The sequence below is a fragment of the Natronoarchaeum philippinense genome (assembly GCF_900215575.1).
In the GTDB taxonomy this organism is placed as follows: Archaea; Halobacteriota; Halobacteria; order Halobacteriales; family Natronoarchaeaceae; genus Natronoarchaeum; species Natronoarchaeum philippinense.
The window spans coordinates 57,672-143,081 of record NZ_OBEJ01000004.1; the positions used below are offsets into that span (position 1 = coordinate 57,672).

Sequence of the window (85,410 nt, forward strand, 5' to 3'; positions counted from 1 at the left end):
GCCGCTGTTGTCGGCCGCCCGTGAAGTCAACGAGGAGATGCCGGCGTTCACCGCCCGGACGCTCGTCCGCGAACTGGCCGCCGTCGACACGCACGTCGAAGACGCCGTCGTCGTGCTGTTCGGCCTCTCCTATCGACGGGCCGTCGCCGACGCCAGAAAGTCACCGGCCTTGGGGCTCGGCGAGACGCTGAGCCGGTTCGGCGCGACCGTCGTCGGCGTCGACCCGCTGCTGGAGGACTTCTCGGCGTTCGACGACATCTACCTCGCCGATCTCGAACATGTCGGTGAGATGGATGTCGACGCCGCGGTGCTGGTCACCGACCACGACGAGTTCTCGTCGTTCGACTGGGGGACGTTCGACGATCCGATCGTCCTCCTCGACGGGCGGGACGCGCTCGGCGATGCGGGCGTCCCCGACTCGCACCGCGTCTACACGATCGGGCGCGGCGGCGACTGATCGGGATTTCTGTTTTTAAAGATTGTCAGAAGAGCTGCCAGCGTAGCCTTCAGCGCGCGCAGGGGTCGTCGACTCCTGATGGCGGTCAGCTACTGATAGCGTCGCGCCCCGGTCAGCTACTGATAGCGTCGCGCTCCGACCGCGACGGCCGCGAGCGCAACGAGAGCGGCCGCGACGCCGAAGCCGGGTAGCACGTCTGCGGGCCCCGATCCGCCGGCACCACCGACCTGAACGCTCGTCGTGGTATCAGCGACCGCGATCTCGTAGGTGCCGGCGTCCTCGAACGTCGTCGACACCGAGAGTTCCCGGCTCTCGCCGCTTTCGAGTTCGATCTCGCGGGTGTCGATCACCTCGCCGCCGACGGCGATCTCGACCGAGAACGACCCCGCTCGGCTACCGTCGTTCTGGACCGTAGCCTGAATGTCGACCGTCTCGCCGGGGTCGGGACTCGACGGCGAGGTCGTCACCGACGAGGCGGTGAGTTCGGCACAGCGACCCGCCGACACCGTCACCTCCTCGGTGAGGCTATCGAGCGCCGTGCGGTTGTACTCGCCGCCGGACGCCGAGACGACATCCCACTGGGTGATGTCGCCGTCGTACTCCCGGAAGTCGGCGCTGTCGTTGAAGTACGGCGTGATCGTCACGTCCTCGCCGAAGCCGCGGAGGGCGCCGCCGTCGTTGCGTCCGCCGGTGTAGGCCCACGTCGCCCGGGCCGAGGTCCCGGAGTGGCTCCACTCGTCGAGGTTGCCGCCGGGACGAGTGCCATTATAAACGTCGTCCTGGACGGCCCACTCGCTGTTCTCGGCGAGCCCGTCGAACTGCATCGTCACGGCGCCGCCGTCGGAGTCGTCGCCGATGCGCTCGTGGATGACGACGAGGCTCGTGCCTTGGCTCCCCTCGTAGACGAACATCGTCGTCGTGTCGCCGCGCTGGAGTTCCTGCGTACCGTAGGAGCTGTAGACGTTGTTCGGTCCGTCGTGGGTCTCGGGGTTCCGGTAGTCGTAGAACTCCTCGACGGTCTGAGAGCCGTTGCCGAGTGCCTGAATCTCGATACACTGGTCGCCTTGGGTTACGGCGTACGTCTGGGAGTCGCCCTGCTGCAACTGGGCAGCGCCCTGCTGGGTAGCGGGAGAGTGCCCGCCAGCCAACGGCTGGGCGACCGCCCCGGTCGCCAAAGCGGCGACGCAGACGAAACACAGTACTGCGGCGGTGATGCTGTCGCGCATAGTCGTGTCGTGGCCGCCCCTACCGACCTCGCCGGCTTAGTAATGGTGCGTCCAAGCGCGTACAGCGGTGGCTAGGCAGTCGCTGAATCGGCTGGGTGTCCTACTGCGGGCAGGTCGTGAACTAGTACGCAGGGATCAGACGCAAGCAGTCGTTGTCCGAGCAGACGCGAGGCGGCGCCGGGACGAAACCAAGCGACGGTAGCAGCCGGACGAGCGCGGACGGGCAAGCCGCGTATAACAATGAGGCGCTCTATCTTCTGGAACGACGAGCCAATGGAGCACTCAGTAGCGGCCGGGGAACGAACCACAAACGCGGCGCCGAGGGGAGGCAATGTATCGCGGGCGTAGCGTCGGCATCGTCATCCCGGCGTACAACGAATCGGGATTCGTCGGGGACGTGATCGAGTCAGTACCCGAGTACGCCGACCGCGTCTACGTCGTCGACGACTGCTCGACCGACGACACTTGGGACGAGATCCAGCGTCACGCACGGGCGGTCAACGAGGCGTCAGAAATCGCCGTGATGGACGGCGGAGCAGCGAGCGAGACCGGACAGACTGTCGCCGGGGGAGGCGATCCGGGGGGAAGCGGGCAGTTCGAGCGGCGCGTCGTCCCGATCCAGCACGAGCAGAACCGCGGCGTCGGCGGCGCCATCAAGACGGGCTACGAACACGCCCGAGAGGACGGGATCGAGATCACGTCGGTGATGGGCGGCGACGGCCAAATGGATCCCGAGATACTGGATCGGCTGCTCGATCCGATCGTCGAGGATCGGGCGGACTACGTCAAGGGAAATCGGTTAGTCGATCCGGCCGACCGCGAGGAGATGCCGACGTTCCGGCTGATCGGCAACGGCATCCTCTCGGTGCTGACGAAGATCGCAAGCGGCTACTGGAAGATCGGCGACCCGCAGAACGGGTACACAGCGATCTCGCTCGACGCCTTAGAGTCGGCGCCGGTCGAGGACATGTACGAGTACTACGGCTACTGCAACGACCTGCTGGTCAAGCTCAACGCCTGCGAGCTGCGCGTCGCCGACGTGCCCGTGCCGAGCCGGTACGACGACGAAGAGAGCCACATCAGCTACGGCGAGTACATACCGAAAGTGTCGCTGATGTTGCTCTCGAACTTCGTGTGGCGCCTCCGCGTGAAGTACCTCGCGCGGGACTTCCACCCGCTCGTGTTCCTCTACGCGCTGGGCGCTGCGGGCAGTCTCGCCGGACTCGGCCGGGCGCTGCGAAACGTCACGCCGACCGACGACGCCGAGGATTCGCGGGCGAGTAGCCTACCGATTGCGCTGCTCGGCGCCCTCTCGCTCGTGCTGGCGATGATCTTCGACATGCGTGCCAACGAGGATCTCGAAGAACGGGACTTCGAGTAACGAGCGACCGTCAGGTTGGCTGTGGCTCCGATCGGTGGCCCAGCAAAACACCAGTAAAGAGGATCTACTGGCGGGGTATACGCCGTATAACAATGGTGGCCCTGCGCTTACGGTGTGATGGCGTCAGTGCCCCTGGCCCACTGCACCGCTGACCCACACTCTTTGGAAGGGTAGCTCAGTGGCAGAGCACCACCTTCGGGTGGAAGCCTCACGGCTTCGCGTGGTTCAAATCCCGCCCCTTCCGCTTTTGCGAGGAGTGGACACGACGAGCAAAGCGTAAACCGAGGGATTTGAGCAGGGAGGCCGCAGCGCCGAGCGAAGCGAGGCGACCGTCTTCCTGAGTTCAAATTCCGATCGACGCGGTCGATCGGCGTTCGAGATCCGGAGGATCTCTCACTCCCGCCCCTTCCGCTTTTGCGAGGAGTGGACACGACGAGCAAAGCGTAAACCGAGGGATTTGAGCAGGGAAGCCGCAGCGCCGAGCGAAGCGAGGCGACCGTCTTCCTGAGTTCAAATCCCGCCCCTTCCGCTTCTCGATTCACCACCAGCGAGGCGTTTCATCGCCGGGCGATGCGGATGAATCGTGTTCGGCAGACCAAGGGATTTGAACGAAAGGAGTCGCAGCCCGCGCAGCGAAGCGAGCAGGAACGTCTCCGAGTGGTTCAAATTCCGATCGACTACGTCGATCGGCGTTCGAGATCCGAAGGATCTCTCACTCCCGCCCCTTCCGCTCACCAGAACCATTTTGCGAGGCGTTTCATCGCCGAGCAACTGCTGTTCTGGTGGATCGGCCGACGAAGGATTCGAGCGAAGACAGGCGCACAGCAAAAGCGGACGAGAGGCCGCGTTATCGACAGTCGCGCACGTCACAGACGGCGCTGTCCGACGCGACGATAAAGGCGTCGGCGCGGAGGGCGTCTTCGTCAGCGGGCAAAAAGAGCAACTGGTGTTTGCCGTTGCTCTCTGCGGAGACGACATCGAGCTCTAGGGGCTCGTAGCCGAGATCGTCCTCGGGATCGGGGTCCATCGGGAGCGACTCCCACTCCTTGGGAGACATTCAGACCACCGCCGAGGGCGACGCTCTCGATGGGGCGCCGCTGGCCGGGTCAGTTCGGTCGCGGACCGCCGAGCTCATTCTTGGGTTTCGAATTCGACGGTCGCGTCGCCGCAGACCTGCATGCTCGTGACGGTCCCGGAGTACCGGTAGCCGTCGACGCCGTCGCGGACGATGCCCAGAACCTTGCCGTTCGAGACGTTCGAGGCCAGCGAGTCCCACGCCGAAGCGTTGCTGGGCGTCGAGGTCAGTTCCTCACTCTGCCGGATCTCGCCCGAGACCTCGAAGGAGTACGTGCTCGACGAGTCGGTATCGGAGCCGTCGATCACGATCGCGTTCGGCAGCCCGTCGTCGGCGTCGCCGCCATCGTCGGCCGCCGTCTGGGCGACCAGCTCGTCCTCGGAGACCTCCGAACCGTCGAGTTCGATCCACATCCAGTCGGCGTTGTCGACGGTCACGTCGGTGACCTGCCCGTACACCTCGTAGGCGTCGCCGTAGCCGTTGCCGGTGTACCCCGAGACGTTGTGGACGCCGTCGTCGCCGGCCTCGACGGTGAAGTTGCTCGTCGCGCGCACCTCGTTACCGCTCGGGCTGGAGTACGGCGAGTCGCTGACCGGGACGACCGGGCCGTCGGCGGCGAACTCGTAGGTCGCTTCGCCGGCGTCTTCGGTCGAGACGAACGACACCAGATGGGGATCCATATCCGGCAGATCGTCGCCGCCGTCGCTCGAGGTCGTCTCCCCGTCGCGTCCCGCGTAGGTGTGGATCGGAATCCGAGGCTTGTCGGTCGCCTGCTGGGCGTCGCTGCCGGTGACGGTGCCGGTCGCCTCGATGCCGATGTCGAAGCTGCCGTCGCCGGTGAGGTGGACGTTCTCGGCGCTCCAGCCGTCGCCGTGGTTGCCGATCGCCATGCTGGAGGAGTTCGTGTAGATCCGGGTGTTCCGGATGACGCCGCTGCCGCCCGAGAACTGGCTGGACATGTCGACGGGGTAGTAGCTGTCCACGCTGTGATAGATGTCACAGTCCTCGACGACGATGTTCTCGCCTGGCTGGCGGATTCGGAGGTTGCGCTGGTTCCAGACGCCGTCGTTGGGTGGCGAGGGGCCGTCGTGGACCAGCGTGACCTCGCGTGCGACGCTGTTGCTCGATCCCAGCCGGAGATTCGAGATGTTGTTGTTCTTGTAGAGACCGCCCTCGACGATCACGCGACCGTCTTCGGCGTCGTCGAAGCCTGCACCGGGACCGCTGGCGTACAGCCCGTTGTCCGAGAACCCTTCGACGTAACAATCGATGAACTCGATCGTGCCGGCGTGGTCGGCGCCGACGTAGAGACCGACCGCGTCGTCGCCGTCGACGACGCCGTCGGGGAGCCACACCTTGTCGAGCACCATTCGCGCGTCCTCGTCGCGGGCCTCGGCGCGGAGCTTCGCCTCCTCACCGCCGGTCGCGCCGCGGATCGTGATGTTCTCCAGTCGTACTTCGCCGCTCTGGGCGCGGACGGCGTTGTACCGGTACTCGCCCTCGGGATGGTGGAATCGGACGGCGCCGGGCTCGCCGTCGCCGATCAGCGCGGCGTTCGAGTAGTCGCCGCCGAGGCCGCCGCCGTTCCAGTCGTAGTCGCCCGGCGGAACGTGAACCTCGTTGCCGCTCTGGAAGTGATCTTCGAGATACCCGTCGATCTCGTCGCCGTCTTCGAGCCCTTCGTCGCCGAGGTCGACGGTGGCTGCCGCCGCCGTTCCGCCGAGTAAGCTCGTCGTACCGACCGCCAGCCCTGCAGCGCTGGCGAGCTTGAGATACGATCGTCTGTTCACGCCGGGGCTACCGTGTTCGGCCGCGTCGTTTGGATCTGCCATATCTCGGTAGGACCACCCTACACAAATAGTGATTTTTACCGGATTCGTCTCGAAAACAGCAGGATCACCACTGATACGCACGAATAGTAGAGAGATACGTCAAGAATACTTGCTAGTCGGGTACCGATAGCAAACCGGTCGGGTAGCATGCACTTACCCACGCGACGGCATCGAGCGCGCGCTCGGAGGAGTGATCGGTTCGTGGTAGACCGAGCGTACCAGCCGGAGAGCGCATCCATCGCTGATAGTCGCCGCGACGATACCGGAGCGATGCCGAGGGAGGGATTCGAGGGTAGAAAGCTTGGATTACCGGTAAGCCGAGGGTTACCGCGTCCGAACGGTTTCGCCGTTCCCGGGTGCGTGCAGCCGAGAGCGTGAAGGAAACCTATAACAAAGGCGACGCCAAGGCACTCCCTCGGATATGCGAACACTGCTTATCGGCATCGATGCCGCCTGCTCGCGGGTGTTAGACCCGCTGTTCGATGCAGGCGTGACCCCGACGCTCCGCGATATTTTCGAGGACGGCGTCTCGGGACGGCTCGACTCGCAGATTCCGCCGTGGACGCCGAGCGCGTGGCCGTCGGTCTACACGGGTGTCAATCCCGGAAAACACGGCGCCTACAGCTTCCTGTCGTTCGACGGCTACGACTGGGATGTCGTCAATCGCAGCGATGTCGAAGAGTACGCGCTCTGGGAACTGCTCGACAGACACGGACTCTCGAGCGTCGTCGTAAACGTCCCGGTGACACACCCGCCGAGCGAGATCGACGGCGCGGTCGTCCCCGGCTACATTGCGCCCGAAGATCCGGAGTGTCACCCCGCGGGCGTCCTCGAAGACATCCGATCGGAGATCGGCGACTACCGAATCTACGGCGAGCGCGGCGGCGACGCCGACGAGCAGGCGGCGGAGTACTGCGAGCTGACGCGGATGCGGGGCCGGGCGTTCAGCTACCTCGCCGACCGGTTCGACCCCGACTTCGGCTTCGTCCAGTTTCAGCAGACCGACACGGTGTTTCACGAACACCCGGACCGCTGGGACATCGTCGAAGAGATCTACGCGACCGTCGACGAGGAGATCGCCGCGATCGTCGAGGATCACGATCCGGACACCGTGCTCGTCGTCAGCGACCACGGGATCGGCGAGTACGACGGCTACGAGTTCCGGATCAACGAGTTCCTCGACGAACAGGGGTACATCGAACGAACCGCCGGCGACGGCGGGATGCCGTCGTGGTCCTCGATCGCGCGCAATGAGTTACAGACCGGTCGGACGGACGGCAACAGCGGTCGGTCGCCGCTGGAGCGGTCGCTGTCGATGGCCGCCAAGGTCGGCATCACCAGCCAGCGCCTCGCGGCGGTCGTCGAGCGCCTCGGACTGACCGAGTTCGTCCTCGATCGCGTCTCGACCGACACCGTCCGCGCCGCGACCGAGCAGGTCGACTTCGAGCGCTCGACGGCGTACATGCGCTCGCGGATCGAACTCGGCGTCCGGATCAACCTGCAGGGCCGCGAGCCCGGCGGCGTCGTCGCACCGGAGGAGTACGACGCCGTTCGCGACCGGCTGATCTCCTCGTTACGGTCGGTCGAGACGCCCGACGGCGATCCGATGTTCGACGCCGTCGTCCCCCGCGAGCGGCTCTTTGAGGGCAAGCGCCTCGAAGCCGCCCCCGATGTCGTGACGGTCCCCGCCGACTTCGACAACTTCCTGTCGGCGTCGCTGCTGGGCGAACAGTTCGCCGCGCCGAGCGATCCTTGGAACCACAAGATCGACGGCGCCTTCGCCGCGGCCGGCGAGGCGATCGGCGACGCCGATCCCACGTCGGCGCATCTGTTCGACGTGGCGCCGACCGTGCTTGCGACGATGGGCGTCCCCGCAAGCGACCGAATGGACGGGGCCGCGATGCCGTTCGTCGAGCCGAGCGGGACGACCGAGTATCCGACCTACGATCGAGCGACCACGGTTAGCACGGACGACGACGGCGTCGAACAGCAACTCACTAGCCTCGGATATCTGGAATGAGCATCGAAATCGAAGTGTTCGACCGCAACGATCGGGATCGGTGGAATCAGCTCGTCGAGGACTCCCCGCAAGGAACCCCGTTTCACCGGTACGAGGCACTCGAAGTGCTCGCCGACCACTCCGACGCGAACCTGCATCCGCTGGTCGGCTACAAGGGCCAAGAGCCGGTCGGACTGTTCCCGGTCTTCGGGATGTACAAGGGCCCCGTCGCGGCGGCGTTCTCGCCGCCGCCGGACCTGAAGGTGAGCTACCTCGGGCCGGCGCTGGTGAATTTCGAGCAGCTCAAACGACGGCGTGCAGAGCGGCGTCATTCCCGGTTCGTCGAGCAGTGTCTCGACGTGCTGGAGACCGAACTCAATCCCAAATTCACGCTCGTTCGAGCGTCGCCGTGGTACGACGACCCGCGCCCGTTCACGTGGAGCGACTTCGACGTACAGTTGGCACACACCTACGTCGTCGATCTCTCGCCGGGACGCGACGATCTGCTCTCGCAGTTCAGCAGCGACGCCCGCCGCAACGTCACGAACGACCCCGACGCCGATGTCGTGATCCGAGAAGACGGTGCCGGCGTGATCCGCCGGATCATCGAACAAGTCCGGGAGCGCCACCGCGAGCAAGACGAGTCGTTCCTGCTCTCGGCAGAGATGGTGACGGAGCTGTTCGAACGGCTTCCCGACGGCGTGGTTCGACCGTACGCGTGTACGGTCGACGGCCGGTTCGCCGGCGGCGTCGTCGTGCTCGACGACGGCGACACCGTCTACCGCTGGCAGGGCGGCGCCAAGCCCGACACGAGGGTTGCGATCAACGACCGCCTCGACTGGCGGATCATCACCGACGCCATCGATCGCGGACGGACGGAGTACGACCTCGTCGGCGCGAACAACCAGCGGCTCTGTGGCTACAAGGCCAAGTTCGCTCCCGATCTACAGACCTACTACAGCATTCGGGACGGCACCCGCAGCATGAACTTTGTGTCAGGGCTGTACAAGCAGCTGCGGTGAGTCGGACCGGGATCTATCGATCGGGTATGGCGGCGTCCCGGAACACGTCGACGCTCGCCTCGTCGTCCTCGACGAGCGCGGTCACGAAGTTCGTCGTGTCGATCTTGTCGGCCAGCAGTTTCCGTCGTCGCTCACGCCAGTCCTCGTCGCCGTCGAGGATCGAGATCGCCTTTTGAATGGCCCGGTCGTGGCGGCGTTCGCCGGCGTAGCTAAACACCAGTCCGTACTCGTCGCGTAGCTCGCGGATGTTGCCCATCCCGCGGATCGTCGAGACGAGAATCGCGGGGGTTCCGAGCACCGCGCTCTCGGTCGCCATCGTCGCGCTCTCGCCGACGAACAGATCAGCCCGAGCGAGGAGGTCGTGAGCGCGCTCCGGCGGTACCGACAGTTCGCGGTCGGCCAGTTCCGACGGGAGGTCAGCTTCGGCGGTGATGATCACTCGCGCGCCTTCGGCTTCGAGCCGTTCGACCGCGTCGACGGCGTCACCGATGCCCTCGTCGCCGATGTCGTGGGCGGCCTCCCACGAGACCAACCGAAGGACGACGAGGCGTTCGTCCGGTTCGAGACCGATCTCCTCGGCGATGGACGGATCGGGCGAGAAGCGATTGGGGTGGAGATACGCTAACTCGTGGTAGCCGGGGTACTTGACGTGGTTGTCGCCGATGTCGTCCTGATAGAACTCGGGGCTACAGACTCGATCGGCAAGCGGGTAGACGAACCGCTTTCGATAGGTCGCGTGCTCTGTGTCGGTGAACACGAGGTCCCGGCAGCCAAGTGCCGACGAGACGTGGACGACGCCCGGCTCGCCGATCGCCATCATCACGTCCGGGTCGATCCGGCGCGCGCGGCGGAGCAGCCGCCACTCGTAGGCCGCCTGAACGGCCGCCTTTCCGGGTAGGCTCGACGCCCGACCGGCGATAACCTCGTGGTCGATCTCGTAGGCGTCGAGCAGGTCGACGGCGATGTCTTTCTCGCGCGCGAAGACGTGGACGTCGTGGCCGCGCGCTTCGAGTTCGTCGATGGCGTTCCGGAAGAAGTGTACGTGGGCCGGATGCTGGATCGTGACGACGACATCGAGCGAGGGCTGGTCGCCGTCGCGGCCGAGTTCCGTTCGGGTGTGCGTTCGGGGCGAGTCGGCATCATCGTACTGTTGGCTGGCGGTCATCGTTCCACGGCGTTGAGCCCGCGCTTGGCGACGTTGACCGCGTAGTCTTTGGTCCATTCGACGGCGAACTCCGTCGTCGTACGCGCCCACCGGTTCGGGTGCGAGAGCACGCACAGCCGGTCGATCTCGCCCGATCGAAGCAGCGCGGCCAGCTCCTCGGTCGTGTCGACTTGGACGTGCTTTTCGCCTTGGCCCATGGTGTGATCCTTGATCTTCAACTCGCCGTCCCGCCACGTTCGCCCCGTGTCCGAGAAGTACGTCACGTCCTCGAAATCCATCGAGAGGTACGCCTCGCCGAGCAGGTCGTACGTCTCGAACGTTGGTGGGCTATCGTCGCGTCCGACACTCCCACCGCTGCTAGAAGTGGGGTGGGTCGACGCCAGCCGACCGCCGTCGGTCGCAGTTGCGCCATCCGCCCACATGTCGCGGTTGTCGTGGGCGGTCAGTGGATTGCCGTGCATGCAGATCGTGTCGACCGAGACGAGCGCTCGGAGTCGGGCGAGTTCGGCGCTGAAGAACTCGTGAGCCGCCGAAACGTCGCCGTCGGCACGATCGAGGTCCTCGTAGTGGTAGCCGACCTCGTGGCCGAGTTCCTCGATGCGTCTGATCAGGCCCGGCCGAAACGTCTTCTCGATCGTCCGGACGTAGTAGGTGCTCGGCACCTCCTTTTGGGCCTCGAGTCGGGCCATGTCGAGGGCGTTCTCGGGCTTTCGGTCGACGTCGTGGCGGAGCACGACGAACTGCTCGGGGAGCTCCCCGGCGTCCGTCGCGAGATACTCCCTGACCGTGAGAAACGAGTACCCCGCTTCGAGCCCCGCGTCGAGGAGCTCACCGTACGTCTCGAAGGTGAAATCGCGGTTCGTACCCATCAGTAACCGATAGAAGATAGTGCGCGGTGTTAGTAATCGGAGACCTATCTGTCGCTGCGGTGGGGTAGCCGGGTGCTACGAGAATCGACGGCTGCTGGCCCCCGGAGGCCACAGTGTACGACGGCGTCGACCGTACAGCCACCTTACCTGTCGCAAGTGCGCTATAACAAAGAGAACACGACGTAACTGCCGGACAACGCCTGTCTGCGGGCGTTGAGGAACTGCATGGTCTACACGCACAGCGGGCGCGACAGCACAGCATCGAAGCGGCGACGGACGGGAACGAAGCGCCGACCGACGGGAGGGCGGCGATGACCGACGCGGAACTCGGACCCGGCGTCGACGTGCAGGGCGACGCCACGGTTGGCACTCCCGGCGACGACGACGTACCGGAGATCGGCGCCGGCGCGACGATCCGGTCGGGGACGATCATCTACTCCGACGTGATGATCGGCGACCGGTTCCAGACCGGGCACAACGCGCTGATTCGAGAGGACACCGTCATCGGCGACGACGTGGTCGTCGGCACGAACACGGTGGTCGACGGGACGACGACGATCGGCTCCGAGGTGAGCCTCCAGACCGGCGTGTACGTCCCGCCGTACACCGAGATCGGCGATCAGGTGTTTCTCGGCCCTCACGCCGTCTGTACGAACGATCCCTATCCGATCCGACGGGATGTCGACCTCGTCGGCCCGACGCTGGAGGATCACGTCTCGATCGGCGCCAACGCGGTGTTGCTGCCCGGCGTCACGGTCGGCGAAGGATCGTTCGTCGCCGCGGGCGCCGTCGTGACCGAAGACGTCCCGCCGGAGACGCTCGCAGTCGGCGCGCCGGCCAGCCACGAACCGCTCCCCGAACCGCTCGACGGACAGAACACGATCTAAATGAGCCGATCGACGACCGCACTGTACGACGCCGACGCATCGACTGACGAACAGCGACGAGCCTTCCGCTCGGGAGAGATCCCGGTCGCGGTCTACGGGCTCGGCAAGATGGGCCTGCCGCTGGCGACCGTCTACGCCGAGACCTGCGGCAACGTGATCGGCGCCGACATCGACGAGAACGTCGTCGAGACGGTCAACGCGGGCGAGTGTCACGTCAAGCGCGAGCCGGGACTGGCCGACATCGTAGCCGAGACCGTCGAGTCAGGCGCACTCCGAGCAGTCAGCGACCCCGCCGAAGCCGCCGGCGAGGCGAGAGTCCACGTGGTTATCGTGCCGACGCTGCTCAGCGAGGACGACGCGCCGGATCTGTCGATTCTCCGCGAGGTGGTCGACGACATCGCCGTCGGGCTAGCGCCGGGCGACCTCGTCGTCGTGGAGTCGACGGTCCCACCCCGGACGTGCTCGGACGTGGTCGGCCCGCGCCTTCGGGAGAAGAGCGGGCTCGACGCCAACGAGTTCGGACTGGCGTTCTGTCCGGAGCGAACCGCCAGCGGGCGGGCGATAGAAGACATCCGCGGCGCGTACCCGAAGGTGGTCGGCGGCGTCGACGCCGAGAGCAGGCGGGCCGCCCAGCTCGTGTACGACGCGATCAACGAGGCGGGGACGATCCCGGTCTCGGACGCGACGACGGCCGAGGCCGTCAAGGTGTTCGAGGGCGTGTATCGGGACGTCAACATCGCGCTGGCCAACGAACTCGCCCGGATGGCCGACGAGCTAGCGGTCGATGTCACGGAGGCGATCGAGGTCGCAAACACCCAGCCGTTCTGTGACATCCACGATCCCGGACCGGGCGTCGGGGGCCACTGCATCCCCTACTACCCCTATTTCCTGATCAACGGGCTGGATTCCTGGAACCGGCTGCTCTCGACGGCCCGCGAAGTCAACGACGAGATGCCCGCGTTCACCGTGCGAAAGCTCGCCGAAGAGCTGGCGACCGCCGGGAAGAACGTCGCCGACGCGACGGTGCTCGTCCTCGGGCTGACCTACCGAGCCGGCGTCGAGGAGACCCGCGCGAGCCCGGCGATTCCGATCACCGAGCGCCTCGAAGAGTTGGGCGCCGAGGTGGTGACGGTCGATCCGATGCTCGACGACGCCGACGGGTTCGCCGGCCGGCAGATCCCGATCGGCGCCATCCACGAGCAGGACGCCGACGCCGCGGTACTGGTCACCGCACACGAGGAGTTCGAGGCGATCGACTGGGCGGCGTTCGAGCGCTCGCTGGTCGTCGTCGACGGCCAGCAGGCCCTCGACCTCTCGGAGACGCCACACCGCCAGTACACGATCGGCGTCGGCCGCGGCGCCGAAAATGCCGGTGAGTACGAGGAACGGCGTGCTGATGAGTCTGAGACGGCTGTCCCGGAACGACTCGGAGACGGCGGGAGCGTGCCGCGAGACGACGGATGCTAGACGGCCACTCGTTCGCGCTGTGTCTGACCCACGACGTGGACCGGCCGTACAAGACCTACCAGTCGGGATATTACGCGGTCACTGAGCGAGATGTCTCGCATCTGACAGCGGCGCTGCGAGGCAAAAATCCCTACTGGCAGTTCGAGGAGCTGCTGGCGCTCGAAGATTCGCTGGACGTTCGGTCGGCTTTCTACTTCCTCGACGAGCAGAACCTGTTCCGCGATCGGCCCGTGCGCGACTGGCTAGATCCGGGGAACTGGAAGCGCTACGTCGGCCGGTACGACCTGTCGGATCCCAACATCGTCGATCTGATCCGCGAACTCGACGACGGCGGGTGGGAGGTCGGACTTCACGGGTCCTACGAGTCCTACGACGATCCCGAGCGGCTGGCCGGCGAAAAACAGCGAATCGAGTCGATCCTCGGCGGCGAGGTGATCGGTGGTCGCCAACACTACCTCAACCTCGACGTACCCGAGACGTGGCGTCACCACGCCGATCTGGGGCTCAAGTACGACGCCAGCCTCGGCTCGTCGAGCACCTACGGGTTCCAGTACGGCGATTCGATCCACCGACCCTTCGGCGACGAGTTCGTCGTCTTCCCGCTGACGATCATGGAGGTCGCGCTGCCGAGTCCGACCGAGCACCTCGAACGCGCGTGGCGGGAGTGCCGGGCAGTGCTCGATGAGGCTCGCGAACGTGAGGCGATCACGACGATTCTCTGGCATCCACGATATTTCAGCGAGACTGATTTCCCCGGCTACCGGGAGCTGTACCGACGAATCGTCGAGTACGCGCTGGAGGCGGGCGCATGGGTCGGCCCCCCGGCGGAGCTGTACGATCGACTCGATCACCCACCCGAAGCGAGTGGAGAGGCCGCGACCAGCGATTACAAGACGACCTCGCAGCACTGACCGGGACGGCACAGTGCCGTGCTGATCAGGAGAGATCATCGCCGACGGGCTGATCGAGAGGGTCATCTTCGTGACACCGAACGAGACGACGAGTCGGCGGAGGAACTAAGTAATACTAGTTCTAAGTATTACTCAATATGAGTAATACCACGGACGGCGAGAAGATCGTCGCCGTCACTGAGAAAGGGCAGGCGACGATCCCGAAGTCGCTCCGGAAGAAACACGGCATCCCGGCGCCGGGCCGCGTGAAGTTCGTCGAGACGGAAGAGGGCGAGATCGTCGTCCGGCCGATCGGGTCGATGCGGGAGTTCCGCGGACTCGATCGGTCGAGCGAGGGGGACCGCGCCGCGACAGAGGCCCTCGACGAGACGCGGGAGGCGGACGCCAGCAAGAGTGACGAACTGGTCGATCGCCTGTCCGGGAGCGAGCAGACGGATGAGTGAGGCGATCGTCTTCGACGCCGAGCCCATCCTCGCATACCTCGACGACGAGCCCGGCAGCGACGCCGTCGAGGAGTGGATCGACCGGGTCGCAGGCGGGGAGATCGACGGCTACATCAGCCCCGTGACGAAGACCGAGATTCTCTACGTCGGCTCGCGGATCGGCTTCGCGCCCGACGACGTTCGGGCCAGTCTGAACCGCCTCGAAGAATTGGGGGTCGAGGTCCGCGATCCGACCGACTGCTGGGAGACGGCAGCAGTGCTCAAAGAGGCCTACAGCATGGCGCTGGGCGACGCCTACGCGCTTGCGACGGCCGAGGCGGTCGACGGGACGCTGCTGGCGGGTGCCGACGACGACTTCGACGGCGTCGACGCCGAGATCGAACGGTTCCGTGACGAGCCGGCGTGACCAATCTCGGTTGGGTCTTGCTGGATAATTTGGGACACCCCTTTATCGATGTGTATCTGTGACTCGTTCGCACAGAGACACTGCCATCCGACCCTCAGACAAAACCATGTGAAGAGATAGCATTCCAGAGTTGCCCGAAAGCAGTCACACAGTCGGTAAGAAGGAGATAACAAAGGCTGCCCTCGGGAGACCACAGACAGAACCACCGAATGAGAGTCGAGCGCCTAGATCTATCAGAATGGGGCGACGCGCTCCCGAATTCGGGAGTCGAAGTGTTTCACACGCCGGAAGCGCTGTCGGTGCTCGACGAGCACGCGACGGGCGACCTGCGGCTGTACGGCGGCTTCAAGGGGCAACAGCCGGTCGGGCTGTTCCCGCTGCTCGTGCAGGACCGGTCGATCGGCTCGGCCGTGTTGTCGCCGCCGCCGGGCTTTGGCGTCCCGCGGATGGGGCCGATGGTGATGCCGACCAGTCCAAAGCAGCGCAAGCGCGAGAAAGTAAACACCGCGTTCATCGAGGCCGTGCTGGAGGATGTCGGCGTGGATGACTCGCTAACGCTGTTCCGGTCGATCTGCAGCCCGGACTACGACGACCCGCGCCCGTTTAGCTGGTCGGAGCTGGGCGTGGCGACGAAGTTCACGTACGTGCTCGATCTGGCAAACGAGTCGACCGACGACGTGCTGACCTCGTTCAGCAAGAGCCTCCGGCGGGAGATTCGGGACGGAGAGGAGCTGGATATCGAAATCACCAGAGAAGGACTCGACGGCGCCCGGTCTGTCTACGAGGATACGAAAGTCCGGTATCAAGAGCAAGACAAGACGTTCCCGCTGTCGTGGGAGTACGTCCGCGATCTGGTCGACGCCGTCGACGAGCGCTCGCGTGTGTACGTCGCGCGCACATCCGACGGCAGGTTTCTCAGCGGGATCACGGTGCTGTACTCCGACGACGCGGCGTTCTTCTGGCAGGGCGGCACTCGGGCGACCCACGAGAACGTCAGCATCAACAGCCTGCTTCACTGGCGCGTAATCGAAGACGTGATCGAAGACCCGCCGATGGCATCGGTGACGAGTTACGATCTCATGGGTGCCAACACCGAACGGCTCTGCCGGTACAAGAGCAAGTTCGGCGCCGATCTGGTGCCGTACTACGTCGCCGAATCGCAGGGAACGGGCATGGACGTGGCCAAGCGCGCCTATCGGATGGTCTCCAGATGAGCGACGATCAGTCGTCCGTCGCCGACGCCCACCGATCCCGGCGGGGACAGTCGATTGACGACGCCGACAGCGAGTTGTCAGTGCTGAATCTCGTGACGAACGACCGCGCCCGGTTTTATAAACAGCAGGTGGCAGCTCTCGAACGAGAGGGCGTCGAATGCACGACGCTGGCGGTTCCCAGCGATCGCGAGCACGGGACGAGCACCGTCGAGGGCCGGTCACTGCTCGACTACGTCCGGTTCTACCCGATGGCGTTGCAACGCTCGTTCGGCGAGTACGACCTCATCCACGCGAACTACGGGCTGACCGGACCGGCAGCGGTGTTCCAGCCGAATCTTCCGGTCGTGCTGTCGCTGTGGGGCTCTGACCTGCTGGGGACCTACGGCCCGGTCAGTAAGCTGTGTGCTCGGTACAGCGACGCCGTGATCGTCATGAGCGACCAGATGGCCGATGCGCTGGGACAGGACTGTCACGTCATCCCTCACGGGGTCGATCTGGATAAGTTCGCACCGGCGTCCCAGCGAGACGCACAGGCAGAGCTGGGCTGGAAGCAGGATGCACAGCAAGTGCTCTTTCCGTACCCCCGTTCGAAGGCGGTCAAGAACCCGGCGCTTGCAGAGCAGATCGTTCACGTGGCCCGCGAGCGCCTCGATTCGCCTGTCGAACTGCAGTTCGTCTCGGGCGTCCCGCACGACCGGATGCCGACGTACATGAACGCCGCCGACGCATTGCTGCTCACGTCTGACCGCGAGGGGTCGCCCAACTCGGTCAAGGAGGCGATGGCGTGCAATCTTCCCGTCGTCTCGACCGACGTGGGCGATGTCGCACAGCGACTCGCCGGCGTGCGTCACTCCTTCGTCGGGCGAGACGAGACCGAACTGGTCGACTATCTGGTGTCGGTTCTCGACGCCGGCGTCGAATCGAACGGCCGCGAGGTAATCAGCGAGTTGAGCATCGATCGAATGGGCGAACGGCTCGCCGCGGTGTATCGGGACATCGCCGAGACGTGAGCGTCGGACGCATCGGCCGCAAGCCGACGGCGATCGCCCGGAAACCGGAGTACGAATGAGAGAACATGACCGCTAATACGACCGTCGACGAGTACCGCGAGACGCGCCGGACGAGGATCGCTTTGCTGATCGGCTTCGTCGCGCTGACACTCGCCGTGATCGCAGCCCACGGAGCACCGACGGAGGGGTACGAGCTGTCAATCTACCGGGCGACGCCGCTCCCGTTCTGGATCGGCGTCGGCACTGCGACGCTGCTCGGTCTCAGCGTCGCCGTCTGGGGGCCCGGAACCAAGCGACTCGGTCACGCCGCGACGTTGCTGACAGGAGCAAGCGTGCTCTCGGTCGTCGGGCTGCCGATCATCCGTGGGTACTACTTCTACGGCAAGGGCGACTCGCTGAGCCACCTTGGTTGGGCTCGGATGTTCGAGACGGGCGGGTTACATCCCATCGGGATGCGATACCCGGGGATACACACGATTTCAGCCATGCTCTCGAAAGCCGCCGCGATCGAGCTTCGCTTTGCGGTGCTGGTGACCGTGTTCGTGTTCTTCGTCGTCTTTCTCGTGTTCGTTCCCCTGTGTGTCGGCGCGATCACAGATGTCAATCCGGCACCGGTCGTCGGTATCGTCTCGGGGCTGTTGTTGCTGGCGATCAACAACCTCGGAACGCATGCCGTGGCGTACCCCACGACGCAGGCGATCATGTTCGCTCCGGTGGTGCTGTATCTTCTCGCCGGATACGTCACTGATCGCGGTGAGCACCGTCGACTTTGGGGCGACGCCACGGCTGTCGGAGCCTGTCTCGCGCTCTCGACGACCGCGATCGTGATACTGCATCCCCAACAGGCGGTGAATCTGCTCGGCGCGTTCGTGCTGATATCGATGCTCCAGTATCTCTACCGCCGATTCGATCGTGAGCATGCGGTCGCAGAGCACAGACAGTTGTACGCCCAGACGGGGGTGTTCGCGCTGGTCTTCTTGCTCTGGTCGGCGCGGTACGATCGGGTGTACGTCGCCGTCACCGACATCGCAACGGGGCTCGTGTCGACGACGACGCCCGGTGGCGCCGTGACGAGTCGCGCCGCGTCGCTGACGATGCTGGGCGGGAGCCTCGAAGAGATGTTCGTCAAGCTGTTCGGCGTCAGCCTGCTGTACGTGGTGCTGGCGGCGGTGCTCGTCGTCGCAGTGCTGGCCGGGAGCGTCGCCCGGATCGACGAAGACGGAACGGCGTACGTCCAGTATCTCGTGCTGACGGGCGTGCCGGCCGCCGGCTTCTTCGTCGTGTTCCTGCTGGCCAACGCCAAGACGCAGTATTTCCGATATCACGGATTTTTGATGGCCCTCGTGACGATCATCGGCGCCGCCGCGCTGGCCATCGGCCTCGACCGACTGCGTGCGTACCGGTCGCGGCGGCTGCTGTCGATCGTCGTGGCGGGAGTGCTGGTCGCGTTTCTGGCGCTCCAGATGATCGCGCTGTACTCCTCGCCGTACATCTACCAGCCGAACCCGCAGGTGACTGAGGCAGAGGTCGACGGGTACTCCGCCGCGCTCGAACACCGAAACGAGTCGACGGCCTTCGCCGGCATTCGGTCGGGGCCCCGACGGTTCGTCGATCTCTACTACGGAACGACGACGCAGGCCGCCGAGCAGTTCCCGTGGCGGCGCAACGTCGTCCCACAGGGCAACTTCCGGAACGGAACGCTCGAACGCGCCTTCGACGGTGAGACGTACGTTCCGGTGACTGAGGCCGACATCGAGCGCGAACTCGTCCTGTACGATGGGTTCCGGTACAACGAAGCCGGGTTCGACCGGCTCGACGAAGAACGCGAGATCGACCGCGTTCAGGCGAACGACCAGTTCCGGCTGTACTACGTCGATCCGGACGCCGGTGGCACCGGCAATCTGAATGCCAGCGGTGCCGGCGGGCCGAACGCCAGCGGAGGCGGTGCCGGGTAGGAGCGGCGTGAGTAGGAACATCCTTCGTGGCCGAGTAACCCGTGGAAGCGACGCCCAGTCAGCCCATAACAAAGCCCGGCGTGCCGGTGGTGACGGACGAGCATGGCCCAGCGACACGACGCGCGGCGCCGCGGCGCCGACGGCTTCCCGGAGCTGTCGGGACGGACAGTACTGGTGACCGGAGGCGCGGGATTCGTCGGTAGCCATCTGGTGGACGCCCTCGTCGACGAGAACGAAGTTCGCGTCCTCGATGACCTTTCGTCGGGGCGTCCGGAGCGCGTTCCGGCGGGCGTCGAACTGATCGAAGGCGACGTGCGTGACGCCGACGCGCTGGGCTGGGCGGTGTCGGACGCCGACATCGTCTTTCACCAAGCCGGGCTGGTCAGCGTCGACCGATCGGTGACTGCGCCCGTCGAGAGCCACGAGACCAACGTCGCGGCGACGGTCAAGCTGCTCGACCTCGCACGGGAGGAGGGTGCCCGGGTCGTGCTGGCGTCCAGTTGTGCGATCTACGGCGAGCCCGACTCGGTGCCGGTCGCCGAGACCGATGCTAAGACGCCGACCTCGCCATACGCCGCGGACAAGCTCGCGATCGACCACTACGCTCGAATCTACGACGACTGCTACGATGTTGACGTTGTTCCGCTACGGTACTTCAACGTGTACGGCCCGCGGCAGGCCGGCGGCGACTACAGCGGCGTCGTGAAGGCGTTTCTCGACCAAGCCCGTGCCGGAGAGCCGATCACAGTCCACGGCGACGGCGAGCAGACCCGCGACTTCGTCCACGTGTCAGATGTGGTGCGGGCGAATCTCGCGGCAGCTACGGTCGACGAGACCGGGCGGGCGTTCAACGTGGGCACCGGCCGGAGCACGTCGGTCCGCGAACTCGCAGAGACGGTCCGCTCGGCCGTCGGATCGAATTCGGAGATCGTCCACACCGAACCGCGGGCCGCCGACGTGCGCCACAGTTGTGCTGACGTGACTCGAGCGCGCGACGGGCTCGGATTCGAGGCAACCGTCTCGCTAGAGAATGGACTGGCAACGCTGACGGAATAGCCAGTTGGGATACGTCGGTCGACGCGTGTTGTGGTGCCTGACGATAGTTCTCAAACGACACCGACACCCCCGGCCAGAGTGAACGGGGGTTCCCAGAGTGTATTATTCGATTTTCTCTCGGATTTCCTCCGTAATCTCGTCGTAGGACCACGTCTCGTCTTCCTCTAGGCCCTCCACGGCGAGATCGAGGCCGATGCTCAGATCGTACGTGTTTGTCATCCCTTTGCCGCGTCCGCGACCGTGGCGATTCTTCACGAGAAGATTCGAATGGGTGAGATCGTTCAGTTTCTCTCGAAACGTGTTCTGGGAGTTTTTCTCGAGACCGATCTGCTCGCAGATACGGCAGTACCGCCGGTAGAGATCAGTGGTGCCGGCAGGCGCCTGCTCCTCTGCGACGGCCTCTGTGACAGCGGTTAGTGCTGCTTTTCGTTGGACGGTCTCGGAGAGAATACCCTGTTTGGTCGCCTGCGTTTCGATACGGCTTTTTGCCGCACGAACGTGGTCTTCGCCGATCTGTTCGGCGTCTTCTTCCAGAGCAATATCACAGGCGTATCGGAGGAGACGAATTGCCTGTCTGGCGTCGCCGGTGTCCTGCGCAGACAGAGCGGCCGTCAAGGGAATCGTGTCGTTTGTGAGCACGTCGCTGTTGAGGTTTCGATACAGTTCTTTGTCGCCGTCGAAGTAGGTGTCGTGGAGCGCTTCGACCGTTCGCCGCGCGAGAATATTTTTGAGATCGCCGGCGGTGTACGGCGAGAAATGGATCTCACGCTGGCCGAGAGAGGATCGAACGTCGGCATCGAGATTGGATCGGAACTGCAGATCGTTCGTGATCCCGACCAGCCCGAGCCGCACATTATCAATGTCGACGCGCGAGAGTTCATAAAGGACGTAATCGTCGTCGCCGATCGCGTCGATCTCGTCGAGGACCAGAATGATCGTCCCACCGATCTTCTCGAGTTCTTCGAGGACTTTTTCGACGAGTGTCTTCCGCTGGTAGCCGGTCGGTTTGTCTTCTCCGGGGCCGCGACGGACTTCTCGAATGTCTTTGACCAACTGACGGAGGACGTGATACGAGCTATCACATCCTTTACAGCGAACGTGGACGGTGGTCAGATCAACTTCGTTCTCGGTTGCCCAGACCTCGAGCTGTCGGGTTTTGAGCTCGACACCGACGGTCTTTCCCTGACCAGTCGGTCCGTAGATGAGGCAGTTGTGAGGAGTGCCACCCATCGTCACGGGACGCAACGCCATATGAAGCTCGCTGAGTTCGTCTTCTCGCTCCGGAAGTTCGGTCGGACGGTACGTCTGAGGGTCGGGTTTGAGGACATCAATATCGTCGACGATTGTCGTTGGGGCCTCAAACGATTCCATACATGAGACAGATCCCGACCACATATAAAACCCCCTGCCATAGTGAACAGAGTGAAGGGGGACGTGGCAGAGTGTAATTCCGGATCCGCTTGCTGTCTGTCGATCTACTTTCTCACACGGGGGGAGGGGTGGCCAGAGTGTAAATTTGTTCAGACAGAGGGGGAGGGGGGCGGACGGCGATTCGGTATAACTTAAAGCAATGAATTTATTGGCGTGTTCGCATCTGAGAGTCTATCGCTAAGATGTTGTTTTTAGCTGTTATAGGATATGCTATGGCGTTTTATGGTATTGTTCTACTACACTACTACTACTAGAAATAGTAAAATATATAATAACGTGAATAGCGTAGACGTGACCGCACCAGAAGTGTTGGTTCTACAGAACGCGTACGTACGGCCGCCTTTTGCGTATTTTGTGGCTCCAGCGGCTTTCGTACTACCTCCACCTCCGGTTCGTGTGGACCGAGGGGGAGGGGGGTCTCTCTGAGCGATTTACACTCTGGACCCCCCTCCCCCTCCCCCTCCTCCCCCATATTGCCACCTCCCACTCTTCACATCGGAAACGTGGTGTGTCTCGACAGGCTCGTCTCGACAGGCTCGCCTCGACAGGCTAACTGTGCCACAACATAACCGCCGCCCGAAAACTGTGTCACAATACAACCGACGCCCGAAAGCCGACTACGCGAAGGCCGACTACGCGCTATTCTGTCAGTCGCTCGTTTTGCTGTGCACTTTCGCTCGTGGCAGTTCGCTGCTGGCGCACCCGTGCCAGCGCCTCGAAGTAGTGGTCGATCTCGCGGTCCCGTTCGTCCAGAATCGTCTCTAACTCCCGCCGAGAGAGTTCGACCGGGAACGTCATTGCAACCTTGACGTCTTCGCCGTCGAGGCCGATCATCACCTGTCGGTCGCCGCCGTCGCGGTGCCAACTGACGTGTACCTGCTCTGGATCAATCGTCGACATCTTACTCGACCGTGACACTTTTGGCCAGATTTCGGGGCTTGTCGATCGGGCGATCCAGATGATCGGCGACGTGGTACGCGACGAGTTGCAGTTGGACGTTCGCTAGAACGGCAGCGATGTCGGGGTGAGCGTCGGGAATCGTCAGCGTGGCGTCGGCGGTGTCGATCACCTCGTGGTTGGTCTCGCTGACGACCGCGATCACCGGCGCCCCGCGAGCTTGCACCTCGCGGACGTTGCTTAGCGTCTTTTCGGTGTGCCGACCGGTGAATACGGCGAACACCGGTGTGTTCGGCGTCACAAGCGCGAGCGGCCCGTGTTTGAGCTGTCCGGCGGCGAACCCCTCCGCGTGCTCGTAGGTGATCTCCTTGAACTTCAGCGCGCCTTCGCAGGCGACCGGGTGAGCGACGCCGCGGCCGATGAAGAAATACGAGTCCATCCCGCGATAGCGGTCGACGACCTCCATCGCGCGGGTCTCGTCGAGCACACGTTGGACCGCATCGGGAAGCGTCGACAGCTCCGCGAGCAACTGGTCGTCCTCACCGCCGGCATCTGCCACGTCGCCGGCGATCCGTTCGGCCAGCAGCGCAAGCGTTGCGACTTGCGAGGAGAACGTCTTCGTCGCGGCGACGCCGATCTCCGGCCCGGCGCGGATGAACATCGCGTCGTCGCACTCTCTGGCAGCCGTCGACCCGACGACGTTGGTCAGCGCCAGCGTGCGAGCGCCCCGTTCGGCAGCTCGGCGCAGCGACTCTAAGGTATCTGCGGTCTCGCCGCTCTGGGTGACGCCGATGACCAGCGTGTCGTCATCGACGGGTGCGGGCGCCATGGCGTACTCGCCGGCCCGAAACGTCTGGGCGGCGACGCCGCGCCGGGCGAGCAACTGTTGGCCGTACAGCGCCGCGTGGTAGCTCGTTCCGCATGCGACGAACTGGATCGCAGAAACGTCGGTAAACGTGCCCGGCGGACACGCTTCGAGGCTGACACCCTCCGGGTTGTTCTTCTCGCTGTTCGCCCCGTTCGACCCCGCGTTGATGTCGCCTGAACCGTCCGCAACGTTTCCATCGCTGTCGTTCCCGCTGTCGATTTGCCTGCCGCTGTCGTCCGTGTCGTCGATCCGCCCCTCGACCGTCTGGGCCAGCGCGGTGGGTTGCTCGCTGATCTCCTTGCGCATGTAATGGTCGTACCGGCCCTTCTCGGCATCTTCGGCGACCCAGTCGACCGTCCGGACTTCGCGGTCCAGCGGCCGCCCGTCAGCGTCGACGATCTCGTACCCGTCCTCGGTGATCGACACGACATCGCCGTCTTCGAGGTAGACGACGCGGTCGGTGAACTCCAAGAACGCGGGGACATCGCTTGCGAGGTAGTGGCAATCCTCGTCGATCCCCAACACCAGCGGCGAGCCCTGCCGCGTGGCGTAGACGGCGTCGCCGTCGGCAGTCATCGCGGCGATGGCGTAGCTTCCCTGTAGCTGCGTGGCCATCCGTCGGAACGCGATGTCGAGCGCCAGCCCGCGGTCGACGTGCTCTTCGAGCAGATGAGGAATCACTTCGGTGTCGGTGTCGCTCTCGAACCGATGGCCGCGCTCGCGGAGATCGGCTTTGAGCGCTTCGTGATTCTCGATAATGCCGTTGTGGACGACGGCGATTTCCTCCGTGCAGTCGGTGTGTGGGTGGGCGTTTTCGTCCGTCGGCGGCCCGTGGGTGCTCCAGCGCGTGTGCCCGATCCCCATTGATCCCGAGGGTGGAGACCGCTCGATGCGATCTTTCAGGCGGTCGATTTTCCCCTCGCGCTTGTGGACCGAGAGGCCGTGACCGTTGCGAACTGCAACGCCAGCGGAGTCGTAGCCACGATACTCTAGGTTTTCGAGGCCGGTCAGCAGTTCGTCGACGGCGTCGCCGCGACCGACTCGTGCGGTGATGCCACACATCGGTTATCGAACCTCCGTGCCGGCGTCTGTCTGTCTGCCGCCGTGGTCGCCGCCCTGTCTGCCGCCGTGGTCGCAGCCGTCAGTCTCGCGGACGCGTGCGGGCCGGATGGACTGGGTGTGGCCAAGCCGGTTGTTGCGGACAGGCTGCCGGCTGTTGCGGATAGGCTGGCTGTTGCGGGCAGGCTGGTTGTTGCGTGTGTGGTGCGTTCGGTCGTCTCGTGAGTGCGTTTCGGACATGGATTTCTCGCGCGGTACGCCCCGGCGGTGCCGGGAACCGGATACTGACCCTGTCCGTTGGGGCGCCCTTTGTTATTGATCAGGTGCCATTACGGCAGAACATCCCTAGCACGGATAGGTTGGTTTTAGGACCTGTGAACGGTCTGTGACGCGGCTCACTGACCAGAACAGCAAGCCTCCCCTAGCTCGCCACGCCCACTAGCTCGTCACATGCCTAGCTCGCCATTGAGTGCGCCACAGCACAGCCCGACAGCGCTGCGATCATGCCCAACACGATCGCCGTCTGGATCCACGCAGCGGGGAACAGCCCGGCCTGTCCGATCAGAAAGAGCCCGGCACCGATGAGCGTGATGCTCAGGTAGTACCGCGGCCAGACGGTCTCATCGTTGCTCTGGTTGTCGAGGTACTCGTCGAGTTGGTCGGCGTTCTCGCCCAACTCGATCGTTCCGCGGTTGCGATCGAAGGCGACGATGTCGGCGTCGTCCATCTTCGGTAGGTGGCACTGATAGAGCCCGACGTACACCCGCTTTCGCTCCCCCGAGGTCAGCGCTGCGACCGATTTGTCGTTTTCGAGCGCGGCGACATGTTCCGCGAGCTCGCCGAGGTCGACGGAGTCGTTCTCCTCTCGCCTGACGTATCGCAGTACGAGCCGCCTGCGCTTGTTTTTCAGTATCTCGAAGACGATGTCGAGCGGCAGCGGCTCGGGCTCGACCGCTTGCTCTTCTTCAGCCTCTTCGTTCTGTTCACCGTCGCCCCCGTCGCCCGTGCGTTCCGTCTCCGGAACGTCCAGATCACTGCTGGTCATACACCCCGTTCTCGTACATTGCCACCACTTGGTTCGTTGTGTGCTCGCACGATTCGTACATCCCCATCATGTTCTCTCGGTGACTTGCTGTCGTTTCTCCCCGTAGACAGACCGTTGTGTCCGTCGCCGTCGTTCTGTACGATTGAGTAATCAACCCCCCTCATTTTAAAGTTAATTAAACCAAGGTGATGCTTCCGAAGTTTCTTGAGTGGGTCTCCCTACTCGCTGCAACTGACTCGCTACTCGATCGCTGTCATAGGTAGGTCGCCGCTACGAGTTTCGGCATCGAGAGGTCGTGTCCGACTCGTATCGCCGCTACGGCGCCGCCAGTGATCTACTGGCGGGCCACCGCGATGATCGACCGCCTCGACCGTCGAGTAGGTCATCGCTACCGACAGTTTCGATTGACAAGGAAACGTATACTTACATCCGGGAGGCGAGCAGTTCGACAGCGATGTCGGAGAACGACGGTCCCGAACTAGGTGACACATCGCTCGACGCGTCTGCTGACCGCGGCGACGCCGCTATCGGCTTCGATCAGTTGTTTTCGCTCCTTGCGAGCGCTCGACGCCGACACGCACTGTACTGTCTCGCGGCGGCGACGGCGTCGTCGACGTTGACTACGGCCGAACTGGCAGACCGGCTCGCCGTCCTCGAAGCACGCGCAACGGACGACCGACCCTCGCGTACCGAGATTGAACTGACGCTGCGTCATTCCCACCTTCCAAAACTCGACGACGCCGACGTGATCGACTACGATCCCGAGCAGTCGGTCGTGCTCTATCGCGGTGGACGACGTGCGGATCGGTGGATCGACCGAGTAATGGACGCAGAACTCGCCACGACACCGGACTGAACGGTCGTTTTTGCTGTAATCTCGGCGTTTTCGCCACAATGTTTTTATCGCCCGAGGTATTCTACCATATGACAGGGATGCGTTCCCGAGTAGCCGTGGTGCCAGCAACCCACTTGCCCCCATGAAAGATACAGACTACCACGCCGGCCGCGGCGGGCCCAGCTCCGACGAGCATCGATTCGAGTGGGACGAGGACGCTCCGCCCAGCGTTGCCGTCATTGAGGCGGTCGCGTCTATCTCCGATCGTGACCCGATCGAACTGGATCCATTACACGGATACGTCGACCCCGACGCTCTCGACGCCATCTTCGAGCGCGACGACGCCAACCCCGTGATCGGTCGGGTTTCATTTCGATTTGAGGAGCATCTCGTCGTCGTCAACAGCGCTGGCGAGATTCTCGTGTACCCTCCGTGACCACGCTCCGATTTCTGTCATCGCCTCGTGACTCTGGTCGTCGTTTAGCCGCCGCACCACTTCCCCGGAAGAAATTGGGCCGCGAGCGTGCCGCCGAAGCCGAGCATCGCAACCATCTCAACTGCAGTGTTCTCTCGCGGCGTTACTGTTCGCCCATCGCCTCGACTTGCTCTTGATATCGGTTCCTGATCGTGACGACGGTGACCTGCGCCACGTCGGCGACCTCCCGTTGGGTGAGCTCCTGATCGCAGCGCTGGGCAGCCAGATAGATCGCCGCTGCCGCACAGCCCGTTGGGGATTTCCCGGAGTGGAGACCGCTTTTGACGGTCACGTCGACAATTTCCTTTGCGAGCTGTCGGACCTCTTCGTCGATCTCGAGTTGGGAGCAAAACCGCGGCAGGTACTGCTTGGGATCGACCGGCTCCATCACGAGATTCAACTGCTGAGAGATGTGTCGGTACGTCCTTCCGATCTCCTTTCGCTCGACTCGGGAGACCTCCGCGACTTCGTCGAGACTGCGAGGGATCTCTTCCTGCCGACAGGCGGCATACAGCGCTGCCGTCGCGACGCCCTCGATCGAGCGCCCTCGGATCAGGTCGGCGTCGAGCGCCTTCTGGTAGATGACGCTTGCGACCTCTCGGACCGAGTGTGGCACGCCGAGCGCGCTCGACATCCGCGAGATTTCCGAGAGCGCCTGTTTGAGGTTTCGCTCACCGGCATCGCCGGTTCGGATCCGCTGTTGCCACTTGCGCAGCCGTCGCATTCGGCTGCGCTGTTCCGGTCTGATCGTCCGTCCGTGGGCGTCCTTGTCTCGCCAGTCGATTTTGGTCGTCAGCCCCTGATCGTGCATCAACTCGGTCGTCGGTGCACCCACGCGGGAGCGCTCTTGACGCTCTGAGTGGTTGAACGCCCGCCACTCCGGGCCGTAGTCGATTGTCTCGTCTTCGACGACCAGACCGCACTCGTCGCAGACGAGCTCGTGCCGATCGGAGTTGTGAACGAGCGTTCCCGAGTTACACTCGGAACACGTCGACCCTTCGCGGGCCTCCTCTTCTGTTTCGTCCCCGTGTTGCTTCGGTCGGCTGTATGTGTTTATTTTTGACATGGTTGCGTCGGAGCCGTTCGTCCCCTCGAGGATACATTTATATTGGATGGCACCGCTGAGGGGTACTTAATCATCAGTGCTGTTCGTTAGCGTAACGGCGTCTCGCACCCTTAGTTATAAACTCGCTACAGCGAACCGCTGCGAACGTCCGGAAGCTTACCGCGGCGGCGGATTATACGGTGTCTACGCTAAGTATGCACTACCGACCTCACGCTGCGCGTAGTGCGCCGACATGACAACGAACTGCCTCCCGACTCCACGGAGTCGCTTCGGTCAGTTGCTGACAGCAGACAGTGCCGCTACTTCGATCTCACTAACTGGCCCCAAACGTCCGGTGGCAGCGACGGTGTGTTCGTTCTCTCCCACAGTGCCCGTAGAAATAACTCTATACCATACATTATTTTTATTTTATACTTCAATCGACAGCTGTCGAACCTCGGACCGGGAGTCACAGTAATAAATCACGGCACAGTCGATCACCAGCACTGCGTTGTTCGCGGACTCCAACGGCCAACATCGAAACACCTCCGACGAATCGTTCGCTGATCGCTTGCGCTCCTCCGGAGGCCGGGCTTTTGACAGCTGTTAGCTGCAGTATATACAAACCGTGCGCGAACCCATCCCGCATAGTACGTTCGGAGAGCACGTACGGTGTTTCCGTCTGGCTTCTGTCCGTTCTCCAGCCTTGTTTCTGTCCGTTCTCCGGCCTTGTTTCTGTCCGTTCTCCAGCCTCGCTCTGTCGGCTCCCGAGTCCCGTTTCTGCCCATTTTTGGGCTGTCGCGGTGATCACCGTCTAATCAATCGGGAGCCGAAGCACGAGGCGATGCCACTGCTCTGTTCCACCTACTGCCTACCTGCTCGTCTTCCCTGCATCTCACCCCGATTACACCAAAGCACCATCTATATATTCCTGTTGGAAATATTTCACACTACCTTTTTATACGAACAGTTGACAACTCATCGTATGCAAACGTTATCTGTACAGGGGCGATCCGGGTGACCGACCGAGACCGCGATCACACTGCGAACGAGACACCGGACGGAGGCGACCGAGGACTAGAACCGGGGCGTCCGAAAGACTGTCCGCTCGCTCCCGGGTCTAGCTCGAGACAGGTCAAGCCACTGCGAACGTGGACACTCGTTGACGACGACGCTACTGTTACGGTTCCGCACACTTGGAACGACGCGGATGCAGTCGACGGCACTACCGGCTACGAGAAGACGACAAAGCGGTACCGGACTACGATTCAGCCGCCAAGTGAGGACGATCGGCGGCTGTTTCTCCACTTCGAAGGCGCAAACAGGACTGCGACTGTCGAGATCGACGGCGAATCCGTAGCGACCCACGAAGGCGGCTACACCGCTTTCACCGTCGACGCGACCGACCACGTTCGATCGGACGAGCCGACGCCCGTCACCGTCACTGTCGACAACACCGACGACGCGGACGTTCCGCCGCTCGGCGGCGACTTCACGTTCTACGGCGGCCTCTATCGGCCCGTCTGGCGCGTCGAAACTGCCGACGTTCACATCGACGCGACCGACCACGGCTCCGCCGGCGTGTTCGTCGACACGCCAGTCGTGTCGTCAGACCGGGCGCGCGTCCGCGTTCGAACAACCGTTGTCAATGACCGTTCTGTCCCCGTCGACGCGGAACTCTCTCATCGTGTTCTCGACGCCGCTGGGAACGTCGTCACGACGATTTCGGAGTCACACGCCATTCCAGCCGGTGAAAGCGACGTCTTCGACATAGGGTGTCTCGTCGACGATCCGATGCTGTGGCAGCCCGACGAGCCCTACTGCTACTCTCTCGACACGACGGTAGCAGTTGAGGGTGACGCCGTCGATCGACTCCGATCGACGTTCGGAATTCGGGAGTTTGCGGTCGAAGACGGTCGCATCACGCTCAACGGAGAGCCGATCGCTCTTCGCGGCACCAGCCGCCACCAGAACATGGCGGGTGCCGGAAATGCTCTTTCGAACGCCCAGCACGCTGCAGATGTCGATCGGATCGCAGCGACCGGCGCGAACTTCCTTCGATTGGCCCACTACCCCCAATCTCACGCTCTCCTCGACGCTGCCGACGAGGCTGGTCTGATCCTCTGGGAGGAGATCCCTGTCGTCAACGAGGTCACGGACTCGACGGCGTTCGTCGAAAACTCCCGGCGCATGATCCGTGAGATGGTGCGTCAGCACTACAACCATCCTTCGATCGGCATCTGGGGGTTTATGAACGAACTGTTCATCCACACCGATGCCGATGACGAAGCAGCGGTCGACACTGTCCGCGAGCAAGCCGCCGGCCTCGACGAACTGCTCCGAACTGAGGATCCCTCCCGGCCGACAGCGATGGCGTGTCACTACGACGAGGCCTACGCGGAAGCCGGACTCACCGAGATCCCCGACGTTCTCGGTTGGAATATGTATGTCGGATGGTACTACGAGGAACTCGACGCGGTCGGGGATGTCATCGACGAGTGGTTCGACACCGGGCCCGAGCAGGCCGAGATGGTGAGCGAGTACGGCGCCGGTGCGGACGCACGGCTTCACACCCACGAGCCGACGGCGTGGGATTTCACCGAGGAGTTCCAGAGCGAGTTTCACCGCCAGCACATCGCCGCGTTCGACGACCGCCCCGAACTGGCGGGCACGGTACAGTGGAACGCGTTCGACTTCTCGGCACCCATCCGCGACGATACGATCCCGGATATCAACCAGAAGGGTCTGATGACCTACGACAGGCAGCCGAAAGCGCCGTATCACCTCTACAGGGCGTGGCTGTCGGACGACCCGACGATCCATATCGCAACGCGCAATTGGGACCGCCGCGCCGAGCGCGGCGTCGCACATCCGATCACCGTCTACAGCGATCTCGAATCGGTCGAACTGACAGTGAACGGTCGGTCGGTCGGCAAGCAGGCGCCCGGCGACGGCTACACCGCTACTTGGGAGATCTCGCTTTCGTCCGGGGAGAACACGCTGGTCGCCGAAGGACACACGCCAGACGGCACGACGGTTACCGACCGGGCCTCAGTCCAGCTCATTCCGTTCGATGTCGCCGCCACGGACGACATCCCCGAACAGGGGCTCTCGATCAACGTCGGCTCCCACCGTGACTTCGTGACCGACGATCGACTCTGGGCTTCCGGCGGCCCGTACGACGACCGCGGGTGGGGGCACGTCGGCGGGACTACTGAGTCGAGTCTCGACCGCATCAACGGCACTGACGCCATCCCCCTGTATCAGCACTGGGTGGACGGCCTCGACAGATATCGTCTTGATCTTCCCGAGGGAAGCTACCGGCTGGAACTTGGCTTCTGTGAACTCGTTCACGACGACCCCGGACAGCGGGTCTTCGATGTCACTGTCGGTGACTCCGTTCTCGTAGCCGACTTCGATCTCGTGGATGCCGTCGGCCCGAGCACCGCCGTTTCTTTCGACACGACTGTCACCGTTGACGATGATCCCTTGTTTGTCGACTTTGCGGCCAGCGCGGGGACGCCGCTACTGAACACTTTGTCCGTCGACTCTATTTAACGCTACAATTACTATTCGACACTATTGTCTTGTTTCTGTCATAATTTCACAGTCCTACTGAAATCCCATAGAGGCTATCGGCTACTAACCAAAGACTGCTTTATTCCGATCCTAATATTGAACTTATATATTTTCAGGACTAGAAATGTTCAATCTCTAAAACAGATTCGGTAAATAGAACTCATTATTCCAATAGAGATTCTCAATGTCCTTGTATGAGTAAAGAAACATTAATGTCTAGATTGCTGTTATTTATAAAATATTTTAGTAATCAACAAACCATATATTTCTCACCAGCCTCGTCACGATCGAAGCTCGGGGGGACAGTCCCTCTTCTTCTTCCTCTTCTTCTCGGTCCTTTTGACACCGAAACTACTATTCGCCTGCCCGAGAAAACAGGTCATAATGAACGATCGTAGTTCCGGTCCCGGACCTGCACCCAAAGTCGCACGCATCATTCAAAAATACGACCTCGACGGGTTCGGTGACGAACTCGAAGCACGCTGGACACAGCCGGACGACAGGGAGAGTCTCCGAGACCTCGCCGATCGGCTCAACGAGCACGTCGTCCGCGCTGCGCTGGCAGACGCAGACGTCGAGACGCTTACTGACGACGTTCAGCATCTATACGAGATCCTCAACGGCGACGCCGGCAGCGCGGGCGAGCAGACACAGGTCGCGCGGCGTCTGGAACGTCAGGGCGTCGATGTCGACTCGTTGACTGACGACTTCGCCTCCTACCAGGCTGTTCGGACCTATCTGACGAACTATCGCGGTGCCTCGCTTCCCGACGGTGACGACGAGGAGGTCAGAGAAACTGAAGCCCAAAACGTCGAACAGCTTCGCCAGCGGACTGCCACGATCACCGACAGCAAGGTCGACCGTCTCGTGAACACTGACCGTCTGGAGATCGGCCCCCACCGCATCCTCGCCGACGTTCAGGTTCTCTGTGAGTCCTGTGGGAAGCAGTACGACGCTGCCGAACTGTTCCGGCGTGGGTCGTGCGAGTGCGGCGGGAAACCCTAACAGGACAACTTCTGTTATGAGTTTTATCTCTCGCCGTCAGAAAGCCTAACAAAACAACTTTTGTTATGGGACCGCCCCGGACCGTCTCTCTCAGATTTCGCGGATCCGGTCGTGGCGGTCCGGCAGCGCTGCGGAGTCTTCGGGCAGGAGCGCAACGACGAGGAAGTCGGTAAACTCCTCGAAGTGTTCGATCAGCAGGGCGATCCGGTCGGAGTCGATGGCTTCCAGCGAGTCCAGTAGCATGAACGGCACCGTCTCGTACACCTCGTGGGCGAGATAGCCCGCCAGCGCGAACACCAGCCCCGTCACCTCGCGCTCGCTCTCGCTGAGGTGGTCGATCGTGTCCTCGTAGGCCTGCCCGTCGTCGGTGCTCCGGACGACGTGCAGCGAGAACGAGGCCTGCTCGACGCCGCGTCCGCCCGAGCTACCTGTGTCTGCCACTCGCTCGATCCAGATCCGGGCGAGGTTGTCGTACGCGAGCACGTCGAGCAGTGCGTCCATCTGCTCGTTGAACGAGTCGATCGCGTCCTGCTCGATGCGCTCGATGCGCGTCCGTAGCGTCTCGAGTTCCTCGACGATCTCCTCGCGTCGCTCCTTGAGTTCGGATTCCGTTTCGAGTTCGGCTTCGATCTCTTCGATCTCCTCGACTGTGGTTTCGAGCTCTCGCTCCAGTCGTCCGAGTTCGAACTCGAGCTGGTTCGCCCGCTTGTTCAGATCCAGCAGGCTTTCTCCCTCGTCGGCGTCGTCCTGTTCGCTCGTCTCGGATTCGAGTTCGTCGACCTCGTCTTCGACGAGCTCGATGTCGGCTTCTAGCTCCGAGCGCTGTTCTCGTAGCTCCTCGATCCGTTCTTCTCGCGTTTCGATCTCGTTGTCCGCGCTTTCGATCTCTCTTGTCAGCCGCTCCTTGCGCTCTCGCACTTGCTCGATTTCGTCGCGATCCGCTCGAAGCGTTTCGATCTCGTCCTCGACCTGTTTTTGCTCGTTGAGCTTCGATTGCTGGAGCGATCGAACCCGGTCGATCGTCGCTTCGATCGTCTCCCGCTCGACCTCGGATCCGCACGTCCAGCACGTCACGACCCCGTCGTCGACCAGCTGATCGGTCAACGTCCCGCTATCGTCCTCCGTCGAGAGCGCTTCGCGCACTTCCGGGTGGGTTCCCTCGAGCATCTCCTCGTTGAACTGGACGATGTTTTGGAGCTGTCGCACCGCCTCATCGAGGCTCTGCTCGCGGCTCTGTAGTCGCTCGATCTCGGCCTCGATCTCGCTCACGTCTCTCGTATCGTCGACCGATAGCGCTTCGCGCTCGTCGAGCAGCTCCGCACGATTGTCCTGTATCGCTTCGAGGCTCTCGCGTTCGGTCTCTAGGTCGAACCGTACGTCTTCGAGCGACGACCGCAACTCGCTCAGTTCGTCGAGCTTCTCGTCTAACTCGTCGGGTTTGTCGCTTTGCTCTTGTTGTTCGGCGTCCGTCGCTTCGATCGTCTCCTGTACGTCCTCTAGCTCCGAGCGCTTGTCGTCGATCTTCGATTCGAGCTTCGTCCGTTCTTCTTCGAGTTCGGGCAACCTATCCTTCAGGTCGTCGAGCCGTTCGATGTCCTGTGTGATCTCTCGCTTCTCGTTCGCTCGACGCCGTATGTTGGATTCGATCGCTTCGGTGTCGACGGGCTGGAGGATGATCTCCCGCAGGTCGCCTTTCGTCATCACCGCCCTTCGCGCGTCGTTCGACTCTAGGAGAAACGCGAACAGCTCGGCCTGTTGTGGGTCTTCGAGGTACGGCTCACCGTCCGTGACGATGCTGCTGCCCGCGCGAGTGAGCGTCCTGTCGTACGTTTCGCCGCCGATCTCCAACTCGGCACGGCCTTCCTCTGCGTCGGCTTTCAGCGTCGCGGCGTCGCTCCCGAGCGCCGCCATGAATGCCTGTAGCAGCGACGTTCGGTTCGTCGCGTTGCGTCCGGTCAGCGCCGTGACGCCCGGTTCGATAGATAGTTCGGTTTCGTCGATCCCGCCGACGTTTCGCACGCGGAGGGTAGCAGTCTGTTGTTTTGGTTGCTTTTGGGACATTATGCTATGTTGTCCCGGGCGAGTTGAAAAAGCCTTGGGGTAGCGGCTCCGATCGTTCGGGGCCCGGTCGGCGTTTGCGGCGAGTCAATCGCTACCGGCGCTCAGGCGTATCTGAGTTTGATGCTGATCGTCTGTGCGATGTTGGTCAGGCGCTCCGGGATCGTCTCCTCGAATCGCTCTCCGGTCATCCGACTGATCGGGGCGGCGACGCTGATCGCCGCGTCGGGCTGATCTCCCTCCTGTGTGATCGGTGCAGCGACGCTCCGAATACCTTCGATTCGCTCTTGGCGGCCGTATGCCATCTCTTCCTCTCGAATCTGGTCTAGCTCCGTCAGTAGCTCTTCGCGCGACGTGATCGTATTCGGGCCGTGTTCGTCGAGCCCCCGTCGCTCAATGACGTCCTCGACGCGCTCCTCGGGAAGACTTGCGAGGATAGCTTTTCCGCCGGCCGAAGTGTGGATCGGTAGTCTCACTCCTGTGAACGTATCTGTCTCAACGGTTTCGTCCCCTTTGGCGATGTAGACGTGTGCCGAGTAGCCGTGATCGAACACACAGAGGCTCACCTTGTCCTCGAACTCGTCGGCGAGCTGGTCGACCTTCGGTTTTGCGTACTGATACAGCCGCGTCTGGCTTCGGCGGTGTCCGCCGTCTTCGAGAAATCGATAGCCGATGTCGTACTTCTGCTCACGGCGAACCACGTACTCACAGTCGTGGAGCGTCTTGAGATGGCTGTGGACCGTACTCACCGGGATGTCTAACTGTCTGGCGAGTTCGGAGACGCCGACCGCCCCGTCGGCTTCCCGTATCTCGCTGACGACCTCGAAAGCCGTTTGAACCGCCTTTATCTCGCTGTTTTCAGTCATATTCCCTGTTCATGTCTTCCGGGTGTATAAATCTTTCAATGATGATGGATTGTACGACTCAGGCTGTCTACAGCGGCTGTGGAGGCAGTTCTCAGATCCATTCTCCGTGACACGGACTCTCACAGGCCTCTTTAACGATCTTCCGTCTCAAAAACAGCTCATTACGGTCTCTACAGCCTGTTCTATACGGCGTTCACTATCGCGGGACTCTCCTTCCTGCTTCGAGTTCTATATCGGGTTATTTGCCGATATTTAGGACCTAGTGACTGAATGAGAAAGTTTTCTAAATACATGGGGTAGAATTATAGCAACGAGGTCTGTCTACGATACCAGTCATACCGACGCAGTATTGCGGTTTTCCGATGACAAAGTTCCATTTCTGTCGGCCATTACCATCATATTGTATCCGACAGCGTCGGATCTATTTTGTCTACACCCCTGCTTTGTTTATATACTCTCCATCCTGTTTCCCCTATTACTGAAATATCATGGTTATTCATCCATCATTGTCGGAAATAGATCTACTCCAACTTCACACACACCATACGATGCCAACCACATCGTTTATAATTGCTCTCGTTCTGTTGGACTACGCTGTCCCATGACAAAGACTGGAAGTTCGCAGCGTCGAGCGTCGACGCCGCGCGAACGCGATTGTAGTACCTCTCGCCGTTCGGGGGACGACGCGACGTTGCTGACCGACGGCGGTGTCGCCCGTAGTTCGACCGACGAATGCATGCGAACAGTCGTCAGCGACGCATATCGCTTCTTCGAGACGTTCGAAACCGACGCCGGGCTGATCCCGGACAACGTCGTCCTCGACGACGGTGATGTCGTCGACATCGATACTCGAACCTCGCCATCGAACGTAGCGATGGATATGCTCAGTACGGTCGCCGCCGCCGAGCTCGACATCATCGAGAACTCGACGGCCCGCGACCGGCTTCGCACGACGCTCTCGACGCTCGAAGGCGTCGAGAAGTGGAACGGTCTGTTCTACCGCTGGTACGACGCCGAAGATGGATCGCTTGCGGTTCACGAGTCGGCGCGCCACATTTCGACGGTCGACAACGGCCACCTGACTGCCGCGTTTGCTGTCGTTGCACAGGCGTTCCCCGACCTTCACGACGCCGCTCGATCGCTGCTCGAAGCCGAGGACTATTCGGGCTTTCTCGCGGACGACGGCACGATGCTGGGCGCGTACTACTTCGACCGTGACGGTGACGGTCCGGGGTTCAGCGAGTGGGCGTACGACCAGATCAACAGCGAACCTCGCGTTGCCAGCTACGTCGCCATCGGGAAGGGTGACTTCCCGGAATCGCACTGGTGGCAGCCGCGCAGGACCGCGCTCCCGGACGAATCGGAGTACCAGCAACGTCCTGACGGCGAGTGGCGGAGCTACGACGGCGTCGAGGTGTTCGAGGGCTGCTACGAGTACGCGGGTAACCGGGCCGTCCCGACGTGGGGCGGAGCGATGTTCGAGGCGTTGATGCCCTCGCTGTTCATCAAGGAAAAGGAGCTCAGCCCCGGCGCGTGGGCGCCGAACAACTACAACCACGTTCAGGCTCACCGCGCCTTCGCGGCCGAAAACGACTGGCCCGTCTGGGGGCTGTCCTCGTGTGGGCTTCCGGACGGATACGGCACCTTCGGCGTCCCGCAGCTGGGCGAGTGGGACGGGCGCTACGAAGGTGGACCGTGGGTGACGCCCCACGCCGTTGGCCTCGCCGCGATGTACGATCCCGAGGCGGCCGCCGAGGCGCTCGACTCGTTGGTCGAACTCGGTGTCGACGGTCCCTACGGGCTGTACGATTCGGTCAACGCCGAGACCGGCGAAGTCACCGAGAAGTACTACTCGCTCGATCAGGGGATGCTCCTTTCGGGGCTGGCCAACGCCCTTACCGATGGGGCGCTCCGCGAGTATTTCCACGCCGATCCCGTCGGCTCTCGCCCCGAGCATCTGCTCGAACGCGAGCAGTTTTCGCTGTAATCTCCGATGCTGGTTGCGGCGAGGTCGAACGACGCCTTTCGGCGGTGTCGATCCGAGAAAATCTCTCCCTCTGCGGGCGGCCTGTCGCAAGCAGTTACGATGTTCGCCTGACGGCGCGGCGTCGAAGCCGAATCAGCGCGTGGTGGTCAATCGCTTGAACTTCTCTAGCTTCGAGGCGCCCGTGACGACTGACTCGACCGGATCGGACGGATCCTCGTGCTCGTAGACGAGCCAGTCGACGCCTTCGTCGATCGCGGTCATGGCCGCCCGTTCGACGTCGAGGTCGCCCTCTCCGAGATTGACGAACGCTTCGGTCTCGAAGTCCATGTCCTTGAGATGGATCGACGGCACCCGATCTCCGACGGTTTCGAGCAGCTCGTAGGGATCGACGCCGGCGACGCCCACCCACCCGAGATCCAGTTCGAACTTCACGCTGTCGTCGACCTCTTCGAGCAGTAGATCGAAGTGCGTCCGATCGCCGAGGCTGGCGAACTCGTGGCGGTGGGTGTGGTACAGCAACTCCAGCCCGCGCTCGCGGAACTGCTTGCTGAACTCCGATAGCGTCGCGGCGGTCTCTTTGGTTGCGTGTGCTGATTCGAACGCCTCTTCGCTGAGATGGCCGAGAATCACGGTATCGCAATCGAGTGCGTTGCAGGACCGCTCGATCTCGTCGATCGACTCCTCGATGTCCTCTCGACCGACCGACAGCGCGGCGACATCGAGATTCGTCTCCTCCAGAGCGTTCATCGTCGAGTCGGGCGGAAAGCCCCAGAACTCTAGCTCGACGCCGTCGACCTCGGTTTCCGAGGCGATATGAATCTTCGTCGGCTCGGAGACATCGAAATCGTGGAGAGTGTAAAGCTGTATTGCCGTGTTCACCATAGGTTATACTCTACTTGTGATCTGATAGACGTTTTGGTTCCGGAGAGAACACTTTCGGACGGGGATCCCCCGTCAGTGTGCGTCGACGACCGGTGACCGTACTACCGACGTTCTCCGGCTAATCGCTCTGCTGGGGCTGTAGCTCGCCGCTTTCGATCATCGATTCGAGCGGGTTCCCGTCGACATCTAGCGGGAAGTCGACACGACTGCGCTGTCGCGCGGACTCCCACGCTCCGAAGATCAGGCCGGTCGCTCGCAGCGCGTTCTGCCCGCTCAGTTCCGGTTCGGTTCCTTCGTCCAGCGACGTGACGAGGTGTTCGATCGCGGCCTCGTGGAAATCCGGCCCGTGGACACCCGCCTCGCCCACGTCGATCGTCTCCCAGTCGTCGTCGCTCGATCGCTTTATTCGGAGCGTCGGCCCGTCGTCGCTGCTACAGAAGCCGACGCCGACTTCGATACGGCCTTCCGTTCCGACCAACCGGTGGTGACAGCCGACTGCTTCTGCGACGGTGCCGGCGCCCGTCGCCCCGTACCCGAACACGCCGTTGTCGTACTTCCACTGGACGATCGCCTCATTCGTGTTGTGCGCGCCGAACAGGACGTTCTCCTCGCTGTACTCGATCTGTGCCATCACCCACTCGCTGTCGCACTCGTCGTTGTAGAAGTTACACAGGTCGAACGAGTGGGTGCCGTAATCGAACAGGTTCGCGGCGGCGAACTCCACGCGCTCCAGTTCGCCGATCTCACCGTCGTCGAGCAGTTCCTTCGCTTTCCGGAACGGCGTGCCCATGCGACGCTGGTGGTTGAACGTCAACTGCACGTCGTACTCCTCGGCGGCGTCGACCATCTCGACGCAGTCGTTCCAATCGTCTGCCATCGGCTTCTCGCAGTGGACCGCCTCGACGACGCCGCTGCGAACGCAGCCCAGAACGATGTCGGAGTGGATGGCCGGTGGGACGGTGACGCTGACGATGTCCGGCTCGGCCTCCGAGAGCATCTCTTCATAGTCCTCATACACGTGCCCGTCGTCGATTCCATTCGTGTCGGCGAACGCTTCGGCGTTCTCGCGAACGATGTCGGCACAAGCGACGATCTCACAGTTTTCGAGGGCGTCGTACGCTTCGGCGTGTTTGTACGCCATCGCAAACCCGGTCGCATCTTCTCCCTGTGGCTTTCCAGTTCCGACAAAGGCTACCGTGTGCTGTGTCATCAGTGACTCACTTCTCTTAGCTCTACACTGCCGCATAATACTTTGGGTTAGATGCAGATCTCTGTCGAGAGAAACCGACTGCAGGGAGGGCCAGATCAGTCACTGTACCCGACAAAATGATAAAACGATTTATACTGGCAGTTTCTCCCCTCTCCCATGGTTCGCTCTGCCATAATCATGGGTAACAGTCCCGAAAGCCCGATCCGGGACTACGTTGGACGTATCGACGACGGCACGTACGACGGCGTCGAAGCCGGCACCGCGCTGGCGACCGACGAGACGTTTCAGTCAGTGCTGGCCGACAGCGACCTCGAGGTCACGAGCATCATGACCGGTCTCGGCGCCGTGCAGGATCCCGAGGAGGAACTACTGCCCGCCTGCGAGGCCGCCGGTGTCGACCGCGTCGTCCTCGGCTGGCTCCCCGACGAGTATTTCGAGTCGGCAGAAACGACCGTCGAGACCGCCGAAATGCTCTCTGACTGTGTCGGCGCGCTCGACGAGCACGGTATCACGCTGTGTTATCACAACCACGATCACGAGTTCGTCGAGTTCGACGGCCGGACGGCCTTCGACATCTTTGCGGAGCATCTCGACGACCGTATTCAGTTCGAGGTCGACGTGGCGTGGGTCGGCGTCGGTGGCGTCTCGCCCGTCGAGTTCATCGAGACGTACGGCGATCGCATCCCGCTGATCCATCTCAAGGACATGGACTTCGAGAGTGAGGAGTTCGCGCAGCTGGGCGACGCCGACCTCGATCTCGACGGCGTGATCGACGCCGCCGACGAACAGGGCGTCGAGTGGCTGATCTACGAGGACGAGGGCGACCGCGACTACCCCGACAAGATCGCACACGGCTCGGCGACGCTCGGCGAGTACCCGGTCCTGAACGGCGGTGATGCGGCGTGACGCTTCGCGTCGGTATGCTGGGGTACACGTTCATGGGCACCGCACACAGCAACGCGCTCGATCGGCTGCCGATGTTCTTCCCCGAACTTCCCGAGACCGAGCGCTACGTGCTGGTCGGCCGCCGGGAGGAACCGCTCGCAGAGGCCGCAGATCGCTTCGATTTCGAGACGACGACGACCGACTGGGAGGACGCCGTCGACGATGTCGACGTGTTCTGCAACCTCGGTCCGAACTACATGCACGTCGAGCCCTCGATTGCCGCCCTCGAAAACGGCGTCCACGTGCTCTCGGAGAAGCCGCTGGCGGCGTCGGTCGAGGGCGCTGAACGGATGGCCGAGGCCGCCCGCCAGAGCGACGCCGTCGCGGCGACAGGTTTCAACTATCGGTTCGTCCCGGCGATCCAGTACGCCAAGGATCTGATCGACGCCGGCGAACTCGGCGACATCCGACACTTCACCGGCCGATACATGCAGGGCCATCTGGCGCGGAATCCCGACGCCGGCTGGTCGTGGCGAGTCTCCAAGGAGAAAGCCGGCGCGGGCGCGCTCGGCGACATCGGCTCGCACACGATCGACCTCGCGCGCTTTCTCGTCGGCGACTTCGAGCGCGTCAGCGGTAACTGCCGAACGTTCGTCGAGGAGCGTCCGGTGCCGTGGAAGGACGACGAGATGCGAGAGATCGAGGTCGACGACGCCTACTCCGCGCAGGTCGACTTCGAAAACGGCGCGATGGGCGTGCTCGAAGCCACGCGCGCGGCCTTCGGCGAGCGCAACAACAACTACGTCGAGATCCACGGGACGAAGGGGTCGCTGAAGTTCGAGCTCGAACGCCTCAACGAGATCAAGGTCTCGCTCGAAGACGACCGCGGCTACCGTCGCGTGCTGATGAACGAGCACGACGATCCCTACGGCGACCGGTGGTGGCCCCCCGGCCACAACATCGGCTGGGAGCACACGTTCGTCCACGAGTACGCCTCCTTCCTCTCGGCGATCGAGGAGGGTGGCGAGCACCGCCCCGACTTCGAGGACGGCCTCGCGGTCCAGCGCGTCATCGACGCCATTCAGCGAAGTGACGAGGACGACGGCCGGCGAATCGAGCTGTAAGGTCGTTCTTTCACCGCTTCTTCTGTGCGGTCCGAGTGTCGGCGTCAGTGCACCGTTCGATCGTCGGACGTGTCGAGGTCCTCGATCGGGTCGTGGTTCCCGCGTACGACGCCAGACCCATCCTCCTGTGTGGCCCATTCGCAGGCGTTGGCCAGCACGTGTTGTACTTCCTCTTGATGGTACACCGGATACGTCTCGTGGCCCGGCCGGAAGTAAAACACGCGCCCCTGTCCGCGGTGGTAACAACAGCCCGACCGGAACACCTCGCCGCCCTCGAACCACGACGTGAACACGAGCGAGTCGGGTTCTGGCACGTCGAAGTGCTCGCCGTACATCTCGGCTTCGGGCACCTCGAAGTAGTCGTCGATCCCGTCGGCGATGGGATGGGCGGGGTTCGTCACCCACAGGCGCTCGGTCTCGGCGGCTTCGCGCCACTTGAGCCCGCAACTGGTTCCCATGAGCTTCCGGAACGGCTTCGAGAGGTGCGCCGAGTGAAGCACCAGCAGTCCCATCCCGTCGAGCACGTGCTGTTTGACGCGCTCGGCGACGTGCTCTTCGACCTCGTCGTGGGCGGCGTGGCCCCACCACGTCAACACGTCCGTCTCGTCGAGAACCTCCTCGGTCAGTCCGTGCTCCTCGTCGTCGAGCGTCGCCGTTTGCGTCTCGAAGCCGGCATCGCCGAGCGCGTCCGCGATCGCGCCGTGGATTCCGTCCGGATACAGGTCCGCGACTGCCTCGTGCTCTCGCTCGTGTACGTACTCGTTCCAGACCGTAACTGTCGTCGCCATACTCTCCTGCGAGAGCCGCCCACTCAAAGAATTTTCCGAACGCCGTTGCCTCGGGTTTCCGCTTGGGTTTCAGTCTGCCCCGCCCGCCCAGCCGACGCCCCGCCGGAGCAACTGCTGGACGCCGCCGTCCGACAGCGCGGCGTCGGTGTGGCCCAGCGAGCAGTAACAGACGCGGCCGTCGCCGTGCTTGCGGACCCACACGACCGGCGTATCGCCCAGATCGGGGTGGTCCATTCGCGCGAGCACGCGAACGTCATCGCTGTCGACGCTCACGTCGTAGGGTTCGTCCCAGACGGTCACGTCCTCCATCCCCGCCGTGACCGGATGGTGGCTGTCGGTCACGCGCACGTCGAACGTCGTCTGGGCCGGATGCGTGTGGAAATACCCGCCGAGCAGTTCCCGAAGCTCGGGCACCGGCTCCTCGCGGGCGTCGATCAGCTCGTCGGGGTCGTCCGACGCCGTCGAGGACAGGTCCGCCGCGCAGTGCAGGCCGACGTAGCCGCCGCCGGTCTCGACGAACGTGAGCAGTCCGTCGAGCTGTTTTTCCTCGAGCGTGCTGTCTGTCATGTAGTCGAGCACCACGTCGTACTCGTTGAGCGCCGACAGTTCGTCTCGATCGGTCGTCAGCGTCGTCTCGATGCCGTGCTCGTTCAGAGCGTCCGCGAGCTGCGGTCCGACGCGATCGAAGCGATGGAACGGAAAGCGATTGCCGCCGATAATCAGCACTGACAGGTCGTTTGCCATGAAAGCGAGTTCGATGGACCGGGTCAAAGTTCCTTCGGACTACCCGGCGATCGGTGCCGTATCCACTGTCGACCTGCGCCGGCTATCGAACCGGCGGCTGCAGGTCGTCAGTGTGGTACTGCACGCCGTCTGCCTGCTCGACCGATTTCGCGTGGGCTTCGCGGCCGGTCTCGCGCAGGCGCTCGGCGTAGTCCTCCCGGAACCCGCGCTGGTAGTACGGCAGCCCCTCGTTGACGACCTGCAGCAGGGGATCGACGAGTCCCTCCCGCGATTCGGGGAGGCCGCCCGCGTCCCCGGTCGCATTTTCGAGCATCCGGTCGCTATGCCACCGCTGGAGCAAGGAGAGGCCTCGTTCGACGACCTCCGGATGCTCGTCGGCGAGATTCGTCGTCTCGTGGGGGTCGGCGTCGAGATCGACGAGCAACAGCGGGTCGATCTCCCGCCAGCCGTCGTGGTACGTCTGGATGAGCAGCCAGTCGTCCCACCGGACCGCGCGCTGGCAGGTCCACGTTCCCTGACTCAGCACGAGGAACTCGCGGCCGGCGTCGTCCGCACCCTCGGTGAGCGAGTCGGCGAACGAGCGCCCGTCCCAGCCCGTCGGAACGTCGCCGCCGACCAACTCGGTGATCGTCGGTGCCAGATCGACGTTGTAGTACAGCCCGTCGTCGACGCCGGGCTCGACGCCGGGGCCGTCGACGATCAGGGGGACCCGACACGTCTTGTCGTCTGCGAGCTGGTGATCGCCGTAGACGTTGAGTTCGCCCTGATTCTCGCCGTGGTCCGCGCTCACGATAATGAGCGTCTCGTCGCGGACGCCTTTCGACTCCAATAGATCGAGTAGCTTGCCGATATACTCGTCCATGTAGCGGATGCCAACGTCGTAGCCGTCGATCCACTGCTTGTAGTCCTCGCGGGATGTGATCTCGTCGGGCGTCCGCGGGAGTTCGGGAATCTCCCCGCCGGTCATGTAGTCGTGGTGCAGGTCCTGCGCGCTGTGGGGACCGTAGCTCTCTCGCTGTTCCTGAATCGTCTCCTCGTCGGGCCACGCCGGTGCGGGTTCGTCCTCGAAGGGGTTCCCGAACTCCTCGGGCGTGTCGTAGTCGGTGTGGGGGTCCCAGAAGTTGACGTGGAGATACCAGTCCTCGTCGTCAGCGTTGTCCTCCAGCCACTCCTCGGCGTAGGGGTAGACGACCTCCGCACGCTCTGTCCCGTTCCCGCCGGTGTCGTGCCACTCGTCGAAGCCATCCAGCACGTGCCACGCGGCGTGGCGCTGCGGGAACGGGCTCACGAGCGCGATGTGATGCCCCGCCTGTCGCAACGCGGTCATCCAACTCTGGTACTCTCCCCGGTTACCGTCCTCGCGCTCGCTGCCCGGCGAGCGGATGTCGGCGGCGGCGCCGCCGTGGTTTACGACGCCCGTGTGGACGCCGAGGCGTCCGGTAAACAGCGCCGTCCGGGAGGGCAGACACGGCGCGTCGGAGGCGTAGTAGTTGGTGAATCGACGGGCACCGTCGGCGATGCGGTCGATGTTGGGCGACGTGTTGCGGTGGTAGCCGTAACAGCCGAGGTGGTCGGGACGAAGCGAGTCGATGTCTATGTACAGGATCCGCATACTGCATCCAGTCTCACCGGTGATAATCAATATTGTGGATAAATCGTCGACCGCGTCGTTCCGGAGGTGTTACTCCCGTCGCACACTCGTCTCGATGCCGCCATCGGCGTGGACCGTCACGTCCCGTCCCGCGTATCGGAACGTGATCGCCGTCGAGGGGCGATCGAGGAGCGCGTCGAGCGCGTCGGGGTCGACAGCGTCGTACAGCGGCGGCATCTGAGACTGATCACGGTCCGTCTCTGCGGCGACCGCGCTCACAACTCTCGAACTCGCTGACTGTGCCTGCTCGCCGCCGCCGGACGCTTGTCTCGATCGCGTTTCGTCGCTCTCTGTCATATCCGGATTACTTTCTCGATTATCGAGCTGACTATAATAATAGTTGTCATACGACGTTCGGGCCGGTTCAGGTCGCCGAACGTCGGCGTTCACCGGCCTGCCCGATGGATTCGGCGTCCTTACTCGCCGCCGAGATACGCGTCGATCGACTGATCGACGAAGCCACGCGTCTCTTCGAGAGCGGCTGCGTGCTCGGCGCGCCCCGTCTCGCGCAGGCGTTCGGCGTACGACTCCAGCTGTTCGTCCGGACGCGCGTGGAACGGCCCGCCTTCGTGGAGCACTTCGAGCATCGGGTCGGTCAGCGCGCGCGGCGCGTCGGCGTTGCCGCCGGCCTCGTCTCGCGCCGTTTCCATCAGCCGCGTGCTCACCCACTCGTCGAGCAGTGCGATGCCTTTGCGCGCAACGTCGGGCTTCTCTTGGGCGAGATTCGTCGTCTCGTGAGGATCGGCGTCGAGGTCGTACAACTCGACCGGGTCGAAGTCCTTGAGCCCGTCGTGGTACGTCCGGAGCAACAGCCAGTCGTCCCACCGGACGCCGCGCTGGCACGACCACGGCGCCTGACTGACGACGAGGTAGTCGCGCCCGGTGTCGTCCGCACCCTCGGTGAGCGAGTCGGCGAACGAGCGCCCGTCCCAGCCCGTCGGAACGTCGCCGTCGACGAACTCGGTGATCGTCGGCGCCAAGTCGATCTGGTAGTGGAACTCCTCGTCGACGCCGGGTTCGACGCCGGGGCCGTCGACGATCAGGGGGACCCGACACGTCTTGTCGTCGGCGGTGTGGTGGTCGCCGTAGACGTTGAGCTCGCCCATGTTCTCGCCGTGGTCCGCACTCACGATGATGAGCGTCTCGTCGAGCACGCCTTCGGCTTCGAGCTGGTCGAGCAGTTTGCCGATGTACTCGTCCACGTAGCGGATGCCAACGTCGTAGCCGTCGACGTACTGCTTGTACTCCTCCCGGTTCGAGATCTCCTCTGGCGTCCGGGGGAACGGCGTGTCGCCGCCCCAGCCGTGTACGTCCTGTGCGCTGTGGGGGCCGTAGCTCTCGTAGTGGTCTTCGATGGTCTCTTGGTCGGGCCATTCCGGCGCCGGCTCGTCCTCGAAGGGGTAGCCAAAGTCCTCGGGCGTGTTGTAGGGAGTGTGGGGGTCCCAGAAGTTGACGTGCAGATACCAGTCGTCGTCGGCGGCGTTGTTCTCGATCCACTCCTCGGCGTAGGGGTAGACGTGGTCGCTGCGGAACTCGTCGGTGTGGTGCCACTCGTCGAACCCGTCCAGCACCTGAATGGCGCCGTGGTGCTGCGGGAACACGCTGACCAGTGCAGTGTGCAGGCCGGCGTCCCGAAGCGCCGTCATCCACGTCCGGTACTCGTCCATCTGGAGGTTGAAATCCCGGCCGGAACCGCGCGGGCGCATCGACGCGTTCAGCCCGCCGTGGTTGATCACGCCCGTATGGATGCCAAAGCGACTCGTGAACAGGGCCGTCCGGGAGGGGACACAGGGAGCGTCGGAGGTGTAGTAGTTGGTAAATCGCCGGGCACCGTCGGCGATGCGGTCGATGTTGGGCGACGTGTTGCGGTGATACCCATAACAGCCGAGGTGGTCGGGGCGCAGCGAGTCGATGTCTATGTACAGGATTCGCATGCGTTAGCCACAGACCCCCGCTGTGAGTTATAGATTACGGGACCCCCGTCCGGTGTCGTCAGGACAGCCTGACCGGCTCGCCGGCGTCCGCGGACTCGTAGATCGCTTCGATGATCGCCACCGCTTTGCGGGCTTCCGTCGCGTCGAGCGCGTAGGGGTCGTCGCTGTCCAGCGAGCCGAGAAACGCCGCGAGGTTTCGGCGGTGGTCGGCGTAATCGATGTCCATCGGGTCGGCCGCCCCGCCGCTTGCACCGCCCTGTTCGCTGAACGTCTCGCGGATCTCCGCGTCGGCGTCGCGCTCGTCGCGGAACTCCCACGTGACGAGTTCGTCCTCCCGAACTTCGGCGGTGCCGTCGCGGCCGCCCAGTTGCACGCGCCGGAGTGAACCGGGGTACATCGACGTTGCGCCGAGCACCTGCCCGACCGCGCCGTTTCGGTAGCGAAGCGCAGCGACGGCGGTGTCCTCGACCTCGACGTACTCGTCGTCGTGGCCTCGAAGTGCAGTGTAGGCGACGACCTCCTCGACGGGGTTCTCGTCGCGGTCGAGGTCCATCGCGGCGCTCGCCAGCCACTGCATCGCGTCGATGCCGTGGATCGACTGGTTCATCAGCGCGCCGCCGCCGTCGAGGTCCTCGGTCCCCTGCCACGCGTCGGCGTAGTACTCGTCCTCGCGCCACCACGGCACGTAGGCGTTTGCGACCGAGAGCGTCCCGAACCGTCCCTCGTCGGCGGCGTCGTGGACCGTCTGAAACACGTCGGTGAACCGCTGCTGGAAGACGCCACCGAGCGCGATGTCGGCCGATTCGGCGGCGTCGATCATCCGGTCGATCCGCTCGGTCGTGATCTCCAAGGGCTTCTCGCAGAGCACGTCGATCCCCCGCTCGGCCGCCGCGAGCGTTGGTTCGAGATGTGCCCCGCTGGGCGTACAGATTATCAGCACGTCCGGGTCGGCGTCGTCCAGCATCCCCTCCGTGTCGGCGTACCACGAGCAGTCGTGTTCGGACGCGAACTCCCGGCCGGTCGACTCGGTCCGGCAGGACCCCGCAACGAGCGTCGCGGCATCGAGGTCGGCGATCGACCGCGCGTGCATCTCGGCGACGGCGCCGACGCCGGCTATCGCTGTTCGGTATGTCTCGGGCATCGTCATATTTCTCTGGAGACGTATCGAGCAAAAGCGTGTCGGCTTTCGGCATTCTGCGGCGAATGATTTAATTCCCGGCGCTCGCACCACCGGAGTGCGCATGACTCAGTACACAGCAGCCGTCATCGGTACCGGCGCGGATCCCGACGACAGAGTCTGGGGCGAGAGCGCCGCGATGGCGTACTTTCACGGCGACGCCTACCAAGCAATTCCGAACTGCGACCTCGCCGCCTGCGCCGACATCGTCCGCGAGAACGCCGAAGCGTTCGCCGAGGAGTACGACGTGCCCGACGCGAACGTGTTCGAGGACTACGAGGAGATGCTCCGGACCGTCGAGCCCGATGTCGTCAGCATCACGACTCCCGTCCCCACGCACGCCGACCTCGTCGTCGGCGCGGCAGAAACCGGCGCTCCGGGCGCGATCCACTGCGAGAAGCCGATGGCCCACACGTGGGGCGAGTGCCAGCGCGCCGCCGCCGCGGCCGACGAACACGGCGTGCAGCTCACCTACAACCACCAGCGCCGGTTCGCCCCGGCGTGGCGCGAGGCCAAGCGCCTCCTCGACGACGGCGCGATCGGCGACCTCCAGCGCGTCGAGATGGGTGGGAAGAACCTCTACGATTACGGGACGCACTTTTTCGACCTGTGCAACCACTTCGCCGGCGAGCACCGTCCTGAATGGATTCTCGGCCAGGTCCACTACGAACGCGAGGACGTTCGATACGGCGTCCACAACGAGAATCAGGCCCTTGCGACGTGGTCGTACCCCAACGGCGTGACCGGTCTCGCCGGCACCGGCTTCGGCACGGGCGCCGAGGCGATCGGTTGTGCTCACCGGCTGGTCGGCGACGCTGGCGCCATCGAGGTCCACCCCGACGGCGTCGACGCCGACCTCCGCTACCGGGGCGACGGCGACGGTTGGCACGCGCGGTCGTTCGACGAGCGTGACCTTCACAAAGCGACGCTGGAGCACGTTCTCGACTGTGTATATACCGACGAAACGCCCGTCGTCTCGGCAGCGCACGCGCTCCGGGCGACGGAACCGATCTTCGCCGCGTGGGAGTCCGCCCGGCGGCGCGGGCGCGTCGACCTCCCGCTCGACGCCGAGGGGAACGCCCTGACGGAGATGGTCGACGACGGCACGCTGACGCCGGTAGCCGATGAATAAGCTGCCCGGTTCACTCGTACGTCGCGTCCACAGAATCGAGGCACTCGAAGAGCGCCTCGGCGGCGAGTTCGTACCCACCGGGGCCGCTGTACCCGCTTCGCTCGCCCGCCCGCTCTAGGTGTGGCTCCAGCGACGCCGGCCCGTCGAAGCCCCGATCGGCCAGCGCCGATATCGTCGCAGGGATCTGTCCGTCGCCGTCGCCGGCCGGCTCGACCGCCCCGCGCTCGCCGAACTGGGCGTCTTTGACGTGCAACTGCTCGACGTACTCGATCAGTTGCAACAGGGCGTCGGGATACGGCCGGACGCCGATTTCGAGGAAGTTCGCGGGATCGAAGATCGCCCGAAAGTTCGGCGAGTCGATGGTCGTCAGCAGATCCCGACACCGCCCCGGCGTGTCGCCGTAGATGTCCTTCTCGTTTTCGTGCAGTAGCGTGACGCCGGCCGCCTCGGCACGTTCGACTTTGGCGTCCATCCGTCGAAGCACCTCGTCGCGGTGCTGTTCGGGATCGTCGTCCTCCGGAACGTAGTACGAAAACAGCCGAATCCGGTCGGTGTCGAACGCGTCGGCGACTTCGATCGCACGCTCGAATCGCTCCAGATGGGGCTCGAACTCGTCGGTGATCGCTATCTTGCCGATCGGCGATCCGATCGATGTCACTTGTATTCCTCGCTCGTCCAGTTCGCTCCGGACTCGACTGACCTGCTGGTCGGACAGATCGAGTACGTTCGTCTCTCCGACGCTCCGCAGGTCGAGCCGCGAAATCCCCAGCGATTCGAGGACATCGAGCTGTTCGTCGAGGTCCGGCCCGATCTCGTCGGCGAAGCCGCTGACGCCGAATCTGTGGTCGGTCATACGATCGACGGGTGGTGTCATCCCTCTATCAACGTTGTGGTCGGCGCGGCCCCGTTCGCGGTGTTCGACCTCTCTCGTTTTCATTACGATACTCAATGTCGAACAATCCGGAAGAATAAAACGCACTGCCGGCTGAGTTGTTGGCGAATACATACAGACTATCCATGTCTATGATGCAAGCGTGCGCCTCCGATGAGGAGCGTGCAGAAATCGACAGGAAAGTGGAATCGCTCTTAGAGGAGATGACGCTGGACGAGAAGGTCGGCCAACTCAACCAGTACAACGGGTCCGAACAGACCGGCCCGGCCGTCGAGGATGTCGACGTCGAAGCCGAAATCCGGGACGGGCGCGTCGGGTCGATCCTGAACGCCTCGGGGTTAGAGAGCCACGTCGAGTACCAGCAACTGGCGGTCGAGGAATCGCGGCTCGGCATCCCGCTGCTGTTCGGCTACGACGTCGTCCACGGCTACGAGACGCTGTTTCCGATCCCACTCGGCGAAGCGGCCAGTTGGAACCCCGGTGCCGCCAAAGAGGCGGCCTCGATCGCCGCCGCCGAGGCCGCCGCCGACGGCTATCACTGGTCCTTTGGACCACCGGTCGACGTGACTCGCGACGCTCGCTGGGGGCGTGCAATGGAGACCAGCGGCGAAGATCCGCATCTCGGAAGCGAACTCGCGGCCGCTCGGGTCGAGGGCTTTCAGGGCGACGACCTCGCAGCGACCGACACCGTCCTCGCGTGCGCGAAGCACTATGCTGCCTACGGGGAAGTCAAAGCCGGCCGCGAGTACAACACCGTCGATATCTCCGAGTCGACGCTACGGGACATCCACCTCCCGCCGTTCGAGGCCGCCGTCGACGCCGGCGTCGGCACCGTGATGAACGCCTTCACTGACTACGACGGCGTGCCCGCGGGCGCGAGCGAACATCTCGTCCGCGACGTTCTCAAGGGGGAGATGGGGTTCGACGGCTTCGTCGTCTCGGACTGGAACTCCTTCCGCGAACTCATCTACCACGGCGTCGCCGCCGACGAGCGCGAGGCGGCCGAGCGCGCCATGATGGGTGGGTCGGACATGGACATGGTCGGCCACATCTACAACCACGAACTCGCCGATCTCGTCGACGACGGCGTCGTTCCGGAGGCGTATCTCGACGAGGCCGTCCGGCGCGTTCTCAGGACGAAGTACCTTCTGGGCCTGTTCGAGGACCCCTACAAGTACTTCGACGAGGACCGACGCGAGGAGACGATCCGCGCCGACGCCCATCACGAGACCGCCCGCGACGTAGCACGTGAGTCGATCGTCCTGATGGACAACGACGATGCGGTGCTCCCGCTCGACTCGCCCGACGAGATTGCGGTCGTGGGCGGCCTCGCCGACAGCGCCGACGACGTGCTCGGTGATTGGCGAGCGAGAGGCCATCCGGACTACGCCGTGAGCGTGCTCGACGGAATCACCGAAGCAGCCGGCGACGGCATCGACGTGACATACGCGAAAGGCTGTGAGCGAACCGGCGAATCCTCCGAACAGCTCCGTCAGGACGCCGTCGACGCCGTCGCGGACGCCGATGTCGCGGTCGTCGCGGTCGGCGAAACGTGGGAGCTCTCGGGTGAGTGCTCCAGCCGGACCGACATCGGGCTTCCGGGCGAGCAGCGCAAACTTCTGGAAGCGCTCGTCGAGACTGACACGCCGGTCACCGCCGTGCTGATGAACGGCCGGCCGCTCGCTGTCCCGTGGCTGGCCGAGAACGTCCCCGCGATTCTCGAAACGTGGTTCCTCGGATCGCAGGCCGGCAACGCTATCGCCGACGTGCTCTTCGGCGAGTACAACCCCTCGGGGAAGCTTCCGATCACGTTCCCCCGATCGCTCGGACAGGTCCCGATCCACTACAACCACCCGCCGACGGGGCGGCCGAAAGAACAGGCCGAACCGGGCTGGGGAACGTCCTACCTCGACGAAGCCAACGACCCGCTGTACGCGTTCGGCCACGGGCTCAGCTACACTTCGTTCGCGTACACCGATCTCGAACTGAGCGCCGACGCCGTCGACATGGACGAACGGCTGCAGGTGCAGGTCACCGTCGAGAACGGCGGCTCGGTCGCCGGCGAGGAGGTCGTACAACTGTACGTCCACGACCTCGTCGGGAGCCGGACCCGCCCCGTCAAGGAGCTGAAAGGGTTCGAGAAGATCGAACTGGAACCGGGCGAGCGCCGCACCGTCGAGTTCGAGTTGGAGAGCGACGACCTCGCCTTCTGGACGCTCGACGAGGAGTTCGCCGCCGAACCCGGCGAGTTCCGCGTCATGGCCGGGAGCGCGTCCGACGACATCCGGTGTGCGGACAGCTTCGAACTGGTCGAGTAACTCACTTTCCTGTCGCTTTCGCCTCGGCGCTGTGGGTCAGATCGTGAACCGTTCCGCTTCGAGCAGCCCCGTCGGTCCCGATCCGACCGGGTGGTTCACGAACGCGTCCCGGACGGCGCCGTCGCGCAGGTAGTTTGCGATCGCAACGAGCGAGATGCCCTGATCGAGCGCCAGATACGCGTTCGTCGTCCAGTCGCTGACGAGGCTCATCGAGTCGTAGAACCCGTACTCGGTATCGAGGCCCCGGTCGACGTAAGCATCGAGCGCCCCTGCGATCTCGCTCTCGCTCGCGTATTCGAGTCCCAGAAGCGTCGCGTGCGGCGTCGCAACGTCGTCGCGCTCGTACCCCTCGATCCCGGCGCGTGCAACGCCGAACTCGGCGTATCCGTCCGGTAGTCCACACGGCGAGAACCCCCACGCGTCGTAGCCTTGCTCCTCGGCGTGGTTGATCTGTAACTGCACCTGCCTGCGATTGTTCGCCCCTAGCGCATGCTGGCCGCGCGATCGTTCCGGCAGGACCAGCGACGGCATCAGCGACTCGAACATGCTCCCGCCCCACGAGGGTACGTACCTGATCCCCTCGTGTTCGTAGTGGCCTTCCCAGACGCGGTTGTCGTCGTAGGCTCGGAACTCTCCCTCGGGATCGCCCTGCTGATCCCACTCGGGCGGGAACGTCCGGAACGTGTCCCACCAGTGTGACCGCGGCACGTCGCCGTTCCCGATCCCCACGTAGCTCGCGATCCGCGTCTCGGCGTTGAACACGCCGTAATGGAAGCCGAGATCATCGCCCGATCTGGCGTCGAAGCCGCCGTACAACTGGCCGAACGGCTCCCCGCCCTCGAAGGGGTTCGACACGTCGGGGTCGTAGAACCGGTCGAACGACTGGCCGGCGAGAATTTCGTCGGCCATGGGTCGAAGTTCGGGGAACGCCCCACCCGCCGCGACGAGGCCGGCCACGAGCCAGCCGTTGTCGATCGTCGAAATCTCCCACCAACCGCCGTGGTCTTCGGCGACTGCACCGTTGCCGATGTCGTACCACCGATAGAACAGCCCGTTCCACCGGTCGAGTTCTCGTAGCATTACAATAATCTCGTGCGCGCGCTCGCGCGCACTTGACTTGGAGATGACTTCGAGTTCCGACGCGGCTACCGTCGCCAGCAACTGGAGGCCGACGTTCGCCGGTGATGTCACCGACCGTCGTGTGTACCCCGCCGCAGTGGCATCGACGCGGTCCGGAGCGAACCCGGTATCGTCGTGCGAGAACTCGTCGAAAAACGCCCACGTGTCTTGTCCGATCCGGTCGAGCCGCGAATCCAACTGCGCCGCGGCGTCGTTACTGTCCGGTAAGTCGTTCGCCTCTCTGGACTGGCGCGTTAGTGCGAAGCCCGTCGTCAGTCCGCCACCGACTCCGAGAGCGCTGAGAACCGCCCGTCGACTGATGATGCTGCTGTCGTCAGAACCTCCCATTGATCTTCCGTTTGGTCCCCAGGTCCTATTGCTTTGTGACAAGATAGTAAGCACACTCTCCTTTCGTCCGCCCAAAATATCGAGATAACAACCTGCCTCACGCTCTGTTCTCGTTACGAAATATCCCTTCAAACGTTAGCGCTCGGGGCCGAGAACCTTGTTTTCCGGACCCAGAGCGGTTCCAGAACCAGTATCATTATATACCGTTACACCTAGATTGGGAACGAAGCTCACAGTCCACAGGTAAGCACCAACTATGAGAGATTTCGAGCCAACCAGACGCGACTACGTGCAGGGTATCGGTACGGCCTCACTCCTCGGTCTTGCGGGGTGTATGGGCCTCGGCAACGACGGCAACGGCGGTGGGACCCACAGCAGCTACATGTCCCCCGAGGAGCGAGAAAACCTCGACTTCGTCGAGCAGGAGTATCGGATCGCCCACTCCAACGACATCGATCCGAGCGAGCTCTCGCTCAACATGAGCAAGTGGCAGGTGTACCCGTGGGGTATTCGAGCCCTCCTCGAGGGTGCCGATTACTACGAAACCCTCTACGAAGATGGGTACAACGGCGTCATCATCGACAACGTCGAGGTGTCGCCGGGATCGGTCACGGTAACGGTCCATGAGGATGCCGCGTGGAGCAACGGCGATCAGATCACGGGTAAGCACGTTCGGAACCACGTGCTCCGAAGCATCTTCATGCGGGTCAGCTCCCCGCGAAACGAGGTCCAATCGCCCAGCGAGGTCGGCGCGCCGATGCTGCTGGTCCGGTCGCCGACCGACGACGGCGGCGATTGGCGCCAAGACGCGATCGAGGTCGACGGCAAGTCGGTCACGTTCAAGACCAAGGAGGGCTGGTACGGCGAGCAGTGCCCGTGGACCGAGGACACGCTCAAGCGTGAGTTCTACGGTGCAGTGCCGGAGATGCCCGTTTACAACCAGATCTTCGAGGACTTCATGAGCCTCGAAGATCCGTTCGGCGAGAACTTCAGCGAGGTCGAATCCCTGCGTTCTCAGTATCGCAACATGGATGTCGGCTGGGAGGATGTCGCCACCTGCGGCCCCTTCTACCTCTCGGAGGTCAACCAGCGCGAGTACACGCTCGAGAAAAACGAGGGGTATCCCTACGCGGACCGGATCAACTGGCCGACGATCAAAGCCGAGTACATCGAGGGCGCCCAATCCAAACGCACTGCGCTCGTCGAAGGGCACCTCGACGCAAGCGGTAGCGTCTCCATGCCCGAACGGACGCTTTCGGCGCTGCCCGAAGAGATGGTCGAGTTCCGTCACGAGGTCCCCTCGGGCGCCTCGTTCAACGTCCACATCGGCGACGGCAACTTCAGCGACGTTCGGGCCCGACAGGCGATCCAGCACGTGATCGACCGACAGGCGATCACCGAGGCCGTCTCCGGTGAGACGGTGATCGAGGCCTCGCCGATCGAGATCCCCGGTGCCATGGGCGGCATCGACGAGATTCTCAGCGACGAGTTCCTCAGCTCGCTGAACAAGTACGAACCCGACCAAGAGCGTGCGACCCAACTGCTCGAAGACGCCGGGTTCTCGAAGGAAGGCGGCACTTGGATGACGCCCGACGGCAACGAGTGGAGCTTCCGCATCCAGACCGACGCGTCCGTCCCGCACATGGAGACGCTGATGGTCAATCAGCTCCAGAGCTTCGGCATTCAGGCCGAGCTGTACACGCAGGACAGCGCCGTCCTGCAGCAGAACAAGGAGTCCGGCAGCTACGATATGGCGCCGGGTAGTTGGGGCGGCGAGGCTCACTCCGCGCTCGCGTTCTTCTGGTGGATTCCCCAGAACCCGGTCCAGCGCGGCATCCACGGCATCTGGACCGACGAACAGGTCCAGCAGTGGGGCGAGGAGGTCGAGCCGGTCAACATCGACGAGAACGGCTACGCCCACAACTTCCAAGCCGAGCATCTCAAGGACTACTTCACGATCGAGGCGCCGCCGGTCGGTGAGCCCGACGGCGAACTGCAGGAGTACGACACCGCGTGGGCGGCGATGATGCTCGACTGGGGCTACCGTCTGGAGGACCGCAGCTACGAAGAGCTGCTCGAGGAACTGGCGTGGATCTACAACTGGTACGTTCCGGAGTTCCCGATCCACAAGCAGAAGGCCCAGAAGTTCCACAACACGAGCAAGTGGATCGTTCCCCCGGAAGACCAAGAGAAGAAGTGGTACCGCGGGCCCAAATCGCTGATCAACTCCGGTCACATCAGCGCGAAGCCCGAATAACGTCACTTTCGGACGAAGTTACGCTGTCTTCGTAGGCGGGCGGTCGAACTCGGTTATCTCGCCGAGCGCGGCTACTTCTTCGATCGGCCCCAACTCATCGACTGCCGCTCGACTGTGAGAATCTTCTCTCGATCCGCGAGCCCGGCCTCGGCGATCATCTCGCGCTCGTAGCGCTGTCCGAGCATCCATGCCACGAGGAACCCGATCGCGAGCAGCAGATCCCACGCCGGGACGAGCGCGCGGAGCGGTCGAAACAGTGCAACGGCGACGAACGCGGTCAGCACGAGCATATGGACGATGCGTCGTCCGAGGAGGCGATTTGCCATGATACAGTTCCAGACGGGCTACCAGTCCGATAAGTGTTCTCCCCGGTCGCTGCGGTACTGGTGCTGGTTTCTCTCTCCCCTAGCAATTTCCACGGGCCGATGTGCTGACTGTCCGCTTTCCGGAGCGGTATTCTAAACGGTTGTCCCACATCTTTTTATGCCATGAGTATCTTTTAGCTCCCAAGCATGGGATACCTGCGCAACCGGTTGATACAGGCATTCGTAACTTTATTTAGTATAGTGACAATCGGATTTATTTTTATCCGATTGATGCCCGGTGGGCCGGAGGACTACCTCCGGTCGAACATCCGCAACAATCCACAGCGGTACGGCCTCGAGCCTCGCCCGACGCCGCAGGAGATCCAACGCGTTCTCAACGACATCCTGATCACGCCGCCGGACGAACCGCTCTGGGAACTGTACATCGACTACATGACCGGCGTCGTGCAGGGCGACTTCGGCATCTCGTACGTCGTCGAGCCCGGCGCACCGGTGATGCAACTGATCGCCGAGGCGGCGCCGTGGACCATCTTCCTGTCGTCGATCTCGATGGTCTACGGGCTGTTCGTCGGGATCATCCTCGGCACGGTCATGGCCTACTACGAGGGCACGAAGTTCGACCTCGGGATGACCGCGTCGATGCTGTTCAACTCCGCCATCCCCTACTACGTCGCCGCAATCTTGCTGCTGTACCTGTTCGCCTACCAGTTCCAGTGGTTCCCCCGCGGCGGTCGGATGGCGCCGAACACGACGCCGGGCTTTAACCTCCCGTTCATACGCGGCGTGTTCTATCACGCCGCGTTGCCGAGCTTATCGATGATCGTCACCGGGTTCGGGGGTGGTGCCCTCGGGATGCGCGCGAACGCGATCCGCATCCTCGGCTCGGACTACATCCGGGTCGCCCGTCTGCGTGGGCTCTCGGCGTACAAAATCTCGACGCGCTACCTCGGACGCAACGCCATCCTGCCGATGTACACGGGCATCGTCATCGGGATCGGCGGCATCCTCGGCGGCTCGGTCATCTTGGAGACGATCTTCTCGTACTCCGGGATGGGGCTGTTGATGTTCGAGGCGACAGTCGCTCGGGACTTCCCGCTCCTGACGGCCAACATCGTCATCGGGACGCTGTTTTTCGTCGTCGGGACGCTGGTCGCGGACTTCACGTACGCGCTGATCGACCCGCGCGCAGAGCAGTCGAGCATGGGGTGACCTCGTATGGGAACTGACGACACGACGTACGACGGCGAAGAATCGTCACCGTTCACGTCACAGGCCGAATACGATGCGACGGCGGCCGACGTGTTCGAGGAACTGATCGAGGTCTGGGTGGTCGCGCCGATGAAGGTGATCTGGAACGACATCCGGGGCCGCTTTGGCATCCTGATCATCGCCATCTACCTCCTGATGGGGACCGTCGGCGTCGCGTTCTGGCCGACGCCGAGTCTGAGTCAGGCGCCGCGACTCGTCCAGCCGTTCGAGAACATGCGCTACCCGCTGGGGACCGACGCGTTCGGGCAGGATCTGCTCGGACTGATGATCCACTCGACCCCGGCGATGCTCAAGATGATCCTCTCGGGCGCCATCTTCGGCGGCGTCATGGGCATCGCGGTCGGGCTGGTTGCCGGCTACATGGGTGGCACCGTCGACAAGGTTCTGATGACGGTGACGGACACCTTCGGGTCGATTCCCGGCCTGCCGCTCCTGTTGATTCTGGTCGCCCTGATCGAACCGACCAACCCGTGGCTCGTCGGGATCGTTCTGAACATTCAGGGCTGGGCGGGCGGCTCGCGTGGCATTCGCGGCCAGACACTCGCGCTCCGGAACAAGGAGTACGTCGAGGCGTCCCGATCGATGGGGCAATCGACCTCGAACGTCCTGTTCAAGGAGATTCTTCCCGAGTTGATGCCGATGATCGTCATCGGATTCCTCGGCGGCGCAACCAGCATCATCTCGGCGTCCGTCGGGCTGTACTTCCTCGGGATCCTGCCCTACTCGACGCAGAACTGGGGCGTCGTCCTGAATCAGGCGTACATGCAGTCGGGGGCGCTGTACTCGCTGGAGGCGGCCCACTGGCTGCTGGTGCCCCTGTTTACGATCACGTTCCTCAACTTCGGGTTCGTGTTGCTGGCACAGTCTCTCGACCAGGTGTTCAACCCTCGCGTTCGCGCCCGTCACGAAGCGCGCAAGCAAAGCGCCGACGACGGTCCGCAAGGCCCGCAGAACGACGAGTTCGCCGACGACGCGGCGACTCAAGTCGGGGTGCAGTAACTGATCAACAATGTTCGAAGCAACTGAAGCGACCACGGCCGAACCGACATCGAACGAAGACCCGATCATCGAGATCCGCAACGCGCACGTCACCTTCGACATGAGCCGCGGACAGGCGCGCGTGCTCAACGACATCGACATGGACATCTACCGCGGCGAGACGCTCGGCGTCGCCGGCGAGAGCGGCTGTGGCAAGTCCATGTTCGCCTCCGCGTTGCTCGATGCCGTTCGTGATCCCGGACAGCTCCACGGCGAGATCACGTACTACCCCGACGAGGGAGAACCGGTCGACATCCTCGATCTCGCAAAAGGCGACATGGACCGCATCCGCTGGCAGGAGATCGCCATGGTGTTCCAAGGGGCGATGAGCTCGTTCAATCCGACGACGACGATCCGCGCGCACTTCGAGGAGACCCTCGCAGCGCACAACGAGGATAAAGACGAGGGCATGGAGCGCGCCCGACAGCTCATGCGCGATCTCAACCTCGAACCGGATCGTATCCTCGATTCCCACCAGCACGAACTGAGCGGCGGGCAGCGCCAGCGCGCCCTGATCGCGTTGAGTCTGGTCTTGGAACCGGAAGTGCTCGTCCTCGACGAGCCGACCGCCTCGCTGGACTTGCTCATGCAGCGGACGATCCTCCGCTTGCTCCACGAGGTCAAAGAGAAGTACGACCTGACGCTCGTGCTCATCAGCCACGACCTGCCGGTCATCTCCGGCTTCGCTGACCGACTCGGCGTGATGTACGGCTTCGAGTTCGTCGAGTTCGGCGAGACGACCGACGTGATGTACAACGCAGCCCACCCCTACACCCGATCGCTGCTTCGCGCGACGCCGAACCTCGACATGCCGATCGAGGACATCGTCACGGTCGAGGGGACGAGTCCCGATCCGGTGAACATCCCGTCTGGCTGTCCGTACCACCCGCGGTGTCCGGTCGCCGACGATCGCTGCGAGATCGAGAAGCCGGACATGAGCGACCTCGACGAACCCGGCCACGAGGCCGCGTGCTTCTACACCGATCAGGCGAAAACGTCGATTCCCGTCACCTTCGGAGGTGAAGACCAATGAGCAAGACTGTCGACGACCCGCTCCTCTCGCTGGAGGATGTCAGCGTCGAGTTCAAGGACGAACCGCTCATCGAACAGGCCCTACCCGATAACATCGTCGAGCGCTTCGGACTGGGCGAGTCGCCGGTCAAGGCCCTCGACGACGTTACCGTCGAACTCGCCGAGGAGGACGCGCTCGTGCTGGTCGGCGAGAGCGGCAGCGGCAAATCCACGCTCGGCCGGACGGCGATCGGCCTGCAGGAATCGACCGAGGGGTCGGTCAAGTACGACGGGTACGACATCGACGCCGTTCGCGAGGGCGAACACGCCGGCGAGGTCTATTTCGAGGACATTCGCCGTGCGCTCCAGATCGTCCATCAGGACCCCGGGTCTGCGCTGAATCCCTACCGGACGGTCAAGTCGACGCTGTCCCAGCCGCTCAAGCTCTGGTACCCCGACCTCGACCTGAACGACAGGCGAGAACGCATCCGCCGGATGCTACAGACCACCGGTATCACGCCCGCAGAGGAGTACATGGAGCGATACCCCCACGAGCTCAGCGGCGGCGAGCAACAGCGCGTCGCCATTATCCGTGCGATGCTCGTCGAGCCAGACGTAATCCTGCTCGACGAGGTCGTCAGCGCGCTCGACGTGTCGCTCCGAGTCGACGTCATGGACCTGCTGTTGGAACTGCAGGACATGTTCGGCACCTCCTACATCTTCATCTCGCACAACCTCACGAACGCGCGGTACTTCGCCGACAAGGCCGACGGACGGGTCGCGGTGATGTACCTCGGAAACATCGTCGAGATCGGGAGCGTCGAGGAGGTAATCGGCGATCCGAGCCATCCCTACACCAAGATCCTGAAGTGGGCGTCGCTCCCGCTCGATCCGATGGAGGGACGCGAGACGATTCCCGAGGAATCACCGATCATGATGGAAGACCCGCCGGATCCAGCCGACCCGCCAAGCGGCTGTCCGTTCCACGAGGCCTGTCCGAAAGCCCGTGAGGCCTGCCGGAACGAGGAGCCGGAACTGCTCTCGGCAGACGACGACACTGACCGCCTCGTGTCCTGCTTCCGCGAAGATGAGCACCACGAGTACTGGAACAGCGAACCGATCCACGACGAGGAACGGGACATCCCGCTGTAACGACTGACACACCTACACTACAACAATGCTAGAATACACCCGACGCGCGATTGCGAGCCGATTCGACCACCCGATCTTCGCGCTGATGTACATCATCGCCGTCCTGCTGGCGGCGTCCGGAGCGACCGTGCAAGCGATGATCCGGGCCGGCATGTCCGACTGGGCTCTCGGTGCCGGATTCTTCGGCGTGTTCGCCGTCTTTTTCGCGCTCATCGGAACGATCTGCTACGCGCTCTTGTTCCTCGTCAAGGGCGTCTCGATCGCCCGCGACCGGATGGGCCCGGCGTCCTAATCGGCCGCGACCGCCCCCGGAATTCTGCCCTTTGTCGCATCGCCACACCGTAGCTATTCCGCGGTTGCAAAGCATTTATTACTAACAACCGAGCAGGTACCCCCATGGTCGGAATCGGACTCGGAGCCCAGGAATCGCTGATTCAGCGCCGGGTGGACCGACGCGGAGCCGCACTGGAGGCGATCGTCGTCATCCTCTGTGGCCTGCTCGGTGCCGCCGGGTTTGCGTACTTCGCGCTGGAAATGTACTCGGCGCTCGAAGCGCCGCTGCCGTACACGAACTACACGCTGATCGGGATCGTTCTCGGCCCGATGCTCACCGTCTTCGGCATCTGGGTGCTGTACACCGTTGCGGCCCATCTGGTCGCTAACTTCCTCGGCGGCCGCGGACCTATTAGCCGCGCGCTGCGTGTCACCGGCTGGGCGATCATGCCGATCGGCGTCTGGATGCTGCTCCGATCGATCGTCATCGTCGCGCTGTTCTACAGCGTCGACTTCCCGCCGAGCCCCGAGGGAATCTCCCCGGAAGCACAGGTTCAAAACGTCATGGAACTCGGTCTGGAGAGCCCGGCGTACTTTGCGACCTTCCTCGTTGGGCTGGTGTTCGTCGCGTGGAGTTGGCGGCTGCTCGCCGTCGGCATCGAGAACGCAAAGGAAGTCTCACGGGACAAGGCCCGCAAGATCGCGGCGGTGCCGGCCGTCATCGTCGGCCTCTACCTGCTCCAGTCCGGGCTTCAGTGGTGGACGCCGTTCTGATCCGTGGCGATGCCACGCCGCTTTGCTTCCGCTGTGCTGTCGATCGGCGTCCCCGAGCGGGAAAGCTTTAGGGCGATCCGGCGGGACCGGCAACCATGAACCGGAACTTCTGGAAGGGGATGCTCATCGCCTGCGTGCTGATGCTGCTGTTGCTCGCTGTCTCCGTTCCGTTTCTCGAACCCGGATCGGCGACGTTCGTCGTCCTCCAGTTGGCGGCGATCCATCTCGTCGTCGCCATGGGGATGATCAGCGCGCTGCTGTACTTCGAGTGGGACCCCTTCGAGCCGTTCCGTCCCTGAGACGACGCTCGCGTCGGCCGCTTTTTCGGTGCTGGACGATAGTTTGAAGCGTCCCCACGGCAAACGAACGGACGTTCAAATGGGCGCGTTCGAACTGCTCTCGCGGCTGGTCCGACGGCCGCTCGACCGCTCCGAGTCCGCCTCGATCCCCGAGGCAACAGTTCGTACCGCGGAGCGTGCCCGCGGCGAGACGGTCACGCCCGCGGTGCTGGCCAACGCGACGGGCCGCTCGGACCGTGCGATCACGGAGTATCTGGCCGACGACGAACAGCCCGAGTACGTGTTTCAGGGGAATCGACTGCTGATCAGCGACGGCGAGGACACGGAGACGAAGTACCCGACGCGGGATACGCAGGTCGTCGTCACCGATCGACGCGTCCTGATAGTCTTCGGTGGGCAACTCTCAGACGAACTCTGGGAGACGCCGCTCGAGGACGTACAGTACGCGTATCTCGACGACGAGTCGTGGAAACGCCACCTGATCGTCGAGGCCAACCGGGACGACAGCCCGATGACGTTCTACGTCGATGTCACCCTCGAATCGAACGTCGACGAGGTTCGAGCCGGCGCCGAGTACGTCCGCGAGCGGAGCGAGTGACGCTCGCATCTACAGCGCTGCAGGCAGCCGATCTCGGCGCCTCCTCCGAGAACAAGGCTTATTTCGATTCCGACGTTCCTGTCGAACTATGAACGGCGCCCCCGAACGCACGCCCACGGCTCGCGGCGAGTGCTCCGCCGGCCGCCGGGGTTTCTTGGCTGGACTCGCGTCAGGGGGTGCCCTCGCGCTATCCGGGTGCTCGGAACTCATCGGCGAGCGGAACGCCGAACTCTCGGTCGATGTCGAGGGACGGGCTTGGGTCACGAGCTTCGAAGGCAGGCTCGCCGACCGGCAACTCGTACAGCCGACGGGACTACTCGCTGCGTTTGCCAATGATATTGGATTCGGGCTCGGTCCCGAACCGGGAGCATCGTCGCCCGTCCTCGCCGATGAGCACGCGGAGACGCCGTCGACCGTCTCGATGACGCTCCGTCCCGATCTGGAGTGGAGCAACGGCGACCCGCTCACCGCCGCTGATGTGGGCCGGTGGGCGTATATGCTCCGAGCCGGGGCGTCCGGACTCGCTCCAGTCCCCCAGATCAAGTCAGGGGAGCGGCGTCCGCAGTCGCCGTGGGAGGCCGTCACCGATGTCCGGTGGGACGACAGGACGATCACGCTCGAGGGCCGGTTCGACGCCGTCACCAGTCCGCTGTACGCGCTGAACGCGCAGATCGGCGCTCGCCCTCGGGCGTACTACGACGGGCTCTGGAAGGAGTTCGTCGCCGCCTTCGACGACCGGCCGTGGGAGGACGCCGACACGCGAGCGCGCGTCGCCTCGATCGTCGAGGGCGACCTCTGGACTCTCGGCGACGACCGGCTCCCCCCGGCCGGAATCAACTTGGAAGACGACTACGTTGGCACCGGCTTGGAGGCCGCCTACAGCGGTCTCTGGTACCCCTACCGAACGGACGGGAGCAATCTCCACTTCACCGTCAACGATTCGCACCCGTTCGCCGACCGCGTCTCCTACGACGAAGTCGTCTGGGCGTTTCGCGACGATCCGGACGCGCGACTGTACGATCTCCGCTCGGGATCGATCGACGGCGCCGTGCTCGACGACGTTTCTCAGCACGCCGTCGAGAGCGTCCCCGACGCGATCAGCTCGTTCGACGGGCCGGCGACGGGCGGGGCCGCGCTGCAGTTTAACCACACGACACACCACCTCGGCGAACGCGACGTTCGGGCGGCGATCGCCGCCGTCATCGACAGGAACAGCCTCGTCGAGGCGACGGTCGATGTCGGCGACGACGCCGTCGACATCCCCGGCGTCGATCTCCAGCACGAGCGCTGGGCACCGGCGAGCCTCCGGGATGTCTCCCGACCGTACGCCAGCGACCACGAGCGGGCACGAACCCTGCTCGAACGGGCCGGATTCGAGACGAACGGCGGCGACTGGCATACGCCCGAGGGCACTCCGTTCGAGTTCACCGTGCTCACCGCCGATCCGGACCCGACGCTGGCACTGTCGATCGCACAGCAACTGCGCTCGTTCGGGATCGACGCCTCGATGAAGCGCGTCGAGGCGACGAGCTACCAGCAACTGCTCCGAACGGGCCAGTTCGCCGCCACGACATCGTCGTGGTCGAGCCCCAACGCCGCCGGCCTCCCACGCGCTCGCACTGGCGAGTACGTTCGATCGCTCGTCCGCGACGGTCGATTCCCCGAGTCTGCGTTTCTGGCGGCCGCGGTCGACGACGCCGTCGCCGAGAACGGCGGCCTGCGCTGGGTGTCGACCGGACCGTCTGCTGCTGACCGGCGGCTGGCGTTCGACTCGGCTGAGGCGCTGCGGGCCGTTACGGTCGATGCGCCGCCGATGGGCCAGCCCGATGGGACGCCGCGCGCGTGGCCGTATCTCTACCACGCCGTTCAGTCTGCGACGGCTGCCGATTCCTCTGACGCGATCGAGCACGCCAGAGCCTGCACGTGGGTGTACAACTACCAACTTCCGCGGCTGGAGCTTACGATTGACGTTCCGACGATCTTCCACGACACGTCCGAGTGGTCCGTTCCCCCAGCGGACGACCCGGCGTGGCGGTACGCCCGGCGCGATACCCAGCCCGGCGGTCTCTGGTCCGCACTCGGCTGGGGTCACGTCGACGCCGACTAGAAATCTCCCCGCTACTGCCCCGAGTCGACGCTCAGAAACAGCTCCGGATCGCCTCGACCGGCGCCAACGCGAGCGTCAGTTCGCCGTCGACCTCGGTCGTGTACGCCAACGCCTCGTCGTTCCCGACGAACTGTGGCTGAACTGGCCGCTCGTCGGCCGATGCCGGCCCGGTTCCGACTTCGATGTGCTCACCGGTGTTCCGATCGGAGACGCGAATCGACGGTTCGGCGCCGTCAGTCGTTACAGCCACCAACCGGCCGTCGGCGGTCGCGTGTGCTCGCGCTGCCGGGATTGACCACACGAGCTCCCGACGAGCGAGTTCGAGGTCGAGATACTCGACGCCGTCGGGGGAGACGTACCAGATCCCCGTTCCGTCGGGATCCCACCAGTGGCCGTCGTGCCTGTCGGGAAGCAACTCGTCGAGCGGCCGGGCGCCGAGTCCTTTCCGTGCGAGCAGGGCCGTTCCGGCCGGCGCGTCGCTGTCCTGTTCCGATGTCCGAGCGAACAGCAGCAGTGAGGGATCGGTCGGACTGTAGCTGACGCGCGCCGCCGGCCAAGTACGGTCGTGCCATGATTCGACGGTGCCGGTCGCGGTGTCGAGCGCGCCGACGCGAAACGTTTCGCCGTCGATCGTTCCGAGCCCGATCGAATCGCCATCGACCGACCGGGTTAGCCCCGCGGCGATCCGCCCACAATCCGGTCGCGTCGCGGCGGCCTCGGCCCTATCTGTCCCCTCTCCGGCGTCGAGCGCGCCGATCTCTCTACCTGTGCCGTCAGCAGGATCGACGCTGACGACCGACGTGGCTGTTGGGACGAGCAACTCCCCGGTCTCGCGATCGGCCGTCGGCGTCGCCCCGTCAGGGAGTTCCATCGCCAACTCGACGAGCTCGTCGTCACGTAGATCGGCGATGGCGACGGTCGATACCTCGTCCGTGGCCCCGGTCTCGATCGGCAGATATCGCCCGGTCACCACGGCATCCGCGACGACGGCGTCGAACCAGCTACTCTGCCTGATCGGTGAGTGATCGAGAATCGCGGTCTCGATGCCAGCACCCCCGGTCGCTACCGTCGAGAACAGCGCCGACGTTCTCGGGTCGATCATGCGTCCACCTGCTCTCGACCGAGACACGGTCGGCCGCTGGCTCGGGTCGTAGTCATCCTGTCGGATAGCAACGCCCCGACGCTGGTAAATCTACCTGCCTGCTCGCAGTTGTGACGGCGCGTCGTCACTCACACTATCGAAAATTACTTACGTTCGTTGGGTTATCAATGCGATAGTATGCCACGATCCAGCAGTGTAGCCAGAGGTGTACGTATCGCTCACCGTTGTCGCAGAACGATCTCCGATAGACTGGTAGTATGACGCCGTCGATCGACCGGTCTGCCGCTGTTATCGTTCTCGTCGCCCTGGTGAGCGTCGCCGGGCTCGGACTGACCGCGGCGACGCTCGACACGGCCAAGCCCGTCGGTGGGAGTAGCCAAGATCAGGTTCTAGAGCCTCCGGACCCACGGGACGATCTCGGAAGTAGCGACCAGCGAACGGGCTCCGGCGGCGACGCGAACCAGTCCGCCGGCAGCAGTAGCTCCTATCAGTCACTGACGACCTGCGTGTCGTTCCTCGACACCACGCTGGGGACGCTGTCGGTGCTACTCGCCGTACTCGGCATCGCGTTGCTGATCTACTCGCGGTACAACGCGGCGCTGGCGCTGTTTACCACGTGGACGATCTTCCCACCCATCATGCTCGGGTACTTCCTCGTAACCGACTGTGGTGGCGGCGCGGGTATCGCCGTAGGGAACAGCGCGAGCGGCGGATTTGCGACTGGCGGGCAGGGAATCGTCACCGCGACTGACGTTCCGTCGTGGATGCTCATCGCTCTCGTCGGTCTGCTGATGGCCGGCGCCGCGGCGGTGCTGTACCGCACCGTCAACGCCGACGAAGCGGTCGTCCCGCAGGCCGAGGACGATGACGACGACGTTCACCTCGACCAGTTCGCCGAAGCGGCCGGCCGCGCGGCCGACCGCATCGAGGAGCACAACGAGGACGTCGACAACACCGTCTACCGCGCTTGGATCGAGATGACCGAACTGCTCGATGTCGACAGTCCGGAGACGTACTCCGCGGGCGAGTTCGCCGACGCTGCCGTCGAGATCGGCATGAACGAAGACGACGTGTCCGAACTGACTCACCTGTTCAACGAGGTCCGCTACGGCGGCAAGGACGCCGGCGCACGCGAGGAACAGGCCGTTTCGATCCTTCGCAACGTCGAATCGCAGTACGGAACTACCGACGGACAGACTGATGACACCGACGACACACCAATCGACGAACCGGCAGGCGACGGGGAGGGTGATCAACGATGAGCGCCGACTCGAGCTTTGACGCGCTCGTCCGGAGGGCGATGCTCGCCCTCGGGTTCGTGGCCATCGCGGTCGGGCTGGTAACGTACGTGCTGGTCGATCCGCTCGTGAACGTCTTGCCCTCTAGCTTCGCCATCGCGGCGATCGCTGGCGTGCTGGCGTTTGCGATGGGCGCGTGGATGATCCGATCGCGCACGTCCGGCGGCGTCCACCAGACGGCGATTCCGAGCGTGGAGCTGCCACTCTCGACGCCAGCGCCCGGCGGCGACATCGACCGTGCGCTCTACCGTCTCACTCACTACCGAGAGGGCACCGTCGAGTACCGCGACCAGATTCAGGAACGACTCGCGTCGGTCGCCGTCGACGTCATCCGCCAGCGCGACGACTGCTCGCGCGAGGCCGCGGTCCACAAGCTACAGGAGGGCACGTGGACCGACAACGAGTACGCGGCGTCGTTCTTCGCCGGCGGCAGCCCGCCCTCGAAGTCGATGCTCGACTCGCTGTCCGACCGGCTGACCGGTGGCGGCGAGTCCGACTACCAGCGCTGGGTCCGGATCACGGTCGACACGATCGTCGAGCGGTCCGGCATCGACCTCCAGCCTGCGACCGATGACGACGATGACGACCCTGAGCCCGAAGGTCTGCTCGAACGGTTGCAGGCCCGGTTCGGGTCGGACTCGTCTGTCACCCAGACCAGCACGAGCTATCAGGACATCTCGACGGACGACGACGCGACCCGACTCGGCGACGGCATCGTCGCGGGCGACCTGCTCGAAACCGGCCACTGGGCCGGTATCACCGCGCTGGCGCTGCTGGCGGCCGGCTGGGGGATCGTCACGTTCACGCCGTCGATCCTGCTGCTGTCGGCCATCCCGGCTGCGCTCGCCGCCTACGCCCGACTGCGCATCGAGCCGGCGGTGACGAACCTCGATGTCGAACGTCACGTCAGCGATGAGTCGCCCGAGCCGGGTGACCTCGTCGACGTGACCGTCACCGTCCGCAACGACGGCGACAGCTACCTGTCCGACCTCCGACTCGTCGATCGGGTTCCGCCCTCGATGCAGGTCGTCGAGGGATCGCCCCGGATCGCTACGGCCCTCGGATCGGACGCGACGGCGACGTTTACTTACACCGCTGTCGCGGGGCGTGGCGACCACGAGTGGCCGCTGCTCGTCGTCGCACGCGACTTTGCCGGCGCCATCGAGCGCGAAGTTGCGATCGATGTCGAGACCGGCATCGAGTGCTCGCCGGCGCTATCGAGCCAACACGGCGCACCGGTTCGCTCCCAGACCTCGCTGTACTCCGGGCAGGTCGACACCGCCCAAGGCGGCGCCGGTCTGGAGTTCTTCTCCGTCCGGGAGTACCGCGAGGGCGACCCGATGAAACGCATCGACTGGAAGCGACACGCCCGTACCGGCGAACTCGCTACCATCGACTTCCGACAGGAGCGGGCGGCGAAAGTCGTCTTGCTGTTTGACTCCCGCGACTCGGCGTACGTCTCGCCGCATCCGGGCGCCAAACACGCCGTCGACCGCAGCGTCGACGCTGCGATGGAGCTGTTCCCGTCGCTGTACGACCGCGGCGATCTGGTCGGCGTTGCGGCCTTCGACACGGTGCCGTGCTGGCTCGCACCGGGCGCCGGCGAGGAGCAACTCGAACGCGCGCGAAACATCTTCACCGATCATCCCGCGATCTCGACGCTCCCGCCCGAGCACACGGATGTCGGCAGCAAGTACGTCGACCCGATGACGCACGTGCGCCGACAGCTCGCCCCCGAGGCGCAGGTGATGCTGTTCTCGCCGCTGTGTGACGACTACACGGCCGAGGTCGCCCGCCGCCTCGACTCCGTGGGCCACCCCGTCACCGTCATCAGTCCCGATCCGACCGCCGCCGGGACGATCGGCCAGCGTCTCTCCCGCGTCGAGCGCACGATGCGGATCGTCCGGCTGCGCGAACGCGGCATCCGGATCGTCGACTGGGAGCCCGAGGAACCGCTTGGAATCGAACTCGAACGCGCCGCCCAGAGGTGGGCAGTATGAGCACGAACACAGACATGCCAGCCGACCCCGACCCGATAGAACTAGATCACTCGCCGACCAAGCTCAGCACCATCGCGGCGGTCGGCGCCGCGGTGCTGGCGGCGCTGACCAGCGCCCCGTTCGCGCTGCTCGCGTTGCCGGTCGGCCTCGCCGGTGCCGGCGCCGTCGGTGCGGGACTGATCGTCGCCGAGAGCCGGACGTGGGTGGCCGTCGGCGTCGGCGCACTGTTCCTCTCGGTGCTCATCTCCGGCGGCTTCGGAACGCCGGTCGAACTCCTGCTCGTGAGCATGGTCGCGACCGTCCTCGCGTGGGACTTCGGACACAACGCCATCAGCCTCGGCGAGCACGTGGGGCGTCACAGCACCACCCGCCGCAACGAGATCATCCACGGTGCCGCGACGACGATCGCGGCGTCGCTGGCGGCCGCCGTGGGGTACGGCGTGTACGCCATCGCCGGCGGCGGACAGCCGGTGGCCGCGCTCTCGCTGTTGCTGTTCGGGATCGTCTTCCTGATCTGGGCGATCCGGACCTGACGCTCGGCGACGCCGCTTTTCGTCTTATTCTCCGTTCTCGCGGGTAGCTTTATACCACGTCGGTCGAAACCGGGCAGGCGCATGCACTCTTCGTTCGGACTCGATAGTCTCGCTACGGTATCGGACGCCCGGTCACGATCGATCACAGCCGAGAATCCCGACGGCGAGGTCGGCGCCGGTGGACAGGCCGCCAGCGATCTCGGTCCCGGACGGAAGGGACGGCCCTGCCTCAGCGATGTCCCTTCCGGTGCCACCGAGACGCTCGCCGAGATCGACGGACCCGGTTCGATCGATCACATCTGGTTCACGCTCCCCGACCGGACCGACGCCGGCGAGCACGTTCTCCGGGATGTCGTCGTTCGAATGTACTGGGACGGCGAGGACGACCCGTCGGTCGAGGTGCCGATCGGCGACTTCTTCTGTAACGGCCACGCCCGCCGGACGACCGTCAACTCGATGCCGGTGGTCGCCGCGCCCCACGGCGGCCTGAACTGCTACTGGCCGATGCCGTTCCGGGAGAGCGCCCGGATAACGATCGAGAACCAGCATCCCGGCCCCCTCCCGGCGCTGTTTTACCAGATCGACTACTCGCTCGTCGACGAACTGAGCGACGACACGGCGTACTTCCACGCCCAGTGGCGCCGCGAAAACCCTACGACTACCGGCGAGGACTACACGATCGTCGACGGGATCGAGGGACAGGGTCACTACGCGGGGACGTACCTCGCGTGGACCGCGCTCGAAGGCGACTGGTGGGGAGAAGGCGAGTTCAAAGCCTACATCGACGGCGACGACGAGCTCCCGACGATCTGTGGCACCGGCGCCGAGGACTACGTCGGCGGGGCGTGGTGTTTCGATGCAGGTGATGGGCCCGAGACCTACTCGACACCGTTTCTGGGCTACCCGCTGTACGACGACGGATCGGACGGGCACGGCGGACCGCCCAAGCACGGCCTGTATCGCTGGCACGTTCCCGACCCCATCCGGTTCAAAGAGGATCTGCGCGTGACGATCCAGCAGATCGGTCACGACGGTCGTAGCCTGTTCGAGCGTTCGGACGACATCGCCTCGGTGGCGTATTGGTATCAGAAAGAGCCCCATGCGGCGTTTCCGGCGCTTCCCGCCCCCGAGAAGCGGCGTCCCCGGTGACCGGGTGTTGACAGTCGAGACGTGGCGGTCGGACGCAGGCGACCGCCGTGCCGTCGGGTGCTATGTTCCCGCACGCAACCGTCAACTCTAAGGGACTGGACTGATACCGCTTTTTCATGGCTGTGACAGAGTTAACCATAGAGGAGGCTAGCCAGCGCTGTGAGGACGTCATAACCGAGATCCAGTCGGCAGTCATCGCGGACCGGGAGTTCCTCGAGGACGTGCTCCTCGGCATCCTCGCCGACGGCCACGTGCTGCTCGAAGACGTTCCCGGGACCGGGAAGACGCTGACCGCAAACAGTTTCGCCAGCGCGTTCGGGCTGGACTTCTCCCGCGTGCAGTTCACGCCGGACCTGCTGCCCAACGACGTTTCCGGGACGAACATCTACAACGAGCGCGAGAACACCTTCGAGTTCCAGCCCGGTCCGATCTTCGGTAACGTCGTGCTGGCCGACGAGATCAACCGCGCGCCGCCGAAGACACAGGCCGCGCTGCTCGAAGCCATGCAGGAAAAGCAGGTCACCGTCGAGGGCGAAACCCGCCAGCTCCCCGAGCCGTTCTTCGTGCTGGCGACCCAGAACCCCGTCGAGCAGGAGGGGACGTTCCCGCTTCCCGAAGCGCAGGTCGACCGTTTCTTCGTCAAGACGAGTCTGGGCTACCCGGACAACGACGGCGAGGTCGAGATCCTGCGGCGCCGCGTCGGCCGGATGGATTCGACGCCACAGGCCGAGCAGGTCATGGACGACCCCGAGGAAGTGCTGGCGCTACAGGAAGTCCCCGAGCGAGTGCGCACCGAGGACGATATGCTCAACTACATCTCTGAGGTCTGCCGGATGACCCGCGAGGACCACCGCGTCCAGACCGGTGTCTCCCCGCGTGGGACCCAGCGTCTCCTCGAGTGTACCCGCGCCCGTGCCGTGATCGAGGCCCGCGAGTACGCCACGCCCGACGACGTCAAGAACATCGCCGAGTCCGTGCTGGCCCACCGTCTCGTGCTGACGGCCGAGGCGAAGGTCAACGACGTCGACAAGCGACAGGTCGTGCGCGACGTGCTCGACGAGGTCCCGGTGCCCACGGTCAACTGACGCCACAGCGACGATGCGGTAGCGACTGCTGTACCGCGCTCGACAGCGCGGTCACAATCGTTAAGTATTGGACGGATAATCGTTAGGTAACGATGAGCTCAGAGGGGCAACTGATAGTCTGCCGTCGGTGTAACGAAACGATCCCGCTCGAAGAAGATAGCTGCCCGCACTGTGGAACGACGATTCGCGGGAACGGCCCGTACATCGGCGCCATGCTGTTCGGCATCATCCTCGCCGGGGCGTCGCTCCTCCGGCTCGGGGAACTTCTCGCCTTCACCGTGCTGGGGGCGCTGATCGTCGCCATCGCCGGATACCTGTTCTACAACAAGCGCCAGCGCATCCAGAAGGCAAGTCAGCGAGCCTGACGCCGGTCGGGCCGCTCCCGACCGAATCTTTTTGAGAGTTCCGAGCGCTCGGTGAGTCGTATGGTGACGATTCGCTCTCCCTACGAAGATAGCGGCACTTGGCTCCGCGGCAACGTCCACGCCCACACCACCGAAAGCGACGGTACTCGACCGCCCGAGGACGTCATCGACGATTACGCCGCCCGCGGCTACGACTTTCTGGCACTCTCCGACCACGATACGCTCGTCGATCCCGACGAGTATCGGTCGCAGACAGGGATGGTGCTCGTGCCCGCAGTCGAGGTGAGTGCAGGTGGCCCACATCTCCAGCACGTCGGGGCGTCGACGGAGGTCGACCCGGACGAGGACCGGCAGGCCGTCGTCGATACCATCGACGAGAACGGCGGATTCGCAGTCGCCAACCATCCCAAGTGGCTCCACGAGTTCGAGCACTGGTCGCGGGAGGAACTAAGCCGGATCGAGGGATTCGACGGGATCGAGATCTACAACGGATTGATCCAACGCCACGCTGGTGCCGCCAGAGCGACCGACCGCTGGGACTGGCTGCTCTCGCAGGGCCACCGCCTCTGGGGCGTTGCGGCCGACGACTCACACCGCGGCGGCGATGTCGAGGAAGGCTGGACAGTTGTGCAGTCCGACGAGCGAACGCCGGCGGCAGTTCTCGACGCGCTTCGAAACGGCCGGTTCTACTCCTCGACCGGCGTCACCGTCGAAACAGTCGGCGTTGACGGGAACGAACTCCTCGTTTCGACGGCCGATGCCGACCGAATTCGACTGATCAGCGACCACGGCGTCGTTCAGCAGACCGTCGACAGCTCGACAGCCACGTTCCACCTCCCCGAACAACTCGTCCGCGGCGGCGACCACACGTACGTTCGCGTCGAGTGTCTCGGCCGAGGCGGCGACGCGGCTTGGACGCAACCGATGTTTCTGGACTCATAACTGCCGAGTAGTGGGTCTGCCTGCGCCGAATCCACGCGAGCGTCGTTGCTACTCCCCCGTCGCCTATCAGGGCGCTTGCGGGAATGACTCACGTAATCACAACTTATTTGGTAGTTACTCTCAGTGTCACACGCATGACTCTGTCAGTCGTTGGTATCGACTTCGATCACGTTCCTGACCTACTGACGCGGATAGTTGACAACCTCGCTACCTCGCTGGATGCCACTGTCACGGCGGAGAGTGTGCGGCGATGAGTGTTGACCCGAGCTTCGAGGCACCGGAACTCCCCTACGAACCCCGCGACCCGAAGTCCTACGAGCCAGCCGTCGGGCTGATCGGCTGTGGCGGCATCACGGGCACACATCTCGAAGCCTACAGCGACGCGGGCTACGACGTTCGAGCGCTCTGTGACATCGACGAGGCCGCCGCCGAGGAGAAGCGCGAGGAGTTTTACCCCGACGCCGACGTGTACACCGACCACGAGGAACTGCTCGCCCGGTCGGATATCGACGTTGTCGACATCACGACGCATCCCCAGCACCGCCCGCCGCTGATCGAGGATGCGATCCGGGCCGGCAAGCACGTTCTGAGCCAGAAGCCGTTCGTCCTCGATCTCGACGTCGGCGAGCGCCTCGTCGAACTGGCGGCCGAAAACGACGTGCAGCTGGCCGTCAACCAGAACGGTCGCTGGGCACCCCATTTCAGCTACCTGCGACACGCAATCGCTGAGGGCCACGTCGGCAGCGTCCTCGACGTGGACTTCTCGGTGCACTTCGATCACGACTGGATCGCCGAGACGCCGTTCGACGATGTCGAACACGTCATCCTCTATGACTTTGCGATCCACTGGTTCGACGCGCTCTCGTGTTTCATGGGCGATCGCAAGCCCCAGCGAGTCTACGCCTCGGAGGCGACCTCACCGACACAGCAATCCTCGAAACCGCTGCTCTCGCAAGCCAGTATCGAGTACGAGGGCGCACAGGCGTCGATGACGTTCGCTGGCCACACGCAGTTCGCACAGGAGGACCGCACTGTCGTTGCGGGCACCGAGGGAACGCTCGTCAGCACCGACGCGGGCGGCGACGGACAGACGGTAACACTCGAGACCGAGCGAGGGACCGCATCGCCGGACCTCGACGGCGAGTGGTTCACAGACGGGTTCCACGGTTCGATGGCGGCGTTGCTCCGGGCGATCGAAACTGGCGAGGAACCACCACACAGCGGCCGGAACAACCTCGCCAGTCTCGAACTGTGCTTTGCGGCGGTGGCCTCGGCCGAGCGCGGCGAACCGGTCGTCCCCGGCGACGTGCGTCGGTTTCCCGGAGAACAGTGACGTGAGAGCAGTGCGACCAGCAGTTCAGCCTGAATTCACGATGTATCCACTCGACAGTAGACCGACGACAGACGATCCGACGATGTGGCCGGCAACCCACGGAGCGGCATCGAACGCGACCGGTCGATCGGTGACGGCGACCGCACGGAGCACCCACGAGAGACTCTCTTCGGAGGTATCGCGCTGAGATGCCCCCGAACGCTCACGACGACGATGACGACTCGTTCGACGAGATCCGAAACGAGAGCGGCTCGTCGATCTACCGGCTGTTCCGGGAGTACGGGCGCAAGCACTGGCCGCAGTTCTTCGGCGGCGCCGCCGCGAGCATCCTGCAGATGGCGATGGAACTCGTTCCGGCGTTCGTGCTGGCGATCGCCATCGACTCGCTGTTCTTCGATACGCGCGCGTTCGCGCTCCCGCTCGTTCCCGAGGCGTGGCTCCCCGAGGCCCAAGGCGCACAGTTTCTCCTCGCGGCCGGCCTCGTCGGCGGCTCGTACGCTCTCAACACCGGGCTCGGCTGGATCAACGACTACATGTGGAACGGCTTCGCCCAGCACTTCCAGCACAACGTTCGCGTCGACAGCTACGACGCCATGCAACGACGGGAGCTGTCATTCTTCGACAACCGCCAGACCGGCGAAGTGATGTCGGTCCTCAACAACGACGTCAATCAGTTGGAGAACTTCCTGACCGGCGACCTCAACACGATCATCACCGTCGTGGTTCGCGTCGGCGGGATGGGCGTCGTCATGCTGGCGATCAACTGGCGACTCGCGTTGATCCCCGTCGCGGCGATTCCCATTCTGGCGTATCTCAGCTACAAGTTCCGCGAACTGATCCATCCCAAGTATCAGCGCGTGCGGAAGTCGGTGGGACAGATGAACTCCCGGCTCGAAAACAACGTCGGTGGCATCCAGACGGTCAAAGCGTACACAACCGAGCCGTTCGAGACTGGCCGAGTCGAGGATGCGTCCCGGGAGTACCTCGACGCCCAGTGGGACGCGATTATGGCACGCATCACCTTCTTCCCGACGCTGGCGATCACGACGCAACTGAGCTACGTCCTCGTCTTTCTGATCGGCGGCTGGTGGGTCGTCACCGGCTCGCCGCCGCATCCGTTCTTCAACGGTCCCAACAACGCCATGACTGCTGGGACACTCGTGTTGTTCTTGAACTACACCCGGCGGTTCTCGTGGCCGATGCGCCGCGTCGGCGAGGTGCTGAACAACTACCAGTACGCGGAAGCCGCCGGTGAGCGGATCACCGGCCTGCTCGACCTCGAACCGCGCGTCAAGGACGCTCCCGACGCCACTCCGCTGGACGACCTCGAGGGCCGCGTCGAGTTCGACGACGTGAACTTCTCCTACGAGAACGACGAGGGCGACCCCGAGCAAGTGCTCCGCGACATCTCGTTTTCGGTCGAACCGGGCGAGTACGTCGGTCTCGTCGGGCCCACGGGGGCTGGCAAGTCGACGCTGATGAAACTGCTGTTGCGCTTCTACGACCCGGACGACGGCGACGTTCGGATCGACGGCGTCGACGTCGACGAGGTCACGCTCCAGAGTCTCCGAGACTCGATCGGCTACGTCAACCAAGAGCCGTTCCTGTTCTACGGCACTGCCCGGGACAATATCGCGTACGGTCTCGACGACGCCGACGACGACGAAATGTACGAGGCGGCGCGGATCGCTGGTGCCCACGAGTTCGTCGAGGAACTGCCCGACGGCTACGACACGATGGTCGGCGAGCGCGGCGTCAAGCTTTCGGGCGGCCAGCGCCAGCGCATCGCGCTCGCCCGAGCGATCCTTCGGGATCCCGAGATCATGATCCTCGACGAGGCGACGAGCCACGTCGACAACGAGACCGAGGCGGTCATCCAGAACAACCTCTCGGGGATGATCGCTGACCGAACGACGTTTGCGATCGCGCACCGACTTTCGACGGTCCGGGACGCCGATACGATTCTCGTTCTCGAAGATGGCGAGATCGTCGAGCGAGGCACCCACGACGAACTTATCGACGAGGACGGGATGTACGCCGACCTCTGGAACGTGCAGGTTGGCGATGTCGAGGCGCTTCCCGAGGAGTTCGTCGAGCGCACGAAACAGGGGTACGCGGACCGAATCGACACCGAGTAACGCCCCGTCGACGGCGTTCCGAAACCGGATGACAAGCGGGCAGCGGACGGCGGGAGAAAGACTATGTGCGATTATCGGAACACCAGAGGTATGGACAGACGATTACGACACGTCCGACTGGACGATACACCGTTCGAAGCGAACGCTCGACCGATATCGAACGTCGTCGAGGTGCGTCTCTGCTATGTCTGAGACGCTTCGCGTCGCGTCGTACAACGTTCGGGTCGCGTTTGGCGACGACGGGCCGGACGTGTGGCCGAATCGCGTCGACGCCGTCGCAGGGGCGCTCCGACTGCACGCTCCGGAACTGGTCGGCCTGCAGGAACCGACGGCCGAGCAGCTCGCCGATCTCAGCGAGCGACTTCCCGAGTACGAGTGGGTCGGTGTCGGCAGGAACGACGGCGAGGACGACGGCGAGTTCTCGCCGATCGGCTATCGGCCCGACCGACTCGAACTGCTGGCATCGGATACGTTCTGGCTCTCCGAATCGCCCGACGATGTCGGCAGCGTCGGCTGGGACGCCGCGCTCCCCCGGATCGCTACGTGGGGCCAGTTCCGTGATCGAGCGACCGGCCGGCAGTTCGTCCACGCGAACACGCACTTCGACCACGAAGGCGAGCGCGCACGCATCGAGAGCGCATCGCTGCTGGCCGAGCGACTGCCGACGCTGGGCGCTGCAGACGATCCAATTGCCCTCACCGGCGACTTCAACAGCGAGCCGGATTCGACGCCCTACGAGACACTGGTTTCGGACGGCGGCGCCGAACTGGTCGACGCCAAGAGGCGGTCGGAGCACGGTCACCACGGCCCCGACCACACGTTCACCGGGTTCGAGGATCCAACCGCCGGTCGGCGCATCGACTACGTCTTCGTGACGCCTGACATCGGCGTCGTGCAACACGCTTCGTGTGTTGATCTCCGCGCTGACGGTCGTGTTCCGTCGGACCATCTGCCAGTCGTGGCAGATCTTCATTTCGAGTAGCCCCTCTGGCCGTCGCACCGTTCGATAACAGCCGTTACACGACGCAGAATCGAAATAAAGTGGAAACAATGAAAAAGAATATATGCGATGGGATGAATGGCTAGTTCACGGTGGTTGGAGTGTCCACCGTGCGTCTATCCGACGATACGCGTGAGTGTAATACGCAGATGTACGCTGCGGGCGGATAGCGATCCGCCACTCTTTTCGAAGATATTACGAAACGAGTGTTCACGAATCACGGAAGCTAGTAGTACTGTTCGACAGCACGGCAACCTTGATAGTCCACCGGATACTACGCCGATCCGCGGGATGCCGACTATCTATCGCTGCAGAGAGTTCGAGCACCCCTCTCTCGTGCATCCCGTCGTAATCCGGCGTAGTACACGGCCGTCCGTGGGCGGGTCGATAGCCCCGCCGACCGGGTTTATCACGGCAATTTGAGCCGCCACAACGCCTCAGCCTTGGTGAGTTGTTGCTACTGTGTCGCCGGTCGTGTTGCTGTGAGTTACTCAGTCAGCGTGACGACGTACTGGTCGGAGTTCAGGATGACCCGCTGAGCGGTGTCGCCGAAGACGGCTTTTCCGGTCGGCCGCCGACGCTGCCCGACGAGGAAGATGTAATCACAGTCGTTGTCCTCCGCGACGCTCAGTATCGTGTCCGCTCGCTCGCTGTCGCCTTCGACGGCCCGGCCGATCGCTTCCGTCTCGATGTCGAGATTCGAAAGAAGATCAGTAATCGCACTGTTGGCGACACTCTCGGCGTACTCCTCGGCGGTCGTATTGTAGCTCCCGCCCTCGACATCCGCGATCGAATCGATCACTTCGGCGTCATTCTGGAACTCCTCGTCGCTGACAACGGTCAACACATGCAGTGGCACGTCCGCGTCGGCTGCGAGCTCACCGGCTTCCTGAATCAGTTCTGGCGCACGATCGCTCGGATCCGTAACTACGAGTGGACGATCCATGGACTACCAATGGTCGATGACCCATTAATACCTTATCCTAGCCGTGAGGGCAACGCGCGAACTGCACGCTCGATGCGCCGGTAATCAAACTGGCACGGACCACCAGAAGGATTTACTCCGTTCCCGAAATACGTCCTTGCGTGACGGACGAAGACCGTGCATGTTGTGCCGGATCGCGGGACCGGCAGCACTCGTCGGTGGCCGAGCCAAGCGACGAGCGACCGGCGGACGTACCGACAGCGACCGACCCGGCCACAGCTGATGACGACAGAACGAACGCGATGACTCGCCTCGACGGCGGCCCGTTCCTCATGGGAACGGACTCTGGCGCCGGCTTCCCGCAAGACGGAGAGGGTCCGGTACGGGAGGTCACTCTAGACCCCTTCTACGTCGACCGGTTTGCAGTCACAAACGCCCAGTTTCTCGAGTTCGTCCGCGAGACGGGTTACACGACCGACGCCGAACGGTTCGGTTGGTCCTTCGTCTTCGAGGATTTCGTGAACGACGCCGACCGCGACCGAATCGCCCGAACCGCCGACGGGGCATCGTGGTGGGTCGCCGTCGAGGGCGCCGATTGGCTCCATCCAAACGGCCCCAGCCAGACTGTCCTCGACAACCGATCGCTGCTGAAACACCCCGTGACGCACGTCTCGTGGCGCGATGCCGCTGCCTACGCTGACTGGGCGGGGAAGCGACTCCCGACGGAAGCCGAGTGGGAGTACGCGGCCCGCGGTGGCCTCCGCCGGCGGACGTTCCCGTGGGGCGACGAACTGCGTCCCGACGGCGAGCACCGGTGTAACATCTGGCAGGGCGAGTTTCCGGAGCAAAACACAGGTGACGACGGCTACGTCCAGACTGCACCCGTCGACGAGTATTCCCCTAACGACTATGGACTGTACAACGTCGCCGGTAACGTCTGGGAGTGGTGTTCCGACTGGTTTGATAGAGAGTACCACACTACTGACGCCTACTCGTACGACAACCCGACCGGCCCCGACGACGGCACGGAACGAGTGATGCGAGGCGGCTCGCATCTGTGTCACCGGTCGTGGTGCAACCGCTATCGCGTCGCAGCCCGATCGAAGAACACGCCCGACAGCTCCACCGGAAACATCGGATTTCGCTGTGTCGTCGACGCCGCCTGAGAGAAAGCTCCCACAGTGCTCGACAGCGTCTGACAGCGCCCGACAGCGCTTCCCTCACAGCGGCGTCACTCGCTGTGAACAGTGAACGTCGCCGCGCGCTCTGCGCTTTCTTCGTAGCCGTATCGGACTGCCCGGGCTCGCACCGTCGTTTCACCCTCCGGAAGGGGAATCGAGCCGGTGTACAGCGACCAGCAACCGTCGTCGCCCGTCGTATACTCGACGGATGCGCCCTGCGTCGAGCAGTGGATGGACAGTGTCGCAGGAGCAGTTAGCGTTGCACCGTCCGGCTTCGCCGTCACTGCACGGTTCTCCGCCGAGTTCGGGACGAACGTCGGTGTGGCTGTCTGTGGCTGATCGTCGCCGTTCCAGCGGTTGTGAACCATCTCCGCCTCCGAGACGTGCCCGAGGTCGTCGACCTCGTCCATCCAGTCGTCCATCGCCGTTCGCAACTGCGCCAAGCGGTCCTCGTACTCGGGATCGCCCGCGAGGTTCGTCGTCTCGTGGGGGTCTTCAGCGAGGTCGTACAACTCTTCGGCCGGGCGGGTGTCCGTAACCCACTGTCGGTCGCCGTCGAGGTCGTCCTCGGCTTCCAAACGAAGCAGTTCGCGCATCGCGGGATGCTCGTTCCTGAACGGTACCCACTGCCGATAGGGGGTTCCGGGTGAGTAGTGACGAATGTACTTGAACCGCTTGTCTCTGACCGCCCGGACCATATCGTAGGACTGGTCGTATCGGTCCCGCGTCGCGTAGACGTGCTCCCGCGGCTCGTCGTCTAAGAGTGACTGGCCTTGAACGTGCGGCGGAACATCGATTCCGCAGGCAGACAGCATCGTTGGTGCGAGATCGACGAGGCTCACCAGCTCGTCGCTGACTGTTCCCGCGTCGACCTCCCCCGGCCAGCGAACGACGAGCGGGACTTGGAGCCCCGAGTCGTACACCCAGCGCTTGGCTCGGGGCAGTCCCTCGCCGTGATCGCTCCAGAGTACGACGATCGTCTCCTCGGCGAGTCCGGCGTCGTCCAGTCGATCGAGCAGTTCCCCAACCCACTCGTCGGAGGCTTCGATGGCGTCGTACTGCCGCGCAATCGATCGCCGCGTCGGAGCGGTGTCCGGGAGATACGGCGGCACATCGACGGCGTCCGGATCTGTGGCAAGCGACTCGTTCTCTTCGGTGTCCCACATACAACTCTCGTGGGTCACGTCGTTGGTGAACATCGCAAAGAACGGCTGGTCGTCCTCGCGGGCCTCGTCCCACCACCCCGCGTCGGAGTCGTGATGATCCCACATCGTGATCGGCTCGCCGAACTGGTAATCCGTCTTCCCCTGCAGCGTACAGTAGTAGCCTGCGGCCCGGAAGTGCTCGGTCACTGCGGTCACGTAGTGAGGTGGAACGGCGTCGTACGGCGTCGCCAGCCCCGGTGCGTCGTCGCTCGTGTGCGTGGTCCGCATGTGATGTGTTCCGATCGAGTTCTGGTAACTGCCTGTGAACACTGCGGAGCGACTCGGCGCGCAGACCGGCGCAGTGGCAAATGCGTTCTCGTAGCGCCGCCCCTGTGACGCCAACCGATCGATGTTCGGCGACCTCGCTAGCTCGTCCCCGTAACAGCCGAGGCGCGGCGAGGTGTCTTCCATCGCTATCCAGACGACATTCGGGCGCTCAAGCTCCGACATACGTACCGTCGCGGAAGGCCATCAAATAAGCATTCGGGTTAAATGCGTCGTCCTGCTTGGATCGGAATCTGGTGAGTGGGAGACGACATACCCGTCTCTGATGAAGCTTCGCCACCAGCCACATCCAGCAAATCATACACTCAAAATAATACTATGCTTAATTATATTTTAGCAACCGCTGTTCTCCAGATCGTCGTTTATCACTGGATTTACCCCACTGATCTACGGCGCAACTATATGTGTGTGCAGCTGAAAATTAATGTCGCTTAAATGATCTAATTCGTATACTCTTCACTGTCTGTCTCTCCACCGGAATTATTAGGGTGAATAATATGTGAATGCTATTTTCTATCGCAAATACTCTGTCTATCACATATTTATCTAGCTAAAATACTATATACGTATAGAATTTTCTCACGCGTTCATCGGCTATTGATTATCCCTTTCACACAGCGACAGCTGCCGCCACAGTCTTGCTATCAGTTTGGACTGTCGCTGCAACTGGAGCAGCATCAAATATATACTCTCAAAGGTAAAAAATCGAATAAACCATTTCCCAAACTATTCTCACTACGCCGAAGTAGGCTCTGTCGACATTGGCGCCAATCATTTGATCTCGCATGGCATTCGCGTGTTCAATACTACGTGTTGTCCGCTTCGAGCTTACCACGATCTTGGAGGACCTAGTATCCCCCTCTCCGTCTCACCGAAGACACTCAGTTATTTTGTATACCATAATGTAGTTTATATGGGGGTCGAATGCGGCTATTATAACGATACAATATCTCTATCGCCGAATATTGGCCGAATCATAGACTGACATTCTTACTTTCGCTTAGTCGAGTAAACCCAAGTAGATTTTAGTACCTCGACGCTGTCGGGTACGCATAGAAGATGGATCCCGATACTGACGGGGATACTGCAGGGGCTCACGACGAGAAAACCCCACTCGACGCGCCGCTCGACGAATTTCTCGACGCCAAAGCGAAAACATACGATCCAAAGACTGGCGCGCGGTCTGGAGCGTACGCGACACAACTCAACCGCACGCTTCAGAAGTGGATCGACTGGCTAGACGACCGCGGCGTCGAGTATCTAGAAGACCTCGACTCGCAGACGGTCGGTCGCTGGGCACAGTACCTCTCACGGCGCGTTGCGTCCCACAACGCCGACGCCGACAGCGGGCTCTCACGGGCATCGGCATGGACGTACTACAATCACGTGTCGGCGTATCTCACCTACTGTCGAGAGTGGGAGTTCATCGCTGAGAACCCAGCACAGGCCGCGGTCGTCGAGAATGCAATGCCCGACCGCCCGAGCGGCGGGTCGAAAAACCAGCAGTTCTGGTCGCCGACCCAGCGACAGACGCTCCTGCAGTACGTCGACGAGCGTGCCCACAACGCGATCGACGAACGGGGGAGTGACGCCGTCACCGAAGTCCGCGACCGGGCGCTGTGCTACCTGCTGGGCTACTCTGGCGTCCGTGGTGCCGAGGTCCTGTCGCATCCGGACACCGACTGGGACGGTCGGAACGGAGCACCGTGGGATGCACTTGATCTTGAGTCAGCGACGATCTCGATCTACGGTAAGAGCCAAGAGTGGGAACAAGCGCCGCTGACCGACAAGCCGCGACCCGCCCTCGAACGCTGGCACGACATCCTCGATCCTTCGACCGGCGAGTGGCCGCTGTTCCCCACCTCACACCGGCCGTCACTGTGGTCGTCACTACGCGAGCAGCTCGAAGAGCGCGGTCACAACAACACCGACGAGTTGCTTGATCCGTACGATGACGTGATGGATGCCTACCGAGCGTATGACTGCGTGCCGCCTGCACTGACCACGGCTGGCGGACGCCAGCTTCTCAAGCGGCTCAGCGAGTCTGCTGGGGTCGATACCAGCGACGACTCGAAGAACTATCTCACGCTACATGGCGCGCGTCGTGGCGCCGGGGAGATGTACTACCGCAAGGAAGGGGCATCCGCCGCGCAACGGGCGCTACGGCACGCCGACCCGTCGACGACGAGCGAGATGTACAGTCACATCGAAGCAAGTGAACTCTCTGAGATCGGGAGTCGTGTATTCGACGATGAATAGAAGACGGGAGAGGTCAAGGCTGAGATAGAACGAACAGACCCTGTCCAACGGTTTGCGATGTTGAGCGAATCGACCAAGCACAAGCAACTCAAGATCGTCGCAGTTGAGTTCCTAGACCAGTCCAGTCACCAGATGTCCCGGACCGCCGTGTCTTTACGACACTGTTTCCGGTTCGGAGACTGTTTGCACGAAAAAGAACATCGAGTGGCGGATGAGAGTCCGCCCGCAGCGTTCTGTCTGCGTATTACTCTCGGAGATCGCGCCGTACAGATGTCTGGTAAGCACTCCAACCGACGCGAATGTACGCTATACGGCCATCTACAAGAATTTTGTCCCATTCGGTCAGTGAATTCCGGAAACGGTCTCGGCGCTCTACCATCTAAATCGGAGACCGTACTGATAACGGCCATTACGGGGCGCTCGGCGCCGATATCGTTCGAGGGCCATCGGGTTGACGGCAATCGACTGGAGCAGAATTCCGCAGCCAGGTGAACTACCCAACCCTACTCGCTCACCGCTGACGCGGTTCGCTCCTTGAGGAAGGGGACTTAGCGCCTAATTCCAGTTAATTTACGGTCCATCACCTGCAACTGCCGGGTAGCACGATGACAGATAGTATGGAGTACACACGGCTCGGAACGACGGGGCTCGAAGTCTCTCGGTTCTGCCTCGGGTGCATGAACTTCGGGACCGGGGCCGACTGGATGATCAACGACGAGGACGAAGCGATCGAGGTGATTGACGCCGCGCGAGACCTCGGCATCAACTTCTTCGACACCGCAAACACCTACTCGAACGGGGAAAGCGAAAAGATTCTCGGGCAAGCGATTCAGGGGTACGACCGCGAGGAAATCGCCATCGCCTCGAAGGTGTACTTCCCGGCGACGGACTCGCCCGGACCGAATCAGCAGGGCCTCTCCCGAAAACACATCCTCGAGCAAGTCGAGGACAGTCTGGACCGGCTCGGAACGGACTACCTCGACCTGTATCAGATTCATCGCTGGGACGACTCCACCCCGATCGAGGAGACGCTCTCGGCGCTGGATACGCTCGTCGAGGATGGACGCGTTCGATACATCGGGGCCAGCACGATGGCGAGCTGGAAGTTCATGAAGGCGCTCGCAACCAGCGACATCGAGGACTACGAGCGGTTCGCCTGTATGCAACCCGAGTACAGCCTCACGAGTCGTCACGAGGAAGCAAACGTCCTGCCGCTGTGTGCCGATCAAGAGATCGGCGTCATTCCGTGGTCGCCGCTGGCGGGCGGGTTCCTGACGGGGAAATACAGCCGTTCGGACGGACCTGACGGCGCCCGAATGGCTGAGGACGAGAGCGCTCCCGAAGAACGATGGTCCGAAGAAGAGTGGGCAGTGCTCGATGCGGTTCGTGAAATCGCCGCCGAGCGGGATCGAACGCCGGCACAGGTAAGTCTCGCGTGGCTCCTGCACAAGGATGTCGTCGACGCGCCCATTATCGGTCCCCGGTCGATCGACCATCTCGAAGAGAACGTGGCCGCGCTCGATGTCGAACTGTCCGACGACGAGATCGAACGGCTCGAAGCCCCGATCGACCCCGAATGGTCGAGCAAGTACACGTAAGCACGCTACAGCGATGACGTGAGCGACAAGTCAGCGGGCTTTTTATCTCCGTTCACGTAATCGACCTGTATGGAGACCGATATCGGCAACGCGCTGTCGTCAGTAGCATCACCGGGCGTTTCGCGGGAATCGCTGGATCGTCTCGACGAGGACGTAGCAGTAGCCCACGAACGCATCGA

At 63.4% G+C, this 85,410-nt stretch carries 71 protein-coding genes and 1 tRNA gene (1 of these 72 cut by a window edge); 46 read left to right on the forward strand and 26 right to left on the reverse strand.

Features of this window, described 5'->3' with window-relative positions; genetic code table 11:
• On the forward strand, positions 1–457 hold the 3' portion of the coding sequence (locus tag CRO01_RS13655) for a nucleotide sugar dehydrogenase (protein WP_097009722.1). 929 nt of this gene lie to the left of the window's left edge; 457 of the gene's 1,386 nt are visible here — the last part of the coding sequence; its start codon lies off the left edge, out of view; its stop codon occupies positions 455–457.
• A 116-nt stretch (positions 458–573) separates the two neighbouring features.
• Here CRO01_RS13655 and CRO01_RS13660 read toward each other — a convergent pair whose 3' ends face one another.
• Positions 574–1,683, reverse strand: coding sequence for a CARDB domain-containing protein (locus CRO01_RS13660; RefSeq protein ID WP_097009723.1), 1,110 nt, complete (start codon positions 1,681–1,683; stop codon positions 574–576).
• Positions 1,684–2,014: 331 nt separating this feature from the next.
• Here CRO01_RS13660 and CRO01_RS13665 point away from each other — a divergent pair, with 331 nt between their 5' ends.
• Together CRO01_RS13665 and CRO01_RS13670 are read left to right on the forward strand one after the other, a co-directional pair.
• Positions 2,015–3,064: a glycosyltransferase family 2 protein gene (locus CRO01_RS13665; RefSeq protein ID WP_097009724.1), complete on the forward strand. Its 1,050-nt coding sequence runs from the start codon at positions 2,015–2,017 to the stop codon at positions 3,062–3,064.
• 164 nt (positions 3,065–3,228) lie between these two features.
• Positions 3,229–3,308: transfer RNA gene (locus tag CRO01_RS13670), tRNA-OTHER, on the forward strand.
• Positions 3,309–3,911: 603 nt separating this feature from the next.
• Here CRO01_RS13670 and CRO01_RS13675 read toward each other — a convergent pair.
• Positions 3,912–4,121 (reverse strand): hypothetical protein, encoded by a 210-nt coding sequence (locus CRO01_RS13675; protein ID WP_097009725.1) that lies wholly within the window; start codon positions 4,119–4,121, stop codon positions 3,912–3,914.
• Positions 4,122–4,195: 74 nt separating this feature from the next.
• Positions 4,196–5,971, reverse strand: a complete 1,776-nt coding sequence (locus CRO01_RS13680) for a hypothetical protein (protein WP_097009726.1) — start codon at positions 5,969–5,971, stop codon at positions 4,196–4,198.
• Positions 5,972–6,392: 421 nt separating this feature from the next.
• Between CRO01_RS13680 and CRO01_RS13685 the strand changes: the two genes are divergently transcribed.
• Complete coding sequence (locus CRO01_RS13685) at positions 6,393–7,991, forward strand: alkaline phosphatase family protein (RefSeq protein ID WP_097009727.1); 1,599 nt, start codon at positions 6,393–6,395, stop codon at positions 7,989–7,991.
• Positions 7,988–8,992: a GNAT family N-acetyltransferase gene (locus CRO01_RS13690; RefSeq protein ID WP_097009728.1), complete on the forward strand. Its 1,005-nt coding sequence runs from the start codon at positions 7,988–7,990 to the stop codon at positions 8,990–8,992. The genes CRO01_RS13685 and CRO01_RS13690 overlap by 4 nt, the downstream gene beginning before the upstream one ends.
• 13 nt (positions 8,993–9,005) lie before the next feature.
• Here the strand turns inward: CRO01_RS13690 and CRO01_RS13695 are convergent, their stop codons facing one another.
• Together CRO01_RS13695 and CRO01_RS13700 are read right to left on the reverse strand one after the other, a co-directional pair.
• Positions 9,006–10,157 carry a DUF354 domain-containing protein gene (locus tag CRO01_RS13695; RefSeq protein ID WP_099458955.1) on the reverse strand — a complete coding sequence of 384 codons (1,152 nt, stop codon included), beginning with the start codon at positions 10,155–10,157 and terminating at the stop codon, positions 9,006–9,008.
• Entirely contained in the window at positions 10,154–11,026 is an 873-nt protein-coding gene (locus CRO01_RS13700; protein ID WP_097009729.1) for a hypothetical protein, read from the reverse strand. Before CRO01_RS13700 ends, CRO01_RS13695 begins: the two co-directional genes overlap by 4 nt.
• 311 nt (positions 11,027–11,337) lie before the next feature.
• On the opposite strand from CRO01_RS13700, the gene CRO01_RS13705 reads away from it, so the two are divergent.
• From CRO01_RS13705 to CRO01_RS13745, 9 genes are all read left to right on the forward strand, one after another.
• Positions 11,338–11,913 carry an acyltransferase gene (locus CRO01_RS13705; RefSeq protein WP_097009730.1) on the forward strand — a complete coding sequence of 192 codons (576 nt, stop codon included), beginning with the start codon at positions 11,338–11,340 and terminating at the stop codon, positions 11,911–11,913.
• On the forward strand, positions 11,914–13,380 hold the full coding sequence (locus tag CRO01_RS13710) for a nucleotide sugar dehydrogenase (RefSeq protein ID WP_097009731.1): 1,467 nt from the start codon (positions 11,914–11,916) through the stop codon (positions 13,378–13,380).
• Entirely contained in the window at positions 13,374–14,291 is a 918-nt protein-coding gene (locus CRO01_RS13715; RefSeq protein WP_097009732.1) for a polysaccharide deacetylase family protein, read from the forward strand. The genes CRO01_RS13710 and CRO01_RS13715 overlap by 7 nt, the downstream gene beginning before the upstream one ends.
• A 137-nt stretch (positions 14,292–14,428) precedes the next feature.
• Complete coding sequence (locus CRO01_RS13720) at positions 14,429–14,734, forward strand: AbrB/MazE/SpoVT family DNA-binding domain-containing protein (protein ID WP_097009733.1); 306 nt, start codon at positions 14,429–14,431, stop codon at positions 14,732–14,734.
• Positions 14,727–15,140 (forward strand): type II toxin-antitoxin system VapC family toxin, encoded by a 414-nt coding sequence (locus tag CRO01_RS13725; protein ID WP_097009734.1) that lies wholly within the window; start codon positions 14,727–14,729, stop codon positions 15,138–15,140. The genes CRO01_RS13720 and CRO01_RS13725 overlap by 8 nt, the downstream gene beginning before the upstream one ends.
• Positions 15,141–15,349: 209 nt before the next feature.
• Positions 15,350–16,354, forward strand: a complete 1,005-nt coding sequence (locus CRO01_RS13730) for a GNAT family N-acetyltransferase (protein WP_097009735.1) — start codon at positions 15,350–15,352, stop codon at positions 16,352–16,354.
• Positions 16,351–17,364 carry a glycosyltransferase gene (locus tag CRO01_RS13735; protein WP_179747494.1) on the forward strand — a complete coding sequence of 338 codons (1,014 nt, stop codon included), beginning with the start codon at positions 16,351–16,353 and terminating at the stop codon, positions 17,362–17,364. Before CRO01_RS13730 ends, CRO01_RS13735 begins: the two co-directional genes overlap by 4 nt.
• A gap of 65 nt (positions 17,365–17,429) precedes the next feature.
• Entirely contained in the window at positions 17,430–19,319 is a 1,890-nt protein-coding gene (locus tag CRO01_RS13740) for a hypothetical protein (protein ID WP_097009736.1), read from the forward strand.
• Positions 19,320–19,421: 102 nt separating this feature from the next.
• The gene (locus CRO01_RS13745; protein ID WP_097009737.1) at positions 19,422–20,375 is read left to right on the forward strand and encodes an NAD-dependent epimerase/dehydratase family protein; all 954 of its coding nucleotides are present in this window, start codon (positions 19,422–19,424) and stop codon (positions 20,373–20,375) included.
• 102 nt (positions 20,376–20,477) lie between these two features.
• Here the strand turns inward: CRO01_RS13745 and CRO01_RS13750 are convergent, their stop codons facing one another.
• The 4 genes from CRO01_RS13750 to CRO01_RS13765 all read right to left on the reverse strand — a co-directional run bounded on the left by CRO01_RS13750 (position 20,478) and on the right by CRO01_RS13765 (position 25,675).
• Positions 20,478–21,746 (reverse strand): Cdc6/Cdc18 family protein, encoded by a 1,269-nt coding sequence (locus CRO01_RS13750; protein ID WP_097009738.1) that lies wholly within the window; start codon positions 21,744–21,746, stop codon positions 20,478–20,480.
• A gap of 699 nt (positions 21,747–22,445) precedes the next feature.
• The gene (locus tag CRO01_RS13755; protein ID WP_097009739.1) at positions 22,446–22,706 is read right to left on the reverse strand and encodes a hypothetical protein; all 261 of its coding nucleotides are present in this window, start codon (positions 22,704–22,706) and stop codon (positions 22,446–22,448) included.
• A gap of 1 nt (position 22,707) precedes the next feature.
• Complete coding sequence (locus tag CRO01_RS13760) at positions 22,708–24,633, reverse strand: glutamine--fructose-6-phosphate aminotransferase (protein WP_097009740.1); 1,926 nt, start codon at positions 24,631–24,633, stop codon at positions 22,708–22,710.
• Positions 24,634–25,084: 451 nt separating this feature from the next.
• Entirely contained in the window at positions 25,085–25,675 is a 591-nt protein-coding gene (locus tag CRO01_RS13765; protein WP_097009741.1) for a DUF7344 domain-containing protein, read from the reverse strand.
• Between the two features lie 454 nt (positions 25,676–26,129).
• Between CRO01_RS13765 and CRO01_RS13770 the strand changes: the two genes are divergently transcribed.
• Both CRO01_RS13770 and CRO01_RS13775 read left to right on the forward strand, forming a co-directional pair.
• A complete protein-coding gene (locus tag CRO01_RS13770) occupies positions 26,130–26,531 on the forward strand; it encodes a DUF7344 domain-containing protein (protein WP_097009742.1) in 402 nt (133 codons plus the stop codon).
• Between the two features lie 121 nt (positions 26,532–26,652).
• Positions 26,653–26,946, forward strand: a complete 294-nt coding sequence (locus tag CRO01_RS13775) for a HalOD1 output domain-containing protein (protein ID WP_097009743.1) — start codon at positions 26,653–26,655, stop codon at positions 26,944–26,946.
• 142 nt (positions 26,947–27,088) lie between these two features.
• Here CRO01_RS13775 and CRO01_RS13780 read toward each other — a convergent pair whose 3' ends face one another.
• Positions 27,089–28,051: a transcription initiation factor IIB gene (locus CRO01_RS13780; RefSeq protein ID WP_097009744.1), complete on the reverse strand. Its 963-nt coding sequence runs from the start codon at positions 28,049–28,051 to the stop codon at positions 27,089–27,091.
• A gap of 996 nt (positions 28,052–29,047) precedes the next feature.
• On the opposite strand from CRO01_RS13780, the gene CRO01_RS13785 reads away from it, so the two are divergent.
• Positions 29,048–31,588, forward strand: a complete 2,541-nt coding sequence (locus tag CRO01_RS13785) for a glycoside hydrolase family 2 TIM barrel-domain containing protein (protein ID WP_097009745.1) — start codon at positions 29,048–29,050, stop codon at positions 31,586–31,588.
• A gap of 405 nt (positions 31,589–31,993) precedes the next feature.
• A complete protein-coding gene (gene rdfA, locus CRO01_RS13790) occupies positions 31,994–32,614 on the forward strand; it encodes a rod-determining factor RdfA (protein WP_097009746.1) in 621 nt (206 codons plus the stop codon).
• Between the two features lie 90 nt (positions 32,615–32,704).
• Here the strand turns inward: rdfA and CRO01_RS13795 are convergent, their stop codons facing one another.
• A complete protein-coding gene (locus CRO01_RS13795; protein ID WP_097009747.1) occupies positions 32,705–34,675 on the reverse strand; it encodes an archaea-specific SMC-related protein in 1,971 nt (656 codons plus the stop codon).
• Between the two features lie 101 nt (positions 34,676–34,776).
• Entirely contained in the window at positions 34,777–35,538 is a 762-nt protein-coding gene (locus tag CRO01_RS13800; protein WP_097009748.1) for an IclR family transcriptional regulator, read from the reverse strand.
• Between the two features lie 736 nt (positions 35,539–36,274).
• On the opposite strand from CRO01_RS13800, the gene CRO01_RS13805 reads away from it, so the two are divergent.
• Positions 36,275–37,525, forward strand: coding sequence for a glucoamylase family protein (locus tag CRO01_RS13805; RefSeq protein ID WP_179747495.1), 1,251 nt, complete (start codon positions 36,275–36,277; stop codon positions 37,523–37,525).
• A gap of 132 nt (positions 37,526–37,657) precedes the next feature.
• On the opposite strand, the gene CRO01_RS13810 is transcribed toward CRO01_RS13805, so the two are convergent.
• Together CRO01_RS13810 and CRO01_RS13815 are read right to left on the reverse strand one after the other, a co-directional pair.
• Positions 37,658–38,407, reverse strand: a complete 750-nt coding sequence (locus CRO01_RS13810; protein ID WP_097009750.1) for a sugar phosphate isomerase/epimerase family protein — start codon at positions 38,405–38,407, stop codon at positions 37,658–37,660.
• A gap of 118 nt (positions 38,408–38,525) precedes the next feature.
• Positions 38,526–39,617 (reverse strand): Gfo/Idh/MocA family protein, encoded by a 1,092-nt coding sequence (locus CRO01_RS13815; RefSeq protein ID WP_097009751.1) that lies wholly within the window; start codon positions 39,615–39,617, stop codon positions 38,526–38,528.
• A gap of 156 nt (positions 39,618–39,773) precedes the next feature.
• Here CRO01_RS13815 and CRO01_RS13820 point away from each other — a divergent pair, with 156 nt between their 5' ends.
• Entirely contained in the window at positions 39,774–40,523 is a 750-nt protein-coding gene (locus CRO01_RS13820; protein ID WP_097009752.1) for a sugar phosphate isomerase/epimerase family protein, read from the forward strand.
• Positions 40,524–40,537: 14 nt separating this feature from the next.
• The gene (locus CRO01_RS13825; protein WP_375097347.1) at positions 40,538–41,626 is read left to right on the forward strand and encodes a Gfo/Idh/MocA family protein; all 1,089 of its coding nucleotides are present in this window, start codon (positions 40,538–40,540) and stop codon (positions 41,624–41,626) included.
• A gap of 44 nt (positions 41,627–41,670) precedes the next feature.
• On the opposite strand, the gene CRO01_RS13830 is transcribed toward CRO01_RS13825, so the two are convergent.
• The 6 genes from CRO01_RS13830 to CRO01_RS13855 form a co-directional block, all read right to left on the reverse strand.
• Positions 41,671–42,414 carry a ThuA domain-containing protein gene (locus CRO01_RS13830; RefSeq protein WP_097009754.1) on the reverse strand — a complete coding sequence of 248 codons (744 nt, stop codon included), beginning with the start codon at positions 42,412–42,414 and terminating at the stop codon, positions 41,671–41,673.
• 69 nt (positions 42,415–42,483) lie between these two features.
• Entirely contained in the window at positions 42,484–43,158 is a 675-nt protein-coding gene (locus CRO01_RS13835) for a ThuA domain-containing protein (protein ID WP_097009755.1), read from the reverse strand.
• A gap of 82 nt (positions 43,159–43,240) precedes the next feature.
• A complete protein-coding gene (locus tag CRO01_RS13840) occupies positions 43,241–44,770 on the reverse strand; it encodes a sulfatase (protein WP_097009756.1) in 1,530 nt (509 codons plus the stop codon).
• Positions 44,771–44,839: 69 nt separating this feature from the next.
• On the reverse strand, positions 44,840–45,106 hold the full coding sequence (locus CRO01_RS13845; RefSeq protein ID WP_179747496.1) for a HalOD1 output domain-containing protein: 267 nt from the start codon (positions 45,104–45,106) through the stop codon (positions 44,840–44,842).
• 119 nt (positions 45,107–45,225) lie between these two features.
• Positions 45,226–46,743 carry a sulfatase family protein gene (locus CRO01_RS13850; RefSeq protein WP_097009757.1) on the reverse strand — a complete coding sequence of 506 codons (1,518 nt, stop codon included), beginning with the start codon at positions 46,741–46,743 and terminating at the stop codon, positions 45,226–45,228.
• Positions 46,744–46,801: 58 nt separating this feature from the next.
• A complete protein-coding gene (locus CRO01_RS13855; RefSeq protein ID WP_097009792.1) occupies positions 46,802–47,884 on the reverse strand; it encodes a Gfo/Idh/MocA family protein in 1,083 nt (360 codons plus the stop codon).
• A gap of 100 nt (positions 47,885–47,984) precedes the next feature.
• Between CRO01_RS13855 and CRO01_RS13860 the strand changes: the two genes are divergently transcribed.
• Positions 47,985–49,052, forward strand: a complete 1,068-nt coding sequence (locus CRO01_RS13860) for a Gfo/Idh/MocA family protein (protein WP_097009758.1) — start codon at positions 47,985–47,987, stop codon at positions 49,050–49,052.
• Between the two features lie 10 nt (positions 49,053–49,062).
• On the opposite strand, the gene CRO01_RS13865 is transcribed toward CRO01_RS13860, so the two are convergent.
• Positions 49,063–49,905: a sugar phosphate isomerase/epimerase family protein gene (locus CRO01_RS13865; protein WP_097009759.1), complete on the reverse strand. Its 843-nt coding sequence runs from the start codon at positions 49,903–49,905 to the stop codon at positions 49,063–49,065.
• Positions 49,906–50,075: 170 nt separating this feature from the next.
• On the opposite strand from CRO01_RS13865, the gene CRO01_RS13870 reads away from it, so the two are divergent.
• A complete protein-coding gene (locus CRO01_RS13870; protein ID WP_245838558.1) occupies positions 50,076–52,262 on the forward strand; it encodes a glycoside hydrolase family 3 N-terminal domain-containing protein in 2,187 nt (728 codons plus the stop codon).
• Between the two features lie 36 nt (positions 52,263–52,298).
• Here the strand turns inward: CRO01_RS13870 and CRO01_RS13875 are convergent, their stop codons facing one another.
• Entirely contained in the window at positions 52,299–53,729 is a 1,431-nt protein-coding gene (locus tag CRO01_RS13875; RefSeq protein WP_097009761.1) for a glucoamylase family protein, read from the reverse strand.
• 334 nt (positions 53,730–54,063) lie between these two features.
• Between CRO01_RS13875 and CRO01_RS13880 the strand changes: the two genes are divergently transcribed.
• Positions 54,064–55,986 carry an ABC transporter substrate-binding protein gene (locus tag CRO01_RS13880; RefSeq protein WP_179747497.1) on the forward strand — a complete coding sequence of 641 codons (1,923 nt, stop codon included), beginning with the start codon at positions 54,064–54,066 and terminating at the stop codon, positions 55,984–55,986.
• Positions 55,987–56,057: 71 nt separating this feature from the next.
• Here the strand turns inward: CRO01_RS13880 and CRO01_RS13885 are convergent, their stop codons facing one another.
• Positions 56,058–56,312, reverse strand: coding sequence for a hypothetical protein (locus CRO01_RS13885; RefSeq protein ID WP_097009763.1), 255 nt, complete (start codon positions 56,310–56,312; stop codon positions 56,058–56,060).
• Between the two features lie 270 nt (positions 56,313–56,582).
• Between CRO01_RS13885 and CRO01_RS13890 the strand changes: the two genes are divergently transcribed.
• The 9 genes from CRO01_RS13890 (at position 56,583) to CRO01_RS13930 (ending at position 64,833) form a co-directional block, all read left to right on the forward strand.
• The gene (locus tag CRO01_RS13890) at positions 56,583–57,521 is read left to right on the forward strand and encodes an ABC transporter permease (RefSeq protein WP_179747498.1); all 939 of its coding nucleotides are present in this window, start codon (positions 56,583–56,585) and stop codon (positions 57,519–57,521) included.
• Positions 57,522–57,527: 6 nt separating this feature from the next.
• The gene (locus CRO01_RS13895) at positions 57,528–58,580 is read left to right on the forward strand and encodes an ABC transporter permease (protein ID WP_097009765.1); all 1,053 of its coding nucleotides are present in this window, start codon (positions 57,528–57,530) and stop codon (positions 58,578–58,580) included.
• A 10-nt stretch (positions 58,581–58,590) separates the two neighbouring features.
• Positions 58,591–59,652, forward strand: coding sequence for an ABC transporter ATP-binding protein (locus CRO01_RS16840; RefSeq protein ID WP_218839204.1), 1,062 nt, complete (start codon positions 58,591–58,593; stop codon positions 59,650–59,652).
• The gene (locus tag CRO01_RS16845) at positions 59,649–60,782 is read left to right on the forward strand and encodes an ABC transporter ATP-binding protein (RefSeq protein WP_097009766.1); all 1,134 of its coding nucleotides are present in this window, start codon (positions 59,649–59,651) and stop codon (positions 60,780–60,782) included. Before CRO01_RS16840 ends, CRO01_RS16845 begins: the two co-directional genes overlap by 4 nt.
• Positions 60,783–60,807: 25 nt before the next feature.
• Positions 60,808–61,074: a hypothetical protein gene (locus CRO01_RS13910; RefSeq protein WP_097009767.1), complete on the forward strand. Its 267-nt coding sequence runs from the start codon at positions 60,808–60,810 to the stop codon at positions 61,072–61,074.
• A 104-nt stretch (positions 61,075–61,178) separates the two neighbouring features.
• On the forward strand, positions 61,179–61,829 hold the full coding sequence (locus CRO01_RS13915) for a Yip1 family protein (RefSeq protein WP_097009768.1): 651 nt from the start codon (positions 61,179–61,181) through the stop codon (positions 61,827–61,829).
• A gap of 95 nt (positions 61,830–61,924) precedes the next feature.
• On the forward strand, positions 61,925–62,128 hold the full coding sequence (locus tag CRO01_RS13920) for a hypothetical protein (protein WP_218839205.1): 204 nt from the start codon (positions 61,925–61,927) through the stop codon (positions 62,126–62,128).
• 79 nt (positions 62,129–62,207) lie between these two features.
• Positions 62,208–62,726 (forward strand): hypothetical protein, encoded by a 519-nt coding sequence (locus tag CRO01_RS13925; RefSeq protein WP_097009769.1) that lies wholly within the window; start codon positions 62,208–62,210, stop codon positions 62,724–62,726.
• 88 nt (positions 62,727–62,814) lie between these two features.
• Positions 62,815–64,833 carry an ABC transporter substrate-binding protein gene (locus tag CRO01_RS13930; protein ID WP_179747499.1) on the forward strand — a complete coding sequence of 673 codons (2,019 nt, stop codon included), beginning with the start codon at positions 62,815–62,817 and terminating at the stop codon, positions 64,831–64,833.
• Positions 64,834–64,864: 31 nt separating this feature from the next.
• Here the strand turns inward: CRO01_RS13930 and CRO01_RS13935 are convergent, their stop codons facing one another.
• On the reverse strand, positions 64,865–65,935 hold the full coding sequence (locus tag CRO01_RS13935; protein WP_097009771.1) for a hypothetical protein: 1,071 nt from the start codon (positions 65,933–65,935) through the stop codon (positions 64,865–64,867).
• A 308-nt stretch (positions 65,936–66,243) separates the two neighbouring features.
• Here CRO01_RS13935 and CRO01_RS13940 point away from each other — a divergent pair, with 308 nt between their 5' ends.
• The 10 genes from CRO01_RS13940 (at position 66,244) to CRO01_RS13985 (ending at position 77,760) form a co-directional block, all read left to right on the forward strand.
• Positions 66,244–67,197, forward strand: coding sequence for a DUF4129 domain-containing protein (locus CRO01_RS13940; RefSeq protein WP_179747500.1), 954 nt, complete (start codon positions 66,244–66,246; stop codon positions 67,195–67,197).
• Complete coding sequence (locus tag CRO01_RS13945; protein WP_218839206.1) at positions 67,194–69,233, forward strand: DUF58 domain-containing protein; 2,040 nt, start codon at positions 67,194–67,196, stop codon at positions 69,231–69,233. The genes CRO01_RS13940 and CRO01_RS13945 overlap by 4 nt, the downstream gene beginning before the upstream one ends.
• Entirely contained in the window at positions 69,230–69,766 is a 537-nt protein-coding gene (locus tag CRO01_RS13950) for a DUF7519 family protein (protein ID WP_097009773.1), read from the forward strand. The genes CRO01_RS13945 and CRO01_RS13950 overlap by 4 nt, the downstream gene beginning before the upstream one ends.
• An 81-nt stretch (positions 69,767–69,847) precedes the next feature.
• Positions 69,848–70,915, forward strand: coding sequence for a glycoside hydrolase family 172 protein (locus CRO01_RS13955; RefSeq protein WP_097009774.1), 1,068 nt, complete (start codon positions 69,848–69,850; stop codon positions 70,913–70,915).
• A 116-nt stretch (positions 70,916–71,031) separates the two neighbouring features.
• Positions 71,032–72,000, forward strand: a complete 969-nt coding sequence (locus CRO01_RS13960; RefSeq protein WP_097009775.1) for an AAA family ATPase — start codon at positions 71,032–71,034, stop codon at positions 71,998–72,000.
• A 92-nt stretch (positions 72,001–72,092) separates the two neighbouring features.
• Positions 72,093–72,365, forward strand: a complete 273-nt coding sequence (locus tag CRO01_RS13965; protein ID WP_097009776.1) for an LPXTG cell wall anchor domain-containing protein — start codon at positions 72,093–72,095, stop codon at positions 72,363–72,365.
• Positions 72,366–72,425: 60 nt separating this feature from the next.
• Positions 72,426–73,307 carry a CehA/McbA family metallohydrolase gene (locus tag CRO01_RS13970; RefSeq protein WP_097009777.1) on the forward strand — a complete coding sequence of 294 codons (882 nt, stop codon included), beginning with the start codon at positions 72,426–72,428 and terminating at the stop codon, positions 73,305–73,307.
• Positions 73,308–73,557: 250 nt separating this feature from the next.
• The gene (locus CRO01_RS13975) at positions 73,558–74,640 is read left to right on the forward strand and encodes a Gfo/Idh/MocA family protein (RefSeq protein ID WP_097009778.1); all 1,083 of its coding nucleotides are present in this window, start codon (positions 73,558–73,560) and stop codon (positions 74,638–74,640) included.
• Between the two features lie 188 nt (positions 74,641–74,828).
• On the forward strand, positions 74,829–76,778 hold the full coding sequence (locus CRO01_RS13980; protein WP_097009779.1) for an ABC transporter ATP-binding protein: 1,950 nt from the start codon (positions 74,829–74,831) through the stop codon (positions 76,776–76,778).
• 184 nt (positions 76,779–76,962) lie between these two features.
• Entirely contained in the window at positions 76,963–77,760 is a 798-nt protein-coding gene (locus CRO01_RS13985) for an endonuclease/exonuclease/phosphatase family protein (protein ID WP_097009780.1), read from the forward strand.
• A 505-nt stretch (positions 77,761–78,265) separates the two neighbouring features.
• Here CRO01_RS13985 and CRO01_RS13990 read toward each other — a convergent pair.
• Positions 78,266–78,724, reverse strand: coding sequence for a universal stress protein (locus tag CRO01_RS13990; RefSeq protein ID WP_097009781.1), 459 nt, complete (start codon positions 78,722–78,724; stop codon positions 78,266–78,268).
• Positions 78,725–78,864: 140 nt separating this feature from the next.
• On the opposite strand from CRO01_RS13990, the gene CRO01_RS13995 reads away from it, so the two are divergent.
• Positions 78,865–79,869 carry a formylglycine-generating enzyme family protein gene (locus CRO01_RS13995; protein WP_245838559.1) on the forward strand — a complete coding sequence of 335 codons (1,005 nt, stop codon included), beginning with the start codon at positions 78,865–78,867 and terminating at the stop codon, positions 79,867–79,869.
• Between the two features lie 65 nt (positions 79,870–79,934).
• Here the strand turns inward: CRO01_RS13995 and CRO01_RS14000 are convergent, their stop codons facing one another.
• Positions 79,935–81,539 carry a sulfatase family protein gene (locus CRO01_RS14000; RefSeq protein ID WP_097009782.1) on the reverse strand — a complete coding sequence of 535 codons (1,605 nt, stop codon included), beginning with the start codon at positions 81,537–81,539 and terminating at the stop codon, positions 79,935–79,937.
• An 894-nt stretch (positions 81,540–82,433) separates the two neighbouring features.
• On the opposite strand from CRO01_RS14000, the gene CRO01_RS14005 reads away from it, so the two are divergent.
• Both CRO01_RS14005 and CRO01_RS14010 read left to right on the forward strand, forming a co-directional pair.
• Positions 82,434–83,633 (forward strand): tyrosine-type recombinase/integrase, encoded by a 1,200-nt coding sequence (locus CRO01_RS14005; protein WP_097009783.1) that lies wholly within the window; start codon positions 82,434–82,436, stop codon positions 83,631–83,633.
• Between the two features lie 617 nt (positions 83,634–84,250).
• A complete protein-coding gene (locus CRO01_RS14010; protein WP_375097346.1) occupies positions 84,251–85,231 on the forward strand; it encodes an aldo/keto reductase in 981 nt (326 codons plus the stop codon).
• Positions 85,232–85,410: the final 179 nt, after the last annotated feature.

Bases quoted from the DNA above. Each gene is read 5' to 3' on its own strand.
- CRO01_RS16845 (WP_097009766.1), top strand. From the start codon at position 59,649: ATGAGCAAGACTGTCGACGACCCGCTCCTCTCGCTGGAGGATGTCAGC.
- CRO01_RS13975 (WP_097009778.1), top strand. From the start codon at position 73,558: ATGAGTGTTGACCCGAGCTTCGAGGCACCGGAACTCCCCTACGAACCC.
- CRO01_RS13725 (WP_097009734.1), top strand. From the start codon at position 14,727: ATGAGTGAGGCGATCGTCTTCGACGCCGAGCCCATCCTCGCATACCTC.
- CRO01_RS13715 (WP_097009732.1), top strand. From the start codon at position 13,374: ATGCTAGACGGCCACTCGTTCGCGCTGTGTCTGACCCACGACGTGGAC.
- CRO01_RS13740 (WP_097009736.1), top strand. From the start codon at position 17,430: ATGACCGCTAATACGACCGTCGACGAGTACCGCGAGACGCGCCGGACG.
- CRO01_RS13895 (WP_097009765.1), top strand. From the start codon at position 57,528: ATGGGAACTGACGACACGACGTACGACGGCGAAGAATCGTCACCGTTC.
- CRO01_RS13685 (WP_097009727.1), top strand. From the start codon at position 6,393: ATGCGAACACTGCTTATCGGCATCGATGCCGCCTGCTCGCGGGTGTTA.
- CRO01_RS13910 (WP_097009767.1), top strand. From the start codon at position 60,808: ATGCTAGAATACACCCGACGCGCGATTGCGAGCCGATTCGACCACCCG.
- CRO01_RS13935 (WP_097009771.1), bottom strand. From the start codon at position 65,935: ATGATCGACCCGAGAACGTCGGCGCTGTTCTCGACGGTAGCGACCGGG.
- CRO01_RS13660 (WP_097009723.1), bottom strand. From the start codon at position 1,683: ATGCGCGACAGCATCACCGCCGCAGTACTGTGTTTCGTCTGCGTCGCC.
- CRO01_RS13710 (WP_097009731.1), top strand. From the start codon at position 11,914: ATGAGCCGATCGACGACCGCACTGTACGACGCCGACGCATCGACTGAC.
- CRO01_RS13695 (WP_099458955.1), bottom strand. From the start codon at position 10,157: ATGACCGCCAGCCAACAGTACGATGATGCCGACTCGCCCCGAACGCAC.
- CRO01_RS13930 (WP_179747499.1), top strand. From the start codon at position 62,815: ATGAACGGCGCCCCCGAACGCACGCCCACGGCTCGCGGCGAGTGCTCC.
- CRO01_RS13965 (WP_097009776.1), top strand. From the start codon at position 72,093: ATGAGCTCAGAGGGGCAACTGATAGTCTGCCGTCGGTGTAACGAAACG.
- CRO01_RS13980 (WP_097009779.1), top strand. From the start codon at position 74,829: ATGCCCCCGAACGCTCACGACGACGATGACGACTCGTTCGACGAGATC.
- CRO01_RS13675 (WP_097009725.1), bottom strand. From the start codon at position 4,121: ATGTCTCCCAAGGAGTGGGAGTCGCTCCCGATGGACCCCGATCCCGAG.
- CRO01_RS13805 (WP_179747495.1), top strand. From the start codon at position 36,275: ATGCGAACAGTCGTCAGCGACGCATATCGCTTCTTCGAGACGTTCGAA.
- CRO01_RS13890 (WP_179747498.1), top strand. From the start codon at position 56,583: ATGCCCGGTGGGCCGGAGGACTACCTCCGGTCGAACATCCGCAACAAT.
- CRO01_RS13925 (WP_097009769.1), top strand. From the start codon at position 62,208: ATGGGCGCGTTCGAACTGCTCTCGCGGCTGGTCCGACGGCCGCTCGAC.
- CRO01_RS14000 (WP_097009782.1), bottom strand. From the start codon at position 81,539: ATGTCGGAGCTTGAGCGCCCGAATGTCGTCTGGATAGCGATGGAAGAC.
- CRO01_RS13960 (WP_097009775.1), top strand. From the start codon at position 71,032: ATGGCTGTGACAGAGTTAACCATAGAGGAGGCTAGCCAGCGCTGTGAG.
- CRO01_RS13680 (WP_097009726.1), bottom strand. From the start codon at position 5,971: ATGGCAGATCCAAACGACGCGGCCGAACACGGTAGCCCCGGCGTGAAC.
- CRO01_RS13915 (WP_097009768.1), top strand. From the start codon at position 61,179: ATGGTCGGAATCGGACTCGGAGCCCAGGAATCGCTGATTCAGCGCCGG.
- CRO01_RS13860 (WP_097009758.1), top strand. From the start codon at position 47,985: ATGACTCAGTACACAGCAGCCGTCATCGGTACCGGCGCGGATCCCGAC.
- CRO01_RS13795 (WP_097009747.1), bottom strand. From the start codon at position 34,675: ATGTCCCAAAAGCAACCAAAACAACAGACTGCTACCCTCCGCGTGCGA.
- CRO01_RS13755 (WP_097009739.1), bottom strand. From the start codon at position 22,706: ATGTCGACGATTGATCCAGAGCAGGTACACGTCAGTTGGCACCGCGAC.
- CRO01_RS13730 (WP_097009735.1), top strand. From the start codon at position 15,350: ATGAGAGTCGAGCGCCTAGATCTATCAGAATGGGGCGACGCGCTCCCG.
- CRO01_RS13845 (WP_179747496.1), bottom strand. From the start codon at position 45,106: ATGACAGAGAGCGACGAAACGCGATCGAGACAAGCGTCCGGCGGCGGC.
- CRO01_RS13990 (WP_097009781.1), bottom strand. From the start codon at position 78,724: ATGGATCGTCCACTCGTAGTTACGGATCCGAGCGATCGTGCGCCAGAA.
- CRO01_RS13870 (WP_245838558.1), top strand. From the start codon at position 50,076: ATGATGCAAGCGTGCGCCTCCGATGAGGAGCGTGCAGAAATCGACAGG.
- CRO01_RS13865 (WP_097009759.1), bottom strand. From the start codon at position 49,905: ATGACCGACCACAGATTCGGCGTCAGCGGCTTCGCCGACGAGATCGGG.
- CRO01_RS13880 (WP_179747497.1), top strand. From the start codon at position 54,064: ATGGGCCTCGGCAACGACGGCAACGGCGGTGGGACCCACAGCAGCTAC.
- CRO01_RS13700 (WP_097009729.1), bottom strand. From the start codon at position 11,026: ATGGGTACGAACCGCGATTTCACCTTCGAGACGTACGGTGAGCTCCTC.
- CRO01_RS13690 (WP_097009728.1), top strand. From the start codon at position 7,988: ATGAGCATCGAAATCGAAGTGTTCGACCGCAACGATCGGGATCGGTGG.
- CRO01_RS13765 (WP_097009741.1), bottom strand. From the start codon at position 25,675: ATGACCAGCAGTGATCTGGACGTTCCGGAGACGGAACGCACGGGCGAC.
- CRO01_RS13775 (WP_097009743.1), top strand. From the start codon at position 26,653: ATGAAAGATACAGACTACCACGCCGGCCGCGGCGGGCCCAGCTCCGAC.
- CRO01_RS13815 (WP_097009751.1), bottom strand. From the start codon at position 39,617: ATGACACAGCACACGGTAGCCTTTGTCGGAACTGGAAAGCCACAGGGA.
- CRO01_RS13665 (WP_097009724.1), top strand. From the start codon at position 2,015: ATGTATCGCGGGCGTAGCGTCGGCATCGTCATCCCGGCGTACAACGAA.
- CRO01_RS13840 (WP_097009756.1), bottom strand. From the start codon at position 44,770: ATGCGGATCCTGTACATAGACATCGACTCGCTTCGTCCCGACCACCTC.
- CRO01_RS13855 (WP_097009792.1), bottom strand. From the start codon at position 47,884: ATGCCCGAGACATACCGAACAGCGATAGCCGGCGTCGGCGCCGTCGCC.
- CRO01_RS13750 (WP_097009738.1), bottom strand. From the start codon at position 21,746: ATGGAATCGTTTGAGGCCCCAACGACAATCGTCGACGATATTGATGTC.
- CRO01_RS13950 (WP_097009773.1), top strand. From the start codon at position 69,230: ATGAGCACGAACACAGACATGCCAGCCGACCCCGACCCGATAGAACTA.
- CRO01_RS13885 (WP_097009763.1), bottom strand. From the start codon at position 56,312: ATGGCAAATCGCCTCCTCGGACGACGCATCGTCCATATGCTCGTGCTG.
- CRO01_RS13720 (WP_097009733.1), top strand. From the start codon at position 14,429: ATGAGTAATACCACGGACGGCGAGAAGATCGTCGCCGTCACTGAGAAA.
- CRO01_RS13985 (WP_097009780.1), top strand. From the start codon at position 76,963: ATGTCTGAGACGCTTCGCGTCGCGTCGTACAACGTTCGGGTCGCGTTT.
- CRO01_RS13875 (WP_097009761.1), bottom strand. From the start codon at position 53,729: ATGGGAGGTTCTGACGACAGCAGCATCATCAGTCGACGGGCGGTTCTC.
- CRO01_RS13825 (WP_375097347.1), top strand. From the start codon at position 40,538: ATGCTGGGGTACACGTTCATGGGCACCGCACACAGCAACGCGCTCGAT.
- CRO01_RS13920 (WP_218839205.1), top strand. From the start codon at position 61,925: ATGAACCGGAACTTCTGGAAGGGGATGCTCATCGCCTGCGTGCTGATG.
- CRO01_RS13945 (WP_218839206.1), top strand. From the start codon at position 67,194: ATGAGCGCCGACTCGAGCTTTGACGCGCTCGTCCGGAGGGCGATGCTC.
- CRO01_RS13810 (WP_097009750.1), bottom strand. From the start codon at position 38,407: ATGGTGAACACGGCAATACAGCTTTACACTCTCCACGATTTCGATGTC.
- CRO01_RS13955 (WP_097009774.1), top strand. From the start codon at position 69,848: ATGCACTCTTCGTTCGGACTCGATAGTCTCGCTACGGTATCGGACGCC.
- CRO01_RS14010 (WP_375097346.1), top strand. From the start codon at position 84,251: ATGGAGTACACACGGCTCGGAACGACGGGGCTCGAAGTCTCTCGGTTC.
- CRO01_RS13705 (WP_097009730.1), top strand. From the start codon at position 11,338: ATGACCGACGCGGAACTCGGACCCGGCGTCGACGTGCAGGGCGACGCC.
- CRO01_RS13970 (WP_097009777.1), top strand. From the start codon at position 72,426: ATGGTGACGATTCGCTCTCCCTACGAAGATAGCGGCACTTGGCTCCGC.
- CRO01_RS13820 (WP_097009752.1), top strand. From the start codon at position 39,774: ATGGTTCGCTCTGCCATAATCATGGGTAACAGTCCCGAAAGCCCGATC.
- rdfA (WP_097009746.1), top strand. From the start codon at position 31,994: ATGAACGATCGTAGTTCCGGTCCCGGACCTGCACCCAAAGTCGCACGC.
- CRO01_RS13835 (WP_097009755.1), bottom strand. From the start codon at position 43,158: ATGGCAAACGACCTGTCAGTGCTGATTATCGGCGGCAATCGCTTTCCG.
- CRO01_RS13735 (WP_179747494.1), top strand. From the start codon at position 16,351: ATGAGCGACGATCAGTCGTCCGTCGCCGACGCCCACCGATCCCGGCGG.
- CRO01_RS16840 (WP_218839204.1), top strand. From the start codon at position 58,591: ATGTTCGAAGCAACTGAAGCGACCACGGCCGAACCGACATCGAACGAA.
- CRO01_RS13830 (WP_097009754.1), bottom strand. From the start codon at position 42,414: ATGGCGACGACAGTTACGGTCTGGAACGAGTACGTACACGAGCGAGAG.
- CRO01_RS13745 (WP_097009737.1), top strand. From the start codon at position 19,422: ATGGCCCAGCGACACGACGCGCGGCGCCGCGGCGCCGACGGCTTCCCG.
- CRO01_RS13800 (WP_097009748.1), bottom strand. From the start codon at position 35,538: ATGACTGAAAACAGCGAGATAAAGGCGGTTCAAACGGCTTTCGAGGTC.
- CRO01_RS14005 (WP_097009783.1), top strand. From the start codon at position 82,434: ATGGATCCCGATACTGACGGGGATACTGCAGGGGCTCACGACGAGAAA.
- CRO01_RS13780 (WP_097009744.1), bottom strand. From the start codon at position 28,051: ATGTCAAAAATAAACACATACAGCCGACCGAAGCAACACGGGGACGAA.
- CRO01_RS13760 (WP_097009740.1), bottom strand. From the start codon at position 24,633: ATGTGTGGCATCACCGCACGAGTCGGTCGCGGCGACGCCGTCGACGAA.
- CRO01_RS13850 (WP_097009757.1), bottom strand. From the start codon at position 46,743: ATGCGAATCCTGTACATAGACATCGACTCGCTGCGCCCCGACCACCTC.
- CRO01_RS13770 (WP_097009742.1), top strand. From the start codon at position 26,130: ATGTCGGAGAACGACGGTCCCGAACTAGGTGACACATCGCTCGACGCG.